This window comes from Pseudomonas lini (assembly GCF_964063345.1).
GTDB classification, from domain to species: Bacteria; Pseudomonadota; Gammaproteobacteria; order Pseudomonadales; family Pseudomonadaceae; genus Aquipseudomonas; species Aquipseudomonas lini_B.
The window spans coordinates 801,852-915,273 of sequence record NZ_OZ061318.1 but is presented as its reverse complement, the minus strand read 5'-3'; the positions used below and the strand labels follow the sequence as shown (position 1 = coordinate 915,273).

The following is a 113,422-nucleotide window of genomic DNA, read 5'->3' as shown; positions in this document are numbered from 1 at the left end:
CTCTGATGAAGTGGGCGATGTTTATTCGTCTTGACTGTGACCATTGACAGAAATGGTCACTTGAATAAACATGATGCATCCGCTACCGAGAGGTCTTTATGATCCAGCGCCACCGCATGCCACTCATTTTCATTGTCTTGTTGCCGTTTGCCTTAGCGGCCTGCAACGGGGCCACGCCTGCCGATCCTCGCCTTCAAGTGCCCTTGGTGCGCATCGGCGTGGTTCAACCCTCCGCGCCTGCGGCACGGGTATTCACCGGTATCGTCGCGGCTCGAGTTCAGAGCGATCTCGGTTTTCGGGTACCAGGGAAGGTCTTGGAGCGTTTGGTGGATGCTGGACAGAGTGTCAAGCGCGGGCAGCCCCTTATGCGAATCGATGCCAACGACCTGACGCTGACCGCGCGGGCACAGCAGGAAGCGGTACTGGCCGCCATGGCCCGCGCTCGGCAGGCCTCCGATGATGAGCGTCGCTACCGTGATCTGGTGTCCGTCGGAGCGGTATCCGCTTCAGCTTACGCAGGGTTCAAAGCGGCGGCCGACTCGGCGAAAGCTCAGCTAAACGCTGCCCAGGCCCAGGCTGATGTGGCGAAAAACGCGACCGGTTATTCGACGTTACTGGCTGATGCTGACGGAGTGGTAGTGGACACCTTGGCTGAGCCGGGGCAGGTGGTTGGCGCAGGGCAGGTGGTGGTGCGTGTTGCCCACTCAGGGCAACGCGAGGCGGTGATCCAGTTGCCCGAGACGTTACGTCCTGCGCTAGGCTCGGCGGCGACGGTTGAGCTATACGGCCAGCACCAGACTGCAGGTAAAGCGCGTTTACGCCAGTTGTCCGACTCTGCCGACCGACAGACCCGAACGTTTGAAGCGCGTTATGTGCTGGAGGGGGCGCTCTCCAACGCGACTCTGGGTTCGACGATCTCAGTAGTTATCGCTGACACGGATGTTGCTGATGCCAAGGAATTACAGGTGCCCATTGGGGCCCTCTACGACGCCGGTAAAGGCCCGGGAGTCTGGGTGGTTGGCGGGGAACCGGAGCAGGTGGCATGGCGCCCGATCAAGGTTCGCAGCCTGAATAATGAGGCCAGCATGCGCGTGACGGGTGATCTGCAGGTGGGTGATCGTGTTGTCGCATTGGGTGCTCACTTGCTGCGTGAGGGAGAGAAGGTCAGGACTGAGCTCGCCGATGCTCCGCAAAATTCAGTGGTTGAGGTAAGTCGATGAGCGGTTTCAATCTTTCGGCGCTGGCCGTACGCGAGCGCTCAATCACCCTGTTTTTGATCCTGCTGATTTCTGTGGGTGGGTTGTACGCCTTCTTTAAACTGGGGCGTGCGGAAGACCCCGCATTCACCATTAAACAAATGACGGTGGTCACCGCCTGGCCTGGGGCGACGGCCCAGGAGATGCAAGACCAGGTGGTAGAAAAGCTGGAAAAACGCATGCAGGAACTGCGTTGGTACGATAGGAGCGAGACCTTTACCCGGCCCGGCTTGGCATTCACCACGGTTTATCTGCTCGATAGCACGCCACCCTCAGCCGTCCAGGAGGAGTTTTACCAGGCGCGCAAGAAAATCCTGGATGAGCAGAAGGGGTTGCCATCCGGGGTGATCGGCCCGATGGTCAATGATGAGTATTCCGATGTCACCTTCGCGCTCTATGCGCTCAAGGCCAAGGGTGAGCCGCAACGTCTGTTGGTGCGCGAAGCCGAGAGCTTGCGCCAGCGTTTGCTGCATGTGGCGGGTGTGAAGAAGGTCAACATCATCGGCGAACAGGCCGAGCGTATTTTTGTCGAGTTGTCCTACGAGCGTTTGGCGACACTGGGCATTTCTGCACGAGACATATTCAGTGCGTTGAACACGCAAAACATGATAACCCCGGCCGGTTCGGTAGAAGCGAAGGGGCCACAGGTTTTCATCCGCCTGGATGGCGCGTTTGATGACCTGCAGAAGATTCGTAATACCCCACTGACGGTGCAGGGCAGAACCCTCAAGTTGTCCGATGTGGCTGAGGTCAAGCGCGGTTATGAGGATCCCGCGACGTTCCTGGTACGCAACAATGGCGAGCCCGCATTGGTGCTCGGCGTGGTCATGCGCGATGGCTGGAACGGTCTGGACCTGGGGAAGTCGCTGGAGGCTGAGGCGACAGCGATCAACGAGCAGATGCCTTTGGGCATGAGCCTGACCAAGGTCACGGATCAGGCGGTGAATATTGGCGCCTCCGTCAATGAGTTCATGGTGAAGTTTTTTGCTGCCTTGGGCGTGGTGCTGCTGGTGTGTTTTCTCAGCATGGGCTGGCGTGTTGGCGTTGTGGTTGCCGCGGCGGTGCCGCTGACCCTGGCGGCCGTGTTCATTGTCATGGCGGCCACGGGCAAGGACTTCGATCGAATTACCCTGGGCTCGTTGATTCTGGCGCTGGGGCTGCTGGTGGACGATGCAATCATTGCCATTGAGATGATGGTGGTGAAGATGGAGGAGGGCTACGACCGAATCAAGGCCTCCGCTTATGCCTGGAGCCACACGGCCGCGCCGATGTTGTCGGGGACGTTGGTGACGGCGATCGGCTTTATGCCCAACGGTTTTGCCAAGTCGACCGCGGGTGAGTACACCGCGAACATGTTCTGGATCGTTGGCATTGCGCTGATCACTTCCTGGGTGGTGGCCGTGGTGTTTACACCTTACCTGGGCGTCAAACTGCTGCCGCAGATCAAGGTGCCTGAAGGCGGGCATACGGCGATTTACGGTACGCCGAACTACCAGCGTTTCAGGCGCCTGCTGGGCAGTGTTATCCGCCGCAAAGGCCTGGTGGCGACATCCGTCGTTGGCTTGTTTGTTGTTGCGATTCTGGGCATGGGCGTGGTCAACAAGCAGTTCTTTCCAACGTCCGACCGACCTGAGGTGCTGGTTGAGGTGCAGATGCCTTACGGCACCTCTATCGAACAGACTGATGTGGCGGCGGCCAAGGTCGAGGCGTGGTTGGCTCAGCAGCCGGAGGCCAAGATCGTCACCGCTTACATTGGCCAGGGCGCGCCGCGCTTCTACTTGGCGATGGCCCCTGAACTACCCGATCCATCCTTCGCAAAAATCGTCGTCCTGACCGCGAATCAGCAAGAGCGTGAGGCGCTCAAGCTCCGCCTCAGACAAGCCGCGGCCGATGGCTTGGCGCCTGAAGCTCGGGTGCGGGTAACGCAGTTGGTATTTGGTCCTTATTCACCGTATCCGGTGGCCTTCCGGGTGATGGGCGCCGACCCCGCGGTGTTACGAGATATCGCCGCGCAGGTGCGTGCGGTCATGACCGCCAGCCCCCTGATGAGGACCGTCAACACCGACTTGGGCGAGCGCACACCGGCACTTCATCTCACGCTGGATCAGGATCGCCTGCAAGCATTCGGCTTGACCTCGAGCGATGTCGCGCAACAGTTGCAATTCCTGCTCACGGGGGTGCCTGTCACCGAGGTGCGTGAGGACATTCGTGCGGTTCAGGTGGTCGCTCGCTCGGCGGGAGAGACGCGTCTGGATCCGTCGAAAATTGCCGCCTTCACGCTGACCGGCGCCCAAGGGCAGCGCGTGTCGCTGTCCCAGGTAGGGGCGGTAGATGTGCGCATGGAAGAGCCCATCCTGCGACGTCGTGATCGGACGCCGACCATCACCGTGCGCGGTGACGTGGCTGAAGGTCTTCAGCCTCCCGATGTCTCCAACGCCTTGATAACGCAGTTGCAGCCCATCATCGAAAAACTGCCTGCGGGCTACCGCATTGAGTTTGCCGGCGCGATCGAGGAGTCGGGTAAAGCAAACAAGGCATTGCTGCCGTTGTTCCCGATCATGATTGCGCTGATGTTGCTGACCATCATCATTCAGGTGCGCTCGATGTCGGCAATGATGATGGTGTTCGCCACCGCGCCTTTGGGTCTGATTGGTGTGGTGCCAATTCTGCTGCTGTTCCAGCAACCGTTCGGGATCAATGCCTTGGTGGGATTGATTGCCTTGTCAGGGATTCTGATGCGCAACACGCTGATCCTCATCGGCCAGATTCACTCCAATAAGCAAGCCGGCCTGTCGCCTTACAACGCCGTGGTCGAAGCCACCGTGCAGCGCGCGAGGCCCGTGATTCTCACGGCGTTGGCGGCGATGCTAGCGTTCATTCCTCTGACCCATTCGGTGTTCTGGGGAACGCTGGCCTACACCCTGATTGGCGGTACGTTTGCCGGCACCGTGCTGACCCTGGTGTTCCTGCCAGCGATGTACGCCCTCTGGTTCAAGATCAAGCCTGAGCCCGCGCATGAGCTTGCAGCGAACACTCATGTTGCTTGATATCGGTGCAGTTCATTCCCTGGGCTGCGGCACGATCATCTGCATCGCTGTTGCTGGTGACTTTGGTGTTGTCATGCCGTCCCAGGCTCTACCCTTAAAACGGCTGGCATTCACCGGAATCCGACGGAACGCCAAAACGAAAAAACCCGCCATAAGGCGGGTTTTTCGGGGGTTTCAGAGATTTTGAAAGCCTTCTCTGGAACCTTGTCTGGCTCCACGACCTGGACTCGAATGCAAAATTAAGTACCTGTTTTACAATAAATTAATGCTGATTTCTAAAGTCTCTATCCCTACGATTATCCTAATCAAGACAGTATTTTATGCGAGTTCTTTCAGTACCTCATGAGCACGGCAACGGCAACGGCAACGGCAACGGGAGAATGCAGAGCTGAGAAACGGCTGACTGCTTGTGGCCGATTCCAGAGGGTGGTTCATAGGTGCGCAACCTGAGCGCTGTCTTATGAAGAAGTACTAATTTATGATGCCGCATTGATAAATTTGGAAACGGCATCATGAGTACACGTTCCGACCTCCTGACCAGCGCTGAGATTCTGTTGCGTACCAAGGGCTACGCAGCCTTCAGCTATGCCGATCTGGCGGAAGACATCGGTATCAAGAAGGCGAGTATTCACCACCACTTTCCCACCAAAGAAAGTCTGGCGATTGCCATCGTTGAGAGTTATCTGTTCCGGTTCAAGAATCAGCTGGAATGCATCAATGATGAAAATACCGGCATTATTGATCGGCTCAATGCCTTCGCCTTGATGTTCGCACAAAGCAGTAAAAACGCGATGCTTCCGCTCTGCGGCGCTCTGGCGGCGGAATTGCTGGCTTTGCCTGAAAGCCTAAAGGAATTGACGCGGGATTTTTTCGAAATCCATCTCAATTGGCTTCAGGCCAATATCGCACTGGGCCAAGCGGCAGGGGAACTCAAAGCTGAGCTGGACGGCGTGAAGGTTGCCAGGTTCATCTTGAATACGTTGGAAGGTGGCAGCTTTGTATCTTGGGCGCTGAGCGACAATTACGAACAGTCTTCTGGATTTGATTTCATTTTAGATGGACTTCGGGTTACCGAAACACATCACTGAGGTTCGATCAGCTTTATTCTGCGTCATAAATCGACCGATTCTGCCCCCGCTGGCTCGGTCCGTTTTCCCGCCTCGTAAGTGGTTTCAGCCGCTTAGCTCACACTCTCTGAATTCTTTTTGCGCGCACTCAATCTGACGAGCGTACGTCTAGTCTCGCATTTGGGTTGCGGATACCTACCCTTGTCTACACTTTCGGTGTGTGATCAGAAGTACAAGATTAAGTAGAAATTACTGCATTTTTATCGGAGTTATCCCTATTCAGGAAAACTCTGTCGAAGCTGGTTTTTTTTGGCGATTGGTTATAAGGAGAATAATCTATTGATCGACAACCTACTAGTTGGTAGGCTTGTTTCTCTTCCGGGCCAAACGCCCGGTCCATCCGAAGAGGAACGAACACATGAGCAACAACCTGAATGGTATCGATGTCGCCGCACTCCAGCAGTTTGCCCAAGGCGTTGCTGAGGATGCGACCAAGCGCCACGCGAGCTTCAACGTCAAGACTCAGTGGAAAGGCCAGACTCGCTCTGTGGCCAAAGTCAATCGCTACAGTCTGGCCGGTGAAACCTATTCGCGGGATTTCGAAATCGTCGCCGATGAGCCTAATGAATTGCTGGGCCAAAACACTGCGCCTAACCCTCAAGAGCTGCTGATGGCCGCTCTCAACGCCTGCATGTCGGTCGGTTATGCCGCCAACGCCGCGATGATGGGTATCAAGATTCACAGCCTGGAAATCGAAACGGACGGCACCCTCGACCTGCAAGGCTTCCTGGGCCTCGACGAGAGCGTCAACCCAGGTTACGACGAAGTGAGTGTGGTGATTCGACTGCACACCGACGCCTCCCGTGAGCGCGTTGAAGAACTGCACAAAGTGGTGCTCAAAACCTCGGTCAACTACGCCAACTTCTCGAAAGCCATCCGCATGGTGCCAACCCTCGAAGTGCGTGAGGGCTGATTCGCTCGTTTCAAAGACATTCAAACCTTGCGTGCACCAGCAGGCAGCCAGCCGCCTTGGTGCCGACCCTAATTAGTTCTGGATAACCGGAGTCTGCAATGAACGATTTTTTCAAAGGTAAAAAACTGCTAGTTGTCGGTGGCACCAGTGGCATGGGCTTGGAAACGGCCCGCATGGTGCTCAAGGCAGGCGGCAGCGTGGTGCTCACCGGCAGCAAGCAAGACAAGGCCGATGCGGTGCGTAACGAGCTGAGCCCGCTGGGCCCTGTGTCGGTGATCGTCGCCAACCTGATGACTGAAGAAGGCATGAATTTTGTTCGCAAGGAAATCAATGCCAACCATAGCGATATCAGCCTGATGGTGAACTCCGCCGGGATCTTTATTCCCAAGCCGTTCACCGAGCACGATGAGGCCGAGTACGACATGTACCTGTCTCTGAACCGTGCGACCTTCTTCATCACCCAGGCAGTGGTCAAGAACATGCTGGCTGCCAAGCGCGAAGGGGCAATTGTCAATGTTGGCTCCATCGGTGCGCAGGCCGCATTGGCAGGTTCACCGGCCTCTGCCTACTCCATGGCAAAGGCAGGTCTGCATGCGCTGACACGCAACCTGGCAATTGAATTGGCTCACTCGGGTATTCGGGTCAACGCCGTCTCACCAGGGATCGTTCACACCTCGATCTATGAAGGGTTCATGGACAAAGAGGCGATCCCGGAAGCGATGAAATCGCTGAACGATTTCCACCCCCTGGGACGAGTCGGCGTTCCCGAAGACGTCGCCAACACCATCCTGTTCCTGCTGTCGGACAAGACGTCCTGGGTGACCGGCGCAATCTGGGACGTGGATGCTGGAATTATGGCTGTTAGGGCCTGACCACAGTGGCGAGCGCGGCCTGATGAAAGCTCCCATCGCGGGAGCTTTCACGCCTTCACTCAGTACAAGTGAAAGAAGGCTGAATGCTGGCTGCAGGAGTCTTCAATGTCGATCACGACAAAAGCAGCGCTATTGAGAGCCGCGGAAACCCAAATGCGCTCCAAGGGCTATTCCGCGTTCAGTTATGCCGATCTTGCGGCGCAGATCGGGATTAAAAAAGCCAGTATTCACCATCACTTCCCGACCAAGGAAAACCTGGGCGCGGAGCTGATCAAGGACTACATCAAACGCTTCGATGCGACCCTCAGTTCGATCGAAGAAATGCATGTCGATCCGTTGCTGCGGCTTCGTGGTTTTGCCCGGCTTTTCATCATTAGCGCCAACGAGGGGCTGCTGCCCTTGTGTGGTGCCCTGGCGGCAGAAATGGCGGCACTGCCGCTGTCGCTGCAAGGGCTCACTCGGGCGTTCTTTGAAACCCAGCTCGATTGGCTTCAGGCCACCCTCAATGCAGGGGTCCGGCAGCGCAACTGGTCGCTGGACAAACCCGTTGAGACCTACGCGTTCATGCTGCTGAGCAGCCTGGAGGGCGCGAGTCTTATCGATTGGACATTGGGCCGATCAACCGACCCGTTGGCAGGCTTCGATCATTTGCTTGAAACGCTGGTAGCGCGGTCTTGATTTCTTTGAGTACAGGACGAGTCATGCAAACTTCTTCGAAAAAATATGCAGTGGATATCTGGTCTGATTTTGTTTGCCCTTGGTGCTGGATAGCCAAGCGTCGATTCGAGCAGGCGCTCGATAAATTTGCTGAAAAAGACAATGTACAAATCAACGTCAGGGCCTATCGTCTGGCGGCGAATCACGCACCAGAGCCTATGATCGCGGCCCTTAAACGCAAGCTCGGCAATCCTGATTCCGCTGTCGCGATGATGAACACCGTCAGTAAATATGGCCGGGCCGATGGGCTTGATTATCGCTTTGACAGCATGCTGTTTGGCGATACCGCAGATGCCCATGTACTGGTCAAGGCGGTTGCGGACGAAGTCGTTAAAAAACGCTTGGTCGAGGCGCTGTATGAGCAAAGCACCTCCCATGGTCAGTCGCTGTTTGATCGCGGCAGCCTGGAGGCCATAGCCAAGGCCGCAGGTGTTTCGGACGCGTTAATCCAATGGGCGTGGTCATCCGTTGAATTGCGCGAAGAGATGGAGGAAGACGAACATATCGCCGCGCAACTAGGTTCGGGCGTGCCTTTGTTTGTATTCGATAATGCCTTCTCATTGTCCGGTGCTCAGCCTGAGGCTGCTTTTCTTGAAGCGCTGAACAAGATGCAGGAGAAGTCGAAAGTCGAAGATGACGCATTCAGCAGTCAAGTCTGCGGCATAGATGGCTGCAAAATTTGATCAGCAGAAGCGGTGCGGCACTGGGTTGTGCCGCCCTTCATCCATGTTGAGAGCGAGATCCAAATGAGCCGTATCGTTGAGTTGAGTGCTCAGCAGTTCGCCCGCTTTGTGGCCAAAGGCAGCAGCGTCGTGCTGTTTTCTGCGTCCTGGTGCAAGCCTTGTCACGAGATGAAGCCGGTCTTTCATGCTTTGGAAGAAAAGCTTCACTCCCTGGCGGCTTTTGCAAAGATTGATGTGGCGGTGTCTCCGACGATCGCGCAAATGTATGGTATCCGGGCGGTGCCATCCTTGGCGGTGTTCCATGAGGGGCGGCTGCTGCGGGTCATGCCCGGATCCCGTTCAGTTGGAACAATGAAAAAAGCCATTCTTGCGGAGTTGGAAGAGGCGATTTAACCGAACCTCCTCCATCAGCGGTCAGGCTGATCAGCCTGGCGTTCTTTTTCATCCCTCGGGTGTGGATTTGCCCCGGACCAGTTATCGATGGGATGAGCGCGGTCTTCGTTGAAGATTTCCGTTAACAGCGCGTTGGCCTGTTTGTAGGCGTCATACTTGAACTCGGTATCATCCACCGGCTGCGCGGCCATTTTTTCCAGCATCTCCAGGTTCAGGCGACGGAATCGATCCGCTCGTTCGCGGGCTTCGTAACGACCAATGCTAGAAGCTCTGCCTGTTCTAGGTGAGCGTAATGATCAGAATCATTGGGAGCATTCCACGACAAATCGCGAGTTCATTCAAAACGAAAAAACTCTCTGGTCGTTGGGCATGAAGATGCCCACCGACCAGAGAGTCGCTTTTTGGGGATGGAACCCTTATTTACCTACTTGCAGTTTCAATATGTCCTGCGCAGTCACGGGTTCGCCAGCGATTCCCCAATCTCCGCTTTTGACCTCTTCGAAGATGACCCAGGTGAGGGCGCGCATGTTTTCACCTTCTACAGACACCATGGCGTCCGTCACTTTCTGGATGACTTCGGCTTTCTGCTTGTCGGTAAAAACACCTTCAATGCCTTTGATGGTAACGAGAGGCATGGTGTGCTCCTTAACGTCTGAAGTGGACAGTGATGAAACAGCGAATAATCAGGCTTTGGCTGCAACGTATTCCGGGTAGTCGGTGTAACCCTTGGCAATGCGATCGCTGGCACCGTAGTAAGTCGCGCGATCACCCTCTGCCAGTGGCCAGCCGTTCTGCATGCGCTCCACCAAATCGGGGTTGGCGATGTAGGCCGTACCGAAGGCGATCAAGTCGAGTTCACCTTTAACCAGTTCCGACTCAGCGAGGGCTTGGTTAAACCCACCGGCGGCCATCAAGGTACCCTTGTAGGCTTCACGGAACGCGGCGCCGAACCCCGGCGGCGTTTCAGCGGCGACGATGGTCGGTTGGTAGTTCAGGTGGACGTAGGCCAGCTCGCGTTCATTAAGCGCTGCCGCCATGCTCATCCAGGTTTCTGCTTCACCTTCGTACACACCAAAGTCATACAGGCGGCCAAACGGCGAGAACCGTACGCCAATCTTCGAGCCGCCGATTTCGGCAGAAATCGCGTCAATGGTTTCCAGCAGAAAGCGCTGGCGATTGGCGATCGAGCCACCGTACTGGTCGGTACGGGTGTTCAAGGCGCTGCTGAGGAACTGATCGAACAGGAACCCGTTGGCAGCCATGATTTCGATACCGTCAAAACCGGCCTCCATCGCCATACGCGCAGACTTCACAAAGTCAGCGATGACACGTTTCACTTCTTCCGTTTCCAGCGCACGGGGCACGCTGGGTTGCACAGCGCCGGATTCGCCAGGCTCGATCCAGGCATACACCGTGGTATCGACCGCCGGCTGAGTACCCGAAGAAACCGGAACCATGCCATGCACCGAAATATGGGACATACGGCCAACGTGCCATAACTGCGCGAAGATCTTCCCGCCCTTGGCATGCACCGCGTCGGTGACCTGACGCCAGCCTGGCAAGTGTTCGTCGGCATAAATACCTGGGGTGTACAGGTAGCCACGGGCTTCGTCGGAAATCGGCAGGCCTTCGGTGATCAGCAGACCAGCAGAAGCACGCTGCGCGTAATACAGCGCGGTGAACTCGTTAGGGATGTTGTCTAGGGTCCGGGTGCGGGTCATGGGGGCCATAACGACCCGGTTTTTTAGCGCAGTACCGGACAGATCGTAAGGGGTGAGCAGCTTATTCATGATTAGTCTCGAAGTCGTTAACAGGTTGAAAGTCAGTGTTTGATTTACGACTTATCGAATGCGTCCAGCACATGTGTGCTGTACACCAACGCGGCACCGGCGTTCATGTTGATTGCCACGCCCAGTGCTTCGGCGACTTCTTCACTGGTGACGCCAAGTTTCTTGGCTTCGGCGGCGTGGAAGGCGATGCAACCGTCGCAGCGGGTGGTCACGGCCACGGCGAGCGAGATCAGTTCTCGGGTCTTCGCGTCCAGGTGATTGGTCTTGCCGCCGGCAGCGCCGAGCGCCGCCATGCCTTTCATCGTTTCCGGAGACAGGCCGTTTAGTTCTACCAAGCGAGTATTGATGTCTTTGCGGGTTTGCTTCCAATCTTGCATGGGATTCTCACAGGGATGGTGTTAATTACAGTTATCTAAAAACTTGCTAATAAACTACCATCCAGTTGGTAGGCATACAATGTGTTCGTGCTGATTTTCACTATCAACGCAATCGAAGGTATTGATGATTTGGTCCCGAACAATAGGAAAATCGCTTCATGGGGATGACGATTACTGAACTGTTGATTGTCAGCACCGCTTGCTGTCAGGCATCGTCGAGACGCTCACATACTGATCGCCGCGAAGCGCCGTCATGGTTCGATTCACACTGGACAACCGGTTTTGCGCGGTGGCGATGCCGATATCGCACTTATTCAACTTGCTGACGCAGATGTCCGGCGTAGTCCAACAAGGTCTGCCGATCAATTTGTCGCGCATCGTTAAACCCTGGTCCATCCTCCGAGCGACACCACCGAACAAACGCCTGCCAGCGATCACTGTGCGCCTGCACCGTGCCGTAATGCCCGCCGCCAAATAGATCGCGCAATGCCTGCGGCCCGGCATAACTCAGTTGCCGGCCATAGCCAAAATTGCGTCCATCTCGCCTGCCCACTGGTGCCATGATCGAACTTCTCTCGAAGCCAAACCTTTGAAACTTTCCCCACGTCATCCCGCCAAGGATGTTGAGTGTTATCAGGGATCAAGGCCCCTGCGACCTGTGAGGGGTGTCCACTAACGCGGGACTGGCGGCTCTTTACGACCGGGAGCTTGGGCATCTCATGATCTGGCCTCCTGAACACTTCCGAAGAAGTGGGCGGGTGGAGGCTGCGCTGGCTGACGAGACCAATGCCGCGAGATCCTGAGTCGGGTGAAGGCAGCGAGGCAATGACCGGGGCATACCTGACTGTCAGTCAGGTGCAGTCCATTCCGTGGGCTGCGGCACCATCATCTACATCGCTGTTGCTGGTGATTTCGGTGTTTGTCACGCCGATTGTCACGAGGGGAAATGCCGCAAAGCCTTGTACGAGGTGGGCTGCAGCAGTGGTAGGAGCGCCCGTCTCTTTCCGGGAGAAAGAGACGGGCGCAGGTTGGCGCAATGAAATGGCCACGCGGATAGGTTGCTGCAGGGCAGTTGGGTAGGGGGATGTATTTGCCGCAATGGCAATGATCTGAAGTGGGCATCCATCACTCGGTGAGTGATCGTGCGAGCCACCGGACGCAAATCGCACTTTGGGAGAACCACCACGGTGTGGCGTAGCCTTAAAGGTTCTGGCTACCTGGGTTGCTGTCAACGACAGCGCTTTGCCCGACCTTTTCTACGCCTGTGGAGAATTCGGGTCAAGGCTCGAATTGTTGGGAGTTCTGCGGCTGCGGATGAAATTATCCACCGATGGAAATCAGTGGTTTTCCGCAGACAATTGTGTGGGCTTTAGATTTTTTAAGTGAGGTCCATCCAAGCAGGGCGGCTTTGCAGCCCTGTTTGGATGGACCCGCGTGGACAAGCGGATCACTGAGATATGAGGACCGAGCGCTTACTCAGTTGCGCCACGTTTTGCTTTTAGGCGAGTGACATTCGCACCCGTCTGATTGGCGAATTCGCGTGGGCTGACATGCTTCTGCTGATTGGCCTCAAGGTAGCGACTCCACCAGTTCATGATCAGCCTGCGCTCCTCGATGAACTCGGCCTTGTGGATGTAGGCGGCGCGGACATTGTTGCGTTCCTTGTGGCTCATCTGCCGCTCGATGGCTGTGTCCGTCCACAAACCTGACTCGATCAGTGCGCTGCAGGCCATCGAACGAAACCCATGCCCACAGATCTCGGATTTGGTGTCGTACCCCATCTTCCGAAGCGCGCTGTTCACAGTGTTTTCGGACATTGGTTTCCAAGACTTGGTATCGCCTGCGAACACCAAGTCAAATTTGCCTGTGATTGCGTGGATCTGCTCGAGCAGGGCGATCGCTTGCGGAGATAAGGGTACAAGATGGATATCGCCTGCCATCTTCGTACCCCTTGTGGAAAAGGGTACGCCTTCCAACGCTGGTCGCGTGTCGGGTATTTCCCAAACGCCACGTTTGAGGTCGAACTCGCTCCAGCGGGCGAAGCGCAGCTCGCTGGAGCGTACAAACACGTGCGGCGACAGCAAGACCGTCAGCCGGGTAAGTGCGCGGCCTTTATAGGTGTCGATCCGTTCCTGCAATTCAGGCAAGCGCGATAAGGATAAGGCGGGGCGGTGGACGACCCGCGGGGCTTTGATCGAGCCTACGAGGTCGTAAGCAGGGTTTACGGTGATAAGCCGGAGGCGCTTTGCCTCGCGCATGATGCTCTGCAGGTAGTTTTGTACCCTTAAAGCAATGTCTATCGTTCCGCGCTTCTTAATCGCGTCCAGGGGCCGCATAAGGTCGTGGGTATCAAGGTCGACAATGGCACGGGCGCCGATCAGCGGGAAGAGGTGAGTTTTGAGGCGACTCATCACTGTCTTGGAATAGTCCGGTGCCCACTTGGCTGACATTTCCGTGTGCCAGCCGAGGGCAACGCTTTCAAAGGTGCGGCCTTTGATCAGAGCGTCCGTCTTGGCTTGGTTCTTGGCTCCTATAGGGTCAATGCCATCCGCCAGCATTCGCTTGACCTCCAAGCGCTTGCGGCGCGCATCCGCGAGGCCAACAATGGGGTAGTTGCCGAATGAGGTCAGTCCTTCCCGGCCATCAGGTTTGACGTATCTGAGACGCCAGCCTTTGCGGCCATTGGGTTGGACTAGAAGGTAAAGGCCGTCGCCGTCGAAAAGCTTGTAGGCGCGGTCTGTGGGCTTGGCCGAACGGCAAGCGGCGTCGGAGAGTGGAGCAGTAGTGCGCGACATAAGGGTACTCCCTTTTATCGAACTGACCTTTATCCCAAACTCTACCCTTAAAATGGCTGGTACCCACCGGAATCCGACAGAACGCCAAAACGAAAAAACCCGCCAGAAGGCGGGTTTTTCGGGGGTTTCAGAGATTTTGAAAGCCTTCTCTGGAACCTTGTCTGGCTCCACGACCTGGACTCGAACCAGGGACCCAGTGATTAACAGTCACTTGCTCTACCAACTGAGCTATCGCGGAATGGCGTCTATGTTACTGATTCAAAAAGAGAAGTCAAGCCTCTGTTGGAGGTTTGATGTTTTCATCGGATCAGAGGGAGGTTATCGGCCATTGGCGGTTACCAGAATCGCGGCAGAGGTCTACCATGGTCGCCCGGAAGTGGTGACACGCGCTGCCGGCCCTCAGCCGAAAAGGTATGCGCCATGAATCACCCAAGCCTCACACCTCAAAACATCGGGGTGTTCGCATGAGCATCGCTCAGATCAGCCTGCCCAAAGGCGTAGGCCCGCACGCCGAGAAACTGTTCGACGCAATCACTCAGGCCAGTACCGCTGACGAATTGAACCGCGCCGGCGGCAAGGCCGAAGGTTTTGTTTTGGGGCTGGAAAGCACCAAGGCGATCAAAAGCCAGGTGGCCGAGTCGCTTTATGTGGCCTATGACGACGCAGCCAGTCAGCGTGCAACCGAATTGGCTTAACCGCCGAAGGTAATGGTGCCGAGCATCAGCTTGGCGTACAGCATCGTGGCGGTCAGTTGCACCAGCCACAACGCCAGGCCGCCAAGAAACACGCCCGCAGCCACTTGCAGCACCAGGTTATTACCGCGTTTGGCCGAGGAGCGGGGCACAAAGTGGTCCAGCTCGTCGCGGTCGGCGCGTAGGTCATCGTTTTTCATGTGGGTTCTCAAGAATTCTCGGGTGTACTCATAACCTGTGGGAGCGGCGGTGCGGCGATCCGACTTGCTCGCGAAGGCGGCGGCACATCTAGCATCAACGTGACAGATAGACCGCTTTCGCGAGCAAGCCCGCTCCCACATTTTGATCTGCGTGCAGTCTAGAGCGACCGGTCGCCGAACTGGGAATTATCAAAGACAAATAAAAAACGGGAAGCCACATGGCTTCCCGTTTTCAATCACGCAACGACTCAGATCACCTGAACGATGGCCTTGGTCACGGCGTCGATGTTGCTCTGGTTCAGCGCGGCAACGCAGATGCGGCCGGTGTCCAGGGCGTAGATGCCGAACTCGTTGCGCAGACGGGTCACTTGCTCAACCGTCAGGCCGGAGTAGGAGAACATGCCGCGCTGGCGACCGACGAAGCTGAAATCGCGCTGTGGAGCGTTTTTCGCCAGCAGGTCGACCATCTGGATGCGCATGCCGCGAATCCGCAGGCGCATTTCTGCCAGTTCTTCTTCCCACTGGGCGCGCAGTACCGGGCTGTTCAGCACGGCGGCGACGATGCTTGCACCGTGGGTCGGCGGGTTGGAGTAGTTGGTGCGGATCACGCGTTTGACTTGCGACAGCACGCGCGCGCTTTCTTCTTTCGATTCGCTGACGATCGACAGAGCGCCAACGCGCTCGCCGTACAGCGAGAAGGATTTGGAGAACGAGCTGGAAACGAAGAAGGTCAGGTCCGATTCGGCGAACAGGCGCACGGCAGCGGCGTCTTCATCGATGCCGTCGCCAAAGCCCTGGTAGGCCATGTCGAGGAACGGCACGTGACCTTTGGCCTTGACCACTTCCAGCACGTTTTTCCAGTCCGCCGGGCTCAGGTCCACGCCGGTCGGGTTGTGGCAGCAAGCGTGCAGCACAACGATGGAGCCGGACGGCAGGGCGTTCAGGTCTTCCAGCAAGCCAGTACGGTTAACGTCGTGGGTCGCGGCGTCGTAGTAGCGATAGTTCTGCACCGGGAAACCGGCGGTTTCGAACAGCGCGCGGTGGTTTTCCCAGCTCGGGTCGCTGATCGCCACGACGGCGTTCGGCAGCAGTTGCTTGAGGAAGTCGGCACCGATTTTCAGCGCACCGGTACCGCCGACGGCTTGGGTGGTGATAACCCGGCCAGCAGCGATCAACGGCGAATCATTGCCGAACAGCAGTTTCTGCACGGCCTGGTCGTAGGCGGCGATGCCGTCGATTGGCAAGTAACCACGGGAAACGTGTTGAGCGGCGCGAATCGTCTCGGCTTCGACAACGGCGCGCAGGAGTGGAATTCGCCCCTCCTCGTCGCAGTAAACACCGACCCCCAGGTTGACCTTGTTGGTACGGGTATCGGCATTAAATGCTTCGTTGAGGCCCAGGATTGGATCGCGTGGTGCCATTTCGACAGCGGAGAACAGGCTCATTATTGCGGCGGCTCTGAATGGAGTGTGGAGGGACGTGTCGCGCTCCAGCCGAATGCACTAGAGCGGTGCACAAACGGGGAGCTAGTATAGAGGCCATCAGTGATTGATGGCGACAGGCGATTCGGCTTTTACGGTAAGTTTTTCGAATTATTTTTCGATCGTTGACCGAGTGATGTCGTCAAAGGTTCTACCCGATGTAGGACGTTTGCCTTGAAAGCGATGGCAATCGGCTCCACATTGAGCACAATCCAGTTTTTTCCTCGGGCGACATCGGTCGTTTGCGGTCTTTTTCGTTGCTGTCCGGTTTGACCGAACAGCCGCGAATCCAGAGGTATTTATGTCTGAATTCCAGCTAGTCACCCGCTTCGAGCCCGCCGGCGATCAGCCGGAAGCCATCCGCCTGATGGTCGAGGGCATTGAGGCCGGGCTGGCGCACCAGACGTTGCTCGGTGTGACCGGCTCGGGCAAGACCTTCAGCATCGCCAACGTGATCGCCCAGATACAGCGCCCGACGCTGGTGCTGGCGCCCAACAAGACGCTGGCCGCGCAGTTGTATGGCGAATTCAAGGCGTTCTTCCCGAACAACGCCGTTGAATACTTCGTGTCCTATTACGATTACTACCAGCCCGAAGCCTATGTGCCGTCATCCGACACCTTCATCGAGAAGGATGCCTCGATCAACGACCATATCGAGCAGATGCGCCTGTCCGCGACCAAAGCGCTGCTGGAGCGCAAGGACGCGATCATCGTCACCACGGTGTCGTGCATCTACGGTCTGGGCAGTCCGGAAACCTATTTGAAGATGGTGTTGCACGTCGATCGCGGCGACAAGCTCGACCAGCGCGCGCTGCTGCGTCGCCTGGCCGACCTGCAATACACCCGCAACGACATGGACTTCGCCCGGGCGACCTTCCGGGTGCGCGGCGATGTGATTGATATCCACCCGGCGGAATCCGATTTCGAAGCGATCCGCATCGAGCTGTTCGATGACGAAGTGGAGAGCCTGTCCGCCTTCGACCCGCTGACCGGTGAGGTCATTCGCAAACTGCCGCGTTTCACCTTCTATCCGAAGAGCCACTACGTGACGCCGCGCGAAACCCTGCTGGAGGCCACCGAAGGGATCAAGATCGAATTGCAGGAGCGCCTGGAATACCTGCGCTCCAACAACAAACTGGTGGAAGCTCAGCGACTGGAGCAGCGCACCCGTTTCGACCTGGAGATGATCCTCGAGCTGGGCTACTGCAACGGCATCGAAAACTACTCGCGCTACCTGTCGGGCCGTGAGTCCGGCCAGGCGCCGCCCACTTTGTTCGACTATCTGCCGGCCGACGCCTTGCTGGTGATCGACGAATCCCACGTCAGCGTGCCGCAAGTCGGCGCCATGTATAAAGGTGACCGTTCCCGTAAAGAGACGCTGGTCGAATATGGTTTCCGTCTGCCGTCGGCGCTGGACAACCGGCCGATGCGTTTTGACGAGTTCGAAAACATCAGTCCCCAAACGATTTTTGTCTCGGCCACGCCGGGCAATTACGAGGCGGAGCACGCTGGCCGAGTGGTTGAGCAATTGGTGCGCCCGACCGGTCTGGTGGACCCGCAAATCGAAATCCGTCCGGCATTGACTCAGGTCGACGACTTGCTCTCGGAAATCACCAAGCGCGTCGCTCTGGAAGAGCGGGTGCTGGTGACCACGCTGACCAAGCGCATGTCCGAAGACTTGACCGATTACCTGGCCGACCACGGCGTGCGTGTGCGTTATCTGCACTCGGACATCGACACCGTGGAGCGGGTCGAAATTATCCGTGACTTGCGGCTCGGCGTCTTCGATGTGCTGGTGGGGATCAACCTTCTGCGTGAAGGCCTGGACATGCCGGAAGTCTCGCTGGTGGCGATTCTCGACGCCGACAAGGAAGGTTTCCTGCGTTCCGAGCGCTCGCTGATCCAGACCATCGGCCGGGCGGCGCGCAACCTCAATGGGCGGGCGATTCTGTATGCGGATCGCATCACCGGCTCCATGGAGCGGGCGATCGGCGAAACCGAGCGTCGTCGCGACAAGCAGATCGCCTTCAACCTGGCCAACGGCATCACGCCGAAGGGGGTGTTCAAGGACGTCGCCGACATCATGGAAGGCGCGGTCGTGCCAGGTTCGCGCAGCAAGAAGCGCAAAGGCATGGCCAAAGCCGCCGAGGAAAGTGCCAAGTACGAGGCGGAGCTGCGCTCGCCGAGCGAGATCAGCAAACGCATTCGTCAGTTGGAAGAAAAGATGTACCAGCTCGCCCGCGACCTGGAATTCGAAGCCGCGGCGCAGTTGCGCGACGAAATCGGCAAATTGCGGGAGCGGTTGATCGCGGTTTGAGATGTGCAATGAATGGGGCGGGCCTCATCGCGGGCAAGCCCGCTCCCACAGGGTCTGTAGGTGGTCACATATTGTGTGAATACCCTCAATCCTTGTGGGAGCGGGCTTGCCCGCGATGAGGCCCGCCGGAACACTACAAATATCAATTGCGCACTTCCCAAGCCTTCAGCCCTGCCTGCAACCTCCTGATAGATCCCCAATGCAATATTGGCTTATATGCCCTGCTGACTGGAGCCGGGCGGCTATCGCCTGTTACCATTCGCCTCTTGTTTGATCTTCGCTTTTTATTCTTTTCGAGACATGCCATGACCACCGTCCGCACTCGCATCGCGCCATCGCCTACCGGGGATCCCCACGTAGGTACCGCTTACATCGCTTTGTTCAACTACTGCTTTGCCAAGCAGCATGGCGGTGAGTTCATCCTGCGGATCGAAGATACCGACCAGCTGCGTTCGACCCGCGAGTCCGAACAGCAGATTTACGACGCCCTGCGCTGGTTGGGTATCGACTGGAGCGAAGGCCCGGACGTCGGCGGCCCGCACGGTCCTTACCGTCAGAGTGAGCGCGGCGATATCTATCAGAAGTACTGCCAGCAATTGGTCGACATGGGTCATGCCTTCCCGTGCTTCTGCACAGCCGAAGAATTGGACCAGATGCGCGCCGAGCAAATGGCTCGTGGCGAAACCCCGCGTTACGACGGTCGTGCGCTGTTGCTCTCTGCGGATGAAGTCGCGCGCCGCCTGGCCGCCGGCGAGCCACACGTCATCCGCATGAAAGTGCCGACCGAAGGCGTGTGCGTGGTGCCTGACATGCTCCGTGGCGACGTCGAGATCCCGTGGGATCGCATGGACATGCAAGTGCTGATGAAGACCGACGGCCTGCCGACGTACTTCCTGGCCAACGTGGTCGATGACCACCTGATGGGCATCACTCACGTCTTGCGTGGTGAAGAATGGCTGCCTTCGGCACCGAAACTGATCCTCTTGTACGAATACTTCGGCTGGGAACAACCGCAGCTGTGCTACATGCCGCTGCTGCGTAACCCGGACAAGAGCAAGCTGTCCAAGCGCAAGAACCCGACCTCGGTGACGTTCTACGAGCGCATGGGCTTCATGCCGGAAGCAATGCTCAACTACCTGGGCCGCATGGGCTGGTCGATGCCGGACGAGCGCGAGAAGTTCTCGCTGCAGGAAATGGTCGACAACTTCGACCTGCAGCGCGTTTCTCTCGGCGGGCCGATTTTCGACATCGAGAAGCTGTCGTGGCTCAACGGTCAATGGCTGCGTGACCTGCCAGTGGAAGAGTTTGCCGCTCGTCTGCAAAAGTGGGCACTGAACCCGGAATACATGATGAAGATCGCGCCGCATGTGCAGGGCCGGGTTGAAACCTTCAGCCAGGTCGCACCGCTGGCCGGTTTCTTCTTCGCCGGTGGTGTGAATCCGGACGCCAAACTGTTCGAATCCAAGAAGCTCTCGGGTGATCAGGTTCGTCAGTTGATGCAACTGATCCTGTGGAAGCTGGAAAGCCTGCGCCAGTGGGAGAAGGACAGCATTACTGCAACCATTCAGGCGGTGGTCGAATCGCTGGAGTTGAAGCTGCGTGACGCCATGCCGCTGATGTTCGCCGCGATCACAGGCCAGGCCAGCTCGGTATCGGTGCTCGACGCGATGGAGATCCTCGGTCCGGACCTGACCCGTTTCCGTCTGCGCCAGGCCATCGACCTGCTGGGCGGCGTGTCGAAGAAGGAAAACAAGGAGTGGGAAAAACTGTTGGGCAATATCGCCTGATTCCTCCTGTAGGAGCGAGGCTTGCCCGCGAAGAACGATGACGCGGTGTTGTGCCAGACCAGACGCCTTCGCGGGCAAGTTGGATCGCCGCACCGCTCGCTCCTACAGGGCCTGCACTCTCCCCGAAAACCCGAATTTACGGGGGGAGGGCGGTAAGTGATTGTTATGTGGGCAAAAAATTTTGGAAATTGTTAAAAATAAGTTTGACAGCCTTCCGATGCGCCATTAAGATTCGCCCCGTCCTCAGCGATGAGGGGCTATAGCTCAGCTGGGAGAGCGCTTGCATGGCATGCAAGAGGTCGACGGTTCGATCCCGTCTAGCTCCACCAATTTACACTTCAAGGTCTGGCCACACCGGCCTTGAAGCGATCAACACTCAGCGTTGATCAGTTGTATAGAAGGGTTTGCGTCCCCTTCGTCTAGTGGCCTAGGACACCGCCCTTTCACGGCGGTAACAGGGGTTCGAGTCCCCTAGGGGACGCCAGTTTTACAGAAGCGATGTTGCAAGATGTCGCTCCGCCGCGAGGCGAAAAATCCGGGGCTATAGCTCAGCTGGGAGAGCGCTTGCATGGCATGCAAGAGGTCGACGGTTCGATCCCGTCTAGCTCCACCAATTTTACAGTTCAAGGTCTGGCCACACCGGCCTTGAATCGATCAGCTCTCAGCACTGATCAGTTGTATAGAAGGGTTTGTGTCCCCTTCGTCTAGTGGCCTAGGACACCGCCCTTTCACGGCGGTAACAGGGGTTCGAGTCCCCTAGGGGACGCCACGATTACCCGCTCTGCGGGATTTTAAGGGTCATTCAATTATTGAATGGCCCTTTTGTTTGTCTAGCGTTTGGCCAACTCTCCTTTTTCCTCAAAACTTCTTCAGACCAGCGGTCACATCCACGACTTGCGGAAAATTATTATGAGAATAATATTCTAGTCGTAATATTCGGAGGCAACGATGAACGATAAAAAAGCTCAAACCCGCGAACGCATCCTCAAGGCTGCCAGTGCCGCTCTGATCCAGCGCGGCCCGGCCGAGCCGAGCGTGGGCGAAGTGATGGGCGCGGCAGGCCTGACGGTCGGCGGCTTCTACGCCCACTTCGAAAGCAAGGACGCATTGATGCTGGAAGCATTCAAGCAGCTGCTCAGCCATCGTCGTGCCTTGATCGCGGACATGGACGCCGAGTTGACCGGTGAAGAGCGTCGCGCGTTGGTCGCAGCGTTCTATCTGTCGCGTAAACACCGTGATTCCAGCGAGCAGGCGTGTCCGATTCCGGCGTCCGTCGGCGAGCTGGGCCGTCTGCCGGACGAATTTCGTGTGGCGTTGAATGAGCATGTTGAGTTGATGGTCGCGCAGTTGGCGGCCAGCCCGGAAGAGGCCAACAAAGCCTTGGCCGACTTGGCCTTGATGGTCGGTGGTTTGGCTCTGGCGCGGGCGCTGGGGCCAGGAGAGTTATCCGATCGTTTGCTGCGCGCCGCGAAGTCGGCGGTGTTATGACCTAAAGGCATCAGCCTGAGGAGATGGGCGATGAACACGTTGAGCTGGGTTCGTGGCGTTAATGGCACCTTGGGCTGGTTCGCACCGAAGCTGGTGGCGAGCAAGATGCGCCTGGCATTCATGACCCCGCGGCAATTGCTGCCGCGTGACTGGGAGTTGCCGCTGCTGGCGAAATCCGAACGAATCACCTTGCGCTTCGGCCTCTCCGCGCTGCGTTGGGGACAAGGGCCGGCGGTGTTGTTGATGCACGGCTGGGAGGGTCGGCCGACACAGTTTGCCTCGCTGATCACCGCGCTGGTCGATGCCGGTTACACCGTGGTTGCCCTGGACGGTCCGGCTCACGGTCGTTCGCCTGGTCGCGAGGCTAATGTGGTGCTGTTCGCTCGCGCCATGCTCGAAGCGGCCGCTGAGTTGCCGCCGCTGCAAGCAGTGATCGGTCACTCCATGGGCGGCGCCAGTGCCATGCTCGCGGTTCAGCTGGGCTTGCGCACCGAAACCCTGGTCTCGATCGCCGCCCCGGCGCGAATTCTCGGGGTACTGCGTGGGTTCGCACGCTATGTGCGCCTGCCGCCAAAAGCGCGTTCGGCGTTTATTCGCCAGGTCGAGAAAGACGTCGGCATGCGCGCCGCCGCGCTGGATGTTGCGCACTATCAGCTCGACATGCCGGGGTTGATCGTTCATGCCGAGGACGACAACTTTGTTCCAGTCAAGGAATCCCAATTGATCCACGAAGCCTGGTTCGATAGCCGTCTGTTGCGCCTGGAAGAGGGCGGTCATCAGCGGGTGCTCGCCGATCCGCGGGTGATTGACGGCGTTCTTTCGCTGCTGGCCGGTCGCAGTCTGCAATCGCGCCAATCGGCCTGAGCATCCGTTACACTGCCCCGGTCGAAATAATCTGACCGGGAGTGGGGCATGGGCTGGGATCGGGCAACGCCGTTTATCATTGATCTGGAAGTGGGCGCCGAGGACATCGACGGGCTGGGCCACGCGAACAACGCGGTGTACGTGACCTGGCTCGAACGCTGCGCCTGGCGCCACTCGCAACGGCTGGGCCTGGATCTGGTCGAGTACCGGCGGCTGGATCGGGCGATGGCAGTGGTGCGACACGAGATCGATTACCTGGCGGCAGCCTATGAGGGCGATGAGTTGCAGCTGGCGACCTGGATCGTCGATTGGGATCAGCGCCTGAAAATGACCCGACACTTCCAGTTGAAGCGCCCCAGCGACAACACGACGTTGCTGCGGGCACAGACCACTTTCGTGTGTATCGAACTGTCGACCGGCAAGCCCAAGCGCATGCCGGCGGAGTTTATCGAGGGCTACGGGCCTGCATTGCAAGTTCCAAGCTAACACGGTCCTGTGGCGAGGGAGCTTGCTCCCGTTAGAGTGCGCAGCACTCTCCATTGCAGGGGACCGCTTTGCGCTCCAGCGGGAGCAAGCTCCCTCGCCACAGAGGTATGCGCAAGTCTTTCATTAGATAATCCAGTAAACTGCCGCACGTTTTTCGTTGAGTGTGTTTTTCATGCAAATTGCTTTGGCGCCCATGGAGGGGTTGGTCGACAACATCCTGCGGGACGTGCTGACTCGTGTGGGCGGTATTGATTGGTGCGTGACCGAATTCATTCGGATCAACGATCAGCTGCTCACGCCTGCCTATTACCACAAGTTCGGCCCGGAACTGCTGACCGGCGCCCGAACCGCGTCCGGCGTTCCACTACGAGTGCAGTTGCTCGGCTCCGATCCGGTGTGCCTGGCGGAAAACGCCGCACTGGCCTGCGAGTTGGGTTCCGAAGTCATCGACCTGAACTTCGGCTGCCCGGCCAAGACCGTCAACAAATCCCGTGGCGGCGCGGTGCTGCTCAAAGAGCCTGAACTGCTCAACCAAATCGTCGAGCACGTCCGTCGTGCCGTACCCGCGCACATTCCGGTGACCGCCAAGATGCGCCTCGGCTTCGACAGCCCGGACGGTGCGCTGGTTTGCGCCACGGCTCTGGCCGAAGGCGGCGCGGCGCACATCGTGGTTCATGCGCGGACCAAGACCGATGGCTACAAGCCGCCAGCTCACTGGGAATGGATTCCTCGGGTGCAGGACGTGGTCAAGGTGCCGGTGTTTGCCAACGGCGATATCTGGAGCGTCGAGGACTGGCGTCGTTGCCGCGAGATCAGTGGTGTCGAAGACATCATGCTCGGTCGTGGTCTGGTATCGCGCCCGGATCTGGCCCGGCAAATCGCTGCCGCTCGCGCCGGTGAAGACGTTGTCGAGATGACTTGGGCCGAGTTGCTGCCGCTGATTCAGGACTTCTGGCTGCAAGCCAAGGCGCAGATGACGCCACGTCAATCGCCGGGTCGCTTGAAGCAATGGCTGGCGATGTTGACCCGCAATTATCCTGAAGCGGTAGAGCTGTTCACCGTCCTGCGTCGTGAGACCGAACTGGATAATGTCTCGCGTTTACTGGGTCTGCAGGTGTCTGAAGCGGCCTGAAGCTACTTTAAAAAAACAGAAAAAGAGCTCTTGAAAAGTAATCAGCGGTCCTTATCTAAGGATTACGCGATGCCGAATTCGGGTCGCGGAGACAAAAAAACTTGCTGATTATGTTCAGGAGATTTGAATCATGAGTACTGCATTTTCCCTGGCCCCACTGTTCCGTTCCTCGGTAGGTTTCGACCGTTTCAACGACCTGTTCGAAACCGCCCTGCGTAATGAGCCAGGCAGCACCTATCCACCCTACAACGTTGAAAAATACGGTGATGACCAATACCGCATTGTCGTAGCGGCCGCCGGTTTCCAGGAAGAAGACCTGGACCTGCAAGTGGAGAAAGGTGTGCTGACCATCAGTGGCGGCAAACGTGACGCGGACGAAAGCGTCACTTACCTGTACCAAGGCATCGCGCAGCGCGCCTTCAAACTGTCGTTCCGTCTGGCGGACCATATTGAAATCAAGGCCGCCGAACTGCGCAACGGTTTGTTGAGTATCGACCTGCTGCGCGTGATTCCGGAAGAAGCGAAAGCCAAACGCATCCCGATCAACGGGACGGAAAAACCGGCTCTGCAGCACTAAGTCAGAGCAACGAAAAGGGCGCCATCCACTGGCGCCCTTTTTTGTGCCTGTGTCCGACTCATTTGAGAAGTTTCTGAAACTCCTCCACCAACAGCGGCCGGCTGTGTAAATACCCTTGATACAAGTGGCAGCCCAGCCCCTGCAAAAACTCCAGCTGCTCCAGGGTTTCCACCCCTTCGGCGATGACTTCCAGCTCCAGGCTGCGGGCCATGGCGACGATGGCGCGAATGATTTCGGCATCGTTGGGATCGGTGGTGGCGTCGCGGATGAACGACTGGTCGATTTTCAGGGTGTCTACCGGCAGGCGCTTGAGGTAGGTCAGCGAGGAATAACCGGTACCGAAATCATCCATGGCGAAACTGACGCCGATTTTTTTCAGGCGCCGCATTTTGCTGATGGTATCGTCCAGATTCTGAATGACGATGCCTTCGGTGATTTCCAGTTTCAGCAGCGAGCAGGGCAGGCCGTGGCTGCCGAGGCTGTGTTCGATGCGTTCGACGAAATCGTTCTGACGGAATTGCCGGGGGCTGATGTTCACACACAGGCTGAAATTGAGCGGGTCGATCAGACCTTTGGCAGTCAGTTGTTTGAAGGCCTTGCAGGCTTCGTCGAGAATCCACGTGCCGACTTCCAGAATCAGCCCGCTGTCTTCCAGCACCTTGATGAACTCGGTGGGCGATTGCGCGCCCAGTTGTGGATGGTGCCAGCGCACCAGAGCCTCGGCGCCGGTTATGCGGTTGTCTCGAGCATCCACCTGAGGTTGGTATTGCACGCTGAACTCACCCCGGGAAAGGGCCAGGCGCAGGTCGGTTTCCATGCGCAGGCGTTCGCTGGCGGCCTTTTGCATGGTGTTGTGATACATCTGCGTGGTGTTGCGGCCCGAGTCTTTGGCGCGGTAAAGAGCGATATCGGCGCGTTTGAGCAGGTCGGTCGGGGTCGAGCCATGGTCGGGGATCAGCGCAATGCCGATGCTCGGCGTCACTTGCAGGCGCTGTCCATCGAGGAACATCGGTTCGGACAGCAGTTCGCGCAAGGTGTCCGCCAACTCCCGGACCTGAGCGCTGACGTCGCTGCGCGAACCTTCCAGGCCGCTGAGCAACACCACGAATTCGTCACCGCCCAGGCGTGCGACGGTGTCCTCCATGCGCACGCTGGCCTCAAGGCGCGCGGTGATGATCTGCAGCACCGTATCGCCCACCGGATGGCCGAGGGAATCGTTGATGTGCTTGAAGTGGTCGAGATCGAGGAACATCAGCGCGCCGCGCAGGTTGTGGCGTTTGAGCAGGGCGATCTGCTGGCTCAGACGATCCATCAATAGGGCGCGGTTGGGCAGGTTGGTCAGCGGGTCGTGATAGGCCAGGTGACGAATCTGCGCTTCGGCATTTTTCAGCAGGCTGACGTCCCGCGCGGTCAGCAGCAGGCACGCTGTTTCGTTGAGGGTGATCGGCTCCACCGAGACTTCGACCGTCAGCAACTCGCCGCGTTTGTTGCGCCCGAGCATTTCCTGATGGTGAACCCGGCCCTTGATCTGTAGTTCTGCCAGCAACGCCGAGCGTTGTTTTTCTTCGGCCCAGATACCGACCTGATACACCGTGCGGCCGATCACTTCATCGGCGCGGTAGCCGGTCAGGCGACAGAAACCGTCGTTAACCTCCAGGTAGCGTCCGGTATCGCGTTCGGTAATGGTGATGGCGTCGGGGCTTGAGTGGAAGGCCTTGGCGAACTTCTCCTCGCTGGCCTTGAGCGCCGCTTCCGAACGTTGCTGCTGGGTGATGTCGCGCAGGGTGGTGACGATGCACGGCTGGTCGCCGACGCTGATCTGTCGGCTCGATATCACGCAGGTCAGGGACTGCCCGTCCTTGTGCTGAACGATGATCGCCACATTGTTCAGGCCCTGTTCGCGGATGACCCGCTCGATCCGTTGCAGGCTTTTCGCCGAAGCGTCCCACAGGCCGATTTCGTCGGCGCTGCGGCCAATCACGTCGACGGTGTTCCAGCCGAATGTCTGAGTGAAACTGGAATTGATCTCGATGAAATGGCCGGTGTCCTGGCGGGTGACGCAAATCGGGTCCGGGCTGACCTGAAACAAGGTGGCGAATTTCTCTTCCGACGCCACCAGTTGCTGTTCGCGTTCCACCTGATCGGTGATGTCCAGCAGTGTGCCAGCCATGCGCAGCGGGTTGCCGTGGTCGTCGCGATAAAGTCTGGCGCGACTTTCCAGGTAGCGCGAACTGCCGTCCTGCAGCTGCACCCGGTACGTCAGTTGATAATTGCCGGCCGGGCCTTCGCGCAAGCTGCGGTAGGCGTCGCGCATGGTGTCGCGTTCTTCGCCGGGCACGCCTTCGAAAAACGCGTCGAAGGATTCATGGAAGGGTTTGGGGTCCAGCCCATGCAACTGGGCGGCTCGCGCCGAGCCGTAAAGCATGCCGCTGGGAATGTGCCAGTCCCAGGTGCCGAGTTGCGCCGAATCCAGGGCCAGGTCGAGGCGTTCCTGGCTGTCTTTGAGGGCGTGCTCGGCGATTTTGCGTTCGGTAGTGTCGAGGAATGTGCTCAGCAGATAAGGCTGGCCTTCGAGTTCGACCTTTTGCGCGCTGAGAATGCCGTCGTGAACCTGCCCGTTGCTGGCGCGAAATTGCACCTCCATGTTGATCAGCTCGCCTTTGGCCTTGGTGGCCTTGACCAGTTGCACCCGTTGCTCCGGGTTCACCCAAAGGCCCAGTTCCAGCGTGGTTCGGCCGATAGCGTCTTGCACCGGCCAGCCGAACAGGCTTTCGAAATACTGGTTGGCTTCGCTGATCAGGCCGTCTTCCTGACGGGTCAGCAGGACCATGTTCGGGCACAGGTGAAACAGCGTGGCGAAGCGTTTTTCCGAGCTGCTCAGGGCCTGTTCGCGCTGGCGCTGATGGGTGATTTCACGAATGACCCCAATCATTCGCGGCCGGCCGTTTTTGTCCGGCAGCAGGCTGCCGTTGATTTCCAGCCAATGCAGACTGCCGTCGGGCCAGCGGATGCGGTGGTGCATCGCCTGTTCCAGCGGGGCGCCGGCGATCACTGCATTGAAGGCGCGAATAGCTTTCGCCCGATCCTCCTGAGGCAGCAGGTCGAGGTATTCCAGGTCTTCCGGCAGCGGTTGCCGGGGATCGAAGCCGAACAATGCCTGAGTACCCCGAGACCAACTGATCTGCCCCCGCTCGATGTCCCAATACCAGGCGCCCAGCCGGGCGCCGTTAAGGGCCGCCAGCAACTGCGGCGCGCTTTCCCAGCTCTGCTCGGACCGTTTGGGGTCAAGTGCCTGAATTCGCGGCATCGGCGGCATACGTTCAACAGGTTTGGGCATGGATCACAGGCCTTGGGCTGAATTGGGCGTTAGGCACAGGGTTTTGGGGCTCTATAGGCGTAGCACAAAAGAAGTAGCACAGCTTAGCCGCGAGTCCCTGGCTGATCGATTTGTGCATCCAGCAGAGCCATGAAGGCCCGTGCCGCGTTCGACAGCGTCCGTTCGGTGTGCAGGATATAGCCTAGCTGGCGAGTGAGCTGTATGCCCGGCAAAGGTATGCGCGCCACTTGATCGTCCAGCATCGTGCGCGGCAAAACGCTCCAGGCCAGGCCGATCGAGACCATCATCTTTATGGTTTCCAGATAATTCGTGCTCATGGCGATGTTCGGCGTCAGGCCCTGGGCTTCGAACAGGCGCTGCACGATGTGGTGGGTAAAGGTGTTGCCGCCGGGGAAAACCGCGGGGTGCAGGGCGATATCCGCCAGGCTGACCGGACCATTAGCGATCAGCGAATGCTCCGGGGCGACCACGAAATCCAGCGGGTCGTCCCACACGGGCGTGGCCTTGACCAGTGCGTGAGGCTCCGGTGCAAGAGTGATTACCGCCAGTTCGGCGCGGCCATGGAGTATTTCTTCGTAGGCCACTTCCGAATCGAGGAACTGAATATCCAGCGCCACTTGTGGGTAGCGTCGGGTGAACGCCCTTAATAAGGGCGGCAAACGGTGCAGGCCAATGTGATGACTGGTGGCCAATGTCAGACGACCGGAGACTTCGCCGGTCAGGTTGGTCAGGGCGCGGCGGGTGTCATCCAGTACATTGAGGATCTGATAGGCCCGTGGCAGCAGGGCGCGACCGGCTTCGGTCAAGCTGACTTCCCGGCCCAGTCGATCGAACAGCCGCACCTTCAATTGCTGCTCCAGGCCGGCGATGCGCTTGCTGATGGCGGGTTGTGTCAGGTGCAGCCGTTCACCGGCACCGGAGAAGCTTCCGGTCTCGGCAATCGCGATAAAAGCATTGAGGTTGGCGAGGTCCATGATGATGTCTCGGTGGCATTCCAGTTGGTTATGCAAAGCATAAAAAATATGAATTTGAGTTATTTAATGTAACCCCCTAGGATCGACCTCACAAGCCAAGGGGTTATTGAAACTTTCAAGATCCGGGGCATAGAAACAAGCTGATGAGGAAACCGTCTGATGGCCGGCAAAACGCTCTACGACAAGCTCTGGGATTCGCATTTGGTCAAGCAGCGCGACGATGGCTCGGCGCTGATCTACATCGATCGTCACATCATCCACGAAGTGACCTCGCCGCAAGCCTTCGAGGGCCTGCGTCTGGCCGGGCGCAAGCCTTGGCGCATCGATGCCAACATCGCGACCCCGGACCACAACGTTCCGACTACCCCGGAGCGCAAGGGTGGCATCGAAGCGATTGTCGACCAGGTCTCGCGTTTGCAGGTCCAGACCCTCGACGACAACTGTGACGAATACGGCATCGTCGAATTCAAGATGAATGATGTCCGCCAAGGCATCGTCCACGTCATCGGCCCGGAGCAGGGCGCAACCTTGCCGGGCATGACCGTGGTGTGCGGCGACTCCCATACCTCGACTCACGGCGCATTTGGTGCCCTGGCTCACGGTATCGGCACTTCCGAGGTCGAGCACGTGCTCGCCACTCAGTGCCTGGTCGCGAAAAAGATGAAAAACATGCAGGTCGTAGTCGAAGGCCAATTGCCGTTCGGTGTGACCGCCAAGGACATCGTCCTCGCCGTGATCGGCAAGATCGGCACCGCCGGCGGTAACGGCCATGCCATCGAGTTCGCTGGTAGCGCGATTCGCGACTTGTCCGTTGAAGGTCGCATGACCATTTGCAACATGGCGATCGAGGCCGGCGCTCGTGTAGGCCTGGTGGCCGCCGACGAAAAAACCGTGGCTTACGTCAAGGGCCGTCCATTTGCTCCGAAAGGCGCGGAATGGGACTTGGCAGTTGAGGCCTGGAAAGACCTGGTCTCCGACGCGGATGCCAAGTTCGACACCATCGTTGAGCTCGATGCCACTCAGATCAAACCGCAAGTCAGCTGGGGTACCTCGCCTGAGATGGTCTTGGCTGTCGATCAGAACGTTCCCGATCCTGCGAAGGAAATGGACCTGGTCAAGCGCGGTTCCATCGAGCGCGCGTTGAAGTACATGGGTTTGACCGCCAATCAGGCGATCACCGACATTCAGCTGGACCGCGTATTCATTGGCTCCTGCACCAACTCGCGGATCGAAGATCTGCGCGCCGCCGCCGTCATCGCCAAGGGCCGCAAAGTGGCTTCGACCATCAAACAGGCCATCGTGGTGCCGGGTTCGGGTCTGGTGAAGGCTCAGGCCGAATCTGAAGGTCTGGACAAGATTTTCCTCGAAGCCGGTTTCGAATGGCGCGAGCCGGGTTGCTCGATGTGCCTGGCGATGAACCCGGACCGTTTGGAGTCCGGCGAGCATTGCGCATCGACCTCCAACCGCAACTTCGAAGGCCGTCAGGGCGCCGGTGGCCGTACGCACCTCGTGAGCCCGGCCATGGCCGCCGCCGCCGCTGTGAACGGTCGTTTCATCGACGTCCGTGAATTGATCTAAAGGAGCGCAGCATGAAAGCTTTTACCCAGCACACTGGTCTTGTCGCGCCTTTGGATCGTGCCAACGTCGACACCGATCAGATTATTCCGAAGCAGTTCTTGAAGTCGATCAAACGCACCGGTTTCGGCCCGAACCTGTTCGATGAGTGGCGTTACCTGGATGTCGGGCAACCGTATCAGGACAACTCCAAGCGCCCGCTGAACAAGGATTTCGTCCTCAACGCCGAGCGTTATCAGGGCGCCAGCGTGTTGCTGGCCCGCGAGAACTTCGGTTGCGGCTCCAGCCGCGAACACGCGCCGTGGGCGCTGGAAGAGTACGGTTTCCGCAGCATCATCGCGCCGAGCTATGCCGACATCTTCTTCAACAACAGCTTCAAGAACGGCTTGTTGCCGATCATCTTGAGTGACGCTGAAGTCGATGAGCTGTTTCAGCAAGTAGAGGCGACTCCGGGCTATCAGTTGCAGGTTGATCTGCAAGCTCAGACCGTGACCCGTCCGGATGGCAAGGTGTTGAGTTTTGAGATTGACGCGTTCCGTAAGCACTGCCTGCTCAATGGCCTGGACGATATCGGCCTGACCTTGCAGGACCACGAGGCAATTGCCACGTTTGAAGCCAAACACCGCGCGAGCCAGCCTTGGTTGTTTCGTGATGCGTGATTGATCCGAAATTGATGTAATCAGGGCCGGCCTCTTCGCGGGCAAGCCCGCTCCCACAGTGATTTTCGCCGTTCACAAAACCTGTGGGAGCGGGCTTGCCCGCGATGACGGCAGCCCAGACAACGCAAGGCTAAACCCTAAATAGGAAGTCCCCATGACCAGCACCGCCCAGCACAGTCAGGTAGTACAAAAGCAATTCGGTGAACAGGCCTCGGCCTACCTGAGCAGCGCCGTCCACGCTCAAGGCACTGAATTCGCGCTGCTACAGGCTGAACTGGCGGGGCAGGGCGATGCCCGTGTGCTGGACTTGGGTTGCGGCGCCGGTCATGTGAGTTTTCACGTGGCTTCGCTGGTCAGGGAAGTAGTGGCTTACGACCTGTCCCAACAGATGCTCGACGTGGTGGCCACTGCTGCCGTCGATCGCGGCTTGAGCAACGTCTCCACCGTACTCGGTGCCGCCGAGCGCTTGCCGTTCGCTGACGGCGAGTTCGATTTCGTTTTCAGCCGTTATTCGGCGCACCATTGGAGCGACCTCGGGCTGGCCCTGCGCGAAGTTCGCCGGGTACTGAAGCCGGGCGGGGTGGCGGCGTTCGTCGACGTGTTGTCACCGGGCAGCCCGTTGTTCGACACTTACCTGCAAAGCGTCGAAGTGCTGCGCGACACCAGCCACGTGCGCGATTATTCTGCCGGCGAGTGGTTGCGTCAGGTCAGCGAAGCGGGGTTGCATACCCGCAGCACCACGCGCCAACGGCTGCGCCTTGAATACACGTCGTGGGTCGAGCGCATGCGCACACCGCAAGTGATGCGCGCGGCGATCCTCGAGTTGCAGCAATCGATGGGCAATGAAGTTCGCGAATATTTTGAGATTGAGGCCGATGGTTCGTTCAGTACAGATGTGCTGGTGCTGATGGCTGAACGATAAGCTCTGAAACATAAGCGTCGAGCGATAGAATTTTTCCGGGTGTGCCCAAGGGCGTGCCGACTGATGACATGAGGAAAGCATGAGCAAGCAGATTCTGATTCTCCCGGGTGACGGTATTGGCCCGGAAATCATGGCCGAAGCGGTCAAGGTGCTGGAGCTGGCGAACGACAAGTACAGCCTGGGCTTTGAACTGAGTCATGACGTGATCGGTGGCGCCGCCATCGACAAGCACGGCGTGCCGCTGGCCGACGAAACCCTGGCCCGTGCCCGTGCCGCCGATGCGGTATTGCTGGGTGCCGTGGGCGGTCCGAAATGGGACACCATCGAACGTGACATCCGCCCTGAACGCGGCCTGCTGAAAATCCGTGCGCAACTGGGCCTGTTCGGCAACCTGCGTCCGGCGATCCTGTACCCGCAACTGGCCGAGGCCTCCAGCCTGAAGGCAGAAATCGTGGCCGGTCTGGACATCCTGATCGTCCGTGAGCTGACCGGCGGCATCTACTTCGGCGCTCCACGTGGCGTGCGCGAACTGGAAAACGGCGAGCGTCAGGCCTATGACACCCTGCCGTACAGCGAATCTGAAATTCGCCGCATCGCCCGTGTCGGTTTCGACATGGCCCGCGTGCGTGGCAAGAAGCTGTGCTCGGTGGACAAGGCCAACGTGCTGGCCTCCAGCCAACTGTGGCGTGAAGTCGTCGAGCAAGTGGCCAAGGACTACCCGGACGTCGAACTGAGCCACATGTACGTCGACAACGCCGCCATGCAACTGGTGCGTGCACCGAAGCAGTTCGACGTGATCGTCACCGACAACCTGTTCGGCGACATTCTTTCCGACGAAGCGTCGATGCTCACCGGCTCCATCGGCATGCTGCCGTCGGCGTCGCTGGATGCCAACAACAAAGGCATGTACGAGCCGTGCCACGGTTCGGCGCCGGACATCGCTGGCAAGGGCATAGCCAACCCGTTGGCGACCATTCTGTCGGTGTCGATGATGCTGCGTTACAGCTTCAATCTGCAGGATGCGGCCGATGCCATCGAGAAGGCCGTGAGCCTGGTATTGGATCAAGGCCTGCGCACGGGCGACATCTGGTCGGCCGGTTGCACCAAGGTTGGTACGCAGGAAATGGGCGATGCAGTAGTCGCCGCGCTGCGGAATCTGTAATCTCTTTGGCCCGCTGCAACTTTCAACATGAAAGCAGCGGCCCACTTTTAAGAAGGTGTAGTTGCGATGAAACGTGTAGGTCTGATCGGTTGGCGCGGTATGGTCGGTTCCGTGCTCATGCAGCGGATGCTGGAAGAGCAGGATTTCGATCTTATTGAGCCGGTGTTTTTCACCACTTCCAATGTCGGTGGCCAAGGCCCGTCCGTGGGCAAGGACATTGCTCCGCTCAAGGACGCTTACAGCATTGAAGAGCTGAAAACCCTCGACGTGATTCTGACCTGCCAGGGTGGCGACTACACCAGCGAAGTCTTCCCGAAACTGCGCGAAGCCGGCTGGCAAGGGTACTGGATCGACGCCGCTTCCAGCCTGCGCATGCAGGACGACGCGGTGATCGTGCTGGACCCGGTGAACCGCAAGGTCATCGACCAACAGCTCGACGCGGGCACCAAGAACTACATCGGCGGCAACTGCACCGTCAGCCTGATGCTGATGGGCTTGGGCGGTCTGTTCGAAGCCGGTCTGGTCGAGTGGATGAGCGCCATGACCTATCAGGCAGCCTCCGGTGGCGGCGCGCAGCACATGCGTGAGCTGATCAAGCAAATGGGCGTGACCCACGGCGCTGTCGCCGATCAACTGGCCGATCCGGCCAGCGCCATCCTCGACATCGACCGTCGTGTTGCCGAAGCCATGCGCAGCGACGCGTACCCGACCGAAAACTTCGGCGTACCGCTGGCCGGCAGCCTGATCCCGTGGATCGACAAAGAGTTGCCGAACGGCCAGAGCCGCGAAGAATGGAAGGCCCAGGCCGAGACCAACAAGATCCTCGGTCGCTTCAAGAGCCCGATCCCGGTGGACGGCATCTGCGTGCGCATCGGCGCCATGCGTTGCCACAGCCAGGCGCTGACCATCAAACTGAACAAAGACGTGCCGATCGCCGACATCGAAGGGCTGATCAGCCAGCACAACCCTTGGGTCAAGCTGGTGCCTAACAACCGCGAAATCAGCATGCAGGAACTGAGCCCTACAAAGGTTACCGGTACCCTGAATGTGCCGGTTGGCCGTCTGCGCAAGCTGAACATGGGTTCGCAGTTCGTCGGCGCCTTCACCGTCGGCGACCAGCTGCTGTGGGGCGCGGCCGAACCGCTGCGTCGCATGCTGCGGATTTTGCTTGAGCGTTGATCGATTGATGAAATGAAAGAGCCCGTGCCTTGAAAGAGGTGCGGGTTTTTTTATGCGCGACAGTCTGAGGGTGTTCGGTTGTCTGCTATTCCGTCATCGCGGGCAAGCCCGCTCCCACAAGGTTGGGGTCGCATGCAAAATGTGGGAGCCCCACAAAACCTGTGGGAGCGGGCTTGCCCGCGATGAGGCCGGTATAGGCGCCACAAATCCTTGGCAGAAATTGCTTGCACGCCAACCACCCGGTAAAGTGCCGCTCCCCCCGTTTCGCCAGAGATAGAACCATGAGCCAGTCCTTCGATATTGCCGTGATCGGCGCCACCGGTACTGTCGGCGAAACACTCGTCCAGATTCTTGAAGAGCGGGATTTTCCGGTCGGTAACCTGCACCTGCTGGCGAGCAGTGAATCGGCCGGGCATTCGGTACCGTTTCGCGGCAAGAACGTGCGGGTGCGGGAAGTTGATGAATTCGATTTCACCAAAGTCCAGTTAGTGTTCTTTGCCGCCGGCCCGGCAGTGACCCTCAGTTTCGCCCCGCGTGCCACGGCCGCCGGTTGCTCACTGATCGACCTGTCCGGCGCCTTGCCCGCCGATCAGGCGCCGCAAGTAGTGCCTGAGGCCAATGCTGAAATTCTGGCCGGCCTGAAAAAGCCCTTCCAGGTCAGCAGCCCAAGCCCTTCGGCCGCGACGCTGGCGGTGGTGCTGGCGCCGTTGCTCGGTTTGCTCGACCTGCAACGCATCAGCCTGACGGCGTGTCTGGCGGTCTCTGCCCAGGGCCGCGAAGCGGTCACTGAGTTGGCCCGGCAAACCGCTGAGCTGCTCAATGTGCGCCCGTTGGAGCCAGCGTTCTTCGATCGGCAGATGGCTTTTAACCTGCTGGCGCAAGTCGGTACGCCTGATGCTCAGGGTCATACGCTGCTGGAAAAACGCTTGGTGCGCGAGCTGCGTCAGGTCATGGCGCTGCCTTCATTAAAGATTTCCGTCACTTGCATTCAAGCTCCGGTGTTTTTCGGCGATAGCTTTAGCGTGACCTTGCAGTCTTCGAGCGCTGTCGACCTGGCGAAAGTCAACGCAGCGCTGGAAGCTGCGCCCGGTATCGAGTTGGTCGAGGCGGGCGATTACCCGACTCCGGTAGGCGATGCGGTAGGGCAGGACGTGGTTTACGTTGGTCGGGTTCGCAGCGGGATCGACGATCCGGCGGAACTTAATGTGTGGCTGACGTCAGATAACGTACGCAAAGGGGCCGCGCTCAATGCTGTGCAGGTGGCTGAATTGTTGATAAAAGACCTGCTGTAAAAGATACTTGGCAACAATTTTTCGAATGATTCCCGTCGAGCGTCATGTTCGGCCGGAATGCTTAAGGTGAGCCACCCCGCAGGGCTTCCCATTGCAAGAATGAAATGATCGCGCGCGACGACCCTTCGTCGCCGCGCGCAATGCCTTACGGCAGCGGCAATCAACACCTTCTCGCTGGCCGAGGAATGTTCAAACAAAGGAAGAGGTTATGGTTCAAGTTCGCAAACTGGTGTTAGCAATAGCGGCCGCCTCGGCGCTGTCCTCCGGTATGGCGCATGCCCTCGGGCTCGGGGAGTTGACCCTGAAATCGACGCTGAACCAGCCTCTGGTCGCAGAAATCGAGCTGCTCGACGTCAAGGACCTCACGGCTGCCGAAGTGGTGCCGAGCCTGGCCTCGCCCGAAGATTTCGCCAAGGCCGGTGTCGATCGTCAGGCGTTTCTCAACGACCTGACCTTCACTCCAGTACTTAACGCCAGCGGCAAAAGCATCCTGCGCGTCACGTCCAGCAAACCGCTGTCCGAACCGATGGTGAAATTCCTGGTTCAGGTGATGTGGCCCAACGGTCGTCTGCTGCGCGATTACAGCGTGCTGCTCGATCCGTCCAAATTCTCGCCGCAGACCGCCGATGCGGCCGCGCAACCGGCGCCATCCCAAACAGTGACCGCGCCAGTCACCGGCGCCACCAAGTCGTCGCAACACACCACCACGCCGCGCGATACCCTGTGGGAAATTGCCGCGAAGGCGCGTAACGGCGGTTCGATCCAGCAAACCATGTTGGCCATCCAGGCGCTGAACCCGGATGCGTTCATCGACGGCAACATCAACCGACTGAAAACCGGTCAGGTGCTGCGTCTGCCTGATCAGGTGCAGAGCACCAACCTGCCGCAACCCAAGGCTGTCGCTGAGGTCGCCGCGCAGAACACCGCGTGGCGTCAGGGCCGTCGCTACGTGGCGAAACCAGGAGCCGGTCAGCAGCAACTTGACGCCACCAAACGCGCTCGCGGTGAAGGTGCTTCATCGCAACCTGCCACAGACAAGCTGAGCCTGGTCTCTGCCGAGACTGGCAAGGGCCGTGGCAAAGGTGCCGCCGGTGATGCGAAAGCGTTGAGCGACAAACTGGCCGTCACCCAGGAAAGCCTCGACGCGGCTCGTCGTGACAACGCTGAACAGAAAAGCCGCATGAACGATCTGCAAAGTCAGCTGGACAAGCTGCAACGCCTGATCGAGCTGAAGAACAATCAGTTGGCCAAACTGCAGGCCGAAGGCGGCGCGGGCGCGCCGGCGACCGCTCCGGCGATGTCGGCTGAGCTGGCGACCAACCCTGCGGCAACGCCTGCGGACGCGGCACCTGCACCAGAAGCTGTTGCGCCAGAAGCCGTTCCGGCGCCAGCTGTCGAGCCAACGCCTGCGGCATCCGATGATCAGAAATTCAACGAGCTGCTGACCAACCCGATCCTGCTGGGGCTGGTGGGTGGCGGTGCGGTGGTGCTGCTGCTCTTGCTGCTGTTGCTGGCCCGCCGCCGCAAAGCTCAGCAAGAGGCCGAGAAGCATCTGCGCATGGCCCGTGCCTTGGAGGAGGAACAAGAGTTCTCCGTCGACCAGGATTTGCCAGAAAGCAGCTTCGAAGGCCTGGAAGTTCCGCCGCCGAGTGTGAAACTTGCGACCGCACCAGCACCAGCACCAGCACCAGCACCAGCACCAGCGCCTGCACCGGCCCCGGTGATTGCTCCGGTTGTGGTGACGCCGCCGATCGCTGCACCACTGGTGTCGCCTGCCGCCGAGCGTTCCGATCGTTCCGACGACGTACTGGCTCAGGCGCAGTCGCACATTGTGGGCGGTCGTCTGAATCAAGCCGCCGCATTGCTGGAAGACGCTATCAAGCAAGAGCCGCAACGCAGTGACCTGCGCTTGAAGCTGATGGAAGTCTACGGTCAGCAGGGCGACCGCGATGCGTTCGTCGCTCAGGAGCGTCAACTGGTGGCAAACGGCGATAACTTCGCCCGGGTCGAAGAGTTGAAAAGCCGCTTCCCGGCGATGGCGGTCGCAGTTGCGGGTGGTCTGGCCGCCGCGGCAATCGCCGCCGAGCTGGACGCGCAATACGTCAAGGACCTCCTGCTGGACGAACCGCAAGCCCCGGAACCGGCATTGTCCGACTTCGACAGTGCATTCGATCTGAGTCTGGACGATCTGGAGGCGGCTACTCCGATCGCGCCAGTTGTTTTGGCGGAGCCAGAGCCAGAGCCAACACCGGAGCCAGAGCCAGCACCAGAAGCTCTGGCTGAGCTGGACGAATTCCCGCTGGACGACGACCTGAGTTTTGAGTCGGTGTTGCAGCAACAGACTGAAATCAAGGAAAACCTCGACGATCTGTCGGACTTCGACCTGGACATGGATCTGGGTGGCAATGCCTCCCCGGCAACGCTGGCCGAAGATGACTTCCTGCTGAGTCTGGATGAAGACCTCAAGGACTTGCCTGCCGCCGAAGCGCCATCCGTGACCGAGCCGACGCTCGACGACCTGGAGTTGCCTGCGGATTTCGACCTGTCACTGGCTGATGAAATGGACGCCACCCCGGATCAGCCTGACGCCTTCGAAAACGAACTCAACGACGTCAATGCCGAGCTGGATCGCCTGTCCCAGAGCCTCGGTGAGCCGAGCTTCACCGAGGAAGATGCTTTGGCCTCCGCGGCCGATGAGCCGGACTTCGATTTCCTCTCCGGCACCGACGAAGTCGCCACCAAACTCGACCTGGCCCAGGCCTACATCGACATGGGCGACAACGACGGCGCTCGGGACATCCTTAATGAGGTGGTGACCGAGGGCGATGCCGGTCAGAAGAGCGAAGCCAAGGAAATGCTCTCGCGTCTGGCGTGAGTCATTGGTAAGGCATAAACAAAACGGCAGCCCATCGAGGCTGCCGTTTTTGTTTGGGCGGTGATGTGATGGCGCCTGCCAGATAGACCGAGGCGCGGCTATCGCGGGCAAGCCACGCTCCCACAGGGATGTATGCTGGCTGCATATCTTGTGTACGACACAAAACCTGTGGGAGCGAGGCTTGCCCGCGAAGAGGCCAACACATTCAACCCAACTGTCGACAGTTATACGGCCATAGCGAGCAGGCTCGCTCCTACATTTGATCGAGGTTGTCCGCATCATTTGTCTGCCACCAGTCCCCCTGTAGGAATGAGGTCATCCGCATCATTTGCGCCAGCCACCAATCCCCTTGTGGGGGCGAGCCTGCTCGCGATGAGGGCATCCCGTTCAACATCAAACCCGGCATTGCACCGGTCGGGCAGGGCACGAAGATCACTCAGCTCTGGCGTCCCGGTCCGGCGGCCTTATAATGCCTGCCTTTGCGTAGATCAGCAGGCTGTCACCCCCTTGGCAAATATAGATAATCCGGCCGCCGAAATGGCGGCCGACGGCTTTTTCCGGATCGCGTTGGGCGTTGAATACAAAGGCTCGCGTTATCGCGGCTGGCAGCGTCAGGCCTCCGGTGTGGCCACGGTGCAGGAAACCCTCGAAAAGGCCTTGTCCAAAGTCGCCGACTCACCCGTGTCGCTACTTTGCGCCGGACGCACCGACGCCGGTGTGCATGCTTGCGGGCAAGTGGTGCATTTCGACACCCAGGTCGAGCGTTCGATGAAGGCCTGGGTCATGGGGGCCAACATCAACTTGCCGCACGACGTCAGCGTCAGCTGGGCCAAGGTTATGCCGGCGGATTTCCATGCGCGGTTCAAGGCCATCGCCCGTCGTTATCGTTACGTGATCTACAACGATCAGATCCGCCCGGCGCACCTGAACGAAGAAATCACCTGGAATCACCGTCCACTGGACGTCGAGCGCATGTCCGAGGCTGCTCAGTATCTGGTCGGCACCCACGACTTCAGCGCATTCCGCGCCGGCCAGTGCCAAGCCAAGTCGCCGATCAAGGAGCTGCATCACCTGCGCGTCACCCGCCATGGCAAAATGATCGTGCTGGATATCCGCGCCAGTGCGTTTCTGCACCACATGGTGCGCAACATCGCCGGCGTGCTGATGACCATCGGCGCCGGCGAGCGTCCCGTGGAGTGGATGAAAGAAGTCCTGGAAAGCCGTGTGCGCCGTTCCGGCGGGGTGACGGCCCATCCGTTCGGCCTATATCTGGTGCAGGTCGAGTATCGCGACGAGTTCGAATTGCCCGAGCGTTACATCGGTCCACACTTCCTCACCGGTTTCTCGGAACTTGACGGCTGACGCCCTCGAACGCTTTTGTTACCATCCGGGACTTTCCCGGATTTGTCCTGAGGTTCTATCGACATGTCAGCCGTTCGCAGCAAAATTTGTGGGATTACCCGCATAGAGGATGCGTTGGCGGCGGTCGAGGCCGGGGCCGATGCCATCGGGTTTGTGTTCTACGCCAAAAGCCCACGGGCCGTAACATTCCAGCAGGCGAGGGCGATCATCAAGGCCTTGCCGCCGTTCGTGACCACTGTGGGTTTGTTTGTCAATGCCAGCCGCTGCGAGCTGGGGGAAATCCTCGACGCCGTGCCGCTGGACCTGTTGCAGTTCCATGGTGACGAGACCGCCGCCGACTGTGAAAGCTGGCACCGGCCCTACATCAAGGCGTTGCGGGTCAAGGCCGGTGATGACATCGCAGCAGCTTGCGATGCCTACGCCAGTGCCAGCGGGATCTTGCTCGACACGTACGTCGAAGGTATTCCCGGCGGAACCGGCGAAGCGTTCGACTGGTCACTGATACCGCAAGGCCTGAGCAAGCCAATCATCCTGGCGGGCGGCTTGACGCCGGACAACGTCGCCGAGGCGATTGCCCGGGTTCGGCCTTACGCGGTGGACGTCAGCGGTGGAGTAGAGGCGAGCAAGGGCATCAAGGATCACGCAAAGATTCACGCATTCATCAAAGCGGTTGTAGGAACTGTGTAGGAGCTGTCGAGTGAAATGAGGCTGCGATCTTCAGGATCAAAAAATCGCAGCCTCGTTTCACTCGATAGCTCCTACGTTGATGTGACGGCTGGCAGACTGCCGCCGTCCACTGCTCTGTACAAAAGAGGTGCACCTGCACACAGCAGGCACGGCTGAGGATTGATGGGTTGTACGCAGGTCACGTCTCGCTGACCCGGCCACCCGATCAATCATCGCCACATACATGAATTTAGCTCAAGGGCATACGCGGGGCTGCGAACCAGAGCGTTCGGGCCGCCGGTACTGGAGAAAGAAAGCATGAGCAACTGGTTAGTAGACAAACTGATCCCTTCGATCATGCGTTCCGAGGTCAAGAAGAGCTCGGTGCCTGAAGGTCTGTGGCACAAATGCCCGTCTTGCGAGGCGGTGTTGTATCGTCCGGAGCTGGAAAAGACCCTGGACGTTTGCCCCAAGTGCAACCACCACATGCGCATCGGCGCGCGCGCGCGCATCGACATCTTCCTCGACGCTGACGGCCGTGCCGAACTGGGCGCGGACCTGGAGCCGGTTGACCGTCTGAAATTCCGCGACGGCAAGAAGTACAAGGATCGCCTGACCGCTGCGCAAAAGCAGACCGGCGAAAAAGATGCACTGATCTCCATGAGCGGCACCCTGCTGGGCATGCCGGTGGTGGTATCGGCTTTCGAATTCTCCTTCATGGGTGGCTCGATGGGTGCCATCGTCGGTGAGCGCTTCGTGCGCGCCGCCAACTACGCCCTGGAAAACCGTTGCCCGATGATCTGCTTCGCCGCCTCCGGTGGTGCGCGGATGCAGGAAGCGCTGATCTCCCTGATGCAAATGGCCAAGACCTCCGCGGTGCTGGCGCGTCTGCGTGAAGAAGGCATTCCGTTCATCTCCGTACTGACCGACCCGGTCTACGGCGGTGTTTCCGCCAGTCTGGCAATGCTCGGCGACGTAATCGTTGGTGAGCCAAAAGCCCTGATCGGTTTCGCCGGCCCGCGCGTTATCGAACAAACCGTTCGCGAAAAATTGCCGGAAGGCTTCCAGCGCAGTGAGTTCCTGCTGGAACACGGCGCGATCGACATGATCATTCACCGTCAGGAACTGCGTCCGCGTCTGGGCAACCTGCTGGCACAAATGATGGGCCTGGCGACGCCAAAATTCGTCGCCGCGCCGATCGAGCCGATCGTGGTTCCGCCGGTGCCTGCCAACATATGACCCAACGCACCCTTGGCGAGTGGCTCGCCTACCTTGAACAGTTGCATCCTTCAGCCATCGACATGGGGCTGGAGCGTTCGCAACAGGTAGCGTCCCGCATGGGACTGGGCAAGCCGGCGCCTCGGGTGATCACGGTCACCGGCACCAACGGCAAGGGTTCTACCTGCGCGTTCGTGGCTTCGTTGCTGCGGTCGCAGGGCCTGAACGTCGGTGTCTACAATTCTCCGCACCTGCTGCGTTACAACGAGCGGGTGCAGGTCAATGGTGTCGAAGCCACTGACGCTGAGCTGTGCGAAGCCTTCGCGGCGGTCGAGGCCGGTCGTGGCGACACTTCCCTGACGTACTTCGAAATGGGCACCCTGGCGGCGTTCTGGCTGTTTCAACAGGCAGGGCTTGATGCGGTGGTGCTGGAAGTGGGTCTGGGCGGGCGTCTGGATACCGTCAACGTGGTCGATGCGGACATGGCGCTGGTCACCAGCATCGGCGTTGATCATGCGGACTATCTGGGAGATACCCGTGAGTCCGTGGCTTACGAAAAAGCCGGTATTTTCCGCCAGGGCGCGCCTGCGCTCTGTGGCGATCTGAATCCCCCCCAACCTCTGCTGGATAAAGCGCGCGAGCTCAATTGCCCGTTTTTCCTGCGTGGGCGCGATTTTGACCTGGGTATCACCGATCACAACTGGCAATGGCGCGGCCTTGATGCTCAGGGGCGTGCAGTAGAGTTGTATGATCTGCCATTGCTCGATCTGCCGATGGAAAACGCCGCCCTGGCATTGCAGGCTTACCTGCTGCTTGGTTTGCCTTGGGTAGATGTACAGATTATTGAAGCCCTGAAAGCGACACGCGTGGTCGGTCGTCTTGATCGCCGTCAGTTCGACTGGCAGGGCAAACGTCTGAATGTGTTGCTGGATGTGGGGCACAACCCCCATGCGGCAGAATACCTGGCCCGTCGCCTGGCCAGTCGGCCACCGGCAGGCAAGCGTCTGGCGGTGTTCGGGTTGTTGGCGGACAAGGATCTGGATGGTGTTGTCGGTGAATTGAATGCTAGTGTCCAGCATTGGGCTGTCGCCCCGCTGGATTCGCCGCGGGCGCGGCCCGTTGAGCAGTTGCACGCGGCGTTGCAGAACCTTGGCGCATCGGTAACGTCTTATGGCAGCGTGGCCGCCGCCCTGGAAGGGCAGTGCGCGCAGGCGACGAGCGACGACGAAATTCTGTTGTTCGGATCATTTTATTGTGTCGCCGAGGCCCTTGAATGGCTGGCCCGGCGCTCCACGGAGGAAGCGGCAAATGGCTTTGCTGGATAAGGCGTACAAGCAGCGCATGGTTGGCGCCTTGGTGCTGGTGGCGCTGGCGGTGATTTTCCTGCCAATGCTGTTTTCCCGTCAGGACGAGCAGCGCCAAGTGAGGGTTGACGCACCGGCTGCACCGCAAGCGCCGGCTCTGCCGCAAGTGCAGGTCGAGCCGGTGGTGGTGCCTGAACCGCAGGCATTGCCGCAGGAGCCTGTGCCAAGCGATGAGGAAATTGCCGCACAGCAAGCTCCGTCGACACCGATAGCGCCAAGTGCTCCAAGTGCTCCTGTGGCAGCGCCACCAACGCCGCCGGCTGCCAAACCGGTCACGCCTCCGGCGCCAGTCGCCAAGCCTGTACCGGCACCTGCCCAGCCAATTACTGCCGCACCGAGCAAGCCGGCTACCACCCCAAGCCGCGTCGATGCCAATGGCCTGTCAGTCAGCTGGTCGGTGCAACTGGCCAGCCTGGCGAGCCGTGAGAGTGCTGAAAGCCTGCAGAAAACCTTGCGCAGCCAAGGCTATAACGCCTATATCCGCTCCGCCGATGGCAAGAATCGGGTATTCGTCGGACCGCTGATCGAGCGCGCGGAAGCCGATCGTCTGCGTGACTTGTTGAGTCGCCAGCAGAACCTCAAGGGTTTTGTGGTGCGTTTCCAGCCTGAGCGCGGTTAAAACTATCGCCCCGATTTGAAAAGCACTGACAATCTCAGCTTACCGATAGCCATGGGCTCTGCTAAAATGCGCCGCCTTATCTGTCTGTAGGCTGCACTGTGCCATTTACCTGGGTTGATTGGGCGATCGTTGCAATCGTCGCCATCTCCGCTTTGATCAGTCTTAGCCGCGGCTTCGTAAAAGAAGCACTCTCGCTGCTGACCTGGATCATCGCAGGAGGCGTTGCCTGGATGTTCGGTGGCTCATTGTCCGAGTACCTCGGCGGATATATCGAAACGCCGTCGGCTCGCGTGATCGCGGGCTGTGCCATCATGTTTGTCGCCACTTTAATAGTAGGCGCAATGATCAATTATCTTATCGGCGAATTGGTTCGCGTCACCGGGCTATCCGGGACCGATCGATTTCTCGGCATGGCCTTCGGCGCAGCGCGTGGCGTGTTGCTGGTGGTTGTGGCGGTCGGGCTATTAAGCCTGGGGCCGGTACAGCAGGACGGGTGGTGGAAAGAATCACAGCTCGTGCCAAAATTTCTATTGGTCGCAGACTGGTCCAAAAACCTGATTCTTGGGTGGAGCAGTCAGTGGCTTGCCAGCGGAATCAGCGTACCCGCTGATATACCGTTCAAGGAGCACCTCTTGCCGACGGCCAAAACGCCTCAGTGAGTTGTGTTCAGTTCAGATCCATTAAGTAGGGGTTGCGTCGCATGTGTGGCATCGTCGGTATCGTCGGTAAGTCGAACGTCAATCAGGCGCTGTATGACGCGCTAACCGTCCTCCAGCACCGCGGCCAGGACGCTGCCGGTATCGTGACCAGCCATGATGGCCGGTTATTCCTGCGCAAGGACAATGGCCTGGTACGTGACGTGTTCCATCAGCGTCACATGCAGCGTCTGGTCGGCCACATGGGCATTGGCCATGTGCGTTACCCGACCGCGGGCAGTTCGACTTCGGCCGAAGCTCAACCGTTTTACGTCAACTCGCCGTATGGCATCACCTTGGCGCACAACGGTAACCTGACTAACGTTGAACAATTGGCCAAGGAGATTTACGAATCTGACCTGCGCCACGTCAACACCAACTCCGATTCGGAAGTGCTGCTCAACGTGTTCGCGCACGAGCTGGCCCAGCGCGGCAAGTTGCAGCCGACCGAAGAAGACGTGTTTGCTGCCGTCACCGACGTGCACAACCGTTGCGTCGGTGGTTACGCGGTCGTGGCGATGGTGACCGGTTACGGCATCGTCGGTTTCCGCGATCCGCACGGCATCCGCCCGATCGTCTTCGGCCAGCGTCATACCGACGAAGGCGTCGAGTACATGATCGCCTCCGAAAGCGTTTCGCTGGACGTGCTCGGTTTCACCCTGATTCGCGACCTGGCACCGGGCGAAGCGGTCTACATCACTGAAGACGGCAAGCTGCACACCCGTCAGTGCGCGACCAACCCGTCGCTGACTCCGTGCATTTTCGAACACGTCTACCTGGCGCGTCCGGACTCGATCATCGACGGCGTCTCGGTCTACAAGGCCCGCCTGCGCATGGGCGAGAAGCTTGCCGAGAAGATCCTGCGCGAGCGTCCGGATCACGACATTGACGTGGTCATCCCGATTCCGGACACCAGCCGCACCGCGGCCCTGGAGCTGGCGAACCACTTGGGCGTCAAGTTCCGCGAAGGCTTCGTGAAGAACCGCTACATCGGCCGGACCTTCATCATGCCGGGTCAGGCTGCACGGAAAAAATCCGTACGCCAGAAGCTCAACGCCATCGAGCTGGAATTCCGCGGCAAGAACGTGATGTTGGTGGACGACTCCATCGTTCGCGGTACCACCTGCAAGCAGATCATTCAGATGGCTCGCGAAGCCGGCGCCAAAAACGTCTATTTCTGCTCCGCGGCACCGGCCGTGCGTTACCCGAACGTCTACGGCATCGACATGCCGAGCGCTCACGAGCTGATCGCCCACAACCGTTCGACCCAGGACGTTGCCGACCTGATTGGCGCCGACTGGTTGATCTATCAGGACCTGCCTGACTTGATCGAAGCGGTCGGTGGCGGCAAGATCAAGATCGAGAAATTCGATTGCGCGGTGTTCGACGGCCAGTACGTCACCGGCGACGTCGACGAGGCTTACCTGAACAAGATCGAGCAGGCACGCAACGATGCCTCCAAGGTCAAGACCCAGGCAGTCAGTGCGATCATTGATCTGTACAACAACTGAGTAACTACCGGCCCTGAGGGGCCGGTTTTGTATCTACTAAAGACTCTCTAAATCAAGAGCAGGGCAAGGAGTGACAGCATGAGTCAGGATTGGGATGCCGGTCGGCTGGACAGCGACCTAGAAGGCGTAGCGTTCGATACCCTGGCCGTACGCGCCGGTCAGCACCGCACGCCGGAAGGCGAACACGGTGATCCGATGTTCTTCACTTCCAGCTACGTATTCCGTACCGCTGCCGATGCGGCGGCACGCTTTTCCGGTGAAGTGCCGGGCAACGTTTACTCGCGCTACACCAACCCGACCGTGCGCGCGTTCGAAGAGCGCATTGCCGCGCTGGAAAGCGCCGAACAAGCCGTGGCCACTGCCACTGGCATGGCTGCGATCATGGCCGTGGTGATGAGCCTGTGCAGCGCCGGGGACCATGTTCTGGTCTCGCGTAGCGTATTCGGCTCGACCATCAGCCTGTTCGAAAAGTACTTCAAGCGCTTCGGCATCGAAGTCGATTACGTGCCCCTGGCGGACTTGTCCGGCTGGGATGCGGCGATCAAGGCCAACACTAAATTGCTGTTCGTCGAGTCGCCGTCCAACCCGCTGGCCGAGCTGGTAGATATCAAGGCGCTGTCGGAAATTGCTCATGCCAAGGGCACGATGCTGGTGGTCGACAACTGCTTCTGCACGCCTGCGTTGCAGCAGCCGTTGAAGCTGGGCGCGGACATCGTCGTGCACTCGGCGACCAAGTTCATCGACGGCCAAGGCCGTTGCATGGGCGGCGTGGTGGCCGGTCGTAGCGAGCAGATGAAAGAAGTCGTCGGTTTCCTGCGTACTGCCGGGCCGACCCTGAGCCCGTTCAACGCCTGGATCTTCCTCAAGGGGCTGGAAACGCTGAGCCTGCGCATGAAGGCGCACTGCGCCAATGCCCAGCAACTCGCCGAATGGCTGGAGCAGCAGGACGGTATCGAGAAAGTCCATTACGCCGGTCTCCAGAGCCATCCGCAGCACGAACTGGCCCAGCGTCAGCAGAAGGGTTTCGGTGCGGTCGTGAGTTTCGAGGTCAAGGGCGGCAAAGAGGGCGCCTGGCGCTTTATCGATGCGACTCGCCTGATCTCCATTACCGCCAACCTGGGCGACAGCAAAACCACCATCACGCACCCGAGCACCACCTCTCACGGCCGTCTCGCGCCGCAAGAGCGTGAAGCGGCAGGGATCCGTGACAGCCTGATCCGCGTTGCGGTCGGTCTGGAAGACGTGGCAGACCTGCAGGCCGATCTGGCGCGCGGGTTGGCTGCCTTGTGATCGAGTTGTCGACGCCGACCACGAATACCCATGGTCGCGTCGCGCTGGTCACCGGTGCTGCGCGCGGCATCGGTCTGGGGATTGCGGCCTGGCTGGTCAGCGAAGGCTGGCAGGTGGTGCTGACCGATCTGGATCGGGAGCGCGGTTCGAAAGTGGCGAAGGTGCTTGGCGAAAACGCCTGGTTCATCGCCATGGACGTCGCGAACGAAGCGCAGGTGGCACTGGGCGTGGCCGAGGTGCTGGGACAGTTCGGGCGTCTGGATGCGCTGGTGTGCAATGCGGCGGTGGCCGACCCGCACAACATCACCCTGGAAAGCCTCGATCTGACCTACTGGAACCGGGTGCTGGCGGTGAACCTCGGCGGGCCGATGCTGTTGGCCAAGCATTGTGCGCCGTACCTGCGCGCTCACAGCGGCGCCATCGTCAATCTGGCCTCGACCCGTGCCGCACAGTCAGAACCCGACACAGAGGCTTATGCGGCGAGCAAGGGCGGTCTGTTGGCCCTGACTCACGCCTTGGCCATCAGTTTAGGGCCGGAAATTCGCGTCAACGCGGTCAGTCCAGGCTGGATCGACGCGCGAGACCCGGCGGCACGGCGTGCCGAACCGCTGACGGACGCCGATCATGCGCAGCATCCGGCGGGCAGGGTAGGGACGGTGGAGGACGTGGCGGCGATGGTGGCGTGGTTGCTGTCCAAGAACGCCGGGTTCGTCACGGGCCAGGAGTTCGTGGTCGATGGTGGCATGACCAAGAAGATGATTTACAGCGAGTAATAGGGCGGGCGCTGTCTCCAGCATTGATCTTGAATGTGCCCCCGTCTTCGCGAGCAAGCCCGCTCCCACACTGGATCTGCGGCAGACCACTGGTTTGTGATCGACATAAATTCAGTGTGGGAGCGGGCTTGCTCGCGAAAGCGGGCTGACTGTGTAAGACACAATTTTGTCTTTTTCAGAAAAACTTCAAGCGGGGTATTGACTTAGCTTCGGTACCTGCGTAAATTTCGCGGCCTCGGAGATGCAAACGGGTGATTAGCTCAGCTGGGAGAGCGTCTGCCTTACAAGCAGAATGTCGGCGGTTCGATCCCGTCATCACCCACCACTTCCGAGAGTCTTGCGAAAGCAAGATGGAAGCTTTTAAAAGCCTCCACCGACGCGCAGCGGTAGTTCAGTCGGTTAGAATACCGGCCTGTCACGCCGGGGGTCGCGGGTTCGAGTCCCGTCCGCTGCGCCATATTTTCCGAGTCAGATTTATCTGATTCGAGATTGAAAAGCTTCTGAGTTTTCAATCAGACGAGTTACTTGGGCGAAAGTCCAAAGCGATACGCAGCGGTAGTTCAGTCGGTTAGAATACCGGCCTGTCACGCCGGGGGTCGCGGGTTCGAGTCCCGTCCGCTGCGCCATATCTGCCTCAAGGCCCACTGAACGCCTTGGAGCTACGAAGCAAGCCGCTGGTAAAGCCAGTGTCTGTTTCGAGTCGATAGCAAAGACCCTGGTCGAAAGACCGGGGTTTTTTGTGTCTGCGATTTGGCTTTTCCTCTCTCATGTCCTTCCCGTCCAACCTTTCTGCGCCCCGATTGCATAAAGGACTTGGTTCACAGCTCCGACATTAATTAGAATCACTCTCATTTACGATAACTCCTTGGCACAGGGCTTCTTGAGATGAGTGATGTGGCGATGCCGAAGGAGCAAACTTTCCACGACCTGTACCGCGATCACCGTGGCTGGCTGGAAGGCTGGTTGAGAAGACGCATGGGCAATGGCTGTGATGCGGCGGACCTCAGTCAGGATACGTTCCTGCGTTTACTCGCCAGCTCTCAACGAATTGCCGATCTGCAAGAGCCCCGTGCCTATCTCCTGACCGTGGGCAAACGCCTGCTGAGTAATTTCTATAAGCGTCGAAGCCTCGAGCAGGCTTATCTGGCGGCACTGGCGGCGTTGCCGGAAGACTGTGTGCCGTCGCCCGAGCAGCGCTGGTTGTTGCTCGAAACGCTGCAAGCCCTGGATGAACTGCTCGATGGATTGCCGGCGGCAGTGCGCAGGGCGTTTCTCTGGAGTCAGCTGGAAGGCTTGAACTATCAGCAAATTGCCGAGCGCCTGCGGGTATCGGAGCGCACGATCAAACGCTACATGGCGCAAGCCTATGAGCATTGCCTGTCGGTGGAGCTGTGAACAGCCCAGTGCCCGATGCCCGTCAGGCGGTGCGAGCTGCCGCGCAGTGGCTCGCCTTGCTGGAATCTGGAAGTGCCAGTGAGCGGGATCATGCGAATCTGCAGCGCTGGCGCGACAGTTGCGTCAGTCACGAGCAGGCCTGGCAGAAGGCTCAAGCCTTGCGTCAGCGGTTTGCTGAGCTGCCTTCAGCTTTGGCGCTCAAAAGTCTGGATCGTCCCGAGCCGGGTCGGCGTGTGGTACTCAAGCGTGCATTGGGTGCGGTGGCGTTGGTGCCAGCGGCATGGCTGATTAGCCGACAATTGCCCCTGGATGTCTGGCGAGCCGATCTGCATACGGCCACCGGGGAGCGCAAACAGCTGCAGCTCGCTGATGGCAGTTCCTTGCAGCTCAACACGACCAGTGCCGTCGATGTGGATTTGCAGAGTCGGCGCTTGAAGCTGATTGAGGGGGAGTTGTCGCTGAGGGTGCCGGGCGCGTCGCCGTTGACGATCCAAACGGAGTTTGGACAGATCATCGTCAGCCAAAGCGAAATCTGTGTGCGTCAGCAAGCGAGCGGTTGCCGCGTGTCGGTGTACAACGGCGCCGTGCAACTGCAGCCCTTGCAGGGGCCGGTGTTGGCTTTGCGCAGTGGTCAACAAGTCAGTCTTCAAGCAACCGGTGTCGGGCCGATCAGCCCATTCGATGTGCTTGCGCCGGGTTGGCGAGAGGGCGTGCTGATGGCGAAAAACCAGCCGCTGGGAGATTTCCTGCGCGAACTCGGCACTTATCGACCGGGTGTGCTGCGTTGGGAGCCGGAGCTTGAAGCGTTGCGTGTCACTGGCAGTTTCCGCCTGGACGATACCGATCGCGTCCTCGCGCTGCTCGCGGCCAGCCTGCCGCTGGAGGTGCATTCACGTACCCGTTATTGGGTGACGTTGCTGCCGCGCAAAAATAGTGTCTGAAGCCTGTCCCCTTTTTTCGACTCGCTTGTCATTCAAGGCATGTGAACGAATCAAGAGAACTCTATCAATGCCCGCAGTAATACCTTGCTGTCCGCGCCCGGCTTCTTCCCGCCTGCGTCCCTTGTTGCACCTGAGCCTGATGCTGGGCCTGAGTGCCAGTCCGTTATTCATCACTGCCAGTTGGGCCGAAGACAGTGCCCGGCGCAATTACCAGGTGCCTGCCGGCAGCCTGAGCGATGCGTTGACCCGGTTTGCCGGTCTGTCTGGCGTCAATCTCTCGGTCGATCCGGCACTGGTAGGCGGTCGCACCAGCCCCGGTCTTTCCGGCGAATACGCGGTCGAGGAGGGCTTTGCCCAGCTGTTGCAGGATTCCGGTCTGCAACTGCAGCCGGTGGGCGAACAGGCCTACATCCTGACCCCGGCGCCAGAAGGCAGCAGCCTGCAACTGGCCCCCACTTCGATTCTCGGTGCCACGGGCGGAGCGGGCGGCGAGGTGTATGCCGGCGGCCAGGTCGCGCGCCGCGGTTCGCAAGGCTTGCTAGGCTCAAAAGACTTCATGGAAACGCCGTTCAGCATGACCACCTACACTGGCGAGGCGGTCAAAAACCTGCAGGCTCGTACCTTGGGCGACCTGATCGCCAGTGATCCCTCGGTTCGCGCCACCAACCCGGCGGGTGGGCGTTATGAGCAGTTCACCATTCGCGGGCTCAGCCTGTTCAACAGTGATGTCGCCTACAACGGTCTCTACGGGGTCCTGCCGACCTATACGATCGACATGGAGATGGCCGACCGCGTCGACATCATCAAAGGCCCGAGCCAGCTCATCAACGGCATCTCGCCGCGGGGCAGTGTGGGTGGCGGGATCAACGTGGTGCCCAAGCGCGCGACCGACAAGCCCATCACTTCGTTTACCGGTAGCTACGCTTCCGACAATCAGGTTGGCGGTGCGGTGGATGTCGGCCGGCGCTTTGGTGAAGACAACAAGTTCGGCATTCGTTTCAACGGCGTGAAGCAGTCCGGCGACACCGAATGGGATCACCAGAGTGTCGACCGCGAGATGGCCGTGCTGGGTCTGGATTTTCGCGGTGAGCGCCTGCGGCTCTCGACGGACATCGGGCGCACCGAGCGTGATACCGACGCTCCGCAGGAGCGCGTGCAGGTCGGCGCCAATGCCAAGGTGCCGAATGCGAACGATGTGCGTCACAACTATGCGCAGCCCTGGAGCAAGGCGAGTACCAACGACACTTTCGGGGCGGTGAACGGCGAATTCGATGTCAGCGATTCGGTCATGCTGTACGGCGGCGTGGGCGCGCGTAAAAGCAATCATGACTTCCTCCGGCATGCCGTTGCGGTCACCAATGATGCCGGCGATTTCAGCGTTCAGCCGCGTGACTTCACCCGAGACGAAAATGTCCGGACGGCCACGGCAGGGGTGCGCAACTGGTTTCATACCGGCCCGGTGAGCCATGAAGTCAACCTGGCCGCCAGCTATTTCTACATGGACTTCGAAAATGGCGGCGCCCGTTATGCCGCGGCCCGCAGCAACCTCTACGACCCCGTGGAAACGCCAGCACCCGGCAGGCCCACTCGACTCGATTCGAAGGTCTACACCGAGAACCGCTTCAGCGGCGTGGCGTTGTCCGACACTCTGGGTTTCTTCGATGACCGGCTGCTGCTGACCCTAGGCGCCCGCTGGCAGCGCGTGAAGGTTGACGACTGGACGGATGATGTCAAAGGCGCCACGGCCTACGATGAGGAAAAGGTTTCGCCGTCGGGCGGCATCCTGTTTAAGGCAACCGATAAGCTGTCGCTGTATGCCAACTACATGGAGGGCCTGAGCCAAGGCAAGATCGCGCCGTCGACCTCTGTGAACGAGGACGAGATATTTCCGCCATTCATCAGTCGGCAGGTCGAGGTCGGCGCCAAGTATGACGCGGGTGCGTTCGCCGTGACCGCCGCGGTGTTCCGGATCAAGCAGCCGGCCTATGAGACCAACGCCACGACGCGGGTTTTCGGCCCGAACGGCAAGCGCGAGAATACGGGCGTGGAGCTGAGTGTGTTCGGTGAACCGCTCGATGGTTTCCGCCTGCTCGGCGGTGTCATGTACATCGACAGTGAGTTGAGCAACACCACCAATGGCACCTTTGACGGCAACCGGGCACCGGCCACGCCGAAATACAACGTCAACCTGGGCGCCGAGTGGGATGTGCCGACCGTGCAGGGCCTGACCCTGACCAGTCGCGGCCTCTATTCCAGCTCGCAGTATCTGGACCAGTCCAACAACAAGGAAATCGACTCCTGGGAGCGTTTCGACGTGGGGGCGCGCTACGCATTCAAGGTCGACGAAAAGAACATCACCCTGCGTGCCAATGTCGAGAACGTGGCGGACAAACGCTACTGGAGTTCGGCCGGGGCCTCGGATGACAGCGAGCCTGGCTTGACGCTCGCGACCCCGCGCACCTACCTCCTTTCGGCGACGGTCGACTTCTGAGTCGATCCAATCCCAACCTATAAAAAGGGGTTGCATCGCATAATGCCAGTCAGTTAGGCGTGATACTGAACCTGTGGCGAGGGAGCTTGCTCCCGCTGGACTGCGAAGCAGTCCCATTTTGGGGCCGCTTCGCGGCCCAGCGGGAGCAAGCTCCCTCGCCACAGGTTACTCATCGCTTGTTCTATCTCTTAACTGACTGGCATTAGCCGCATCGCAGCCCTTTTCACCTCTATAGGTCAGTATCCGAGCTTGTCCCGCAATCCGTAATACCAGGCACCCAGCGCCGCGAATGGCGTACGCAGCAATTGTCCGCCGGGGAACGGGTAGTGGGGCAGGTCGGCAAAGGCGTCGAAGCGCTCGGCCTGACCGCGCAATGCTTCGGCCAGCACTTTGCCCGCCAGGTGCGTATACGTCACGCCATGGCCGCTGCAACCCTGGGAGTAGTAGATGTTGTCGCCCAGCCGTCCGACCTGAGGAAGTCGCGACAGGGTCAGCAGGAAATTGCCGGTCCAGGCGTAATCGATTTTCACGTCCTTGAGTTGCGGGAAGGCCTTGAGCATCTTCGGTCGAATGATCGCCTCGATGTTCGCCGGGTCTCGCGCGCCATAGACCACGCCGCCGCCGAAAATCAGGCGTTTGTCAGCGCTCAGGCGGTAGTAGTCGAGCAGGTAGTTACAGTCTTCGACGCAGTAGTCCTGAGGCAACAGGCGCTTGGCCAATTCATCGCTCAAGGGTTCGGTGGCGATCACTTGAGTCCCGCAGGGCATCGACTTGGCCGCCAGCTCCGGCACCAGATTGCCGATATAAGCGTTGCCGGCGACGATTATGAATTTGGCCCTGACCTTGCCTTGAGGCGTATGCACCACCGGATTGGCGCCGCGCTCGATGCGCACCGCTGGCGACTGCTCGTAAATAGTGCCGCCCAGCGACTCCACGGCGGCTGCCTCGCCCAAGACAAGATTGAGCGGATGAATATGCCCGCCGCTCATGTCGAGCATGCCGCCGACGTATTGATCGCAAGCCACCACTTCACGGATGCGCCGCTGATCCAATAGCTCAAGCTGCGTATGACCGAAACGTTCCCACAGGCGCTTCTGGGATTCCAGATGGCCCATCTGCTTGGCGGTAATGGCGGCGAACACACCGCCGTCCTTCAGGTCGCACTGGATGTTGTATTTGGCTACCCGCTCACGAATGATCCGTCCACCCTCGAACGCCATTTGCCCCAGCAGCTGAGCTTGCTTGGGACCGACACTGCGCTCGATTACATCGATATCACGGCTGTAGCTGTTAACGATCTGGCCACCGTTGCGCCCCGATGCGCCAAAACCCACTTTGGCCGCTTCCAGAATCGTTACCCGAAAACCGTTCTCCAGCAGAAACAGGGCAGAGGACAGGCCGGTATAACCGGCGCCGATGACACAGACATCAGTCTCAACATCATCCTGCAAGGCCGGGCACTGCGGCGCTGCATTGGCCGATGCGGCGTAATAGGACTCTGGGTAGGGAGTGTTCGCCATCCTGCAGCCTCTGTTTAATATATTTTACGAGTGCATCGATCCTACCCGAGTTAAAAAACGACCGCCAGCCAGCGGAAAATCTTCTTTGCCACAGCAAAATTAAATATTTTGCATATTCATAGGGTTAGGTGAAAAAAAGGTGTTGACACCCCTCCGGAATTCCGTAGAATGCCGCCTCACAGCAGGCACGTAGCTCAGTTGGTTAGAGCACCACCTTGACATGGTGGGGGTCGTTGGTTCGAGTCCAATCGCGCCTACCAAACAAAATCCGCTCTGCTGGGCGGTCTAGAAGGGCTCACCGAAAGGTGGGCCCTTTTTTGTTGTCTGTGTCCCGTCCTGAATAAGGTTTACACCTTCTGATCTGTTTTTCAGGAGGGCGTAATGGAATCAGCAAAAAGGCGTAGTCAGCGAGACTACACGCTGACCTTTTAAATTGTCGGTCGTCGATCAGCCAACCTCAGCTTGAGCTGCAAGTGGGTCGAGATCGCCTGTTTTCGATGCTGCGTGAACGGCGTTTATTGGTAGCCCGCAAGCGGGCGTATCACAAGACAACCGACAGCCATCAGCGCTTTCGGCGTCATAGATTCGGCTGTTGTAGGAAGCACTCTAAAACCGGGCGTGGCTGATATTTTATATGAGCTGGGGGATATATTATTTCAGTTTTTTGATGAGGCGGAATCTAGGATTGTTTCTGAGTTTTCTTCACGGCAAGATCCTGATGTACTTCAGAATCTGGGGCAGGTTGATTATAAAGATGAGCGTCATGCGGAGTTTATAAATCCGCAAAAATCGATGAGTCTACCGGCCTTGTCGAAAAGCTAAAGATATTTCTAGTCGGCAATCCTGATGTGGCTGCTATCCTTTTCATCATTCTCGTCGCTTTCGTGTGCTTAACAGCAACCGCTCTGGTATATTCGCGTCGCCAGATGACTGTCATGCGGAACATGAAAAAATGAAAGAAAGTGCGAAACTGGATTCTCTTACTGTTTTTAGATTTGTGGCGGCAGCGTCCGTTGTTATTTTTCATTATGGTAGGGATACCGCAATATACAAAGCGCTTCCTGCAGTACTGGCAGCTGGATCTATCGCGGTAACATTCTTTTTTGTGCTTTCAGGATTTGTAATTTCGATTTCGGCGCATGGACGAAAGTTTGATTTGTTTGGGTTTTATGTGAACAGGTTTGCCAGGATATTCCCTGTTTATATTTTGGCTCTTTTGGCAATCCTGTTTGCGGTAAATCTAGAGGGTAAGGGTTTGGACTTTTTTCTATCACTTACTATGATGCAATCTTGGTTTAGTCCATATCCTCTAACGTTAAATATGCCTGGCTGGTCTGTTTCGGTGGAGATTTTTTTCTATATTGTTGCTCCTGCAATGATTGTTTTGGCTGGAAGGTGGGGCGGGAGGTCTTGGTTAGGATGGGCTTCTATATCAATAATTGTCTGGTTGGTTACGCAAGCTGTATTGTCGTGGGTTAACAAGTCGCAATTTCACAAGGATAATTTTTCGTTTGCTAATGATCTTGTTAACTATTTTCCTGTTTCGCATTTTTGTAGCTTTTTACTTGGGTTTTCGGCAGGTGTTGCTTATAAGAATGGGGTTTTGTTGAATGGAATTACTGATAGGGAGAAGAAATTAATATTTATCCTTTCGGTGTGTCTGGTCGTTCTTTTGTCAAAGAATGGTAGGCGGCTGAACGACTTCTTTGGTGAAAGCTTTGCATATGGCTCTAGCTTTTACTCTGTTGTTTTTTCATTTTTTATATACAGTTGTGCTGTATCTGACAAATTTATTTCAAAAATAATCTCGGCTCCAGCTCTGGTATTGCTAGGCGAGGCTAGCTACTCGTTGTACATAATGCAGATGCCGATATTTATGTATTTCGACATGGTGTTTCCTAAGACGTTGTCATGGGGGGTTGAATATAGGTTTTGGCTTTATTTTACGATTTTACTGGCAGTGTCCATTGCTCTTTTTGTATATGTGGAAAGGCCTCTATCGTTGTTTGTAAAAAGAAAAATATCTGTAGGAATCAGACGTCCTGTGATCCAAGTTTAAGTTCCCGTGAGTGATCGAAACCCGCCACCTGAGCGGGTTTTTTTACGACTGGAGAAAAGCAATGACCGTAACCGAAAAGGATCACGACAGCCTCACCCGCGCGCTTTGGGGTGAGGCGCGTGGAGAAAGCTTGGCTGGTCAAGTGGCCGTGGCTTGGACCATCCGCAACCGGGTGAACAATGGCAAGGCCAAGTGCTGGTGGGGAGAGGGCTATGTCGGCGTGTGCCAGAAACCGTATCAGTTCAGTTGCTGGGGAAATGAGCATGGAAAAGCACTTCGGTAATTCAGGGCTATTCAAGACTGCTTCGTATCTCCGCAACGGATCGCCAGCCAGCGACATTGCTGGCTGGGAGCTGAAAAATCTTGCTCTGAATACGAAGGGATTTTTGATATGTCCAAAGAACTACTCGGAGTTTCTGCTCTAGGGTTGATGGTGCTGGGTGAGTTTTTCGCGATTTACAGTGAGGTGGTAACCGCCAGGCTTGCCCAAACAGGTAGTAGTTCATGGGAGGTATTCATGCTTCCCGTCGTGCTGATGACCTTTGCAGGTTTTTGCCTGGGGGCTTTAGGCATGCTCTCAATCGTAGTGCTGTAGTTGCTTTACCTGGCCCGGCTATCAACTGACTGGGCCAGCTCTGTTCTCCATTCGTTCGACTTTTCCTGTCTGGCCCTGTCGCCACCGCCAGTGCACACAGTTTCTGAACTAACACAGCCATAACCGTCTACATTGCAGGGGGCATCCCCTTTCTGAGAGAACGGATATGTTTAGATCTCGCTCGTTGATTGCCGTTATGACGTGTCTTGCCTTGGCGTCCGGTTCAATGACTGCATTGGCCGACCCGGGAAACGGGAAAGGCCAGGGAAGCGGCAAGGGAAATCCACAAAACATCCAGGACCATGGCAACGCCAGCCATGGAAACAAAGGCAAAGGTTCAGGGGGTGACGATTGGAGTCACGGCCCGAGCATCAATCACGGAAGTGTTCTTGGAATCGTGGGTGGATATCGCGACTACTGGAGCCCCGGGCCCGCCTTGCCACCCGGCATTCAAAAAAATCTCGCCCGCGGAAAACCGCTACCGCCGGGGATCGCCAAAAAACTCGATGGCCGATTGCTTGGCAGGCTTCCACACTACGATGGCTACGAGTGGCGGCAGGCTGGCACTGACTTGATATTGGTGGCCATCGCTACCGGGATCATCTACGAGGTTCTCAATGGCGCATTCGATTGAAGTGAAAACGACAAATTCCAATTGCGCCCTCGCTGCATAACGACCAGTAAAACTACAGGAAGCAATGTGCATTGTTCGATAACTGCACATTGCCTGCCCGTTGGTCGTTGACCTTTGAACTGTGTGGGGCCCAAACGGTCAATTACTTCGTGCAATATCAACCTCACGGAACCCACCCATGTTATTAAAAAACAAGAGTTTTGCAGCTGTCATGTCATGCGTGATGATGCTTGCAGCCGCCCCATTATTGCCCGCTGACCTGTCCATCATGAGTTCCGCCTACGCGAAAGATGGTGGTGGTGGTGGTGGTAACGGCGGTGGCAATGGTGGCGGTAACGGTGGTGGTAACGGCGGTGGTCATGGTGGCAGCGGTAATTCCGGCCATTCTGGCGGCGTCAGCAGCAATGGCCGTGGCGCAGGCTTGAGCAGCGATCACGCAGGCAAAGCCGTCCGCGACCATGGTCTCAGTGGCAACCACTACGGTAACGATCGTAATGGTGTTAGCGGCCATGGTTCAGTGACTTCGGGTATCGCGAAATCCCGGGATACGCGAGGGGTGACGAAGGCCTCTGCCATTTCGACCTCTACGCCTGGTGATCACAATGCTAAAGGACTAAGCAGCGCTCGCACTTCGATTTCAAAAAGACTGGATTAAGTCCAGGGTTCTCAAAGCCGGGTATCCATCAGGAGCCCGGTTTTTTTGTGCCTGCTATTTGCCAATCCTATTGCGGATAATCAGCGGAGCCGCGTGCGTGGGCAAATCTCCTCCTATGAACTACTACTGTAGGGCTGTTTCTACTTAGTCTGTAAGGAGTATGTCGATGCTGGCTCACTGGTTTCTCGCGGCGATTCACCTCTTGGCCTTTGCGCTGGGTTTTTGGTCGGTACTGACCCGCGGCACGGCTTTACGTCGTTTGATTACCGGGGAGGGTGAGGCACGCAGCGTTTTGGTTGCAGATAATCTGTGGGGGATCTCTGCAGTCATTCTCTTGATCACGGGTGGGATGCGAGCCTTTGGCGGATATGAAAAAGGCACTGATTACTATCTTCACCAACCGCTGTTTCATCTCAAAATGACGCTCTTCGTCCTTATCCTGTTGCTTGAAATTGCGCCGATGGTGACGCTGATCAAATGGCGGATTGCGCTGGGGCGTGGGGCGGCTATCGATACCGGGCGCGCAACGCTGTTTGCCCGTATCAGTCATATCGAAGCGCTGCTGCTGATGTTGATGGTCGTGGCTGCCGCAGGCATGGCGCGTGGGGTTACGTTTGGTTAGCCCGGAAGGGGGAGATCCTTTCTCGCAGCAAATCCGAAACGTCTGACAGTCATGGCATGAGATGGGCGGTAGTATCGGCTCCACGTTGCGACGGTATCGCAAAGAGGCTGGGCAGAGGGCGATGCGGTGCTTGAATCTTTAGCCAGCCGTTATTCGAGGCTGAATGGGCTGGCTACTGACCACTGCAGGATTCAGGGTGTTTGCGGTTTGTCTGGGGCGGTCAGGCCGGCCTGAATGCGTTGATAGATCTCTTCGCGATGCACTGCAACGTCTTTCGGGGCGTTGATGCCAATCCTGACTTGCTGGCCGCTAACGCCCAGAATGGTGATCGTAATGTTGTCACCGATGTTTATGCTTTCACCGACTTTGCGGGTGAGTATCAGCATGGTTTTCTCCTTGATTGCTTGTGGGGCACCTGATTGGGACAGTGCAGAGGTCGGTATAGGTATAGATTAGTGCGAAGTCTCGCAGTTTGGGTGCCTCTTTCTGACGCGCAGATGCTGCATTAATTCCCAAGGCGTAACTATACAGAGGCCGCAACCATCATTCTCGTTGTTTTGCGCCCATTTTGCGGCGCTCGAACAGGATCCATGAGTGTTAAAATCGCCGCTTTCAGCATCCAGAGGGAAGCGTTGTGCGCAAAATGGCCTTGGTAATCGCAGTATTGACGTTGGCCGGGTGCGATGAGGGTAAGGGGGTTGACGCGCAAAAGCCGCAACCGACAGTCGCTTCCGCACCCGCGGCGACAACCGGTCCGCAATGGGACGTCGAGGTACGCGGCGAAACGCCCCAGGCGGTCAGCGACCTGAGCGGCTGGTTGATTGAGCATAGCTTCGTTTCCAGCGTCATCAGGGATAACGGAAAGGTTCGTATCCTGATAGGGCCGTTCAATTCGAAAACCGAGGCAGAAGCCAAGCAAGCTGAGGTGACGGCAGCGCTTACCCGGGCAAAGAAAAGGAATATCGAGTCGCTGGTGGTCGAACATCCGACGGCTCAATAAACAAAAACAGCGGTTAGAAACGAACAAAGGCCTGGGGTGTAATGCCCCAGGCCTTTGTGTTTTCAGCGGTCGGTCAGCCGCAGGCTTTCATGTCTACCGGGCCGACAAACTCGTTGCCGCGCCCCATCACGCACGCCACGCTCTGGTTGCGCTGACGTTCCCAGGTCTGTACCGGATAGGTCTTGTTCCAGGCTTCATACAGTTGCCGATCCTGTTTTGACAGGCGCAAGCCGTACTGCTTGCTCATGTAGAAGTAAGTCCGGGCGATCATGCCGCGAATGGAAGGGCGGGGCATGACCTTCTTCGCCTTGAAGTCGACCTGCGTCAGACACGAACCGTATTGACCGGTTTGCACCGGCAACCAGCCGAAGCTGAAGTTGCTGCGATCGCCATTCACCTCGCCGATGCTTGGCACCAGATTGTGCAGATCGGCCTCGGCTTTCTGATAGATCGGGTCGTACCGCGTGCAGTTCTTGCGACCACCTTGTTGCCAGCATTCGCGCTGATGGCCGATCTGCCAGGCCGGGACGATGTGTTCCCACTCGATGCGCGAGGCGCGTTTGGCATTTTTACGCGGTACATAACCGCAGGCGGCGAGGTTTACACGGTTGCCGGTGTATTTGCAGCCGCAATAAAACTCGGTGGATTGCGGAGCGTACAACTTCCACGCGACTTTCTTGGCTTCGTTGAAGGTGCGTGGGGCGCCAGCCTGGGCGCCGAAGGTTATGCACAGAAGCAGTAAAGCAAACCAGCGAACACTCATCGACTCAATCTTCCTTCGGCACAACCCAGAAAATCTGCACGCCGCCATCGTCACGATGGGCGAGGGTGACGTTGTCGTTCTCGTCGATTTCTTCGAGCAGGCGTTCCCACTCATCCACGGGTTCGTCCGGAAGACGGAAGATCAGTGCAGCTTTGGCTTTTTGGGCGGTGGGGGAATTGATGATTTTCTGAACGCGCATACCCAGGCGTTCATAGGCGTCAGGAGAGGCTGAGGTAGTGGCCACGGAATTATCCTTATTAAGCTGTACGTGCATACAGTATTTAACTGTAAGCATTTTCGCAACTGCTTAAAATTCAAGAAAATCCTCTGACAGTAGTTTTTTCCGTTTGGTGTAGGACGATGGGGATTTTTTTATCGGAAAGGTCGTGAACCACTCACCAAGGCTGGCGAGTGGTGACAGCGGTGCCCGACCCGGAACAGGTCGGGCGAGGTGGATCAGTATTCCCAGAACATCCGTTGCAGCTCTTTGCTGTCGTTGGTCTTGGTCAACGCGACCATGGCCAGGATGCGGGCTTTTTGCGGGTTCAGGTCGTGCGCCACGACCCAGTCGTACTTGTCATCAGGCTGTTCGGCGTTACGCAGTACGAAACCACCGGCGTTGACGTGGGAAGAACGAATGATTTGCACGCCGTCCTTGCGCAGAGCTTGCAGGGCCGGAACCACGCGGGACGAGACCGAACCATTGCCGGTGCCGGCATGGATGATGGCTTTGGCGCCTGATTGAGCCAGGGCTTTGTAGGCGGTGTCGCTGACGTTGCCATAGGAATAGGCAATTTCGACGTCCGGCAGGCTCTTGATGGTTTTGATGTCGAATTCCGAATCCATGGTGTGGCGCTTGGCTGGCAAACGGAACCAGTAGGATTTACCTTCGACCACCATGCCCAGTGGGCCCCAGGCACTTTTGAACGCCTCGGTCTTGATGTTGATCATTTTGCTGACGTCGCGACCCGACTGAATTTCATCGTTCATGGTCACCAGTACGCCTTTGCCGCGCGCATCTTTGCTGCTGGCCACGGCGACGGCGTTATACAGGTTAAGCATGCCGTCGGCCGACATGGCGGTGCCAGGGCGCATGGAGCCTACGACGATGATCGGCTTATCGGTTTTTTCCACCAGGTTGAGGAAGTAAGCGGTTTCTTCCAGCGTGTCGGTGCCGTGGGTGATGACGATGCCATCGACGTCATTGCTGTCGGCCAACTCAGCCACCCGACGGCCCAGTTGCAGCAGATTGTCGTTGGTGATGCTTTCGGACGCGATCTGCATGACCTGTTCGCCGCGAACGTTGGCCAATTGGCTCAGTTCCGGAACCCCTGCGATCAACTGTTCGATACCGACTTTCGCCGCTTGATAGGTGGCGCTATTCGCGGCACTGGCTCCCGCGCCGGCAATGGTGCCGCCGGTGGCCAGGATCACCACGTTTGCCAGTTTCTGTTGGCTTTCGACTTCTTTTGCCTGAAGGGCGGTCGGAAGGAGTAGAAGGAGGGCCAAAGCGCCCGGAATAAAAGTGTTGAAGGCAGATTTCATTATTGTTTTCTCTAGTGCTGAGACGGTGCGGAATGCAGGTCATCTAGAAGCGCCCCAGGCAGATCTGAATGCCGGGGGTGTAGGAGAAGAGCAGGATCTGTACCAGCCTGATATTCAACAATAAGATCTTTTAACCTTATGATTTTTATATAAATTATTGAAACGTCTGAAAAAGTATTGGCACCTGGTCGTCCGGGTTTCCGAACATGTGCAGCTTTTACGTTCGGCTCTCCGACCTTCATTGAGAAAGTCGCCTTGCAAAATCGGAAATCAGTGCTAAAGAAATCCCTGCGCAGGTCGATGCTCCTTTAAAGGGATCTTTTTCAGGAGTTCACATGTCGTTTACTGTCGGTTTTCCAAATGCAGGCGCAATCACTATCGCGGGCAAGTCCCCGGCGACCATCAACGCCTTGAGTGAAGCGACGTCCGACGCCTCGGCTCAAGCGCTTGGCGAAGAAGAGGGGAGCGACAACCAGGTCAGAACCGGTGGCGGCGCGCAGACTCAGAACGAAACCAAATCCGAAAAAAGCAGCAATCAAAGTATTGCGGTGCAGGTATTGCTCAAGCGCATGCAAGAACTGCAGCAGCAATTGCGCGAACAGCAGCAACAACTGGCGGCCGCTCAGGCAGCGAATTATCCGACTCCGGAAGCCAAGGCCACCGCAGTCATGTCGATCCAGGGGCAAATCGCCGATACCAGCGGTGCGCTCGCGCAGGTGACAGGCAATCTGGTCAAAGAGCTGGCCAAGGGTTCCAGCAGCGGCAATCTGGTCAGCACGACGGCGTAATGTAAAAGGTTCGGCTTTTGCCAGTCGAGACACAGAGCGGGTCGTTGACAAATATCGACAGGGTTCGCATAGTTCGGTCTACGCAAACGTTTGCGCGGTGGTCGTTGATGGCTTGATCCCGTGAGGGGCAAGGTCCCAGCGCAAGCGTTGCTCAGAATAATCATAAGATCGGAGTGAACCCATGAAGCTGCCATTCGCTGGACGTCTTCTCGCTGTCGCAATGCTGGCTGCCGCATCCGCCGCGCTGCCTGTCTCTTCGGCTTTCGCCGAAACCCCTGAAAAACCTAAAGTCGCGCTGGTCATGAAATCCTTGGCCAACGAATTCTTCCTGACCATGGAAGACGGCGCCAAGGCTTACCAGAAAGACCACTCCGGCGACTTCGAATTGATCTCCAACGGCATCAAGGACGAAACGGACACGGCTGGCCAGACGCGTATCGTCGAGCAAATGATTTTGTCCAAAGTCAACGCATTGGTCATCGCCCCGGCAGACTCCAAGGCCATGGTCCCGGTCATCAAGAAAGCGGTCGATGCCGGCATCACCGTGATCAACATCGATAACCAGCTGGACCCGGCCGTGGTCAAAAGCAAAAACATCACCGTTCCGTTCGTAGGCCCGGATAACCGCAAAGGCGCGCGTCTGGTGGGTGAGTACCTGGCCAAACAGCTGAAGGCCGGTGACGAAGTCGGCATCATCGAAGGCGTTTCCACCACCACCAACGCCCAGCAGCGCACGGCGGGCTTCAAGGATGCGATGGAGGCAGCGCAGATCAAAGTCGTGTCCCTGCAGTCCGGCGATTGGGAAATCGACAAGGGCGGCAAGGTTGCCTCGTCGATGCTCAGTGAATACCCGAACATCAAGGCCTTGTTGGCCGGCAACGACAGCATGGCGGTCGGCGCAGTATCTGCCGTGCGCGCGGCGGGCAAGGCTGGCAAGGTGCAAGTGGTCGGTTACGACAACATCAATGCTATCAAGCCAATGCTCAAGGATGGCCGCGTCCTGGCCACCGCCGACCAGTTTGCTGCCCGGCAAGCGGTGTTTGGCATTGAGACTGCGCTGAAAATCATCAAAGGCGAGACAGTCGATAGCGGCGTCAACGGCGTCATCGAAACTCCGGTAGAGCTGGTTACCAAGTAGTCCTTCTGGCAGCACAACGGTGCTCGCCTCTTGGGGCGGGCACATGGAGAGTTTTTATGTCCGTTTGCGCCCCGAACGCTGTCCTCTCGGTCAGCGGTATCGGCAAAACCTATGCCCAACCCGTCCTCACCGGTATCGACCTGACGCTGATGCGCGGCGAAGTGTTGGCGCTGACCGGCGAGAATGGCGCCGGTAAAAGTACGCTGTCGAAAATCATAGGTGGACTGGTTACGCCGACCACCGGCCAGATGCGATTCCAGGGGCAGGATTACCGTCCCGGCAGCCGGAGCCAGGCCGAAGAGCTGGGCATCCGCATGGTCATGCAAGAACTCAATCTGTTGCCGACGTTGTCGGTGGCGGAAAACCTGTTTCTCGACAACCTGCCCAGCCACGGTGGCTGGATTAGCCGCAAGCAACTGCGCAAGGCGGCGATCGAGGCCATGGCCCAGGTCGGCCTCGACGCCATCGATCCAGATACGTTGGTCGGCGAATTGGGTATCGGCCATCAGCAAATGGTCGAGATCGCTCGCAACCTGATCGGCGATTGCCACGTGCTGATCCTCGACGAGCCGACAGCCATGCTGACGGCCCGTGAAGTTGAAATGCTGTTCGAGCAGATCACCCGCCTGCAAGCCCGGGGCGTGTCGATCATCTACATTTCCCACCGCCTCGAAGAACTGGCACGGGTAGCCCAGCGCATTGCGGTATTGCGCGACGGCAATCTGGTCTGCGTCGAGCCGATGGCCAATTACAACAGCGAGCAACTGGTCACCCTGATGGTCGGCCGTGAGTTGGGCGAGCACATCGATATGGGGCCGCGCAAGATTGGCGCGCCGGCCTTGACGGTCAAAGGACTGACCCGTTCCGACAAAGTCCGCGATGTGTCCTTCGAAGTGCGCGCCGGTGAGATTTTCGGGATTTCCGGTTTGATCGGGGCAGGGCGCACCGAGTTACTGCGCCTGATCTTCGGCGCCGATACAGCCGACAGCGGCACCGTCGCGCTGGGGGCGTCGGCTCAGGTAGTGAGTATTCGTTCGCCGGCCGACGCGGTCGGTCACGGCATCGCCCTGATCACCGAAGACCGCAAGGGCGAAGGCCTGCTGCTGACGCAATCGATCAGCGCCAACATTGCCTTGGGCAATATGCCGGTGATTTCCAGCGGAGGCTTCGTCAATAACGGTGACGAGATGTCTCTGGCACAACGTCAGATCAACGCCATGCGCATTCGCAGTTCCAGCCCGACGCAATTGGTCTCGGAACTGTCCGGCGGCAATCAGCAGAAAGTCGTGATCGGCCGCTGGCTCGAGCGCGACTGCACGGTGATGCTGTTCGACGAGCCGACCCGTGGCATCGACGTCGGCGCCAAGTTCGATATCTACGCATTGCTCGGTGAGTTGACCCGTCAGGGCAAAGCGCTGGTAGTGGTGTCCAGTGACCTGCGCGAACTGATGCTGATCTGCGATCGCATCGGTGTGCTGTCGGCAGGACGTCTGATCGACACTTTCGAGCGTGACAGCTGGACCCAGGATGATTTGCTTGCCGCCGCTTTTGCCGGCTACCAAAAACGTGATGCGTTGCTCAACGAAGCAGCGCCTAGGGATCTTCCATGAATACTGCATCTTTGGCCGGCAAACGTAGTGGCAACTTCTACGGCCTCGGCACATATCTGGGCCTGGCGGGTGCCTTGCTGGCGATGGTCGCGCTGTTCTCGGTCCTGAGCAGCCATTTCCTGTCTTACGACACCTTCAGCACTCTGGCCAACCAGATTCCCGATTTGATGGTGCTGGCGGTCGGCATGACCTTCGTATTGATCATCGGCGGTATCGACTTGTCGGTGGGGTCGGTGCTGGCGCTCGCGGCCTCGGCGGTCAGCGTGGCGATTCTCGGCTGGGGCTGGAGCGTCTTGCCTGCGGCTTTGCTCGGCATGGCGGTAGCGGCATTGGCCGGGACTATCACCGGTTCGATCACCGTGGCGTGGCGGATTCCGTCGTTCATCGTGTCCCTCGGTGTGCTGGAAATGGCGCGAGGCCTGGCGTATCAGATGACCGGTTCGCGCACCGCCTACATCGGTGATGCCTTCGCCTGGCTGTCCAACCCGATCGCGTTCGGCATCTCGCCGTCATTCATCATCGCCTTGCTGATTATCTTCATCGCCCAGGCCGTGCTGACGCGTACGGTGTTCGGGCGATACCTGATCGGCATTGGCACCAACGAAGAGGCGGTGCGTCTGGCGGGGATCAATCCGAAGCCCTACAAGATCCTGGTGTTCAGCCTGATGGGGCTGCTGGCTGGTATCGCTGCGTTGTTTCAGATTTCGCGCCTGGAAGCGGCGGACCCGAACGCCGGCTCCGGTCTGGAGCTGCAGGTGATCGCCGCGGTCGTGATCGGCGGCACCAGTCTGATGGGCGGGCGCGGCTCGGTCATCAGCACATTCTTCGGCGTGCTGATCATCTCCGTACTGGCGGCCGGCCTGGCGCAGATCGGCGCGACCGAACCGACCAAACGCATCATCACCGGTGCGGTGATCGTGGTGGCGGTGGTGCTTGATACTTATCGCAGTCAGCGCGCAAGCCGGCGGACCTGAGTCATGGCAACAATCAAGGATGTAGCGGCACTCGCGGGCATTTCCTACACCACAGTTTCCCATGTGGTGAACAAGACGCGGCCGGTCAGTGAGGAAGTACGGGGCAAGGTCGAGGCGGCTATCAAAAGCCTCGACTACGTGCCCAGTGCCGTGGCCCGGTCGTTGAAAGCGAAAACCACCGCGACCATCGGCCTGCTGGTGCCCAACAGCCTCAACCCGTACTTCGCCGAGTTGGCCCGTGGCATCGAGGATTACTGCGAGCGCAATGGCTATTGCGTCATCCTCTGCAACTCCGACGACAACCCGGACAAGCAACGCAGCTACCTTCGCGTATTGCTGGAAAAACGCATTGACGGCCTGATCGTTGCGTCAGCCGGTGGTGACAGCGGCCTGGCTGAAGGTCTGGCGGGTGTGCGTACGCCAATGGTGATCGTCGACCGTGGGCTCGAAGGTCTCGATGCCGATCTGGTGCGTATCGATCACGAATACGGTGCCTATCTGGCGACCCGGCACCTGTTGGAGCTGGGGCATCGCGACATCGCCACGATTGGTGGGCCGGCGAGTACCAGCGTGGCGCAGATGCGTCTGGCCGGTTTTTGCCGCGCCTTGAAAGAGGCGGGCGTCGAAGTGCCGCGCGAGCGCATGCTGGAAAGCGACTTCACCAGCACCGGCGGTTACAACGCCGCCGCGATCCTGTTGGAAAAGAACCCACCCAGCGCGATCTTCGCCGGTAACGACATGATTGGCATCGGTGTGTTACGCGCCGCTGCCGAGCGCAATATTCGTGTGCCCACCGAGCTGTCGGTGATCGGCTTCGACGATATCCAGATGAGCCGTTACGTCTATCCGGCGCTGACCACCGTGGGCCAGTCGATCCTGCAGCTTGGCGAGATGGCGGCCGAAGTGCTGTTGCGCAGAATTGCCACGCCGGACCTGGCGACCGATCAGCGCATCGTGACGCCCAGTATTGTCCTGCGCGAATCGACTGCGCCGCTGGCTGGTGTGTTCGCTGAGTACCGCTGAACAAAAAGCACTGCTGAAACCGAAAGCACCGCAGAAACAGAATTGACGAGTAGTGACGTATGCCAGCAAAAGTAGTGGTAATAGGCAGCCTGAACATGGACCTGGTAACCCGGGCGCCACGGCTGCCCCGTGGTGGTGAAACGCTGATCGGCCAATCGTTTGCCACGGTTTCCGGCGGCAAGGGCGCGAACCAGGCCGTGGCCGCGGCGCGGCTGGGGGCGCAGGTGTCGATGGTCGGTTGTGTCGGCAGCGATGCCTATGGCGAAGCGCTGCGCGGAGCGTTGTTGGCCGAGCAGATCGATTGCCAGGCGGTCAGTACGGTTGAAGATTCCAGTGGCGTGGCGTTGATTGTGGTCGATGACAACAGTCAGAACGCGATCGTGATTGTTGCCGGTGCCAACGGTGCGCTGACGCCCGAAGTGATCGACCGTTTTGACGCTGTAATGCAAACGGCGGATGTCATCATCTGTCAGCTGGAAGTGCCGGACGCCACGGTCGGCCATGCTCTGAAGCGCGGTCGTGAGCTGGGTAAAACCGTGATTTTCAATCCGGCGCCGGCCAGTCGCCCGCTGCCGGCGGATTGGTATGCGGCCATCGATTACCTGATCCCCAACGAAAGCGAGGCCTCGGCCCTGAGCGGTTTGCCGGTGGACTCCCTGAGCACCGCCGAAACCGCCGCGGCCCGCTTGATCGCCATGGGTGCCGGCAAAGTGATTATCACCCTGGGTTCTCAAGGATCACTGTTCGCCGATGGTAAACGCTTCGAGCATTACCCGGCGCCGAAGGTGAAGGCGGTCGACACCACCGCGGCCGGCGACACGTTCGTCGGTGGTTTCGCAGCAGCCTTGGCGGCCGGCAAAAGCGAGGTCGAGGCGATCCGCTTCGGCCAGGTCGCCGCAGCGCTGTCGGTCACCCGGGCTGGCGCGCAACCTTCGATTCCCACCTTGTCCGACGTACAGGCCTTTAAAGCACCATGAAAAAGACTCCTTTGCTCAACGTCGCGCTGTCGCGGCTGATCGCCTCCCTGGGCCATGGCGACACAGTCGTGATCGGCGATGCTGGCCTGCCGGTTCCGCCCGGCGTCGAATTGATTGACCTGGCCTTGACCCACGGGATTCCGGATTTCGTCAGTACATTGAAGGTAGTGCTCAGCGAGATGCAGGTCGAAAGCCATGTGCTGGCCCATGAGATTCTGGACAAGAAACCTTCGGCATTGAGCACGCTGGATGAACTGAATGCCGAAGGTGCACTGGGTCGGCGTGAATTGCTCAGTCATGACCAATTCAAAGTACTCAGCCGACAAGCACGGGCGATTATTCGTACAGGCGAATGTCAGCCGTACTGCAACATCGTTCTGGTGGCTGGCGTAACGTTCTAACTTTCCGTTCTTCCCACGCACAAGGAGTGCGCTATGCATCGCTATGCTCAGAAACTGAACCACCTGCTCCGGAGTCTGCTGCTTTTGTCCCTGATTACCGCAACAAGCGCCCAAGCGGCGGAAAAGATCGACTTGATCATCGACACTGATCCAGGTGCCGATGACGTGGTCGCCTTGCTGTTTGCCCTGGCCTCGCCGGATGAACTGAACATTCGTGCGCTGACCACCGTTGCTGGCAACGTGCGTCTGGACAAGACCTCGCGTAATGCGCGTCTGGCCCGCGAGTGGGCGGGGCGCGAGGAGGTGCCTGTCTACGCGGGCGCACCGAAACCCATGATGCGCACGCCGATCTATGCCGAGAATATTCACGGCAAGGAAGGCTTGTCGGGTGTCACGGTGCACGAGCCGAAGAAAGGCCTGGCCGAAGGCAATGCAGTCAACTATCTGATCGATACCCTGAAGACCGCCAAACCCCACAGCATCACCATCGCCATGCTCGGTCCACAGACCAACCTGGCCCTGGCGCTGATCCAGGAGCCTGAAATCGTTCAGGGCATCAAGGAAGTGGTGATCATGGGCGGTGCGCATTTCAACGGCGGCAACATTACGCCGGTGGCCGAATTCAATCTGTTCGCCGACCCTCAGGCTGCGGAAGTGGTGCTGAAAAGTGGCGTCAAGCTGACCTACCTGCCGCTGGATGTGACTCACAAAATTCTCACCAGTGAAGCGCGCCTGAAGCAGATCGCGGCCCTGAACAACAATGCCAGCAAGCTGGTGGGCGATATTCTCAACGAGTACGTCAAGGGCGACATGGAGCACTACGGCATTCCGGGTGGCCCGGTGCATGACGCCACGGTCATCGCTTATCTGCTCAAGCCTGAGCTGTTCACCGGGCGTTCGGTCAACGTAGTGGTTGATAGCCGCGAAGGGCCGACCTTCGGCCAGACCATTGTCGACTGGTATGACGGCCTGAAGGCACCGAAAAATGCCTTCTGGGTTGAAAGCGGCGACGCTCAGGGCTTCTTCGACCTGCTGACCCAGCGTCTGGCTCGTTTGAAGTAAGTCATAGGCCCGCAGGTGCCAGCCTGCGGGTTTTTACATGTGCGCCAGGCATGGCGCGTTGCGCGCAAGCGCAACCAGCTTGGCTGTGGTGGCCTCGCTGGTGACTTGGAGGTGAAAGTCCTCTACACACCCGGCAAGGGGAAGTGTTAGCCAGAGGCAAGGGTGTCGCGGGTGACCGCGAATCTGAAGGAAGCCCGAGGCAAAATGCTGGCCTGACGAACAGCAAGCGGATAGAGGCGGCGCAGCGGGGTAAAGGGGCGTGTTTCCCTAAAGCCCAATACTTGCACGGGACGCTGCGACGTAGATCCGACAGGCATAAGCAGGAAGGTCGCGCGAATTACCCTGGGAGATCTGCACGTTTGCCACAGTGCTACCGAGCGTCGAGAGGCGACGGGATGAACGTGCAGAAGTCAGCCGAGGCCGTAGTAAGTGGCGAATAACCCCGTCACCAAGGGCTGAACAAGTTATGCCGCCAGTAGGCGTCAAAGTCTCGTTGAATACCGAAATGCAGAAAGTTCTCCAAGAGAAGACTGTTACTCCGAGTCCCGGACAGTATCCGAGGATGACGGCTGACAGCGCACAGGTATCGGCGGCGTCTGTGACGTGGACGAACGCGGAGCCGGACACGCTGATGGAGCGGGTGCTTGCACCGGTCAACCTTAGGCGTGCGTATCAACGTGTGGTCAGCAACAAGGGCGCACCGGGTGCCGATGGCATGACGGTCGACGACTTGGCGGACTACGTGAAACAGTATTGGCCGACCCTCAAGGTGAGGTTGCTGGCCGGCGAGTATCACCCGCAGGGTGTACGCGCCGTTGACATCCCCAAACCCAAAGGTGGAACACGGCAACTGGGTATTCCCAGCGTCGTGGATCGCTTGATCCAACAGGCACTGCTGCAACAGCTCACGCCAATCTTCGATCCTCTGTTCTCGGACTACAGCTACGGCTTTCGTCGGGGTAGAAGCGCTCACCAAGCCATCGAAACCGCTCGCGGCCACGTGGCAGCGGGTCACCGCTGGTGCGTGGAACTTGATCTCGAGAAGTTCTTTGATCGGGTCAACCACGATGTCCTGATGGCCTACGTGGCGCGTCAAATCGAAGACAAGCGTGTGCTCACGCTGATCCGTCGTTACCTCGAAGCGGGAACGATGTCGGGCGGACTCGTCAGCCGACGGCAGGAAGGGACGCCGCAAGGCGGCCCGCTCTCGCCGTTGCTGTCGAACATCCTGCTCAACGAACTCGACCGCGAACTTGAACGGCGAGGCCATCGCTTCGTGCGTTATGCCGACGACGCGAACATCTATGTGCGCAGCCAGCGAGCTGGCACACGGGTGATGGCCGGTGTTGAGCGTTTCCTGAATCAGCGCCTGAAACTGACGCTGAACCGGGAAAAGAGCCACGTAGCACGGCCTTGGGTCTGCGACTATCTGGGTTATGGGATGAGCTGGCATCAGCAACCGAGGCTGAGAGTGGCGACGATGAGTCTGGGTCGCTTGCGCGACCGGTTAAGAGACCTGCTGCGCGGGGCGCGGGGCCACAAGATGGCGAATGTCATCGAACGGATAAACCCTGTACTGCGCGGGTGGGCAGGCTACTTCAAGCTCAGTCAGAGCAAACGGCCACTTGAGGAAATTGACGGCTGGGTGCGGCGCAAACTTCGCTGCGTCGTCTGGCGTCAATGGAAGCGGCCCTCAACGAGGGCACGTAACTTGATGCGCCTGGGGCTTAGCGAAGCTCGCGCCTGCAAATCAGCCTTCAATGGCCGAGGCCCATGGTGGAGCTCGGGAGCATCTCATATGAATCAGGCGCTGCCGAAGAAGCTATGGGATCAACTTGGGTTGGTCTCGGTACTGGATACGATAAACCGGCTTAGCCGCATAGCTTGAACCGCCGTATACGGATCCGTACGTACGGTGGTGTGAGAGGACGGCGGATGTAAATCCGCCTCCTACTCGATTACTCGGTGACTGTTGCGCCCATGTAGTCAACGGGGTATCTCTCGAATATCTGAGTGATGAAGGTCTGTGCGGCTTGCGTCCCCAGTTCCTTGACCAGCAAATCGATACCAATGATCGCTAGCTCTTCCGGGCTACCCGGGCTGTAAGAGCTGTGCCCCTGTGGCCACTTGGCTTTGATGTCGGCGTCGATACTTACGGTGGTCATGATGGCGCTCGTGAAGTCGGGAAAGTCTGAGTGTCGAGTTAACCATTTTGCGGGACGTTTGGCACTCCGACTTAGGCATGAGGGGAGGGCTATGCGACACTTGGTCTTTGACGATTTTTCAAGGACCGTGCTGTGCAGATCGATTTGAACACTCCTGACGGCTTGACCCTCGACGCGGTGCGTCAGCTGCTGGCCTCTGCCAGCGACGATGAACACACTCAGTTGCGGGTTACCAAGGGCGGCATCGCCTACATTTCGTCGGGCATTGTGGGCGGCACGGACATCGACGGGTTGCTGTTTCGCCTGGAGACCTGGGCCAAAGGTTCCGGTTATGTCGGATTGGTAGCGGCCAGCGACGAGGTCTGGGTCATGCAGATTTTCAATGCGCTCAAGGAGAACTGGCCGAAGCCGCCTTTCGACTACATCGACGTTTATTGAGAGCTGTTCATATTCAGTCACGATTGAGTGATGAACGGCATGCCGATGCTCAGGCACACTCGCGGCTGTCCGTATCGAGGGCTGAGCGATAGCGCCCGTCCTGAAACCAAACACCAAAATGGCAGTCGCACGATCTCTGCTTAATTATTGAATGAAGGAGGCTTCATGCCTTGGAAGCTCGCGTCATTGGGTACTTTGTTGGCCGCCACTCTGCTGGCCGGTTGCAGCAGTACGTCCACCGATTCGGCAAAGGACCCTGTGGCGACCGACACAGGCCACAGCCGTTGTGAAGCGAAGGCTGCCGAATTCACCATTGGCAAAAAGGCTTCGCCCGAATTGCTCGAGCAGGCACGTACCCGCGCAGGCGCGCAGAACGCCCGGTTCCTCAAGCCAAACGACATGGTGACCCTGGAGTACCGCTCCGATCGCCTGAACCTGAACACCGACAACAACCTGGTGGTCACCCGCGTCAACTGCGGCTGATTGCTTCAGGCTTTTGTTTCGCCCATAAAAAACCCCGTCACATGGACGGGGTTTTTTTAGTGCGGCAGAAAATTACTCTGCGCGGACTTGTGCAGCTTGCATACCCTTTTGGCCTTTCTCAGCCACGAAGGAAACGGTCTGGCCTTCTTTCAGGCTTTTGAAACCGTCGCTTTCGATAGCTTTGAAGTGTACGAACAGGTCGTCACCGCCACCTTGAGGAGTGATGAAGCCGAAGCCTTTTTCATCGTTGAACCATTTAACGGTGCCGGTTTGGCGATTAGACATGGTGTATCTCCAAGAAACATATATTTTCAGTAGTACTGTGCTGCTCAGGCCAACTGGGCACACCGGAGTATCATAGTCGAAATGTTCGCTTTGGGAGCCCCCCGGGTGTGCTGTTTGCCCTACAGTCGCGGTTGCTTTGTTGCTTCGTGTGGCTGAAAGCCCCGGTTTAAAAGGCTTTCAGCCGAAAGTATAGACAATAAAAAAAGCTGAAAAACCTGCAAAATTTGTACGAAAAAGCTAAATTTCATCATTTTTTATCGGCAGTGAGCCGAGTTAAAAGGACTTTTTTCTCACTTTTTCGCCGGTGCATTGGCCTTGCATTTAGCTATCTGACCCAGCGCTTTCTGTTGCAGTTCCGGGGTGGCCTTGTTATCCATCAGGGCCTGAATGTCGCTGGCCGGGTACGATTTGATCGCGTCGGCACCACAGGCGCAGTGTGACTTGGCTGCCGCAGCGCCGATCTGCGGAGTGGCCGCCTGAGTGCACTGAGCCATGTATTTCTCGCGCTCGCCCTTTGGCCAGTCGGCATGGGCAGCCAGCGGCAGCAACAGGACGACGGGTGCGACGATGGCGAATAAACGATTCAGACGCATGCTGAGATGCTCCTTTTGGGTCAATGTCTTGTTATCTGAGGGGTAAAGCATGGTTCAAGTTCAGCACTCTGGCATAAAAATGCCTGATTTGCCCCCGCAGAAAACCTTGCCACCGCGACGACCGTTCATCTGTGCTAGCATGCCTCGCTCGGGCGTTTGCAGGCTCCGGATGACCTTCAGTCCCGGTAGCGGCAGCGGCTCGAATAACCCTGATTTGAATCCCAGTCACTCTGGTTCGGTTTTCCGGTTGGCCGCAAGGCTCCTGCCGCTGTAAGGCAGGCGTTCGTTATTGAATGGCCTGGATCGGATCTTGTACTGGCTCATCCCAACCCACGTGACCTTTGGTAGGGGTCACCACTAGGAGAGGAGGCGCCATGCCAACTATTACTCTTCCCGACGGCAGTCAACGTTCATTCGATCACCCGGTTTCCGTAGCCGAGGTCGCCGCATCCATTGGTGCCGGTCTGGCCAAGGCCACCGTGGCCGGCAAGGTCAATGGCAAGCTGGTCGACGCCAGCGACATCATCGACAGCGATTCCACGCTGCAAATCATTACGCCAAAGGATGAAGAGGGGCTGGAGATCATTCGCCACTCTTGCGCCCACCTGGTTGGCCATGCGGTCAAGCAGCTGTACCCGACGGCCAAGATGGTCATCGGTCCGGTCATCGACGAAGGCTTCTATTACGACATCGCCTTCGAGCGTCCTTTCACGCCGGACGACCTGGCCGCCATCGAACAGCGCATGCAACAGCTGATCGAGAAAGATTACGACGTGATCAAGAAAGTCACTCCGCGCGCCGAAGTGATCGAAGTGTTCAAGGCCCGCGGCGAAGACTACAAGCTGCGTCTGGTCGAAGACATGCCGAACGAGCAGGCCATGGGCCTGTACTATCACGAAGAATACGTCGACATGTGCCGCGGTCCGCACGTGCCGAACACGCGTTTCCTGAAATCCTTCAAGCTGACCAAGCTGTCTGGCGCCTACTGGCGTGGCGATGCCAAGAACGAGCAATTGCAGCGCGTTTACGGCACCGCATGGGCAGACAAGAAGCAACTGGCGGCTTACATCCAGCGCATCGAAGAAGCCGAGAAGCGCGATCACCGCAAGATCGGCAAGCGTCTTGGCCTGTTCCACACCCAGGAAGAGTCGCCGGGCATGGTGTTCTGGCACCCGAACGGCTGGACTCTGTACCAGGTGCTCGAGCAGTACATGCGCAAGGTTCAGCGCGACAACGGCTACCTGGAGATCAAAACTCCACAAGTCGTTGACCGCAGCCTGTGGGAGAAATCCGGGCACTGGGCCAACTACGCCGACAACATGTTCACCACTCAGTCGGAAAACCGCGACTACGCCATCAAGCCGATGAACTGCCCGTGCCACGTGCAGGTGTTCAATCAGGGCCTGAAAAGCTACCGCGAGCTGCCGATGCGTCTGGCCGAATTCGGTGCCTGCCACCGTAACGAGCCGTCGGGTGCGCTGCACGGCATCATGCGCGTTCGCGCCTTCACTCAGGACGATGCTCACATCTTCTGTACTGAAGAACAGATGCAGGCCGAGTCCGCTGCGTTCATCAAGCTGACCATGGACGTTTATGCCGACTTCGGCTTCAAAGACGTCGAGATGAAGCTGTCCACTCGTCCGGAAAAACGCGTCGGTTCCGACGAACTGTGGGATCGCGCCGAAGCTGCATTGGCTGCAGCCCTTGATAGTGCTGGCTTGCCGTACGATCTGCAGCCGGGCGAGGGTGCGTTCTACGGTCCGAAGATCGAGTTTTCGCTGAAAGATTGCCTCGGCCGCGTCTGGCAATGTGGTACCCTTCAGCTCGATTTTAACCTGCCTGTCCGTCTGGGAGCCGAATACGTCTCCGAAGACAACAGTCGCAAGCACCCGGTTATGTTGCACCGGGCGATCTTGGGCTCCTTCGAACGTTTCGTCGGAATCCTGATCGAGCACTACGAGGGTGCATTCCCCGCGTGGCTGGCTCCGACACAGGCAGTGATCATGAATATCACTGATAAACAGGCTGATTTTGCCGCTGAGGTTGAAAAAACCCTCAATGAAAGCGGATTTCGTGCCAAGTCTGACTTGAGAAATGAAAAGATCGGCTTTAAAATCCGCGAGCATACTTTGCTCAAGGTTCCCTATCTCTTGGTTATCGGAGATCGGGAAGTCGAGATGCAGACTGTCGCTGTGCGTACTCGTGAAGGTGCTGACCTGGGCTCGATGCCCGTCGCCCAGTTCGCTGAGTTTCTCGCGCAAGCGGTTTCCCGGCGTGGTCGCCCAGATTCGGAGTAATTACTATTAAGCGTGAAATGAGACAAGATAAACGAGCTGCACCGAAAGCCCCGATCAACGAGAATATCTCGGCACGCGAGGTTCGGTTAATTGGGGCTGAAGGTGAACAGCTTGGGATTGTGTCAATTGAAGACGCGCTTCTTAAGGCTGAAGAGGCCAAACTGGATTTGGTGGAAATTTCCGCCGATGCAGTACCCCCTGTTTGCAAACTGATGGACTACGGCAAATCGATCTTCGAGAAGAAGAAGCAGATTGCCGCGGCCAAGAAAAACCAGAAGCAGATTCAGGTTAAAGAAATCAAGTTTCGTCCAGGGACGGAGGAAGGGGATTACCAGGTAAAACTGCGCAACCTGGTACGTTTCCTGAGTGATGGGGACAGGGCCAAGGTATCCTTGCGATTCCGCGGCCGTGAGATGGCCCACCAGGAGCTGGGGATGGAACTCCTCAAGCGAGTTGAAGGTGACTTGCTCGAGTACGGTTCGGTCGAACAGCATCCTAAGATGGAAGGACGCCAGCTGATTATGGTCATCGCCCCGAAAAAGAAGAAGTAATCAATAGGGCACGGCAGGCCTTCTGATTATGTTTATCAACTGAATGCGGAGTATCCGAACATGCCAAAAATGAAAACTAAAAGTGGTGCTGCTAAGCGGTTTTTGAAAACTGCTAACGGTATCAAGCACAAGCACGCTTTCAAGAGCCACATCCTGACTAAAATGTCGACCAAGCGTAAGCGTCAACTGCGCGGTAGCAGCTTGCTGCATCCGTCTGACGTGGCAAAAGTCGAGCGCATGCTGCGCCTTCGTTAATTTTAGTCAAGAATAGAGGAAGTAACTCATGGCTCGTGTAAAGCGTGGCGTCATTGCCCGTAAACGTCACAAAAAAATTCTGAAACTTGCTAAAGGCTACTACGGCGCTCGCTCGCGCGTATTCCGTGTTGCCAAGCAAGCGGTAATCAAGGCAGGCCAATACGCCTACCGCGACCGTCGTCAGAAAAAACGTCAGTTCCGCGCTCTGTGGATCGCTCGTATCAACGCTGGTGCGCGTATCAACGGTCTGTCCTACAGCCGTTTCATCGCCGGCCTGAAAAAAGCGTCCATCGAGATCGACCGTAAGGTTCTGGCTGATCTGGCAGTGAACGAAAAAGCGGCGTTTGCTGCGATTGTCGAGAAAGCTAAAGCCACCTTGGCTTAAGTACCCCCGACAGTCACCCGGCCTCACCTCTGTGGGGCCAGGTGTTAAACGTCATAAATAGGGGAAGAGCCTTCAAGCTCTTCCCCTATTTTGTATCTGGAGTCTGTACATGGAAAACCTGGATGCGCTCGTCTCTCAAGCACTAGAGGCTGTGCAAAGCGCTGAAGATATCAATGCCCTGGAGCAAATCCGGGTTCACTACCTTGGCAAAAAGGGCGAATTGACTCAGGTGATGAAGACCCTGGGGAATTTGCCGGCCGAAGAGCGCCCGCAAGTCGGTGCGCTGATCAACGTTGCCAAGGAGCGTGTCACAGAGGTTCTCAATGCCCGCAAGGCACTGTTTGAAGAGGCCGACCTGGCCGCCAAACTGTCTGCCGAGTCCATTGACGTGACCCTGCCTGGCCGTGGCCAGACCTCCGGTGGTCTGCATCCGGTTACTCGCACTCTGGAACGTATCGAACAGTTCTTCACCCACATCGGCTACGGCATCGCCGAAGGCCCTGAGGTCGAAGACGACTATCACAACTTCGAAGCGCTCAACATCCCAGGCCATCACCCGGCCCGGTCGATGCATGACACCTTCTATTTCAATGCCAACATGTTGCTGCGCACCCATACCTCGCCGGTACAGGTCCGCACCATGGAATCGAAACAGCCGCCGATCCGCATCGTCTGCCCAGGCCGTGTGTACCGTAGCGACTCCGATATCACTCACTCGCCGATGTTCCACCAGGTCGAAGGCCTGCTGGTCGACCGCGATATCAATTTCGCCGACCTGAAAGGCACCATCGAAGAGTTCCTGCGCGTGTTCTTCGAAAAAGAACTGGCCGTGCGTTTCCGTCCTTCGTACTTCCCGTTCACCGAGCCATCCGCTGAAGTCGACATGGAATGCGTGATGTGCAGCGGTAAAGGCTGTCGGGTCTGCAAACAGACTGGCTGGCTGGAAGTCATGGGCTGCGGCATGGTTCACCCGAATGTGCTGCGCATGTCCGGGATCGACCCGGAAGAGTTTTCGGGCTTTGCCTTCGGCATGGGCGTTGAGCGTCTGGCCATGCTGCGTTACGGCGTGAACGACTTGCGTCTGTTCTTCGACAACGACTTGCGGTTCCTCGCGCAATTTCGCTAGTCGTAACGAATTCTTAGGAGAGCAGGATGAAATTCAGTGAACAATGGCTGCGTGGCTGGGTAAGCCCGCAGGTAAGTCGCGACGAGCTGGTTGCTCGTCTGTCGATGGCCGGTCTTGAGGTCGATAGCGTTACGCCGGCCGCCGGTGAATTCAGTGGCGTGGTGGTGGGCGAGGTGCTGAGCACCGAGCAACACCCGGACGCCGACAAGTTGCGTGTTTGCCAGGTCAGCAGTGGCTCGGAGACCTTCCAGGTAGTGTGCGGTGCGCCAAACGTGCGCCCCGGCCTGAAGATCCCGTTCGCGATGATCGGCGCCGAACTGCCGGGCGACTTCAAAATCAAGAAAGCCAAGCTGCGTGGCGTTGAATCCAACGGCATGCTGTGCTCCCAGGCCGAGCTGCAAATCGGCGAAGGCAACGATGGGCTGATGGAATTGCCGGCCGATGCACCAGTCGGTCAGGACATTCGTGAGTACCTGAGCCTCGACGACGCCAGCATCGAGGTCGATCTGACCCCGAATCGTGGCGACTGCCTGTCCTTGGCCGGTCTGGCCCGCGAAGTCGGCGCGCTTTATGCCGCCCAAGTCACGCGTCCGGTCGTTGCCAGCGTTCCCGCTGTACACGACGAAGTGCGTTCAGTTGAAGTCCTCGCGCCAGCCGCATGCCCACGCTACCTGGGTCGTGTGATCCGTAATGTTGACCTGTCCAAGCCTACGCCGCTGTGGATGGTCGAGCGTCTGCGTCGTGCCGACGTGCGCAGCATCGACGCTGCCGTCGACATCACCAACTACGTGATGCTGGAACTGGGTCAACCGCTGCACGCATTCGATCTCGCCGAAATCAATGGCGGCATCCGCGTACGCATGGCCGAAGAAGGCGAGAAGCTGGTGCTGCTCGACGGTCAGGAAGTCAGCCTGCGTAGCGATACGCTGGTGATTGCAGACCACACACGTGCCTTGGCTATCGCCGGCGTCATGGGTGGCGAGCACAGCGGCGTCAACACCGCGACCACTCGCGATATTTTCCTGGAAAGCGCGTTCTTCGACCAGATTGCTGTCGCTGGCAAGGCTCGTTCCTACGGCCTACACACCGATGCCTCGCACCGCTATGAGCGTGGCGTGGATTGGCAGCTGGCCCGTGAAGCCATGGAGCGGGCTACTGGCCTGCTGCTTGAGATCACCGGTGGCGAAGCGGGTCCGATCATCGAAACCGTCAGCGAGCAGCATCTGCCGTCGATCGCGCCGATCACCCTGCGTGCCCAGCGCATTACTCAGATGCTGGGTATGGAAATGGATTCGGCCGAAGTCGAGCGTCTGCTCAGCGCCTTGGGCCTGGCCATTTCTGCCGATGGGGCAGGGCAGTGGCGCGTAGAAGTGCCAAGCTTCCGTTTCGATATCAGCCTGGAAGTCGATCTGATCGAAGAACTGGCCCGTCTGTACGGTTACAACCGTCTGCCGGTTCGCTACCCGCAAGCCCGTCTGGCGCCGCAAGCCAAGGCCGAAGCGCGCAGCGATCTGCCTGAACTGCGTCGCCTGCTGGTGGCTCGTGGTTATCAGGAAGCGATCACTTACAGCTTCATCGATCCGAAACAGTTTGAGTTGTTTAATCCGGGTGTCGAGCCGCTGCTGTTGGCCAACCCGATTTCCAACGACATGGCTGCCATGCGTTCGTCCCTGTGGCCTGGTCTGGTCAAGGCGCTTCAGCACAACCTGAACCGTCAACAAGATCGCGTCCGCCTGTTCGAAAGCGGTCTGCGCTTCGTCGGTCAGCTGGAAGGCCTGAAGCAGGAGCCGATGCTGGCGGGTGTGGTGTGCGGTAGCCGTCTGCCGGAAGGGTGGGCACAAGGTCGCGATGTCGTGGATTTCTTCGACGTCAAAGCCGATGTGGAAGCGGTACTGGGTTTCGCCGGCGCACTGGATTCGTTCACGTTCGTGCCGGGCAAACACCCAGCATTGCACCCGGGTCAAACCGCGCGCATCGAACGTGAAGGCCGTCTGGTAGGTTTCGTTGGTGCGATTCACCCTGAATTGTCGAAAACCCTCGGTCTCGACCGTCCGGTCTTCGTATTCGAGCTGGTTCTGGCCGAAGTGGCGTTGGGCAAAATGCCTAAATTCCAGGAGTTATCGCGCTTTCCTGAAGTGCGTCGTGACCTTGCACTGCTGGCGGATAAAGACGTTGCGGCCACTGCCGTACTGGACGTAATCCGTGAAAATGCAGGTGAATGGCTGACAGACCTCAGGCTATTTGACGTGTATCAGGGTAAAGGCATTGATCCGCATAGAAAAAGCCTTGCAGTTGGCTTGACCTGGCAGCATCCATCGCGCACTCTTAATGACGATGAGGTGAATACCACGACGCAAAACATCCTCACCTCGCTCGAACAAAGGTTGAACGCCACGTTAAGGAAGTGACGTATGGGGGCTTTGACGAAAGCTGAGATGGCGGAACGTCTGTATGAAGAGCTGGGCCTGAACAAGCGGGAGGCCAAGGAATTGGTCGAACTGTTTTTTGAAGAAATCAGGCACGCTCTTGAAGACAACGAACAAGTCAAATTGTCCGGTTTCGGCAATTTCGACCTTCGGGACAAACGCCAGCGGCCTGGCCGCAATCCGAAAACGGGAGAAGAAATCCCGATCACGGCTCGCCGTGTGGTCACCTTTCGTCCAGGGCAGAAGTTGAAGGCCCGAGTTGAGGCTTATGCTGGAACCAAGTCATAACGACGAACTACCCGTCATCCCGGGCAAACGCTACTTCACCATTGGTGAAGTCAGCGAGCTATGTGCCGTAAAGCCGCACGTGCTGCGCTACTGGGAGCAGGAGTTTCCTCAACTCAACCCCGTCAAACGCCGCGGAAACCGCCGGTATTATCAGCGCCAGGACGTGCTGATGATCCGGCAGATCCGCGCGCTTCTTTACGATCAGGGGTTTACCATCGGCGGCGCACGCTTGCGTTTGTCCGGCGATGAAGCCAAAGACGACACCACCCAATACAAACAAATGATCCGCCAGATGATCGCCGAGCTTGAAGATGTTCTGGTGGTTCTCAAGAAATAAATTCCTGCTTTTAAATACTTCCAGTTTTCAAAAGCTTGCGATATATTCTTGAGCGTTCCTCGAGATGAGGGACAGATTTAACGCCTAGTCGGGGCGTAGCGCAGTCCGGTAGCGCACTAGCATGGGGTGCTAGGGGTCGAGTGTTCGAATCACTCCGTCCCGACCATATTTTTCAATGACTTAGCCCAATCTGAAAAGACTGGGCTTTTTCATGTGCGTGACATTTTCGTGACCTTGTGAGCTCACGCCGCTTTTGGCCCTTTTTCGCGCGGGCCTTGGCACCAATCCTTTCTGATATTTCTCTTCCTTTCTCCGCTTTTTCGCATGTCAGATAGCCTTGCCAAACGCCCTGTTTCCGGGCTTTTTTGGCCAAAACCGCAGTGCTATGTACCAGACTTGGATGGAATCAAAAGAACTAGATCCGTATCGCCTACATCGACACCCGCCTGCGAAAGCAGAGTCGTAACTTGGCCGCGATGATGAGTCTGATGGTTAAAAAAATGCATGATCAGGCTGTAAAAATCCTTATCGAACACTACACCCTTCATGTTTGCATAATTGAAGGGGCCGTCTAGATCGGGCTCCGTAATGGATTGAGCCCATTGGATGATTATTCGGTCGAGCCATTCTCGATACGCTGAGAGCTCTCGAATATTAGAGAACAACAATTGATCGAGGCTTTTCGGATCAGGAAGCTGCCTCACCGGCTCCAGTGCCAAGTGGTTCGTTGGGTGTTGGGCGAATCGCTTCAGCCAGATCGTATCTCCGGCCGCCAAGTGGTTCAGAGTTCCGAGAATAGAACCAAAAAAAGCGTTCCTGTCTGCCGAAAGCTCTTCATCGGACAAGCCCCTGGCTGCTTCATAGACCTTGGCGCTCATCCACTCGTTATAGGTCGCCATCAGACAGATATGGCTAGTGCGGTTCATCGTGTTCATCCTATGAGTGGGGATTTTGATAAGCGATCCACGCTCATCTAAAAGCCCAGTCTAGTGCTGGGCTTTGGTGTTTCTGGCGGGCGGCATAAAGCCTTGGGCAGGCTGGATTTTAGCAGAGACGGTGTCCACATCGTTTGATGCGGCGGCTGGCCTTCAAAATTTCATCCACTCGAGTTGAGGTGCTGCTTCCAGATGGATGGCTGAACGTGTAACTTGTTGATACAAATATGAATCTGTATCATTTAGTTTCATGTCAAGGGTGCGAGGGAGTGCATTGCCCATATAAAAATAAGGTCAAGGTAATGCTCAAAATGCTACTCGTGTACGGTCATCTGATTGCCACCTGTATTGCTCTGGGGAGGGTGCTGCAGGCTGATCAAAAGCTATGGAGCTGGCGCAAGGATGTGTTGAGCCAGGTGCAGCGTGAATATCTCGAAGAGACTCAAAAAATTGTCACGCTCGCGCTTTTGGCGCTTTGGGGAAGTGGCTTGCTGCTGGTGCTCCAGGGTTACCTCGATGAGGGGAACGCGTATCTGCTCAATCAAAAGCTCTGGGCCAAGGTGAGTGTTGTCGTGCTGCTTAGCCTCAATGGCGCTTTGTTGCATCGGATCGGTTTCCCGCTGCTGCAGAAGGCTCCCTTTGTCTTGTTACGCACCTCCGGCCGCACTCGCCTCGCTCTCTTGGGCGCTCTCTCTATGAGCGGCTGGTTATTTTCCGCCTTCCTGGGGGTCGCTCGAGCGTGGAATCACGCACTGCCTTACTTGCATGTGATGGGAGTTTTTGCCGTGTTCTCGTTGCTTGCTTGTGTAGTGGCGCTGATAGTCGCCAGTGCAGCGGGCGCTACGGGAGAAGAATGGTCACGTACCGGCAGCAAGTGAAGCGGGTTGTGCCGGACATTGATAGGTGAACAATGTGCCGCCCGCTAAGGCGGCACATTCGGATCAAGAGGTTGAGTACTCGAGATACAGTCTTTCGAGAGCCTCTCGGTACTTATCTCCCTTTAACGTTTTTTTCAGCACGGCCAGGGCTTCGAGCGCTGAAGCCGCAGCCATCGCCTCGTTTTCTCCCCGGTAGGCGGCGCGCAGCCTGGCTGCTGCAATGATCGATTCTTCAGTCGTTGGCATGTGATTGCCCTCGAAGGATTGAATCTCACTGATAGTCGTAACCTTCAACGATTTCAAGGTAAACGGCTGGTAACGTCACTCTTTCACTCGTACTAATCTCTTGTCGAGCGTTTTGGCGAGACACATCGCCTCATCGCTCAACGATTTGCAAAAGGCGTCGACGAAGGTAGAGGAGGGGCGATAATCAGGCCGGATCAACATAACGCGATAGGGAATGGACACGTTGATCGGCCGAATGACCAATCCTCTGCCTGACTCCTCCACTGCGCTCAACGGGTTGATAATCGCCACCCCCAACTGTTGCCTGACCATGGCGCAAACCGATGCTGCGTTGGTTGTTTCGATGACGGTATGCCGATTGACTCCGGCCTGACGAAAGTGTTCATCGAGCGTCTGACGATAGATGTCCAGACCCGAAAAGTTGATGAAATCGACGCCGCGAAAGTCTTCCATTACCAGGAGCGACCTGGATAGCAAAGGATGACCCTCTGGCAGAATGCAGACCATGTCGGAACAAAAGAGCAGTTCCCCTTGAGTACCTCGAGGTACATGCTCGCCCTCGGTCAATCCGAGGTCGTAACGCTGGGCGCTGAGAGACTCTTCCAGTAAGGGTGATTCCTGTGCCGCAATGCTCAAGCCTATGCCGCTATGCTGTTGTTGAAAGTGCTTGCAGACCTTGGGCAACAGCGTCTGGGAAAACAACGGAAGGCAGGCGACGCTCAGTTGGCCATGTTCGAAGCGACGGATCGACTGTGCAACGCTGTTGATTCGTTCCAACCCGATGTAGGAGTGTTCAACCTCTTCGAGCAGCATAATGGCCTGAGCCGTCGGTACCATCCTCCCTCCCTCTCGATCAAACAGCCGAAGGCCAGAGATACTTTCAAGCCGCGCCAGTTCCCGGCTGACCGTCGGCTGGGAAGTAAATAGCAAGCGGGCCGCTCCGGTGACGCTTCCCGCCTGCATGATGGCGCGGAAGACTTCGATATGCCGTATGGAAATTCCCACCCGAGGTCTCCGTCAATTGATCAATCCCCATATCAAAACTGAATCAACCCACAAAGAATAGATATTTTATTGAATGCGGGTTGATCGGCATGATGGTTTCTCTCTTTACCTCAGATTGAGTACCGCATGCCCAACCATTCCGCTTTCAAGCAATTAGCCGAAACGGCGAAACAGCACGGCACCCCGCTGTGGTGCTATGACGCCCAGACCATCAGGGCACGCGTCGACCAGCTGCAAGGCTTCGATGTCATTCGATACGCGCAAAAAGCCTGCTCCAATCTGCATATTCTCCGTTTGATCCGCGAACAAGGCGTGCGGGTCGATGCCGTATCATTGGGGGAAATCGAGCGTGCGTTGCTCGCTGGATACAGTCCTGCCGGCGACCCGGCGGGCATTGTTCTGACCTGTGATCTGTTCGATGAAGCGACATTGCGACGGGTCGTCGAGCTGAACATCGAGGTCAATACCGGCTCGATAGACATGCTCCGTCAATTGGGCAAAGAGTCTGCGGGCCATCGCGTCTGGCTGCGGATCAACCCGGGGTTTGGCCACGGTCACAGCCGCAAGACCAATACCGGCGGTGAAAACAGCAAGCATGGAATCTGGCATGACCAGGTTCAGGAAGCGCTCGGCGTGATTCGGCAATTCGGGCTGAAACTGGTGGGATTGCACATGCACATTGGTTCAGGTGTGGATTACGCGCACCTTGAGCAAGTGGGTTGTGCAATGGTCTCGGCCGTGAGGGCTCTCGACCACGATATCGAAGCATTCTCCATCGGCGGGGGGCTTTCTACTCCTTATCGTGTGGGGGATGAGCCGGTGGATATCCAGCGCTATGCGAACGCATGGCGCCAGGCCAAACAGGACATTGAGGCTTTACTCGCGCACCCGGTACGGATGGAGATCGAGCCCGGTCGATTCCTGGTAGCCGAGTCAGGCTATTTGGTTACCGAAGTCCGCGCGGTAAAAAAAGTCGGTAGCCGAAACTTCATCCTGGTGAACGCTGGCTTCAATGACCTGATGCGGCCAGCCCTCTATGGCGCCTATCACCAAATGACCTTGTTGGACTCCCAGGGTGTCCCGGTCGATCGTGCGGAGCATCTCTGTGTAGTGGGAGGTCCCCTGTGCGAATCCGGCGATATTTTTACGCAGGATGAACAGGGTGTCACACCCCGTTTGCTACCTGAAGCGCAGGTTGGCGACTTGCTGATCATGCACGATACCGGCGCGTACGGTGCCTCTATGTCATCCAACTACAACAGCCGCACACTGTTGCCGGAAGTGTTGATCGAGCAAGGGCACGCTAGATTGATTCGACGCCCGCAACCCTTGTCGGACTTGCTGGCCCTGGAATTGGGGCTTTAAAGGCCAATCGGTGATCGAAACAATCGGGTATTGATTGTCGTGGACCCATCAGCCAATCGCCCGGTCCGACTTCGCTGATTCAAACGCCAAATGGCTTGAAAACGCTGCCGTTTTCGAGAACGTGAGTCGCACTCAAGTTCATAGACCACCATTCGATTTAAGGGGAGAGGCATTACGCACGCCCCTCCCGGTTGCCAAGGCAATATTCAGCTTTACGCTGCGCTAACCGCACCGGTTACCGTGGATTTATTCCGAACAGTCCTATACAGCAGGCTAGACACCATGAACCCAAGAACGGCCAATACGCTCATCAAACTGAAGACGTAGTTGTAGCCTTGCTGGCCCGGGAAATGGTCGAGGATTGCGCCGTAGATGACGTACGCGAACATGCCCGGGGCGTAGCCGATCAGGCAGCCGATACCGAAGGCTGAACCGGTGATGTGCGAAGGGATGCCGACTTCACCCATGGGTGCCCAGAACACGCCGCGCATGGAAAACACAATCAGCGCGAAGGACAGTGTGGCTGCCATGCCCGCATAGATAAAACTCGGGCTTTTCGGGATCAGCAGGATGACGCCCATCAGCGGCAGCAAGGCCAGAAATGCCCACTTCAAATAGCGGCTGGTGCTCTTGAATTGCTTGTCGGCAATGAAACCACCGGCGGGGCCACCGAGGATCTTGAGGAAGTACTGATTGATGATGCCGTAGGCGCCCACCAATGCCACGGGCAGCCCGTACATTTCCTTGAGGTAGGGAATGAAATAGGTCAGGCCACAGTAGACGATGTAGACCATGAATACGTTGAGGCTGACCAGCCAGATACCCGGCACCTTGATGGCTTCGAGCAGGTTCGACAAACCGTTCTTCGGCCTGGCAATCGACTGTGCGCTGCCGCCCTTGAGCAGGAACCAGGTCAGGGTTCCGGCCAGAATGTCGATGACCGAGTAGAAGAGGATTGCCGATTTCAGACCGGTTTCACCAGAGCCCATGGCGACGAAAACGCCCAGCGCCGAAAAGGCAACCAAGGTATCAATGACGCCGCGCCCGCCTTCCAACAGTCCAAACAACCGACCCTGTTCCTGATCGTCACCCAGGTTGCGGATGGCCTTGAGCAACGAGGGCCAGAAGATGCAATCGGCGCAGACGGCCAACAGGCTGAACACGATCAGCAGATTGCTGAAAGGCGGAAAGGTCGCCAGATACAACCCCAGGCCACCGGTACCGATCAGGCCGATGGGGATCAGTTTTCGCGTGTCGTAGCGGTCGGCGAGCATGCCGCCGACGACAAACAGTGCGGTGGCGATGATGGCGTTGGCGCTCAGCAGCATGCCGATTTCAGTGTGGCTCAAGCCCATGAATTCTTGCATGGGGATATAGAAGGCGTCTTTGAGGTTCGCCAGCTTGTAGATGGTGCCTCCACCGAGGATGAGAATCAGGAATCTGAGCCATTTGGCCTTGTCACGAGTTGTCATTATTGTTCTCCAGGCTTGGATAAGCAGTGCTGGTTGTTACGTCGGATTCAGGCGTTCAGGGTCAACTCGGCCAGGGTTCGGAATTCGGCCAGCAGGCCTCGCACATAGGAGACCTGGTTGTTCGCCCAACGGTGTTCGTCGGCGAGCATTCGTTCGAGCGAGTAGCCGTCCGGGAGTGGCGTGTCACTCATTTCCCGGTACGCAATGAATGGATCGGCAGCCTCAGAGGTCTGGCGGAACGCCGGGGCGACGTAGTGGTTTTCCTGCTCAAGAATGAACGCGATCACTTGTGGGGTTGAGTCGCCGAGCATCAACAGTTCGAACAGCATGCGAGCGCTTGGCAGGTCGTCATCGTCGCTGCCCTGCAGCACACCGTAATGGCCGAAGCCGTTGTGCTCGGGGACGATGCGCACACCCTTGAGGTGGGTCTGGCGTATATGCGGCGCCAGGGTGCGCAGCGCCGGCAGGGGCTGTTCGCAAGCATTAATCATGTTGCCGAAGTCGAACAAGGCATGCAGTCGTGGGTGGTTTAGCCGGTTCAGCAGTTGCGCGATTTCGGTGCTTTTGAGTTCTTCGTGCTGCTCGAAATCGAAGAACAGGTCGTGCTCATCTGCCTGCTGCGCGAGGTAATGCAGGTCTGACTCGATCACGTCCATGACCCGGGACAGCGTTCCCTCGTAACGTGAGTAAACGCGGATGTTGCGAACTCCAAGCGCCTTGGCAATGGCGATCACCTGATCGACATCTTTTTTCAGCGTGCTGCTGATTTCCAGATGCACATCCAGTCCGAGCGCATTGGCCTTGTCGGCAAACGCTTGCAACTGTGCGGGCGTCATTTGGCTCAGGCTGTTTTCCTCGCCGTCCAGCAAATGCAGGCTCAGACCCTGCAGCTCGTGGCGATAGGCGAAATCCAGCAGGTCGGCCGGCGTGACACGACCATGGGTGAGGTTGGTCAGCAAGGGATAGGCGTGAGCAAACAAGCGCATCTGCCCAATGCGGTCGAGCAGTTGGCGGGCCAGTGCTTCAGTCAGTAGGGGAGGTGTTCCGGCCTCGGCAGCCTTGTGGCTGAGCAAGGCATTGAATCGCTCTTGGATCTTATTGTTCATTCGAGTCGTTCCTGGTCAGACGCCGGGTCTACCGGCGCAGCCTTTATCGCGCCAGTCAGGAACTCTCGATAGATCCATTATCAGTTAAATCATAAGACCACTTGCCTTGCTTCAAGTGGCTTGCAGGTACCCCATTTTGCTCAAGGCCCGGGCCAGCGCTTCGACGCGTTCCTGCGCCTGGCCCTCAGGCGTCCCGGCGAAACCGATGAGCAGGGCAGGTGGCAGGACATGCTCAAGGCAATAATCGCTCAGGGCATAGGTGTGGATGTTGTGCCGGGCCAGTTCCCTGGCGATGGCGTCGTCATCAAGCGTGGGTGGCAACCAGGCGATCAGGTGCATGCCGGCTTCCACCGGGGTGACGTTGAAGAAGCCGCCCAGCTGTTTCTGAAGTTGCTCGACCAGTGCTTGCTGGCGAGCCTGATACAGCGCCCGCATGCGGCGAATATGACCGAGGAAGTGGCCTTCGCGCATGAAGTCCGCCGTCGTCGCCTGGAGAAGCGTGGGCGGGCTGCGATCCATGACCGCGCGCAGGGTGCAGAAGGGTTCGATCAGGGCTTGCGGCAATATCACATAGCCCAGTCTTAGCGAAGGGAAGAGGACTTTGCTGAAGGTGCCGACGTAGATCACTCGAGCCATCCGATCCATGGCGTAGAGCGCGGGAAGGAGGCGGCCGCTGTAGCGAAATTCACTGTCGCAATCGTCCTCGATGATCCAGCTCTGATACTGCGCAGCCCAATCGATGAGCGCCTGGCGCCGCGCATAACTCATGGTCACGCCCAAGGGATGCTGGCGAGATGGCGTGGTGAATACCAGGCGGGCGTCGGGGCACTCGGCCAGGCCTTGCTGAATATCGATCCCCTGTTCATCGATCCGCAACGGCACCACTTGGGCCCCCTGGGCCTGCAACGCAATGCGCGCCGCGATGTGTCCTGGGTCTTCCATCCACACGCTGTCCTGTGGATTGAGCAACAGCATGCCCAACAGGTTGAAGGCTTGCTGGGCGCCGGAAACGATCACCACCTGCTCGGCACTGCAATCAATGCCACGGGCATCAAACACGTATTCGGCAATCGCTGCGCGCAAGGCCTGTAACCCTTGCAACTCGCCGTAGCCAAGCATCGCCTTGGTCGGCTTGAGCAGGTGGCGGTTCATCAAGCGCCGCCACACCGCGAGCGGGAACGCGTCGTAGGTACTGTGGCTGGGCAGGAATGAGGTGGGGGTCGCGGGGTCCCAATCGGTATAGGAAACGCCGCGAAAGTGACTGCTGCGCAACGACAACATGGACTGGCTCAGGTCGGACAGGCGCGGTGGCTGGCGCTGCTCTTCGTCGGCAATCCCTCGGCTCTCCCACTCATCGCCGACATAGGTGCCGGCCCCGGTGCGCGACGCCAAAAAGCCTTCGGCAATCAGCTGATCGAATGCATTGAGGATGGTGATCCGCGACAGCGCCAATTCTTTGCTCAGGGTCCGCGTCGACGGCAGGCGCACGCCCCCTTGCATTTTTCCGCTGAGAATCTGTTTGCGAATCTGCAAATAGAGTTGGCGGTACAGGGGGATGGAACTGGCACGGTCCAGCTCGATAGCTGACAGCAGCAAACCTGCAGGGGATTTCATCACATGCTCGTCTGGAGGAGAGGTGGTTTGACCTGGAACACCATCATACCGAGGTGCGCAGGGTATCGAGAGGCACTGGATAAGTCATCCACCGCAGGCGTTGAGGCAACGCACACTGTCATGAAATGAAAAGCCATTGTCGTCTGATGAGAAGCGACTCGCCAGACGGCGTCCTACAGTCCAATCAGCGCAATTCGACGCAGCACGCCCATTCTGCTGCACGCCGCCGATGGTGTGGGCCTGATCGTTTCGCAGTGGGCCAAGCTGCTCGGTCTGAACGTCATTGGCACCGTGTCCACCGAGGCCAAGGGTGAAATTGCCCTGGCCCATGGCTGCGAGCATGTCATCAATTACAGCCATGAAGACGTCGCCCAACGCGTTCGCGAGCTGACGGACGGCGTGGGGGTCAACGTGGTGTTCGACAGTGTCGGCAAGAACACCTTCATGGGCTCGCTGGACTCGCTCAAGCGTCGTGGTTTGATGGTGTGCGTTGGCACGGCATCCGGCCCGATCCCGCCCTTCGATCCGGTACTACTGGCGATGAAAGGCTCGCTGTTCATGACCCGTCCGGACCTGGCCGATTACATCGCCGACCCTGCGGAAAAATCCGTGTTGGCGGGCGAGTTGTTCGACCATGTCGGCAGCGGTCGGATCAAGATCGAGATCAACCAGCACTATGCTTTGCAGGATGCCGTCCAGGCCCATCGTGACCTGGAATCACGCAAGACCACGGGCTCATCGATTTTTGTCATTTAAGGGAGTCGTCTGCCATGGAAGTCGAACAATTGACCTGCAGCATTGGCGCGGAGCCGGTGGGCGCACTACGCCGTCATGGATTACCCGCCGAGCCATCGCAAGATGGAACGCGCCGGGATCATCGGCGACAAGACTTACTGATCGACCGCCGCTGCTGCCATGCTTCGCCGTCGGGTTTCTGATTCTGGCCTGTATCAACAGCACCGGTTGGATAGGCCCGGTGGTGCAGGGGTCGGTCAATGAATTGTCGCGTTGGTGCCTGGTGGTTTCCATCAGCGCCCTGGGCATGAAAACCCACGGCCGGTGCCACAAACACCGGTTCTTTTGCGGCGACTGTACCAGCGGTCGCCGCTTTTTTATGGGGTCGAAGATGCATCATCACCAACTGCCATAGGGAATGCCAAAGCGTTCGATGTAGCGTTTTGAAGAGTCTTTGGTCTTGCCGTAGAAACCGTTGTACTTGCCTTGATCGGGGCCTAACGGCTCGATGCCGACTTGCCCCCGGTCGACCTTGTGGGCGCGGAAACAGTCGTCCCACACCCAGACCTGAATGATGCCGCCCGGCGCCAATCCCAGATTCAGGGCCGCGCTCGGGTTGGCGGTGAACTCTGGGGTTTCGTGGCAACGTTGGGCTGTCGAGTTGCGCATGATATCGCGGGTGGATTCGGAGATATCGATCCAGCCCGCGTAGGTCTTGCGCTCGACAATCGATTGCCAGCGCACAAAGAGGCGTTTTGGCAGGTCGGCGCCTACCACCGGCATGCCGGAACCGCCAATGCCCACCCAGCCCCGTGCATTTTCGGTTCCATTCTCGTGGTCGCTGCGAGCTGCTGCGCCTGCCGCGATATCGTAAATTATCCGTCCCTTTATATCCTCGACAGCGGAGGTTTCGACCCATACCGTCATATGCGCGGGCTCAGTGAAGCCAATGCCCCACCAAGGGAGTTTGTAGTCATTTCTGGCCGACAGAGGATCAACGGCATGGCAGGCGCTCATCGACAACATGGCTAATAGTGCTAACAGGATTTTCATGGTTACAGCGTCCATTCCGGTACATGAGGGTGGTGTACCCGTACGGCATCCGTCGTCGGGACATTGACGTAGGCCATTTCGAATCGGGTGATGCGAGGTCCAGAAAGGAAAGTCGGGGTCCAGTGCGCTGACAGGTGAATGTAGTGCAGCTTCAGCAACTGCTCCTCGGCGGCGGTAATGCAGTAATCACCTGCGACAAACCGTTCGCACATGGGCCGAAGTTCGGCGGGTGGTGCCAATGCAGCGCGTTGCTGAATATCATCAAACTCAACCCCATGCTTTTTGGCCGCTTCATACATCACCCTCAGATACACCCGCGAAAGCCCGGCACTGACTCTGCGCCGTAGTTGCAACCCGACAAAAACCCGCTTTTGTTTTGGCGCGTTCTGCTCTCTTGGTTCCGGCAGCAGCATTACCGGATCAGGGGTGACCAGTTCCAGCATCTCCAGTGGCCAGCCCTTGGTGTGCCAATTCGCCCGTTCCCGTTGGGCATCGCGGTAGATCGAGGTGATTTTTACGTCGGCGAATTCGCTAACTTCCAGGGCTTGCATGGGGCTGAGTAACAGGCACTCTTCGATATCATCGCGGTAACCACCGCCAATATCCGAGTGAGCGCCTGGCAGGCTGATATCCAGATGGTCCGGGCCGACCTTGTTGAGGGCAAAGTTGGCGCGGTACTCGTCCCGTGCCATCAGTTGCAGCACATTGGGGAAATGTTGCGGCATCAAGTACAACTTGACCCCAGGGGCTGTAGGACTGCGCACATCCCCCAGATTAGTCAGCCCACCCACGGATGCAACGGTGTCGAACAAGCCGACAAATCCGATGTTGACCCCTTCACCAAATACCTTGCTAAAACCTCGGGCGAACAAGCTGTTCGGCAGGTACAGGGTATCTGTCAGCGGGCTGTTGATTCTGGCCAGACACAAGCAGGCGAAGTGCCGGGCGGCGGCGGCACCGCGGCTGAAGCCGAAAACATCGAAGACCAAAGAGCTGATTTGGATGTCCGGGTAGAGTTCATGAAAAGTGTGTAACCGTTGCTTGATTCGACCGAACGCCTGAAACACTCTGGCCTCGATCCCTGTCTCGCCCCGACCAAAAGCCATGCCCAGCAGGTTGTCTTGCCCGCCTGCAGTCGTGCCGATACCTTCGACATAGACCCTATCGAATGCCAGTTTTTTCTGGATGATTTTTTTCGAGTCATTAGATTCCGCATACAACTCATACAACCGCTTAACATTCGTCACTTCCCCCCCATAACTACTGTCAGGATCCTGCATATACGGCTTGCAACGCCCATCCATATCCTCCGCCGACACGGGATGATGAGCCCCGCACTTACGCCCCATCTCCACATTGAACGGGTTATTGCCGGTGCCATCGAAAAACACCCCGATACGCAGGGTGATCTTCACGTGGGTAGCTTCTTCGCGCGCTTCCTTGGCTTCCCAGGCAGCGTTACCTTGGTCTTCCAGTGCCCGTTGCCGGGCCATCATTTCGTCGTATTTGCGTTGTTCTTCCACCGGGTCTGGTCGAAGCCCGGGTTTTCTGGCCCGTTCTGCCAGCGCGCGGTCGCGGCAGACGGCGCAGTGGTGACCCCCAAAGTCCTTTTCCATGAATGCATTCCTTTTAGCGCGAAGCCTGTCCCTGGGCGCCAGATCAGTAATCGGTTTCTGTGGACAACAATGCGCGCTGGGTGACAGGTGATGCTGCCAGTCGCGACTTAATCGCTTGTAGGATCGGGATGGGATGCTTGAAGCCTGCGGCTGTCAGAAAAGCCTTCAGGCAATGAATGCGGAGGGAAAAGGGGGCTACGGGGAGACGCATCCGCTAATCCGCTGCGGACTTTTTGCTCGCCCCAGCGGTAGATAATTCGCCGGTCGGCTAGCTCAGGGCTCTTTGGAGGTGGTTTGCTTTTGCGCGCTGCGCCATGCGGCGGGCGGCATGCCGAACTGGGTGATGAACCAGCGTGTGAAGGAACTCGCCATCGAATAGCCGAGCATGTCGGCAATGCGCCCCAATGAGTAATTCGGGTTGTCCAGGTAGCGCAACACCAGGTCGCGGCGCACGTCGTTGATCAGGTCGTTGAAGGCGCAGCCGTCGTCTTTCAGGCGACGTTGCAGGGTGCGTACGTTCATGCCCTGGGTCTGGGCGATTTGCTCGATGGTGGCGCGTCCCATCGGCAGCAGCAGGTAGATGGCTTTGCGCACCTCGAACAGCATCGAGGGACCTTCATGACTCAGCAGCGAGTCGAGGTAACTCTGGGCGTAGCGCGGCATGACCGGGTCGGCGTTGGGGTTGGTCACGTCGAGGCTGGCGTCGGAGCAGACAATGCCGTTGAACTCGCTGCCGAATTCCAGTGTGCAGCCGAACAGACGACGATGCAGTTGCAGGTTGTCGGGAGGCTGGTGCGTGAAGTTGACGCTGTAAGGGTGCCAGTGGCGAAAGGCGCGGCGCCCCGTCGCCAACCCTGTGCCAATTTCGTCACCCTCCGTCCCCAAACCGATCAAGCCACACCTCCTTGGATAGACCACCCTGACCGGTCTGTCCAAGGAGATGAGCATGATCCGACTGACCCTGATCGAAGCCCGTGAACTGGCCGAATCGATCCTGTTGCACAACGGTTTCAACCTTGCCCACGCGCAAGCGGTGGCGGCGACGGTTATCGCCGGCGAGCGCGATGGCTGTGCCTCCCACGGTTTGTACCGGATTCTGGGCTGCGTGAACTCACTGCGGGCCGGCAAGGTGTCGGCCGATGCCGAACCGCAGGTGATCGACCAGGCGCCGTCGATCGTGCGGGTGGATGCCGCTGGTGGTTTCTCGCAGTTGGCGTTTCAGGCGGGGCTTGGGTTGCTGGCGGAGAAAACCCGGGCCAACGGGATTGCGGCGTTGGCGATCAATCGCTGTGTGCATTTCTCGGCGCTGTGGGTGGAGATCGAACAGTTGACCGCCGCTGGTTTGGTGGCGCTGGCGTGTAATCCGAGTCATGCCTGGGTGGCACCGGCTGGAGGACGTGTGCCGGTGTTTGGCACTAATCCCATTGCCTTTGGCTGGCCGCGGGCGGGGCAGGATCCGTTTGTGTTCGACTTCGCCACCAGTGCGATTGCCCGTGGTGATATCGAGTTGCATCGGCGTGCCGGCAAGGCGATTCCCGAGGGGTGGGGCGTGGACGCTGAAGGCCAGCCGAGTACCGATGCCAATGTGGTGCTCGACGGCGGCGCGATGCTGACGTTCGGTGGGCACAAGGGCTCGGCGCTAGCGGCGATGGTGGAGTTGATCGCCGGGCCTTTGATCGGTGATTTGACCAGCGCCGAATCGCTGGCCTATGACGCGGGCAGCAAGTCATCGCCGTACCATGGCGAGTTGATCATCGCGCTGGATCCGCGGCGTTTTCTGGGGGCGGCCACTGAGGAACATTTGGCTCGGGCCGAAGTGTTGTTTCAGGGCATTGAAGGGCAGGGCGCACGCTTGCCGTCGCAACGGCGTTATGCGGCGCGGGCACGCAGTGTGGTGGAGGGGGTGCAGATTCCCGAGGCGCTGTACAACGACCTGAAAGCCTTACTCGTCTGATTGAATCAGAGTGCTCAACCCTGTGGGAGCGGGCTTGCCCGCGATAGCGGTGTGTCAGTCACGTTTAATTTGAAGGTGCCGACGTCATCGCGGGCAAGCCCGCTCCCACAGTTTTCGAGTGTTTGTTAAACCGGTTCGCGGTGGCTGTTGCCATCAACCAGTCGCGCAATGCCCAACGGGTTGGCGTTTTTCAGGGCGTCGGGCAGCAACGCGTCCGGGCAGTTCTGGTAGCACACCGGGCGCAGGAAACGCTCGATGGCCAGGCTTCCGACCGAAGTGCCACGGGCATCGGAGGTCGCCGGATAGGGCCCGCCATGCACCATGGCATCGCACACTTCGACGCCAGTGGGGTAGCCGTTGAACAGTACCCGGCCGACCTTTTGTTCCAGCAGTACCAGCAGATCGGCGTGTTCCTTCAGGTCCTGCGTTTCGCCAATCAACGTAGCGGTGAGTTGACCGTGCAAACTGTTCAGCGCTTGTCGCAACTCGGCCTTATCGGCCACTTCGACGACGAGGGTGGTCGGGCCGAACACTTCTTCCTGCAATAGCGGATCACCCTTGAGCAGCAGACTGACATCGGCCTTGAACAGTTGTGGCCGCGCCTGATTGCCGTGCTGATCGTGACCTGCCAGGCGGGTTATTCCCGGATGGTCGAGCAAGGTCTGCACGCCTTTTTCGTAACTGCCGAGGGTGCCGGCATTGAGCATGGTTTGCGCCGGTTGTTCGGCCATCAAGGCACTGAGCCGCGCGATGAAAGCGCTGAGCTGGGGTGAGCGCATACCGATCACCAACCCCGGATTGGTACAGAACTGACCGCAACCCTGGACCACCGACGCCACCAGTTCACCGGCGATTTTCTCGCCACGCGCGATCAGGGCTTCCGGCAATACCAGCACCGGGTTGATGCTGCTCATTTCGGCGAACACCGGGATCGGTTGTGGCCGTGCGGCGGCCATGTCACAGAGGGCGCGACCGCCTTTCAGCGAGCCGGTGAAACCGACGGCCTGGATCGCCGGATGCTTGACCAGCGCTTCACCGACGCCCGCGCCGTAGATCATGTTGAACACACCTTTGGGCATGTCGGTTTGCTCGGCGGCGCGGATGATTGCATCGGCCACGCGTTCGGCGGTCGCCATGTGTCCACTGTGGGCCTTGAACACCACCGGGCAACCGGCGGCCAGGGCGGCGGCGGTGTCACCGCCGGCGGTGGAAAAGGCCAGCGGGAAATTACTGGCGCCGAACACGGCCACCGGACCGACGCCGATCCGGTATTGGCGCAGGTCGACCCGTGGCAGTGGCAGACGTTCGGGCAAGGCGCGGTCGATGCGCGCACCATAGAAATCGCCCCGGCGCAGCACCTGAGCGAACAGGCGCATTTGGCCGCTGGTACGGTTGCGTTCACCTTGAATACGCCCCGTCGGCAGCGCGGTTTCGCGGGTGACCAGAGCGACGAATTCATCATCCAGCGCATCCAGTCGCGTGGCGATCGCCTCAAGAAATTCTGCACGGCGAGTCGCCGGCAGATTGCGGAAGATCGGGTAAGCGGCAGCAGCGGCCTGAGCGGCGGCGTCCACTTCTTCTGCGGTGGCTTGCATGAAAGAGAAGGGCAGTGCTTCGCCGGTGCTGGCGTCGTGGCTGCGCAGAGTGATGCTGCCAGCGGCGCTGCGGGCACCGCCGATGTAGTTGTGGCCGATGATCTCGGGCATCAAAAAAACTCCTGTCGGGAAAGGTGAGGCAAGACCGTTGCAGGTCAATCAAGGTGCTGAGTCGTGCGCTGTTTTGTGGCGAGCGAGCTTGCTCGCGCTGGGCTGCGTAGCGGCCCCAAAGTTCTGATAACAATCGCCGATTTTTGTGAGTGCTGCGCACTCAAGCGGGAGCAAGCTCCCTCGCCACAGAGTGGGGTGTGACAGGTACAAGGCTCAAACCAACGAATCACCCCGACGCGCCATGGCCGGCGCAGCGCTATCCAGCGCAGCAATCCGCGCAGCAGATTCCGCATCTACCTGGTGCAACGACTTGCCACGGGTTTCCCGGGTCAGGCCGACGGCCACGATGGAGATCAGCGCGGCACCCACCAGGTACCAGGCAATGGGTGTCGAGCTGTGATATTTGTTGAGCAGGGTGATGGCGATCAGCGGTGCCAGGGAACCGGCGAAGATCGGCGCCACCTGGTAGCACAGTGAAAGTGCGGTGTAGCGCACGTGGGTCGGGAACATTTCGGCCATCAGCGCCGAGTAGGGCGCATAGGTCATCGACTCGATGCCCAGACCCAGAATGATCGCCGCCATGATTAGCCAATTGTTGCCGGTGTCCATCATCGGGAAACCGATAAAGCCCCAGAACGCGGTGAGCACCGCGCCGGTCAGGTAGATCGGTTTGCGTCCGACGATATCCGACAGATAGCCCATCAATGGAATCAGGAAGAAGTGCACCAAGTGCGCGCCGAACATCAGCAATAGAATTTCCGAGGTGTCTTTGTGCACCACCAGTTTCAGGTAGGTGATCGAAAAGGTAACCACGGTGTAATAGAGGATGTTCTCGGCAAAGCGTGCGCCGATCCCCACCAGCACGGCGCGCCAGTGATGACGCAGCACTTCGACCACGCCTAGCTGTTGCTGCTTGGTCTGCGCCTGACGGGCCTGGGCTTCTTTGAAGATCGGCGCATCATCGACGCTGGTGCGAATCCAGTAGCCGATCAGCACCACCACCGCCGAGAACCAGAACGCCACGCGCCAGCCCCAGGCGAGGAATTGTTCCTCCGACAGGTTCGACGACAACAGCAACAGCGCGACCGTTGCCACCAGATTGCCGGCAGGCACCCCGGCTTGCGGCCAACTGGCCCAGAAGCCGCGACGGTTGTCGGGGCAGTGTTCGGACACCAGCAGAATCGCTCCGCCCCATTCACCGCCAAAGGCAAAGCCCTGTATCAGGCGCAGCAGCACCAATAACACCGGCGCGGCATAGCCGATGCTATCGAAGCCGGGCAGGCATCCCATCAGAAAAGTGGTGATGCCGACCACCACCAGGCTCAGTTGCAGCAGGCGTTTTCGGCCGAATTTGTCACCGTAATGACCGAACACCAAACCGCCCAATGGGCGAGCGAGAAAGCCGACCGCGTACAGGGCGAAGGCGGCGATGATGCCGTCGATGGGGCTGTCGGTCTGGCGGAAGAACAACTGGCCGAAGACCAGTGCCGAGGCGGTGCCGTAGAGAAAGAATTCATACCACTCGGCAACGGTGCCGGCCATGGCGGCGGCCACTACGCGTTTGAGTCCCGAGGGGGTAGTTGCGCTTTGCGTGTGTAGAGGATTGGACATGCTGGCGTTTCCTGTAGAGGCGCAAAAACAGGCAGCCGGGCCGGGTCCGCAAAGGCCCGCCCGGCAATCACTCAGAGACCGACGTCTGGCAATTCCGGACGGTTAGCCAGGGCCTTGGCCATGATCTGCTCGACGAACACCCGATCGGCTTCCGGCAGCGCCAGGCGTGGCGGACGGGTCAGCGCGCTGCCGCGACCGGCGATGGCTTCACAGAGCTTGATGCACTGCACCAGGTCGGCACGGGCATCGAGGTGCAGGATCGGCATCAGCCATTCGTAGATCGGCATGGCTTCGGCGAAGCGACCGGCCTTGGCCAGGCGGAAGATGGTTTCGCCTTCTTTCGGGAACACGTTGGACATGCCCGAGACCCAGCCTTCGGCACCCACAGCGATGCTTTCCAGCACCACGTCGTCGAGACCTGCGAACAGCACGAAACGGTCGCCGACTTCATTGCGCACGTCGATGAAACGACGGGTATCGCCGGACGAATCCTTGAAGCACACCACGTTGTCGCAGTCGGCCAGGGAAATCAGGATGTCCGGGGTGACGTCGTTTTTGTAGATCGGCGGATTGTTGTAGACCATCAGCGGTACGTCAGCGTTTTTTGCCACGTAGCGGTAGTGCTCGGCGGTCTCGAACGGCTTGGAACCGTAGACCAGCGCCGGCATCAGCATCACGCCGTCAACGCCGACCCGGCGCACGGCATTGGCGACCTTGGCCGCTTGCACGCTGGTGAACTCGGCTACACCGCAGATCACTGGCACGCGGCCCCGGGAGGCGTCGACCGCGACTTCGGTCACGGCGATTTTTTCTTCGGCGGTCAACGAGGTGTTTTCCCCCACCGAACCGCACACCACCAGGCCCGATACGCCGTCACGGATCACGTTGGAAATCACCTGATGGGTTTTTTCCAGGTTGATGGTGAAGTCATCGTTGAATTGAGTGGTCACTGCGGGGAAGACGCCACTCCAGTTAATACGCTTGCTCATTGTTGCCTCCGGTTCGTTAATTGTATTTCGTATACGATATTTCAAGTGCCAAGGATTCTGCTAGTGTTTTTTTTCAATCAATCAGGGTTTTTTGCTACTGAGTGAAATCACTGTGGCGAGGAAGCTTTTGTGGCGAGGGAGCTTGCTCCCGCTGGGTTGCGCAGCAGCCCCAATGCTGTAATCACTGTTTTCACGACTGCTGCGCAGCCGAACGGGAGCAAGCTCCCTCGCCACAAAAGCTGCTTCACCACAAAAACTGCCTAGCCACAAAAACTTCCTCTCCACAAAAGCTCCCTCGCCATACAAGCTCCGTTTCGGCGTCAGGCACCCGGCCAAGTGTCTGACAGGCGATAGCCCTGTGGCCACGGATCGCTCGGATCGAGCAGCAATTGATGAGTGCCGGTGATCCAGGCCCGGCCGGAAATACATGGGTAGATCGCCGGGCGCCCGGCCACTTCGGTCAGCGAGTCGATGCGGCAGTGGAATTCGGAACCGATGATCGAACGCCCAATAAAGCGCTCACCGACCTGCATCAAGCCCTTGGCCTGCAGTACCGCCATGCGCGCCGAGCAGCCGGTGCCGGTGGGCGAGCGGTCGATCTTGCCGGGTTGAATCACTACTGCGTTTCTGCCTGCGGCGATGCCGTTTTCAACGACGATGGGCGCGGCAATCTGGCAGAAGGAAATATGCGACCACTCGGAGTTCAGCGGATGGACGAAGCCCAATTGTTCATTGGCAGCGCGAGTGATTTTCAGACCGACCGCCACCAGGTCGGCAGCCTCATCAGGGCGAATGGAAAAGCCCAACCCCTTGGCGTCGGCGATGACAAAACTGTCGCCGCCATACGCGGTGTCAACCTGCAACGAGCCGAGGCCTTCGACTTCGATCCAGGCGTCGAGGCGGTCAGCGAAGGAGGGCACGTTCTTGATTTCTACCCGCTCGACCTTGCCATCGCGGCAATCGGCCACGGCCTCGATCAGGCCGCCGGGCGCTTCGAGCACCAGTCGGGTTTGCGGTTCGGTCATTGGCAGAATGCCGCTGTCCAGCAGCACGGTGGCGACGCACAGCGAATTGGAGCCGGACATCGGTGGCGTGTCCGCCGGTTCCATGATGATCCAGGCCATTTGCGCCCGAGGATCCTTGGCCGGCACCAGCAGATTGACGTGACGGAACACACCGCCGCGAGGTTCGTTGAGTACGAAGTTGCGCAGTGTCTGATCCTTGGCGATCCAGCGCGATTGCTCCCACACGGTGGCGCCTGGTGGTGGGGCTACGCCGCCGACGATCACATCGCCGACTTCACCTTCGGCGTGGCAGCTGACTACATGAATCACTTTCGATGAGCGCATGGTTAGCTCCTTCTATTGCCTGTTGAGGCCTCATCGCGGGCAAGCCCGCTCCCACAGGGTTTGATGGTGTACACAAAATTGGTGGCCAACACAGATACCTGTGGGAGCGGGCTTGCCCGCGAAGGGGCCATCAGTTACTTCACCGATTTCAGAAAAGCCGCCGTTTCCATATGCACCGGATTACCAATTACCTCTCACAGTGATTTGGGTTGGCCAACGATTTTGCATACACCAACAATCCTGTGGGAGCGGGCTTGCCCGCGAAGGGGCCATCAGTTACTTCACCGATTTCAGAAAAGCCGCCGTTTCCATATGCACCGGATTACCAATTACCTCTCACAGTGATTTGGGTTGGCCACCGATTTTGCATACACCAACAATCCTGTGGGAGCGGGCTTGCCCGCGAAGGGGCCATCAGTTACTTCACCGATTTCAGAAAAGCCGCCGTTTCCATATGCACCGGATTACCAATTACCTCTCACAGTGATTTGGGTTGGCCACCGATTTTGCATACACCAACAATCCTGTGGGAGCGGGCTTGCCCGCGAAGGGGCCATCAGTTACTTCACCGATTTCAAAAACGCCGCCGTTTCCGCATGCACCGGATTACCGATCACCTGATCCGGCGAGCCGATCTCGTGCACCAGGCCATTGCGAAAGAACGCCACTCGGTCGGAGACATCGCGGGCAAAGCGGATTTCGTGGGTCACCAGCACCATGGTCATGCCGTCTTCGGCGAGCATGCGCATGGTATCCAGCACCTCGCCGACCAATTGCGGATCGAGGGCCGACGTGGCTTCGTCGAACAGCATGTAGTCCGGCGACATCGCCAAGGCGCGGGCGATGGCCATGCGTTGCTGCTGGCCACCGGACAACTTGCCGGGAAAGGTCTTGAGCTTGTCGGCAAGGCCCACGTGGGTCAGTTGCTGCACCGCCAGCTCCTCGGCGTCGCACTTGCTTTTACCCAGCACTTTGCGCGGCGCCAGCATCACGTTTTCCAGCACCGTCAGGTGCGGAAAGGCGTTCCATTGCTGGAACACGATGCCGATTTTCTGCCGCAGGCGATTGAGGTCGGTGGCGCTGTCATGCACCTCGACGCCGTCGACGCGGATGCTGCCTTTCTGGATCGGTTCCAGGCCGTTGATGCACATCAGCAGGGTCGATTTGCCGGAGCCCGAGCCGCCGATGATCGACACCACCTCGCCCTTGTTCACCGTCAGGCTGACACCCTTGACCACGGCGAGGTCGCCGAAGGATTTATGTACGTTGTCGATCTCAATCATTTTCTTGCCACCTTCTTTCCAGACGAGCGCCCAGGCGTGCGACCACCAGGCTCATGACGTAGTAAATAAGGCCCGCGATGCACAGCACCAGCAACGGTTCCTGGATGCGGGTGACGATGGTTTGCGAGGCGCGCAGCAGTTCGACGATGCCGATCCACATCACCAGGGCGGTGTCTTTCATCACGCCGAGCACCAGGTTCAGCCAGCCGGGGAAAGCCACCCGGGTGGCCATCGGCAGGACGATCCAGCGCAGGTCCTGCAGGAAGCTCAGGCCCAGCGAGCGACTGGCCCGACGCAGGGTGAACGGCACCGACAACACGCCAGCGCGCACGATCTCGGTGAAGTACGCGGCGGCATAAACCCCCAGCACAATGCAGCCGACGCTGAAGGCGCTGATGTTCAAGCCGACGATGCTTTTGAGCGAGTTGAACAGCACGAACTGGATCAGCAACGGCACGCTGCGAAACACGTCCAGTACCCAGGCCAGGGGCAAACTGGCCCGCGGCAACAGGGCCCGCAGCAAGCCGAAGAGCAAGCCGGCGAGGGAGCCGAGCATGATCGACCAGAACGTCAGTTGCAGCGTGACCCAGGCGCCATTGAGCAGGAACAACAGGTCATTGGAGGAAAACCCGGTATTAAACATGCACGACTCCTCAGTAACGGAACAACCGCCAGGCCATCAGCCGGGCTGCCGCGACGATCGCCTTGGCAATCAGGTAATACAGCACCGCTGCAATGGCGAAGAACTCGAAGGTGCGGAACGTTTTGACGTTGTAGTCCTGGGTCACGCCGGTCAGGTCATTGTTCAGCCCGACGATCACCCCCAGCGATGTCATCAGCACCGCCCAGACCATTTGATTAGTCAGCGGGTAGAAGACGATTCGCAGCAGCTGCGGGACGATGATCATGCGGTAGGCCTGGAAGGCACTCATGCCCAGCGAACGTGCGGCGCGCACTTGTGTGTCCGGGACGGCCTTGAGGCCACCGCGAAAGTTCTCCGCCAGATACCCGGCATTGTTGAAGGTGATCCCGGCCAGCAGGGCGAGCCATGAACTGACGTGCATGCCCAGCGAGCCGAGACCGAAGTAGAGGACATAGATCTGGAACAGCGACGGGGTGTTGCGCGCGATCGATACCCAGCCATTGCCGATGCCGCGCAGCAGCGGGTTTTTGCTTTCGCGCATTACGGTCAGGGCCAGGGCGATCAGCACGCCGAAGATCATCGACAGCGCCGCGGTCTCGAAGGTGACCAGGGCACCGGCGAGCATGTCCGGCAGGGCGCGTAGCGCTGAGCGCCATTGGAAACTGTAGTCAAACATGCGCAGGGCTCTCCATCAGGACGGCAGGTTGTAACCACGCCGGCAGGCGCCCGCTGGCGGTGGCATTGCAGGCGGCATCGATGCATTCTTTGATGCTGGCGAAATGCACCTTGCGGCCCACCAGGCCGGGTGCGTAATGGGCGTATTTGCCGGAGTTGGTCATCAAGGTTTTTGCGCCCGGCGGGATCACCGGTTCGCCGAGCATGCACCAGCAGGTATCGGTGACCAGGGTGGCGCCGAACGCTTCGATCACGGCGATATGCCCGGCTTCGCGAGCTTGCTCCAGCACGGCGCGGCCGCAGGTAATAACGAGGACCACGTCAAGGTGTTTGTGTCGACCGAGACACAACCGTGCGAGGTGGGCGAACTCGCTGAGGGAGAAATGCGGATTGCCCAGCGAGACCACATCCACTTGGCTGTCACGGGCAGTGTTGAGTTCGCGCCAGCTGACCAATAGATCGATCAGGCGGATTTTTTCCACGGGGAGGGATACATCCACCTCCAGCACCCGCGACGGGTCGATGGCCTCCGGAGTTACTCCGGCGATATGGAACAGTGGCGCGGCGGATGTGGTGGCAAATGCCGCGCCGAAAGCTTTGAGATCGTCCAGGCTCGGGTTGCGGTTTTTCAACCCGCGCACCAATGGAATCCGGCTGCCCGCCAGCGTACCGATGTGGTACCCGAGCAGCGGGTAGAAGGCGTCGTCCAGTTCACCCAGGGCAGGCAACTCGATCTGCAGTCGGGCCTTGCGTTGTGCGTCCAGATGGCAGCCGATCAACGGGGCGCGGCCGGTCAGCGCGATGCAGATGTCCAGGTAGTCCGGGTACTTCAAGGTGCGTGCGCCGAGCACGCTGTTGGCGTAGACCACCGCATTGGATTCGGCCCAGACGATCTGCTCGCCAGCCTTCGGCGCGCTGTCGAGCAGGTAGGGCGCGCAGGTGAAACTCAGCTGTGCACCCATCGCCATATAGGCATCGCCCAAGGCACTGGCCGGTTCACCGAGGGCAGGGTCGATGCCCAGCTCGCGCCAGCGGCGCTGGTCCACGGAAATCGAATTGAGGGTGGTGGGCACCCGCACTGTTGCTCCCCATTGCACCAATTGTTGGGCAAAACGCAGGCTCGCAGGTCCCGTGTAGATGCAGCCGTCGATGTGCGCCTGGGTGACATCCACCAAATGTCGGGCACCTTGCAGTTCGGCCATGCGCAGGACGATCTGCATGGCCATCTGCGCGGCCTTGCCATGCTGGCCGTCGAGCAGCGCCCGGTCGTGTTCGGTGAGTTCGATCGCGGTGGCGATATCGGTGCTCGGCAAAGGGCTGTCGAGTGCCTGCCAGGCATCGCCCGGCAGGTGCTCGAACAGGCTCAGCGTTGTGTCCTCGACCCGAGCGAAAGCATTGCCGCGCAGAGCGACGAAGGCCTCCCTGCCGATGCACAGCACCGGCAGGGAACGCTCGAAAATGGTCTGTGCCACAAGCACGCCCAAGGTCAGGATCTCATCGGGCTCGGCCAGCACCAGTGCGGCCGGTGCGTGACCGTTGCTGATCAGTTCCATCAACACGCTACTGCCGGTGCACGAGCCGCGACCGCTGGGAATGGCCAGCACGCGGCCGGCCAGGTATTCGCCGCTGAGCGGGTGGTGACGGTCAATGATCTCGCCGCTGTACGGATCGACCCCGCCCCAGAAACTCAAGCCCACATCGGCGAACAGTAGGGCGCCTTGGGCGGCGCCCGCGACCAGGCTGCGACCGGTCAGAGAAATTGACCCAGGCATGCCGGACATCTCAGTAGTAGACCTTTGGCACGGTCAGGTCGGTGGGTGAAATCTCGGTGCCGACCCATTTTGTGAACAGCTCGTTGTAACGGCCTGTTCGCACTTGCTGGTTCACGAACAGGTCCAGATACCGGAGCAGACCGTACTCGTTGCGTTTGGCTCCGAGGGACACGTAGTCGATCACGTACGGGGCGTTACCGGCGATTTTCAGGTTCTTGTATTTGCCCGATTTGAGCGTGGCGGCGGCCACAGTGTTGGTGACCACAGTGGCGTCGATGTGACCCTGGGCGACCGCCAACAGCGTGTCGTTTTGCGACTGATAGGCGCGGAAGGTGCCGGTGCCCCAGTTCTTCACGTCTTTTTCCAGAGCGATGGCTTCATAGGTACCGCTGGTGTTGCCCAGCGCTTTGCCTTTGATATCGGCGAAGCTGTTGATGCCAGTGTTGTCGCGGGTCAGCACCACCATCTGGAAGGCAAAGTAAGGCACGGTAAGGCCGACAGTCTTGGCCCGTTCGAGGGTATCGGAGGTGGAGGCGACGATCACGTCGGCACGCCCGGAGACCAGCGCCGGAATGCGGTCCGGGAACGGCGTCTCTACGACTTCGGCCTCCACTCCGAGGATTTTTGCCAGATCGCGGCAGTAGTCCACGTCAAAACCGGCCGGGTTGTTGCCTTCATCACGGAAACCCATGGGCGGGAAGTCCAGGGTCACGGCGCAGCGCAGTTTGCCCGAACCGATAATGTCGTCGAGCTTGTCGGCCTGGGCGGTGGCGATAAAGGAGGTACTGAGAACAGCGCTGAGGGCTACGGCAAATGCGGGGTTTTTCATAGAGGCCTCGTTGATGTGAAGTGCTGTCGGATATCGTATTGGGGATTTCGTATACGATATTAACAATAGCAATCAACGTGCCTATTTCCAGGCGCAAGCGCGAATTAATCGGCAGCCCTTGAAGTAGAGGTGTTGCAGTGGCGCAACTGGATGCCGTGAAGGCTTGGGCCCGCATTGGCAGGTGTTACAGATGGGAGCAATGGTTGTGCGGGGCGCCCCTTTAAGGAACACCGGCCTGCGATCTTTTGATCGACCAACCTTTGCCCGGATTCACCCCATGTGGCGAGGGAGCTTGCTCCTGTTGGGTTGCGAAGCGGCCCCAATCCCGGCAATCACGGTTTTTCAGACATACCGCATGCTCAGGCTTTGCGACTGCTGCGCAGCCGAGCGGGAGCAAGCTCCCTCGCCACAAAAGGTCTGTGGCCTCAGATCAATGGTCAGGACGGCGGATCAAGATTATCCAGCACCCGATTCACCGCCAATTCCCCGAGCATGACCACCGATTGAATCCCCAACATCATGTTGCGATGTGGCATGTCCATCAACCCGGCGAACTCAGTGAGCATCATGCTCGCTGACGCCAGGGATTCGCAGGCATTGACCAGCAGGGTTTCGTTATCGACCTGGGTGCCGACATGGTAAATGGTGCTGGGTTTGCGCTTGGTGTCTTTGGGGATGGGTGGTTTGAGGTAGTGATCGAGGGCGCGGTCGGCGGCTTCGTTGAGCTTTTTGGAATCGAGGGATTCGTACGGGGATGTTGGATCGGTTTCCGGTGGGTTGGGTGTGGCTTTGAACATAGTAATGCTCCTTGATTAGTGGAGCCGCCACGGTTCGCTGCGAAACGAAGATAGGTGGCAGCTGTACGCAGGTTCGCAGACCGGGAATCAAGGAACCCGGCAGACCCGAAGATCTCCCGCGCACAGCCGCCATAATGCAATTCAGCGAACGAAAACGTCATCTGAAAAGGAACGGTGGCGCTGTACGCCTTGATTGAGCCGGGCTGCGAAACCCGATCGCTGTTTTTCAGCGACCCGGAAACGATAGAGCCCGGCCTCAAGGCGCACAAGCCGGCGGATTCTGGCGTAGTCGTAGGCAACGGCGCAAGGATGTGTAGCCCGGGTGAGTGTCTGGAAGTGTCATTTAAACAGTGCCTGTTTAGCAGTCTGACACCGAGCCTTGTGGTGACTGTACCGGCCTCATCGCGGGCAAGCCTGCTCCCACAGGTATTGGTGTCGCATACGAGGCATGTGATCGATACCCAACCCGTAGGAGCGAGGCTTGCCCGCGAAGACTGACTCACAGACGCCGAACGTCCTCAGCCCTTCCACGCCCCGGCATAGAGCCGTCCAGGCGATTTGCAGTCCGCAATGCCGTGTGGTTAGCTGCCGGCACTCCCCAGCCCTTTGACTACCGAAGCCATAATGAACTTTACCCAGCCTCGTTTGAGATTGCTGTCGATACTGGCCGTGACCCTGTTAGTGGTGGGCTGTACGTCCTACTACCTGTTTCGCCAGAGCAGTGCGTCGGTAAGTGACAACTTCACCGCCGAGGACATGAACGAAGGCGGCGTAGAGGACATCGGCACGCTGGCACTGCCTGACGTGGAAAAGCGTCTGAATTACTTGATCCATGACACGGGTGAAACCCTCAGCTCTTTGGAGCTGCTCATTGAATCGGAATTTAGCCTGACCGTTGACGGAGCCAAGCCTGCCAGCGAGCAGGAGCTGCAATACGAGGAGCTGTTTGTCCCTTTCACCAGTGCGCAGGTGAAAACTGCGCTGGCGTCGATCCAGGACCTGCGATTTGCTCAGAAGCTGTTTGCCGATGGTTCCGAATTGAGGTTTGACACCAGCAGCCTTGATCCTCTCTGGAAGCGCGCCGCCACGCCGGATGAGTCTGTGGCCCACCAGTACCGTCCGGAGCGCTTGCGTTTTCGAGATGGCAGCGAGAAAAACTTCGCCGATATCAAGGTGCAGTCCAAGATCGAGCCGGACGATAGTGTGCCGTCCCCTGAACCCATCGCACTATCGGTCAACAAACCCTTGGCCAGTCTCGGCCTGACGATTGCTTACCGCAGCTACCCGGCGTTCAAAAAAGTGGTCTTGGACAAGGACCACCCTAAGGTGACCCTGGACGACGGCCAATATTTTCAGCTCACAGCCCTCGGTGACTCAAGCGCCTCGCTGCGGCTGAGTACGCCCAAAAAGTCGACCTTCGTGGTGCAGGGTTTGACCGATGCGGGCAAGGCGCTATACAGCAACGGTAACAACACCCGTTCCTTCCCCTCAGAGGGCGATATTGCAGCGTTGCGTGACTTTCACAAAGCCCTGCTGCAGACCAAGGATGATCTCCAGCAGTTCAAGACCAGTCAGGCTGTACAACAACAGCTGGAGCATTTGACCAAGGATCTTGCCACCCGGGGAGGGCTGCTGAAAAACACCGAGGCCGACTACCGCTTCGAGGCTACCCCGCAACGTATCGTCATTCATGTGCTTGATCCGATGGAAGACAACACCGCCGTTATCACCGAGGTACACAACGTCCTTGCGGAGCAAACGCGTTACATCGCCCTTGACCGGAAATCCGATCGCTACGGCTTCATCGATCCGGCTGGACAGTGGTTGATCAAACCACGTTGGGTACAGGTGCAAGATAGCGTGGTGGCGGATGTCTACACGTTGTTTACGCTGAAAAAGTCCAGCGACCCTCAATCGGACAGGCAGGAAATGCGGGACCAACTCGCCTATTTCCCCGCTGGCAGCAATAAACTCGTAGACCTGCCGTTCGAATATATAACGCAGACAATGGACGATGGCCTGCTGCTGGTGGAGCGTGAAACCAACGGCCCCTACGGGCTCTACGACTCCAGGAATTACCGTTTCACGCTGCCGATGAAGTTCGTCAACCCCACCGTGAGCGGCAACCTGTTCATCGCCCGTCTCGGCAACAAAACGTACGCCACGGAGGGCCACTACGGCGCCTATACCTTGGCCGGCAAGGAGGTTCTACCGCCGCAGTTCTCCGAGATCGAGCAAAGCGGTGGTTACCTCTACACCCTCTCTGCCGATCGGAGTCGTCAGGACGTTTTCGACCTGGAAGGTAAACGGATCAACCTCCAGGGTTACAACGTGATAGGTCGGTTTTTTGGCGAGCAGCCACTGCTGGTACAGGACGCTAAAAGCAGGAAATTTGCTTTTATTAACCGCCAGGGGGCGCTGCTGCCCATCAAGTTACCGTATGACGAGGTGGAGCCGTTTTCCAACGGTATGGCAGTGGTCGGGCGTGATCGCAGCTATGGTGCCATCGACCTGGCCGGCAGGTTGCAGATTCCGCTGGAATACAATCGGATCAACTCATTTCAAACCCGCTACGCAGCCGCCGTCCCGGTCGGCAGTAGTAGTGGACTGGTGTTGATCAGTCAAAACAACCAACAGGTCAAGAAACTCGGTTCCTACACCAGCCTGAAAGTCCCTGATAACGGCAACGAAGCCCGTTACTACGTGGAGGATCCGAGCAACCCTGACGAGTCTCTGGTCTATGACGCCGATGGCAATCTCGTGCAGAAAGAAGAATAAGGGTACGCCTCTGAATGGCATGGAATGGACCTTGGTGCTCAAAGCGCAGCCATACCTTTTTTCACCAGCTGTGTGCGGCAGTCATATTGATGTTGAGTTATGTGCTGGTCTTCAGGGCCTCTTCGCGGGCAAGCCCGCTCCCACAGTGATCGGTGTCGTTCACAAATCCTGTGGTCAAAACAGATACCTACCACAGTGATCGGTGTCGTTCACAAATCCTGTGATCAAAGCAGATACCTGTGGGAGCGGGCTTGCCCGCGATGAGGCCCGAAAGAACACCCTCAAACCAAGGATCAAATCGCGCACATCCACCTAACGCTGATTATCCCGAAACTGGCTCGGTGACAAACTAGTCAACGCCCGAAACTGCCGGCTAAAAGCACTATGGTCGGTGTAACCGCAGCGCAAGGCGATTTCGGTGATCGGCAGGTCGGTGTGCAGTAACAGCCGCGAACCTTCTTCCAGGCGCGCCTTGTGAATCATCTGCCGTGGGGTGAGCTGGAAAACCCGTTTGCAGTGACGCTCCAGTTGCGCCACGGAATAGCCGGCGATGGCGGTCAGTTCGGCGAGGCTGATGGCGCGGGCGAAGTGGTTGCGGATATGCGCATCCACGGCGGCGAGTTTCTGGAAGGCGGGGTGGTTGGACTGGGGTGATTGCAGGTCGCGGGAGATCCCGGCCAGGCCAACGATGTGACCCTGTTCATCCTGCAAGGCGAGTTTGTGGGTCAGGCACCAGATCGGCTGATTGCCGTAATACAAGTGCAGTTCCAGTTGATCGGACAGTTCGCGGCCGCTGGACAGTACCCGCCGATCCTGTTCGGTGTACAGCGGGCCGAAGCGTTCCGGGAAGACCATTTCGGCGGTGAGCCCCAGCAGCTCCTCGCGATGTTTGAAACCGCAACGCCGGGCCAGGGTCTGGTTGACGAAGGCGTAGCGGGCTTCGCGGTCCTTGATGAAAAACACCACGTCCGCCAGGGTATCGAGCAGCGGCGCAATCGGCTGCAGGCTGTTGAGCAGCGTTGGCAGGTCGCAGGGTTTGAAGGTGCTGAGCGAGGGATACATGGCGCTGGGGTCTGATGGCGACCCCGGGATCATAGAGGCTCGACAGCGTGGCCGAAACCCCCGAGGGGGTTTCAGGCTGGAGGGGGGGCGTCCAGGCACATCAAGGTCTCGATTCGCGCCGGGCTGAAGGGCGGGCGAGGCGCCGAAGGTTGCCAGCCGAACAGGTGCTGCACCGCACCGCCACACACTCGGCCCTGACAGGCACCCATGCCGCAGCGACTGGCCAGCTTGGCTTCGCGCCAGTCAGTGTGCCCGGCCAATGCGGCGTAGGGCACGTCTTCGCAGCGGCAGACCAGGGTGTCGGATTGAGACAAGGACTTGAGTTGCGGGTCGAGGGCGAATGCCTGATTCAGTGCCTTGGCAAACCCCTGCCAGCGTGCCCGGCGTGGCCACAATTGACGGGCTGCTTCAAGGTTACCGACCGCCGCGTGGCCAGCAATTTCACCTTCGACCAACGCCAGTTCACTGCCACCAAACCCCGTGCATTCACCCGCCGCATAATGATCGGCACGGTTGCTGGCCTGCCAGGCATCCACCGCCAACGCCTGACCTTCGATGGCGTAACCCAGTGCCTGGCCCAATTGAATGTTCGGGATCAAGCCGAAACCACAGGCCAGCCGATCACATTCCAGTTCGACGATTTTGCCTTGCTGTTGCAGGCGCACGCCTTCCAGTCGCTCAGTGCCAAGAGCGGCCAGCACATGAGTTGCGGTGCGGTAATGGCGGTCGAGCAAGCTGAACGATTGCAACCATTTGGCAGGCCAGCGGGGCAGTTGCGCGGCGAAACCGGCGACGGCAATGCGCGAGGCTTGCTCGGCGATGCGTTGTACTTGCGCGCCATGTTTTTTCGCGGTGGCGGCACTCGCCAGTAATAGCGGGCCGCTGCCGGCGATCACCACGCGCTCACCTTGCACCGGCACACCCGCCTTGATGAGCGCCTGCAAGCCACCGGCCCCGGTCACGCCCGGCAACGTCCAGCCGGGGAAGGGCAGCAGCAACTCGCGGGCGCCGGTGCACAGAATCAGTTTGTCGTAACTGATCAACCAGCCGTCCTCATCATCTTCGACCAGCAATTGTTTCGGCCCGGGACTGGCGATCACCCGGGTGCCGGCGTGATGACGGATGTTGCTGCAAGCCTGCAAACGCTCACGCAGGCGACGCGCCTGATCGGGCACGCTGGCTTGAGGGCCGTCACGCCAGATTTGCCCGCCCGGTAGTGGGTTGTCGTCGAGCATGACGATGCGTGCGCCGCTGGGTGCGGCGGCAAGGGCGGCGGCCATGCCAGCGGGGCCGGCACCGACGATCAGCAGATCGGCGTATTCGTTCATGGGCGTGTCTCCACCTGCATGCCGTCTCGGCACAAAGTCTGGCAGGCGAGGCGTCGCCGGCCGTCGATGGTCACCCGGCACTCCTGGCAAATGCCCATGCCGCACAGTGGTGCGCGACGCTGACCACTGACCGAGGTGCGCGTGCAGCCATCGCTGCCCAACGCCAAGGCAGCGGCGACGCTGGTGCCCTCGGCCACCTTCAAGGCGCGGCCGTCCAGCAGCAATTCAGGCATAGACAGGTTCTCCGAGGAAGCGCTGGGGCAGATAGGGTTGCGCGGCCAGTGGCGGGGTTTCGTTGAACAGTTGCGCCACCAGCAAGTCGGCGGTGCCGG

General features: G+C 58.4%; 103 protein-coding genes, 10 tRNA genes and 6 pseudogenes (1 of these 119 running past the window's edge). 77 read left to right on the top strand and 42 right to left on the bottom strand.

Annotated elements, in window-relative coordinates:
• Positions 1 to 98 precede the first annotated feature (98 nt).
• From AB3226_RS04265 to AB3226_RS04230, 8 genes are all read left to right on the top strand, one after another.
• Positions 99 to 1,220, top strand: a complete 1,122-nt coding sequence (locus tag AB3226_RS04265) for an efflux RND transporter periplasmic adaptor subunit (RefSeq protein ID WP_367372142.1) — start codon at positions 99 to 101, stop codon at positions 1,218 to 1,220.
• Entirely contained in the window at positions 1,217 to 4,303 is a 3,087-nt protein-coding gene (locus tag AB3226_RS04260; RefSeq protein WP_367372141.1) for an efflux RND transporter permease subunit, read from the top strand. The genes AB3226_RS04265 and AB3226_RS04260 overlap by 4 nt, the downstream gene beginning before the upstream one ends.
• A gap of 512 nt (positions 4,304 to 4,815) precedes the next feature.
• Positions 4,816 to 5,391: a TetR/AcrR family transcriptional regulator gene (locus AB3226_RS04255; protein WP_071550876.1), complete on the top strand. Its 576-nt coding sequence runs from the start codon at positions 4,816 to 4,818 to the stop codon at positions 5,389 to 5,391.
• Positions 5,392 to 5,788: 397 nt separating this feature from the next.
• Positions 5,789 to 6,343 carry an OsmC family protein gene (locus AB3226_RS04250; protein WP_258696400.1) on the top strand — a complete coding sequence of 185 codons (555 nt, stop codon included), beginning with the start codon at positions 5,789 to 5,791 and terminating at the stop codon, positions 6,341 to 6,343.
• A 98-nt stretch (positions 6,344 to 6,441) separates the two neighbouring features.
• A complete protein-coding gene (locus AB3226_RS04245; RefSeq protein WP_071550874.1) occupies positions 6,442 to 7,215 on the top strand; it encodes an SDR family NAD(P)-dependent oxidoreductase in 774 nt (257 codons plus the stop codon).
• Between the two features lie 105 nt (positions 7,216 to 7,320).
• Positions 7,321 to 7,893 carry a TetR/AcrR family transcriptional regulator gene (locus AB3226_RS04240; protein WP_367372140.1) on the top strand — a complete coding sequence of 191 codons (573 nt, stop codon included), beginning with the start codon at positions 7,321 to 7,323 and terminating at the stop codon, positions 7,891 to 7,893.
• 23 nt (positions 7,894 to 7,916) lie between these two features.
• Entirely contained in the window at positions 7,917 to 8,615 is a 699-nt protein-coding gene (locus tag AB3226_RS04235) for a DsbA family oxidoreductase (protein WP_367372139.1), read from the top strand.
• 63 nt (positions 8,616 to 8,678) lie between these two features.
• The gene (locus AB3226_RS04230; RefSeq protein WP_367372138.1) at positions 8,679 to 9,008 is read left to right on the top strand and encodes a thioredoxin family protein; all 330 of its coding nucleotides are present in this window, start codon (positions 8,679 to 8,681) and stop codon (positions 9,006 to 9,008) included.
• Between the two features lie 14 nt (positions 9,009 to 9,022).
• Here the strand turns inward: AB3226_RS04230 and AB3226_RS04225 are convergent.
• From AB3226_RS04225 to AB3226_RS04195, 7 genes and pseudogenes are all read right to left on the bottom strand, one after another.
• Positions 9,023 to 9,268: pseudogene (locus tag AB3226_RS04225) on the bottom strand (glutathione-regulated potassium-efflux system protein KefC); the annotation flags it as partial.
• A gap of 156 nt (positions 9,269 to 9,424) precedes the next feature.
• Positions 9,425 to 9,643 carry a 4-oxalocrotonate tautomerase family protein gene (locus tag AB3226_RS04220; protein WP_071550870.1) on the bottom strand — a complete coding sequence of 73 codons (219 nt, stop codon included), beginning with the start codon at positions 9,641 to 9,643 and terminating at the stop codon, positions 9,425 to 9,427.
• 48 nt (positions 9,644 to 9,691) lie between these two features.
• Positions 9,692 to 10,798, bottom strand: coding sequence for an alkene reductase (locus AB3226_RS04215; protein WP_367372137.1), 1,107 nt, complete (start codon positions 10,796 to 10,798; stop codon positions 9,692 to 9,694).
• Positions 10,799 to 10,842: 44 nt separating this feature from the next.
• Entirely contained in the window at positions 10,843 to 11,175 is a 333-nt protein-coding gene (locus tag AB3226_RS04210) for a carboxymuconolactone decarboxylase family protein (RefSeq protein WP_014860758.1), read from the bottom strand.
• 213 nt (positions 11,176 to 11,388) lie between these two features.
• Positions 11,389 to 11,737: pseudogene (locus AB3226_RS04205) on the bottom strand (integrase); the annotation flags it as partial.
• A gap of 910 nt (positions 11,738 to 12,647) precedes the next feature.
• Positions 12,648 to 13,970, bottom strand: a complete 1,323-nt coding sequence (locus AB3226_RS04200) for a tyrosine-type recombinase/integrase (protein ID WP_367372136.1) — start codon at positions 13,968 to 13,970, stop codon at positions 12,648 to 12,650.
• Positions 13,971 to 14,132: 162 nt separating this feature from the next.
• A tRNA-Asn gene (locus AB3226_RS04195) sits at positions 14,133 to 14,208 on the bottom strand.
• Between the two features lie 226 nt (positions 14,209 to 14,434).
• On the opposite strand from AB3226_RS04195, the gene AB3226_RS04190 reads away from it, so the two are divergent.
• On the top strand, positions 14,435 to 14,665 hold the full coding sequence (locus AB3226_RS04190; RefSeq protein WP_008007186.1) for a hypothetical protein: 231 nt from the start codon (positions 14,435 to 14,437) through the stop codon (positions 14,663 to 14,665).
• Here the strand turns inward: AB3226_RS04190 and AB3226_RS04185 are convergent.
• Complete coding sequence (locus AB3226_RS04185; RefSeq protein ID WP_007905992.1) at positions 14,662 to 14,862, bottom strand: hypothetical protein; 201 nt, start codon at positions 14,860 to 14,862, stop codon at positions 14,662 to 14,664. The two genes, AB3226_RS04190 and AB3226_RS04185, sit on opposite strands and share 4 nt — an antisense overlap.
• A gap of 248 nt (positions 14,863 to 15,110) precedes the next feature.
• Positions 15,111 to 16,307: an amino acid aminotransferase gene (locus AB3226_RS04180; RefSeq protein ID WP_367372135.1), complete on the bottom strand. Its 1,197-nt coding sequence runs from the start codon at positions 16,305 to 16,307 to the stop codon at positions 15,111 to 15,113.
• Positions 16,308 to 16,644: 337 nt separating this feature from the next.
• Between AB3226_RS04180 and uvrB the strand changes: the two genes are divergently transcribed.
• From uvrB to AB3226_RS04125, 11 genes are all read left to right on the top strand, one after another.
• Positions 16,645 to 18,660: an excinuclease ABC subunit UvrB gene (gene uvrB, locus AB3226_RS04175; protein WP_367372134.1), complete on the top strand. Its 2,016-nt coding sequence runs from the start codon at positions 16,645 to 16,647 to the stop codon at positions 18,658 to 18,660.
• Between the two features lie 305 nt (positions 18,661 to 18,965).
• Entirely contained in the window at positions 18,966 to 20,447 is a 1,482-nt protein-coding gene (gene gltX / locus AB3226_RS04170) for a glutamate--tRNA ligase (protein ID WP_052965514.1), read from the top strand.
• 253 nt (positions 20,448 to 20,700) lie between these two features.
• A tRNA-Ala gene (locus AB3226_RS04165) sits at positions 20,701 to 20,776 on the top strand.
• Positions 20,777 to 20,855: 79 nt separating this feature from the next.
• Positions 20,856 to 20,931: transfer RNA gene (locus AB3226_RS04160), tRNA-Glu, on the top strand.
• A 53-nt stretch (positions 20,932 to 20,984) separates the two neighbouring features.
• A tRNA-Ala gene (locus tag AB3226_RS04155) sits at positions 20,985 to 21,060 on the top strand.
• 80 nt (positions 21,061 to 21,140) lie between these two features.
• A tRNA-Glu gene (locus AB3226_RS04150) sits at positions 21,141 to 21,216 on the top strand.
• A gap of 179 nt (positions 21,217 to 21,395) precedes the next feature.
• A complete protein-coding gene (locus tag AB3226_RS04145) occupies positions 21,396 to 21,935 on the top strand; it encodes a TetR/AcrR family transcriptional regulator (protein ID WP_367372133.1) in 540 nt (179 codons plus the stop codon).
• A 30-nt stretch (positions 21,936 to 21,965) separates the two neighbouring features.
• The gene (locus tag AB3226_RS04140; RefSeq protein ID WP_367372132.1) at positions 21,966 to 22,799 is read left to right on the top strand and encodes an alpha/beta fold hydrolase; all 834 of its coding nucleotides are present in this window, start codon (positions 21,966 to 21,968) and stop codon (positions 22,797 to 22,799) included.
• Between the two features lie 48 nt (positions 22,800 to 22,847).
• Positions 22,848 to 23,285 (top strand): thioesterase family protein, encoded by a 438-nt coding sequence (locus tag AB3226_RS04135; protein WP_017337624.1) that lies wholly within the window; start codon positions 22,848 to 22,850, stop codon positions 23,283 to 23,285.
• 172 nt (positions 23,286 to 23,457) lie between these two features.
• Positions 23,458 to 24,417 carry a tRNA-dihydrouridine synthase gene (locus tag AB3226_RS04130; RefSeq protein ID WP_038980070.1) on the top strand — a complete coding sequence of 320 codons (960 nt, stop codon included), beginning with the start codon at positions 23,458 to 23,460 and terminating at the stop codon, positions 24,415 to 24,417.
• A 130-nt stretch (positions 24,418 to 24,547) separates the two neighbouring features.
• The gene (locus AB3226_RS04125) at positions 24,548 to 24,994 is read left to right on the top strand and encodes an Hsp20 family protein (RefSeq protein WP_008075938.1); all 447 of its coding nucleotides are present in this window, start codon (positions 24,548 to 24,550) and stop codon (positions 24,992 to 24,994) included.
• A 58-nt stretch (positions 24,995 to 25,052) separates the two neighbouring features.
• On the opposite strand, the gene AB3226_RS04120 is transcribed toward AB3226_RS04125, so the two are convergent.
• Positions 25,053 to 28,331, bottom strand: a complete 3,279-nt coding sequence (locus tag AB3226_RS04120) for a PAS domain S-box protein (protein WP_367372131.1) — start codon at positions 28,329 to 28,331, stop codon at positions 25,053 to 25,055.
• Between the two features lie 83 nt (positions 28,332 to 28,414).
• Positions 28,415 to 29,305, bottom strand: coding sequence for a LysR family transcriptional regulator (locus tag AB3226_RS04115; protein ID WP_367372130.1), 891 nt, complete (start codon positions 29,303 to 29,305; stop codon positions 28,415 to 28,417).
• A gap of 159 nt (positions 29,306 to 29,464) precedes the next feature.
• Here AB3226_RS04115 and leuC point away from each other — a divergent pair, with 159 nt between their 5' ends.
• The 22 genes from leuC (at position 29,465) to AB3226_RS04005 (ending at position 53,294) form a co-directional block, all read left to right on the top strand.
• Positions 29,465 to 30,883, top strand: a complete 1,419-nt coding sequence (gene leuC, locus AB3226_RS04110; protein ID WP_367372129.1) for a 3-isopropylmalate dehydratase large subunit — start codon at positions 29,465 to 29,467, stop codon at positions 30,881 to 30,883.
• Between the two features lie 11 nt (positions 30,884 to 30,894).
• Positions 30,895 to 31,539, top strand: a complete 645-nt coding sequence (gene leuD / locus AB3226_RS04105) for a 3-isopropylmalate dehydratase small subunit (RefSeq protein ID WP_007905962.1) — start codon at positions 30,895 to 30,897, stop codon at positions 31,537 to 31,539.
• A 154-nt stretch (positions 31,540 to 31,693) separates the two neighbouring features.
• Positions 31,694 to 32,461, top strand: coding sequence for a class I SAM-dependent methyltransferase (locus tag AB3226_RS04100; protein WP_367372128.1), 768 nt, complete (start codon positions 31,694 to 31,696; stop codon positions 32,459 to 32,461).
• A gap of 79 nt (positions 32,462 to 32,540) precedes the next feature.
• Positions 32,541 to 33,623 carry a 3-isopropylmalate dehydrogenase gene (leuB, locus tag AB3226_RS04095; RefSeq protein ID WP_367372127.1) on the top strand — a complete coding sequence of 361 codons (1,083 nt, stop codon included), beginning with the start codon at positions 32,541 to 32,543 and terminating at the stop codon, positions 33,621 to 33,623.
• 66 nt (positions 33,624 to 33,689) lie between these two features.
• The gene (asd, locus tag AB3226_RS04090; protein ID WP_007935182.1) at positions 33,690 to 34,802 is read left to right on the top strand and encodes an aspartate-semialdehyde dehydrogenase; all 1,113 of its coding nucleotides are present in this window, start codon (positions 33,690 to 33,692) and stop codon (positions 34,800 to 34,802) included.
• A gap of 281 nt (positions 34,803 to 35,083) precedes the next feature.
• The gene (locus tag AB3226_RS04085; RefSeq protein WP_367372126.1) at positions 35,084 to 36,094 is read left to right on the top strand and encodes an aspartate-semialdehyde dehydrogenase; all 1,011 of its coding nucleotides are present in this window, start codon (positions 35,084 to 35,086) and stop codon (positions 36,092 to 36,094) included.
• Between the two features lie 208 nt (positions 36,095 to 36,302).
• A complete protein-coding gene (locus tag AB3226_RS04080; RefSeq protein WP_367372125.1) occupies positions 36,303 to 38,969 on the top strand; it encodes a FimV/HubP family polar landmark protein in 2,667 nt (888 codons plus the stop codon).
• 537 nt (positions 38,970 to 39,506) lie between these two features.
• A complete protein-coding gene (gene truA, locus AB3226_RS04075; RefSeq protein ID WP_367375748.1) occupies positions 39,507 to 40,331 on the top strand; it encodes a tRNA pseudouridine(38-40) synthase TruA in 825 nt (274 codons plus the stop codon).
• A gap of 63 nt (positions 40,332 to 40,394) precedes the next feature.
• Positions 40,395 to 41,018, top strand: coding sequence for a phosphoribosylanthranilate isomerase (locus tag AB3226_RS04070; protein WP_367372124.1), 624 nt, complete (start codon positions 40,395 to 40,397; stop codon positions 41,016 to 41,018).
• Positions 41,019 to 41,315: 297 nt separating this feature from the next.
• A complete protein-coding gene (gene accD / locus AB3226_RS04065) occupies positions 41,316 to 42,236 on the top strand; it encodes an acetyl-CoA carboxylase, carboxyltransferase subunit beta (RefSeq protein WP_367372123.1) in 921 nt (306 codons plus the stop codon).
• Positions 42,233 to 43,540: a bifunctional tetrahydrofolate synthase/dihydrofolate synthase gene (folC, locus tag AB3226_RS04060; protein ID WP_367372122.1), complete on the top strand. Its 1,308-nt coding sequence runs from the start codon at positions 42,233 to 42,235 to the stop codon at positions 43,538 to 43,540. The genes accD and folC overlap by 4 nt, the downstream gene beginning before the upstream one ends.
• Positions 43,524 to 44,198, top strand: a complete 675-nt coding sequence (locus AB3226_RS04055) for an SPOR domain-containing protein (RefSeq protein WP_367372121.1) — start codon at positions 43,524 to 43,526, stop codon at positions 44,196 to 44,198. Before folC ends, AB3226_RS04055 begins: the two co-directional genes overlap by 17 nt.
• A gap of 98 nt (positions 44,199 to 44,296) precedes the next feature.
• Positions 44,297 to 44,857, top strand: coding sequence for a CvpA family protein (locus AB3226_RS04050; protein ID WP_038980084.1), 561 nt, complete (start codon positions 44,297 to 44,299; stop codon positions 44,855 to 44,857).
• Between the two features lie 41 nt (positions 44,858 to 44,898).
• The gene (gene purF / locus AB3226_RS04045) at positions 44,899 to 46,404 is read left to right on the top strand and encodes an amidophosphoribosyltransferase (protein WP_007905939.1); all 1,506 of its coding nucleotides are present in this window, start codon (positions 44,899 to 44,901) and stop codon (positions 46,402 to 46,404) included.
• 78 nt (positions 46,405 to 46,482) lie between these two features.
• Positions 46,483 to 47,694 (top strand): O-succinylhomoserine sulfhydrylase, encoded by a 1,212-nt coding sequence (locus AB3226_RS04040; protein ID WP_367372120.1) that lies wholly within the window; start codon positions 46,483 to 46,485, stop codon positions 47,692 to 47,694.
• Positions 47,691 to 48,467, top strand: a complete 777-nt coding sequence (locus tag AB3226_RS04035) for an SDR family oxidoreductase (RefSeq protein WP_367372119.1) — start codon at positions 47,691 to 47,693, stop codon at positions 48,465 to 48,467. The genes AB3226_RS04040 and AB3226_RS04035 overlap by 4 nt, the downstream gene beginning before the upstream one ends.
• 249 nt (positions 48,468 to 48,716) lie before the next feature.
• A tRNA-Val gene (locus AB3226_RS04030) sits at positions 48,717 to 48,792 on the top strand.
• 55 nt (positions 48,793 to 48,847) lie between these two features.
• Positions 48,848 to 48,924, top strand: a tRNA-Asp gene (locus tag AB3226_RS04025).
• 92 nt (positions 48,925 to 49,016) lie between these two features.
• Positions 49,017 to 49,093: transfer RNA gene (locus AB3226_RS04020), tRNA-Asp, on the top strand.
• A gap of 259 nt (positions 49,094 to 49,352) precedes the next feature.
• Positions 49,353 to 49,862: a sigma-70 family RNA polymerase sigma factor gene (locus AB3226_RS04015; protein ID WP_367372118.1), complete on the top strand. Its 510-nt coding sequence runs from the start codon at positions 49,353 to 49,355 to the stop codon at positions 49,860 to 49,862.
• The gene (locus AB3226_RS04010) at positions 49,859 to 50,803 is read left to right on the top strand and encodes a FecR domain-containing protein (protein ID WP_367372117.1); all 945 of its coding nucleotides are present in this window, start codon (positions 49,859 to 49,861) and stop codon (positions 50,801 to 50,803) included. The genes AB3226_RS04015 and AB3226_RS04010 overlap by 4 nt, the downstream gene beginning before the upstream one ends.
• Positions 50,804 to 50,870: 67 nt before the next feature.
• Complete coding sequence (locus tag AB3226_RS04005; protein ID WP_367372116.1) at positions 50,871 to 53,294, top strand: TonB-dependent siderophore receptor; 2,424 nt, start codon at positions 50,871 to 50,873, stop codon at positions 53,292 to 53,294.
• A 236-nt stretch (positions 53,295 to 53,530) separates the two neighbouring features.
• On the opposite strand, the gene AB3226_RS04000 is transcribed toward AB3226_RS04005, so the two are convergent.
• A complete protein-coding gene (locus AB3226_RS04000) occupies positions 53,531 to 54,814 on the bottom strand; it encodes an NAD(P)/FAD-dependent oxidoreductase (RefSeq protein ID WP_367372115.1) in 1,284 nt (427 codons plus the stop codon).
• Between the two features lie 183 nt (positions 54,815 to 54,997).
• Here AB3226_RS04000 and AB3226_RS03995 point away from each other — a divergent pair.
• The 8 genes and pseudogenes from AB3226_RS03995 to AB3226_RS03960 all read left to right on the top strand — a co-directional run bounded on the left by AB3226_RS03995 (position 54,998) and on the right by AB3226_RS03960 (position 59,379).
• Positions 54,998 to 55,074: transfer RNA gene (locus AB3226_RS03995), tRNA-Val, on the top strand.
• Between the two features lie 358 nt (positions 55,075 to 55,432).
• Positions 55,433 to 55,636: a hypothetical protein gene (locus AB3226_RS03990; RefSeq protein ID WP_367372114.1), complete on the top strand. Its 204-nt coding sequence runs from the start codon at positions 55,433 to 55,435 to the stop codon at positions 55,634 to 55,636.
• Positions 55,637 to 55,766: 130 nt separating this feature from the next.
• The gene (locus AB3226_RS03985; RefSeq protein WP_367372113.1) at positions 55,767 to 56,873 is read left to right on the top strand and encodes an acyltransferase family protein; all 1,107 of its coding nucleotides are present in this window, start codon (positions 55,767 to 55,769) and stop codon (positions 56,871 to 56,873) included.
• A 61-nt stretch (positions 56,874 to 56,934) separates the two neighbouring features.
• Positions 56,935 to 57,126, top strand: a pseudogene (locus AB3226_RS03980) (cell wall hydrolase); the annotation flags it as partial.
• A gap of 138 nt (positions 57,127 to 57,264) precedes the next feature.
• Positions 57,265 to 57,468: a hypothetical protein gene (locus tag AB3226_RS03975; RefSeq protein WP_367375886.1), complete on the top strand. Its 204-nt coding sequence runs from the start codon at positions 57,265 to 57,267 to the stop codon at positions 57,466 to 57,468.
• 166 nt (positions 57,469 to 57,634) lie between these two features.
• Positions 57,635 to 58,102 carry an anti-virulence regulator CigR family protein gene (locus AB3226_RS03970; RefSeq protein WP_367372112.1) on the top strand — a complete coding sequence of 156 codons (468 nt, stop codon included), beginning with the start codon at positions 57,635 to 57,637 and terminating at the stop codon, positions 58,100 to 58,102.
• 178 nt (positions 58,103 to 58,280) lie between these two features.
• Complete coding sequence (locus tag AB3226_RS03965; RefSeq protein WP_367372111.1) at positions 58,281 to 58,757, top strand: hypothetical protein; 477 nt, start codon at positions 58,281 to 58,283, stop codon at positions 58,755 to 58,757.
• Between the two features lie 166 nt (positions 58,758 to 58,923).
• On the top strand, positions 58,924 to 59,379 hold the full coding sequence (locus AB3226_RS03960; RefSeq protein WP_367372110.1) for a DUF2214 family protein: 456 nt from the start codon (positions 58,924 to 58,926) through the stop codon (positions 59,377 to 59,379).
• Between the two features lie 191 nt (positions 59,380 to 59,570).
• Here the strand turns inward: AB3226_RS03960 and csrA are convergent, their stop codons facing one another.
• Positions 59,571 to 59,765, bottom strand: a complete 195-nt coding sequence (csrA, locus tag AB3226_RS03955; protein ID WP_007905913.1) for a carbon storage regulator CsrA — start codon at positions 59,763 to 59,765, stop codon at positions 59,571 to 59,573.
• Positions 59,766 to 60,013: 248 nt separating this feature from the next.
• Here csrA and AB3226_RS03950 point away from each other — a divergent pair, with 248 nt between their 5' ends.
• A complete protein-coding gene (locus tag AB3226_RS03950; protein ID WP_367372109.1) occupies positions 60,014 to 60,379 on the top strand; it encodes an SPOR domain-containing protein in 366 nt (121 codons plus the stop codon).
• A 73-nt stretch (positions 60,380 to 60,452) separates the two neighbouring features.
• On the opposite strand, the gene AB3226_RS03945 is transcribed toward AB3226_RS03950, so the two are convergent.
• From AB3226_RS03945 to AB3226_RS03935, 3 genes are all read right to left on the bottom strand, one after another.
• Positions 60,453 to 61,142: an endonuclease gene (locus AB3226_RS03945; protein WP_367372108.1), complete on the bottom strand. Its 690-nt coding sequence runs from the start codon at positions 61,140 to 61,142 to the stop codon at positions 60,453 to 60,455.
• 4 nt (positions 61,143 to 61,146) lie between these two features.
• Positions 61,147 to 61,437, bottom strand: coding sequence for a DUF1654 domain-containing protein (locus AB3226_RS03940; protein WP_367372107.1), 291 nt, complete (start codon positions 61,435 to 61,437; stop codon positions 61,147 to 61,149).
• Between the two features lie 161 nt (positions 61,438 to 61,598).
• On the bottom strand, positions 61,599 to 62,687 hold the full coding sequence (locus AB3226_RS03935; RefSeq protein ID WP_367372106.1) for an asparaginase: 1,089 nt from the start codon (positions 62,685 to 62,687) through the stop codon (positions 61,599 to 61,601).
• Between the two features lie 335 nt (positions 62,688 to 63,022).
• On the opposite strand from AB3226_RS03935, the gene AB3226_RS03930 reads away from it, so the two are divergent.
• The 9 genes from AB3226_RS03930 (at position 63,023) to ltrA (ending at position 72,548) form a co-directional block, all read left to right on the top strand.
• Complete coding sequence (locus tag AB3226_RS03930; RefSeq protein ID WP_367372105.1) at positions 63,023 to 63,475, top strand: hypothetical protein; 453 nt, start codon at positions 63,023 to 63,025, stop codon at positions 63,473 to 63,475.
• Positions 63,476 to 63,656: 181 nt separating this feature from the next.
• Positions 63,657 to 64,613 carry a sugar ABC transporter substrate-binding protein gene (locus AB3226_RS03925; protein ID WP_123356334.1) on the top strand — a complete coding sequence of 319 codons (957 nt, stop codon included), beginning with the start codon at positions 63,657 to 63,659 and terminating at the stop codon, positions 64,611 to 64,613.
• A gap of 56 nt (positions 64,614 to 64,669) precedes the next feature.
• Positions 64,670 to 66,223, top strand: coding sequence for a sugar ABC transporter ATP-binding protein (locus AB3226_RS03920; protein WP_367372104.1), 1,554 nt, complete (start codon positions 64,670 to 64,672; stop codon positions 66,221 to 66,223).
• Complete coding sequence (locus AB3226_RS03915; protein ID WP_007905898.1) at positions 66,220 to 67,197, top strand: ABC transporter permease; 978 nt, start codon at positions 66,220 to 66,222, stop codon at positions 67,195 to 67,197. Before AB3226_RS03920 ends, AB3226_RS03915 begins: the two co-directional genes overlap by 4 nt.
• Positions 67,198 to 67,200: 3 nt before the next feature.
• The gene (locus AB3226_RS03910; RefSeq protein ID WP_367372103.1) at positions 67,201 to 68,220 is read left to right on the top strand and encodes a LacI family DNA-binding transcriptional regulator; all 1,020 of its coding nucleotides are present in this window, start codon (positions 67,201 to 67,203) and stop codon (positions 68,218 to 68,220) included.
• 59 nt (positions 68,221 to 68,279) lie between these two features.
• Positions 68,280 to 69,197 carry a ribokinase gene (gene rbsK, locus AB3226_RS03905; RefSeq protein WP_367372102.1) on the top strand — a complete coding sequence of 306 codons (918 nt, stop codon included), beginning with the start codon at positions 68,280 to 68,282 and terminating at the stop codon, positions 69,195 to 69,197.
• A complete protein-coding gene (rbsD, locus tag AB3226_RS03900; RefSeq protein ID WP_030132353.1) occupies positions 69,194 to 69,598 on the top strand; it encodes a D-ribose pyranase in 405 nt (134 codons plus the stop codon). The genes rbsK and rbsD overlap by 4 nt, the downstream gene beginning before the upstream one ends.
• Before the next feature lie 33 nt (positions 69,599 to 69,631).
• On the top strand, positions 69,632 to 70,660 hold the full coding sequence (locus tag AB3226_RS03895; RefSeq protein ID WP_367372101.1) for a nucleoside hydrolase: 1,029 nt from the start codon (positions 69,632 to 69,634) through the stop codon (positions 70,658 to 70,660).
• A 466-nt stretch (positions 70,661 to 71,126) separates the two neighbouring features.
• On the top strand, positions 71,127 to 72,548 hold the full coding sequence (gene ltrA / locus AB3226_RS03890) for a group II intron reverse transcriptase/maturase (protein ID WP_367372100.1): 1,422 nt from the start codon (positions 71,127 to 71,129) through the stop codon (positions 72,546 to 72,548).
• Between the two features lie 70 nt (positions 72,549 to 72,618).
• On the opposite strand, the gene AB3226_RS03885 is transcribed toward ltrA, so the two are convergent.
• Positions 72,619 to 72,825, bottom strand: a complete 207-nt coding sequence (locus AB3226_RS03885; RefSeq protein WP_367372099.1) for a hypothetical protein — start codon at positions 72,823 to 72,825, stop codon at positions 72,619 to 72,621.
• Between the two features lie 132 nt (positions 72,826 to 72,957).
• Here AB3226_RS03885 and AB3226_RS03880 point away from each other — a divergent pair, with 132 nt between their 5' ends.
• Positions 72,958 to 73,263: a hypothetical protein gene (locus tag AB3226_RS03880; RefSeq protein ID WP_367372098.1), complete on the top strand. Its 306-nt coding sequence runs from the start codon at positions 72,958 to 72,960 to the stop codon at positions 73,261 to 73,263.
• Between the two features lie 165 nt (positions 73,264 to 73,428).
• The gene (locus tag AB3226_RS03875; RefSeq protein WP_367372097.1) at positions 73,429 to 73,746 is read left to right on the top strand and encodes an I78 family peptidase inhibitor; all 318 of its coding nucleotides are present in this window, start codon (positions 73,429 to 73,431) and stop codon (positions 73,744 to 73,746) included.
• Positions 73,747 to 73,818: 72 nt separating this feature from the next.
• Here the strand turns inward: AB3226_RS03875 and AB3226_RS03870 are convergent, their stop codons facing one another.
• Positions 73,819 to 74,031 carry a cold-shock protein gene (locus AB3226_RS03870; RefSeq protein WP_007905882.1) on the bottom strand — a complete coding sequence of 71 codons (213 nt, stop codon included), beginning with the start codon at positions 74,029 to 74,031 and terminating at the stop codon, positions 73,819 to 73,821.
• A gap of 290 nt (positions 74,032 to 74,321) precedes the next feature.
• The gene (locus tag AB3226_RS03865; RefSeq protein WP_367372096.1) at positions 74,322 to 74,624 is read right to left on the bottom strand and encodes a hypothetical protein; all 303 of its coding nucleotides are present in this window, start codon (positions 74,622 to 74,624) and stop codon (positions 74,322 to 74,324) included.
• A 374-nt stretch (positions 74,625 to 74,998) separates the two neighbouring features.
• Between AB3226_RS03865 and thrS the strand changes: the two genes are divergently transcribed.
• From thrS to AB3226_RS03820, 9 genes are all read left to right on the top strand, one after another.
• Entirely contained in the window at positions 74,999 to 76,921 is a 1,923-nt protein-coding gene (thrS, locus tag AB3226_RS03860) for a threonine--tRNA ligase (RefSeq protein WP_010455934.1), read from the top strand.
• Positions 76,921 to 77,472 (top strand): translation initiation factor IF-3, encoded by a 552-nt coding sequence (gene infC, locus AB3226_RS03855; RefSeq protein WP_169857083.1) that lies wholly within the window; start codon positions 76,921 to 76,923, stop codon positions 77,470 to 77,472. Before thrS ends, infC begins: the two co-directional genes overlap by 1 nt.
• A gap of 60 nt (positions 77,473 to 77,532) precedes the next feature.
• Positions 77,533 to 77,727, top strand: coding sequence for a 50S ribosomal protein L35 (rpmI, locus tag AB3226_RS03850; RefSeq protein WP_002553160.1), 195 nt, complete (start codon positions 77,533 to 77,535; stop codon positions 77,725 to 77,727).
• A 28-nt stretch (positions 77,728 to 77,755) separates the two neighbouring features.
• Positions 77,756 to 78,112: a 50S ribosomal protein L20 gene (rplT, locus tag AB3226_RS03845; RefSeq protein ID WP_007905879.1), complete on the top strand. Its 357-nt coding sequence runs from the start codon at positions 77,756 to 77,758 to the stop codon at positions 78,110 to 78,112.
• Positions 78,113 to 78,221: 109 nt separating this feature from the next.
• The gene (gene pheS / locus AB3226_RS03840) at positions 78,222 to 79,238 is read left to right on the top strand and encodes a phenylalanine--tRNA ligase subunit alpha (protein ID WP_007905876.1); all 1,017 of its coding nucleotides are present in this window, start codon (positions 78,222 to 78,224) and stop codon (positions 79,236 to 79,238) included.
• 26 nt (positions 79,239 to 79,264) lie between these two features.
• Entirely contained in the window at positions 79,265 to 81,646 is a 2,382-nt protein-coding gene (gene pheT / locus AB3226_RS03835; protein ID WP_367372095.1) for a phenylalanine--tRNA ligase subunit beta, read from the top strand.
• Between the two features lie 3 nt (positions 81,647 to 81,649).
• Positions 81,650 to 81,952: an integration host factor subunit alpha gene (gene ihfA, locus AB3226_RS03830; RefSeq protein ID WP_002553164.1), complete on the top strand. Its 303-nt coding sequence runs from the start codon at positions 81,650 to 81,652 to the stop codon at positions 81,950 to 81,952.
• Complete coding sequence (locus AB3226_RS03825; RefSeq protein WP_003179985.1) at positions 81,933 to 82,289, top strand: MerR family transcriptional regulator; 357 nt, start codon at positions 81,933 to 81,935, stop codon at positions 82,287 to 82,289. The genes ihfA and AB3226_RS03825 overlap by 20 nt, the downstream gene beginning before the upstream one ends.
• Positions 82,290 to 82,378: 89 nt before the next feature.
• Positions 82,379 to 82,455: transfer RNA gene (locus AB3226_RS03820), tRNA-Pro, on the top strand.
• A gap of 217 nt (positions 82,456 to 82,672) precedes the next feature.
• Here AB3226_RS03820 and AB3226_RS03815 read toward each other — a convergent pair.
• Positions 82,673 to 83,215: a DinB family protein gene (locus AB3226_RS03815; protein ID WP_367372094.1), complete on the bottom strand. Its 543-nt coding sequence runs from the start codon at positions 83,213 to 83,215 to the stop codon at positions 82,673 to 82,675.
• A gap of 311 nt (positions 83,216 to 83,526) precedes the next feature.
• On the opposite strand from AB3226_RS03815, the gene AB3226_RS03810 reads away from it, so the two are divergent.
• Complete coding sequence (locus AB3226_RS03810) at positions 83,527 to 84,102, top strand: hypothetical protein (RefSeq protein ID WP_367372093.1); 576 nt, start codon at positions 83,527 to 83,529, stop codon at positions 84,100 to 84,102.
• A gap of 63 nt (positions 84,103 to 84,165) precedes the next feature.
• Here the strand turns inward: AB3226_RS03810 and AB3226_RS03805 are convergent, their stop codons facing one another.
• Positions 84,166 to 84,348, bottom strand: a complete 183-nt coding sequence (locus tag AB3226_RS03805) for a hypothetical protein (protein WP_367372092.1) — start codon at positions 84,346 to 84,348, stop codon at positions 84,166 to 84,168.
• A gap of 75 nt (positions 84,349 to 84,423) precedes the next feature.
• Positions 84,424 to 85,353: a LysR family transcriptional regulator gene (locus AB3226_RS03800; RefSeq protein ID WP_367372091.1), complete on the bottom strand. Its 930-nt coding sequence runs from the start codon at positions 85,351 to 85,353 to the stop codon at positions 84,424 to 84,426.
• Between the two features lie 126 nt (positions 85,354 to 85,479).
• Between AB3226_RS03800 and lysA the strand changes: the two genes are divergently transcribed.
• Positions 85,480 to 86,718 carry a diaminopimelate decarboxylase gene (gene lysA / locus AB3226_RS03795; protein WP_367372090.1) on the top strand — a complete coding sequence of 413 codons (1,239 nt, stop codon included), beginning with the start codon at positions 85,480 to 85,482 and terminating at the stop codon, positions 86,716 to 86,718.
• A 212-nt stretch (positions 86,719 to 86,930) separates the two neighbouring features.
• On the opposite strand, the gene AB3226_RS03790 is transcribed toward lysA, so the two are convergent.
• The 3 genes from AB3226_RS03790 to AB3226_RS03780 form a co-directional block, all read right to left on the bottom strand.
• Positions 86,931 to 88,190, bottom strand: coding sequence for a nitrate/nitrite transporter (locus AB3226_RS03790; protein WP_367372089.1), 1,260 nt, complete (start codon positions 88,188 to 88,190; stop codon positions 86,931 to 86,933).
• A gap of 47 nt (positions 88,191 to 88,237) precedes the next feature.
• Positions 88,238 to 89,296, bottom strand: a complete 1,059-nt coding sequence (locus AB3226_RS03785) for a sugar phosphate isomerase/epimerase family protein (RefSeq protein ID WP_367372088.1) — start codon at positions 89,294 to 89,296, stop codon at positions 88,238 to 88,240.
• A 111-nt stretch (positions 89,297 to 89,407) separates the two neighbouring features.
• Complete coding sequence (locus AB3226_RS03780; RefSeq protein WP_367372087.1) at positions 89,408 to 90,910, bottom strand: PLP-dependent aminotransferase family protein; 1,503 nt, start codon at positions 90,908 to 90,910, stop codon at positions 89,408 to 89,410.
• A 210-nt stretch (positions 90,911 to 91,120) separates the two neighbouring features.
• Between AB3226_RS03780 and AB3226_RS03775 the strand changes: the two are divergent.
• A pseudogene (locus tag AB3226_RS03775) lies at positions 91,121 to 91,666 on the top strand (zinc-binding dehydrogenase); the annotation flags it as partial.
• Positions 91,667 to 91,808: 142 nt separating this feature from the next.
• A pseudogene (locus AB3226_RS03770) lies at positions 91,809 to 91,961 on the top strand (putative sulfate exporter family transporter); the annotation flags it as partial.
• An 83-nt stretch (positions 91,962 to 92,044) separates the two neighbouring features.
• Here AB3226_RS03770 and AB3226_RS03765 read toward each other — a convergent pair.
• From AB3226_RS03765 to AB3226_RS03755, 3 genes and pseudogenes are all read right to left on the bottom strand, one after another.
• Positions 92,045 to 92,698 carry a DUF2931 family protein gene (locus tag AB3226_RS03765; protein WP_367372086.1) on the bottom strand — a complete coding sequence of 218 codons (654 nt, stop codon included), beginning with the start codon at positions 92,696 to 92,698 and terminating at the stop codon, positions 92,045 to 92,047.
• Positions 92,699 to 92,700: 2 nt separating this feature from the next.
• On the bottom strand, positions 92,701 to 94,314 hold the full coding sequence (locus tag AB3226_RS03760) for a phospholipase effector Tle1 domain-containing protein (protein ID WP_367372085.1): 1,614 nt from the start codon (positions 94,312 to 94,314) through the stop codon (positions 92,701 to 92,703).
• 273 nt (positions 94,315 to 94,587) lie between these two features.
• Positions 94,588 to 95,139 (bottom strand): annotated as a pseudogene (locus tag AB3226_RS03755) (helix-turn-helix domain-containing protein); the annotation flags it as partial.
• 121 nt (positions 95,140 to 95,260) lie between these two features.
• Between AB3226_RS03755 and AB3226_RS03750 the strand changes: the two are divergent.
• On the top strand, positions 95,261 to 96,268 hold the full coding sequence (locus AB3226_RS03750; RefSeq protein ID WP_367372084.1) for an Ldh family oxidoreductase: 1,008 nt from the start codon (positions 95,261 to 95,263) through the stop codon (positions 96,266 to 96,268).
• A gap of 125 nt (positions 96,269 to 96,393) precedes the next feature.
• Here the strand turns inward: AB3226_RS03750 and AB3226_RS03745 are convergent, their stop codons facing one another.
• The 10 genes from AB3226_RS03745 to AB3226_RS03700 all read right to left on the bottom strand — a co-directional run bounded on the left by AB3226_RS03745 (position 96,394) and on the right by AB3226_RS03700 (position 107,922).
• Positions 96,394 to 97,974, bottom strand: a complete 1,581-nt coding sequence (locus AB3226_RS03745; RefSeq protein ID WP_367372083.1) for an aldehyde dehydrogenase (NADP(+)) — start codon at positions 97,972 to 97,974, stop codon at positions 96,394 to 96,396.
• A gap of 213 nt (positions 97,975 to 98,187) precedes the next feature.
• The gene (gene abaF, locus AB3226_RS03740) at positions 98,188 to 99,585 is read right to left on the bottom strand and encodes a fosfomycin efflux MFS transporter AbaF (protein ID WP_367372082.1); all 1,398 of its coding nucleotides are present in this window, start codon (positions 99,583 to 99,585) and stop codon (positions 98,188 to 98,190) included.
• A 71-nt stretch (positions 99,586 to 99,656) separates the two neighbouring features.
• Positions 99,657 to 100,574, bottom strand: a complete 918-nt coding sequence (locus AB3226_RS03735) for a dihydrodipicolinate synthase family protein (RefSeq protein WP_030132201.1) — start codon at positions 100,572 to 100,574, stop codon at positions 99,657 to 99,659.
• A gap of 320 nt (positions 100,575 to 100,894) precedes the next feature.
• Positions 100,895 to 101,923 (bottom strand): trans-3-hydroxy-L-proline dehydratase, encoded by a 1,029-nt coding sequence (locus AB3226_RS03730; RefSeq protein WP_367372081.1) that lies wholly within the window; start codon positions 101,921 to 101,923, stop codon positions 100,895 to 100,897.
• Positions 101,924 to 102,483: 560 nt separating this feature from the next.
• Positions 102,484 to 103,206 carry an amino acid ABC transporter ATP-binding protein gene (locus AB3226_RS03725; protein WP_095053608.1) on the bottom strand — a complete coding sequence of 241 codons (723 nt, stop codon included), beginning with the start codon at positions 103,204 to 103,206 and terminating at the stop codon, positions 102,484 to 102,486.
• The gene (locus AB3226_RS03720; protein ID WP_095053607.1) at positions 103,199 to 103,849 is read right to left on the bottom strand and encodes an amino acid ABC transporter permease; all 651 of its coding nucleotides are present in this window, start codon (positions 103,847 to 103,849) and stop codon (positions 103,199 to 103,201) included. Before AB3226_RS03720 ends, AB3226_RS03725 begins: the two co-directional genes overlap by 8 nt.
• A gap of 10 nt (positions 103,850 to 103,859) precedes the next feature.
• Entirely contained in the window at positions 103,860 to 104,525 is a 666-nt protein-coding gene (locus AB3226_RS03715) for an amino acid ABC transporter permease (protein WP_123721031.1), read from the bottom strand.
• Positions 104,518 to 106,296, bottom strand: a complete 1,779-nt coding sequence (locus AB3226_RS03710) for an aconitase X (RefSeq protein WP_367372080.1) — start codon at positions 106,294 to 106,296, stop codon at positions 104,518 to 104,520. Before AB3226_RS03710 ends, AB3226_RS03715 begins: the two co-directional genes overlap by 8 nt.
• Before the next feature lie 10 nt (positions 106,297 to 106,306).
• Complete coding sequence (locus AB3226_RS03705; protein ID WP_367372079.1) at positions 106,307 to 107,125, bottom strand: transporter substrate-binding domain-containing protein; 819 nt, start codon at positions 107,123 to 107,125, stop codon at positions 106,307 to 106,309.
• Between the two features lie 437 nt (positions 107,126 to 107,562).
• On the bottom strand, positions 107,563 to 107,922 hold the full coding sequence (locus AB3226_RS03700) for a DUF6124 family protein (protein ID WP_367372078.1): 360 nt from the start codon (positions 107,920 to 107,922) through the stop codon (positions 107,563 to 107,565).
• Between the two features lie 624 nt (positions 107,923 to 108,546).
• On the opposite strand from AB3226_RS03700, the gene AB3226_RS03695 reads away from it, so the two are divergent.
• Positions 108,547 to 110,700: a WG repeat-containing protein gene (locus tag AB3226_RS03695; protein WP_367372077.1), complete on the top strand. Its 2,154-nt coding sequence runs from the start codon at positions 108,547 to 108,549 to the stop codon at positions 110,698 to 110,700.
• 312 nt (positions 110,701 to 111,012) lie between these two features.
• Here AB3226_RS03695 and AB3226_RS03690 read toward each other — a convergent pair whose 3' ends face one another.
• The 4 genes from AB3226_RS03690 to AB3226_RS03675 form a co-directional block, all read right to left on the bottom strand.
• A complete protein-coding gene (locus AB3226_RS03690) occupies positions 111,013 to 111,762 on the bottom strand; it encodes a helix-turn-helix domain-containing protein (RefSeq protein ID WP_367372076.1) in 750 nt (249 codons plus the stop codon).
• 71 nt (positions 111,763 to 111,833) lie between these two features.
• The gene (locus AB3226_RS03685) at positions 111,834 to 113,090 is read right to left on the bottom strand and encodes an FAD-dependent oxidoreductase (protein WP_367372075.1); all 1,257 of its coding nucleotides are present in this window, start codon (positions 113,088 to 113,090) and stop codon (positions 111,834 to 111,836) included.
• Positions 113,087 to 113,323 carry a (2Fe-2S)-binding protein gene (locus AB3226_RS03680; RefSeq protein ID WP_052965270.1) on the bottom strand — a complete coding sequence of 79 codons (237 nt, stop codon included), beginning with the start codon at positions 113,321 to 113,323 and terminating at the stop codon, positions 113,087 to 113,089. Before AB3226_RS03680 ends, AB3226_RS03685 begins: the two co-directional genes overlap by 4 nt.
• A protein-coding gene (locus AB3226_RS03675) for an NAD(P)/FAD-dependent oxidoreductase (protein WP_367372074.1) crosses the window boundary here: on the bottom strand, positions 113,316 to 113,422 show its end. It continues 1,009 nt past the right edge of the window; 107 of the gene's 1,116 nt are visible here — the last part of the coding sequence; the start codon falls outside the window, past its right edge — the gene reads right to left on this strand; the stop codon is at positions 113,316 to 113,318. Before AB3226_RS03675 ends, AB3226_RS03680 begins: the two co-directional genes overlap by 8 nt.

Bases quoted from the DNA above. Each gene is read 5' to 3' on its own strand.
- AB3226_RS04210 (WP_014860758.1), bottom strand. From the start codon at position 11,175: ATGCAAGATTGGAAGCAAACCCGCAAAGACATCAATACTCGCTTGGTA.
- AB3226_RS03960 (WP_367372110.1), top strand. From the start codon at position 58,924: ATGCTGGCTCACTGGTTTCTCGCGGCGATTCACCTCTTGGCCTTTGCG.
- truA (WP_367375748.1), top strand. From the start codon at position 39,507: ATGGCGGCCGACGGCTTTTTCCGGATCGCGTTGGGCGTTGAATACAAA.
- ihfA (WP_002553164.1), top strand. From the start codon at position 81,650: ATGGGGGCTTTGACGAAAGCTGAGATGGCGGAACGTCTGTATGAAGAG.
- AB3226_RS03940 (WP_367372107.1), bottom strand. From the start codon at position 61,437: ATGCTTACAGTTAAATACTGTATGCACGTACAGCTTAATAAGGATAAT.
- accD (WP_367372123.1), top strand. From the start codon at position 41,316: ATGAGCAACTGGTTAGTAGACAAACTGATCCCTTCGATCATGCGTTCC.
- AB3226_RS04185 (WP_007905992.1), bottom strand. From the start codon at position 14,862: ATGAAAAACGATGACCTACGCGCCGACCGCGACGAGCTGGACCACTTT.
- AB3226_RS04200 (WP_367372136.1), bottom strand. From the start codon at position 13,970: ATGTCGCGCACTACTGCTCCACTCTCCGACGCCGCTTGCCGTTCGGCC.
- AB3226_RS03750 (WP_367372084.1), top strand. From the start codon at position 95,261: ATGATCCGACTGACCCTGATCGAAGCCCGTGAACTGGCCGAATCGATC.
- thrS (WP_010455934.1), top strand. From the start codon at position 74,999: ATGCCAACTATTACTCTTCCCGACGGCAGTCAACGTTCATTCGATCAC.
- AB3226_RS03730 (WP_367372081.1), bottom strand. From the start codon at position 101,923: ATGCGCTCATCGAAAGTGATTCATGTAGTCAGCTGCCACGCCGAAGGT.
- AB3226_RS04015 (WP_367372118.1), top strand. From the start codon at position 49,353: ATGAGTGATGTGGCGATGCCGAAGGAGCAAACTTTCCACGACCTGTAC.
- AB3226_RS04070 (WP_367372124.1), top strand. From the start codon at position 40,395: ATGTCAGCCGTTCGCAGCAAAATTTGTGGGATTACCCGCATAGAGGAT.
- purF (WP_007905939.1), top strand. From the start codon at position 44,899: ATGTGTGGCATCGTCGGTATCGTCGGTAAGTCGAACGTCAATCAGGCG.
- AB3226_RS04190 (WP_008007186.1), top strand. From the start codon at position 14,435: ATGAGCATCGCTCAGATCAGCCTGCCCAAAGGCGTAGGCCCGCACGCC.
- AB3226_RS03745 (WP_367372083.1), bottom strand. From the start codon at position 97,974: ATGCCCGAGATCATCGGCCACAACTACATCGGCGGTGCCCGCAGCGCC.
- AB3226_RS04235 (WP_367372139.1), top strand. From the start codon at position 7,917: ATGCAAACTTCTTCGAAAAAATATGCAGTGGATATCTGGTCTGATTTT.
- AB3226_RS03685 (WP_367372075.1), bottom strand. From the start codon at position 113,090: ATGAACGAATACGCCGATCTGCTGATCGTCGGTGCCGGCCCCGCTGGC.
- leuC (WP_367372129.1), top strand. From the start codon at position 29,465: ATGGCCGGCAAAACGCTCTACGACAAGCTCTGGGATTCGCATTTGGTC.
- AB3226_RS04130 (WP_038980070.1), top strand. From the start codon at position 23,458: ATGCAAATTGCTTTGGCGCCCATGGAGGGGTTGGTCGACAACATCCTG.
- AB3226_RS04145 (WP_367372133.1), top strand. From the start codon at position 21,396: ATGAACGATAAAAAAGCTCAAACCCGCGAACGCATCCTCAAGGCTGCC.
- AB3226_RS03865 (WP_367372096.1), bottom strand. From the start codon at position 74,624: ATGCGTCTGAATCGTTTATTCGCCATCGTCGCACCCGTCGTCCTGTTG.
- abaF (WP_367372082.1), bottom strand. From the start codon at position 99,585: ATGTCCAATCCTCTACACACGCAAAGCGCAACTACCCCCTCGGGACTC.
- AB3226_RS03785 (WP_367372088.1), bottom strand. From the start codon at position 89,296: ATGAACAATAAGATCCAAGAGCGATTCAATGCCTTGCTCAGCCACAAG.
- AB3226_RS03790 (WP_367372089.1), bottom strand. From the start codon at position 88,190: ATGACAACTCGTGACAAGGCCAAATGGCTCAGATTCCTGATTCTCATC.
- AB3226_RS03715 (WP_123721031.1), bottom strand. From the start codon at position 104,525: ATGTTTGACTACAGTTTCCAATGGCGCTCAGCGCTACGCGCCCTGCCG.
- AB3226_RS03870 (WP_007905882.1), bottom strand. From the start codon at position 74,031: ATGTCTAATCGCCAAACCGGCACCGTTAAATGGTTCAACGATGAAAAA.
- AB3226_RS04000 (WP_367372115.1), bottom strand. From the start codon at position 54,814: ATGGCGAACACTCCCTACCCAGAGTCCTATTACGCCGCATCGGCCAAT.
- AB3226_RS03975 (WP_367375886.1), top strand. From the start codon at position 57,265: ATGTCCAAAGAACTACTCGGAGTTTCTGCTCTAGGGTTGATGGTGCTG.
- AB3226_RS03945 (WP_367372108.1), bottom strand. From the start codon at position 61,142: ATGAGTGTTCGCTGGTTTGCTTTACTGCTTCTGTGCATAACCTTCGGC.
- AB3226_RS03910 (WP_367372103.1), top strand. From the start codon at position 67,201: ATGGCAACAATCAAGGATGTAGCGGCACTCGCGGGCATTTCCTACACC.
- AB3226_RS03695 (WP_367372077.1), top strand. From the start codon at position 108,547: ATGAACTTTACCCAGCCTCGTTTGAGATTGCTGTCGATACTGGCCGTG.
- AB3226_RS03720 (WP_095053607.1), bottom strand. From the start codon at position 103,849: ATGTTTAATACCGGGTTTTCCTCCAATGACCTGTTGTTCCTGCTCAAT.
- AB3226_RS03885 (WP_367372099.1), bottom strand. From the start codon at position 72,825: ATGACCACCGTAAGTATCGACGCCGACATCAAAGCCAAGTGGCCACAG.
- AB3226_RS04100 (WP_367372128.1), top strand. From the start codon at position 31,694: ATGACCAGCACCGCCCAGCACAGTCAGGTAGTACAAAAGCAATTCGGT.
- leuD (WP_007905962.1), top strand. From the start codon at position 30,895: ATGAAAGCTTTTACCCAGCACACTGGTCTTGTCGCGCCTTTGGATCGT.
- AB3226_RS03930 (WP_367372105.1), top strand. From the start codon at position 63,023: ATGTCGTTTACTGTCGGTTTTCCAAATGCAGGCGCAATCACTATCGCG.
- AB3226_RS03700 (WP_367372078.1), bottom strand. From the start codon at position 107,922: ATGTTCAAAGCCACACCCAACCCACCGGAAACCGATCCAACATCCCCG.
- AB3226_RS03970 (WP_367372112.1), top strand. From the start codon at position 57,635: ATGTTTAGATCTCGCTCGTTGATTGCCGTTATGACGTGTCTTGCCTTG.
- folC (WP_367372122.1), top strand. From the start codon at position 42,233: ATGACCCAACGCACCCTTGGCGAGTGGCTCGCCTACCTTGAACAGTTG.
- AB3226_RS03895 (WP_367372101.1), top strand. From the start codon at position 69,632: ATGCATCGCTATGCTCAGAAACTGAACCACCTGCTCCGGAGTCTGCTG.
- AB3226_RS04250 (WP_258696400.1), top strand. From the start codon at position 5,789: ATGAGCAACAACCTGAATGGTATCGATGTCGCCGCACTCCAGCAGTTT.
- AB3226_RS03705 (WP_367372079.1), bottom strand. From the start codon at position 107,125: ATGAAAAACCCCGCATTTGCCGTAGCCCTCAGCGCTGTTCTCAGTACC.
- AB3226_RS04135 (WP_017337624.1), top strand. From the start codon at position 22,848: ATGGGCTGGGATCGGGCAACGCCGTTTATCATTGATCTGGAAGTGGGC.
- asd (WP_007935182.1), top strand. From the start codon at position 33,690: ATGAAACGTGTAGGTCTGATCGGTTGGCGCGGTATGGTCGGTTCCGTG.
- AB3226_RS04260 (WP_367372141.1), top strand. From the start codon at position 1,217: ATGAGCGGTTTCAATCTTTCGGCGCTGGCCGTACGCGAGCGCTCAATC.
- AB3226_RS04125 (WP_008075938.1), top strand. From the start codon at position 24,548: ATGAGTACTGCATTTTCCCTGGCCCCACTGTTCCGTTCCTCGGTAGGT.
- AB3226_RS03735 (WP_030132201.1), bottom strand. From the start codon at position 100,574: ATGAGCAAGCGTATTAACTGGAGTGGCGTCTTCCCCGCAGTGACCACT.
- AB3226_RS03875 (WP_367372097.1), top strand. From the start codon at position 73,429: ATGCCTTGGAAGCTCGCGTCATTGGGTACTTTGTTGGCCGCCACTCTG.
- ltrA (WP_367372100.1), top strand. From the start codon at position 71,127: ATGCCGCCAGTAGGCGTCAAAGTCTCGTTGAATACCGAAATGCAGAAA.
- AB3226_RS03810 (WP_367372093.1), top strand. From the start codon at position 83,527: ATGCTCAAAATGCTACTCGTGTACGGTCATCTGATTGCCACCTGTATT.
- AB3226_RS04215 (WP_367372137.1), bottom strand. From the start codon at position 10,798: ATGAATAAGCTGCTCACCCCTTACGATCTGTCCGGTACTGCGCTAAAA.
- AB3226_RS03760 (WP_367372085.1), bottom strand. From the start codon at position 94,314: ATGGAAAAGGACTTTGGGGGTCACCACTGCGCCGTCTGCCGCGACCGC.
- AB3226_RS04255 (WP_071550876.1), top strand. From the start codon at position 4,816: ATGAGTACACGTTCCGACCTCCTGACCAGCGCTGAGATTCTGTTGCGT.
- AB3226_RS03725 (WP_095053608.1), bottom strand. From the start codon at position 103,206: ATGATTGAGATCGACAACGTACATAAATCCTTCGGCGACCTCGCCGTG.
- rpmI (WP_002553160.1), top strand. From the start codon at position 77,533: ATGCCAAAAATGAAAACTAAAAGTGGTGCTGCTAAGCGGTTTTTGAAA.
- AB3226_RS03690 (WP_367372076.1), bottom strand. From the start codon at position 111,762: ATGTATCCCTCGCTCAGCACCTTCAAACCCTGCGACCTGCCAACGCTG.
- lysA (WP_367372090.1), top strand. From the start codon at position 85,480: ATGCCCAACCATTCCGCTTTCAAGCAATTAGCCGAAACGGCGAAACAG.
- AB3226_RS03710 (WP_367372080.1), bottom strand. From the start codon at position 106,296: ATGCCTGGGTCAATTTCTCTGACCGGTCGCAGCCTGGTCGCGGGCGCC.
- pheS (WP_007905876.1), top strand. From the start codon at position 78,222: ATGGAAAACCTGGATGCGCTCGTCTCTCAAGCACTAGAGGCTGTGCAA.
- gltX (WP_052965514.1), top strand. From the start codon at position 18,966: ATGACCACCGTCCGCACTCGCATCGCGCCATCGCCTACCGGGGATCCC.
- AB3226_RS03680 (WP_052965270.1), bottom strand. From the start codon at position 113,323: ATGCCTGAATTGCTGCTGGACGGCCGCGCCTTGAAGGTGGCCGAGGGC.
- AB3226_RS03965 (WP_367372111.1), top strand. From the start codon at position 58,281: ATGTTATTAAAAAACAAGAGTTTTGCAGCTGTCATGTCATGCGTGATG.
- AB3226_RS04115 (WP_367372130.1), bottom strand. From the start codon at position 29,305: ATGGACCTCGCCAACCTCAATGCTTTTATCGCGATTGCCGAGACCGGA.
- AB3226_RS04120 (WP_367372131.1), bottom strand. From the start codon at position 28,331: ATGCCCAAACCTGTTGAACGTATGCCGCCGATGCCGCGAATTCAGGCA.
- AB3226_RS03815 (WP_367372094.1), bottom strand. From the start codon at position 83,215: ATGAACCGCACTAGCCATATCTGTCTGATGGCGACCTATAACGAGTGG.
- AB3226_RS04245 (WP_071550874.1), top strand. From the start codon at position 6,442: ATGAACGATTTTTTCAAAGGTAAAAAACTGCTAGTTGTCGGTGGCACC.
- AB3226_RS04220 (WP_071550870.1), bottom strand. From the start codon at position 9,643: ATGCCTCTCGTTACCATCAAAGGCATTGAAGGTGTTTTTACCGACAAG.
- AB3226_RS03985 (WP_367372113.1), top strand. From the start codon at position 55,767: ATGAAAGAAAGTGCGAAACTGGATTCTCTTACTGTTTTTAGATTTGTG.
- AB3226_RS04005 (WP_367372116.1), top strand. From the start codon at position 50,871: ATGCCCGCAGTAATACCTTGCTGTCCGCGCCCGGCTTCTTCCCGCCTG.
- AB3226_RS04080 (WP_367372125.1), top strand. From the start codon at position 36,303: ATGGTTCAAGTTCGCAAACTGGTGTTAGCAATAGCGGCCGCCTCGGCG.
- AB3226_RS03925 (WP_123356334.1), top strand. From the start codon at position 63,657: ATGAAGCTGCCATTCGCTGGACGTCTTCTCGCTGTCGCAATGCTGGCT.
- AB3226_RS04055 (WP_367372121.1), top strand. From the start codon at position 43,524: ATGGCTTTGCTGGATAAGGCGTACAAGCAGCGCATGGTTGGCGCCTTG.
- AB3226_RS03825 (WP_003179985.1), top strand. From the start codon at position 81,933: ATGCTGGAACCAAGTCATAACGACGAACTACCCGTCATCCCGGGCAAA.
- AB3226_RS04085 (WP_367372126.1), top strand. From the start codon at position 35,084: ATGAGCCAGTCCTTCGATATTGCCGTGATCGGCGCCACCGGTACTGTC.
- csrA (WP_007905913.1), bottom strand. From the start codon at position 59,765: ATGCTGATACTCACCCGCAAAGTCGGTGAAAGCATAAACATCGGTGAC.
- AB3226_RS03915 (WP_007905898.1), top strand. From the start codon at position 66,220: ATGAATACTGCATCTTTGGCCGGCAAACGTAGTGGCAACTTCTACGGC.
- AB3226_RS03935 (WP_367372106.1), bottom strand. From the start codon at position 62,687: ATGAAATCTGCCTTCAACACTTTTATTCCGGGCGCTTTGGCCCTCCTT.
- AB3226_RS04240 (WP_367372140.1), top strand. From the start codon at position 7,321: ATGTCGATCACGACAAAAGCAGCGCTATTGAGAGCCGCGGAAACCCAA.
- rplT (WP_007905879.1), top strand. From the start codon at position 77,756: ATGGCTCGTGTAAAGCGTGGCGTCATTGCCCGTAAACGTCACAAAAAA.
- pheT (WP_367372095.1), top strand. From the start codon at position 79,265: ATGAAATTCAGTGAACAATGGCTGCGTGGCTGGGTAAGCCCGCAGGTA.
- rbsK (WP_367372102.1), top strand. From the start codon at position 68,280: ATGCCAGCAAAAGTAGTGGTAATAGGCAGCCTGAACATGGACCTGGTA.
- rbsD (WP_030132353.1), top strand. From the start codon at position 69,194: ATGAAAAAGACTCCTTTGCTCAACGTCGCGCTGTCGCGGCTGATCGCC.
- AB3226_RS03780 (WP_367372087.1), bottom strand. From the start codon at position 90,910: ATGAAATCCCCTGCAGGTTTGCTGCTGTCAGCTATCGAGCTGGACCGT.
- AB3226_RS04265 (WP_367372142.1), top strand. From the start codon at position 99: ATGATCCAGCGCCACCGCATGCCACTCATTTTCATTGTCTTGTTGCCG.
- AB3226_RS03765 (WP_367372086.1), bottom strand. From the start codon at position 92,698: ATGAAAATCCTGTTAGCACTATTAGCCATGTTGTCGATGAGCGCCTGC.
- AB3226_RS04180 (WP_367372135.1), bottom strand. From the start codon at position 16,307: ATGAGCCTGTTCTCCGCTGTCGAAATGGCACCACGCGATCCAATCCTG.
- leuB (WP_367372127.1), top strand. From the start codon at position 32,541: ATGAGCAAGCAGATTCTGATTCTCCCGGGTGACGGTATTGGCCCGGAA.
- AB3226_RS03805 (WP_367372092.1), bottom strand. From the start codon at position 84,348: ATGCCAACGACTGAAGAATCGATCATTGCAGCAGCCAGGCTGCGCGCC.
- AB3226_RS04230 (WP_367372138.1), top strand. From the start codon at position 8,679: ATGAGCCGTATCGTTGAGTTGAGTGCTCAGCAGTTCGCCCGCTTTGTG.
- AB3226_RS03920 (WP_367372104.1), top strand. From the start codon at position 64,670: ATGTCCGTTTGCGCCCCGAACGCTGTCCTCTCGGTCAGCGGTATCGGC.
- AB3226_RS04040 (WP_367372120.1), top strand. From the start codon at position 46,483: ATGAGTCAGGATTGGGATGCCGGTCGGCTGGACAGCGACCTAGAAGGC.
- uvrB (WP_367372134.1), top strand. From the start codon at position 16,645: ATGTCTGAATTCCAGCTAGTCACCCGCTTCGAGCCCGCCGGCGATCAG.
- AB3226_RS04140 (WP_367372132.1), top strand. From the start codon at position 21,966: ATGAACACGTTGAGCTGGGTTCGTGGCGTTAATGGCACCTTGGGCTGG.